The organism is Pseudomonas ceruminis (genome assembly GCF_021602025.1).
Classification (GTDB): domain Bacteria; phylum Pseudomonadota; class Gammaproteobacteria; order Pseudomonadales; family Pseudomonadaceae; genus Aquipseudomonas; species Aquipseudomonas ceruminis.
The window spans coordinates 57,672-138,663 of record NZ_BQHW01000016.1 but is presented as its reverse complement, the minus strand read 5'-3'; the positions used below and the strand labels follow the sequence as shown (position 1 = coordinate 138,663).

Annotated in this window: 82 protein-coding genes and 2 pseudogenes (1 of these 84 running past the window's edge); 39 read left to right on the top strand and 45 right to left on the bottom strand. The window is 60.7% G+C overall.

Going from position 1 to position 80,992, the window contains the following annotated elements:
* Positions 1-283: 283 nt before the first annotated feature.
* Positions 284-493 (bottom strand): annotated as a pseudogene (locus L6D80_RS18665) (cytosine permease); the annotation flags it as partial.
* A 225-nt stretch (positions 494-718) separates the two neighbouring features.
* On the opposite strand from L6D80_RS18665, the gene L6D80_RS18660 reads away from it, so the two are divergent.
* From L6D80_RS18660 to L6D80_RS18645, 4 genes are all read left to right on the top strand, one after another.
* Positions 719-1,606, top strand: a complete 888-nt coding sequence (locus tag L6D80_RS18660) for an EamA family transporter (protein ID WP_176516513.1) — start codon at positions 719-721, stop codon at positions 1,604-1,606.
* Positions 1,607-1,690: 84 nt separating this feature from the next.
* Complete coding sequence (locus L6D80_RS18655; protein WP_003253898.1) at positions 1,691-2,011, top strand: YbjQ family protein; 321 nt, start codon at positions 1,691-1,693, stop codon at positions 2,009-2,011.
* A gap of 137 nt (positions 2,012-2,148) precedes the next feature.
* Positions 2,149-2,337: a hypothetical protein gene (locus L6D80_RS18650; RefSeq protein WP_054903331.1), complete on the top strand. Its 189-nt coding sequence runs from the start codon at positions 2,149-2,151 to the stop codon at positions 2,335-2,337.
* Positions 2,338-2,478: 141 nt separating this feature from the next.
* Entirely contained in the window at positions 2,479-2,778 is a 300-nt protein-coding gene (locus tag L6D80_RS18645) for a hypothetical protein (RefSeq protein ID WP_054903330.1), read from the top strand.
* Between the two features lie 47 nt (positions 2,779-2,825).
* On the opposite strand, the gene L6D80_RS18640 is transcribed toward L6D80_RS18645, so the two are convergent.
* Together L6D80_RS18640 and ampC are read right to left on the bottom strand one after the other, a co-directional pair.
* A complete protein-coding gene (locus L6D80_RS18640) occupies positions 2,826-3,158 on the bottom strand; it encodes a hypothetical protein (RefSeq protein ID WP_054903329.1) in 333 nt (110 codons plus the stop codon).
* 296 nt (positions 3,159-3,454) lie between these two features.
* Positions 3,455-4,603, bottom strand: a complete 1,149-nt coding sequence (ampC, locus tag L6D80_RS18635; RefSeq protein ID WP_176516515.1) for a class C beta-lactamase — start codon at positions 4,601-4,603, stop codon at positions 3,455-3,457.
* A 118-nt stretch (positions 4,604-4,721) separates the two neighbouring features.
* Between ampC and L6D80_RS18630 the strand changes: the two genes are divergently transcribed.
* The gene (locus L6D80_RS18630; protein WP_371419523.1) at positions 4,722-5,714 is read left to right on the top strand and encodes a bile acid:sodium symporter family protein; all 993 of its coding nucleotides are present in this window, start codon (positions 4,722-4,724) and stop codon (positions 5,712-5,714) included.
* A 66-nt stretch (positions 5,715-5,780) separates the two neighbouring features.
* Here the strand turns inward: L6D80_RS18630 and L6D80_RS18625 are convergent, their stop codons facing one another.
* Positions 5,781-6,374: an eCIS core domain-containing protein gene (locus L6D80_RS18625; protein ID WP_176516520.1), complete on the bottom strand. Its 594-nt coding sequence runs from the start codon at positions 6,372-6,374 to the stop codon at positions 5,781-5,783.
* Entirely contained in the window at positions 6,361-6,924 is a 564-nt protein-coding gene (locus L6D80_RS18620; RefSeq protein WP_176516522.1) for a TetR/AcrR family transcriptional regulator, read from the bottom strand. Before L6D80_RS18620 ends, L6D80_RS18625 begins: the two co-directional genes overlap by 14 nt.
* Before the next feature lie 89 nt (positions 6,925-7,013).
* Between L6D80_RS18620 and L6D80_RS18615 the strand changes: the two genes are divergently transcribed.
* Together L6D80_RS18615 and L6D80_RS18610 are read left to right on the top strand one after the other, a co-directional pair.
* Positions 7,014-7,745 (top strand): SDR family oxidoreductase, encoded by a 732-nt coding sequence (locus tag L6D80_RS18615; RefSeq protein WP_176516524.1) that lies wholly within the window; start codon positions 7,014-7,016, stop codon positions 7,743-7,745.
* Positions 7,746-7,773: 28 nt separating this feature from the next.
* A complete protein-coding gene (locus tag L6D80_RS18610) occupies positions 7,774-8,367 on the top strand; it encodes a 2-hydroxychromene-2-carboxylate isomerase (protein ID WP_054903324.1) in 594 nt (197 codons plus the stop codon).
* Positions 8,368-8,417: 50 nt separating this feature from the next.
* Here the strand turns inward: L6D80_RS18610 and L6D80_RS18605 are convergent, their stop codons facing one another.
* From L6D80_RS18605 to L6D80_RS18590, 4 genes are all read right to left on the bottom strand, one after another.
* The gene (locus L6D80_RS18605; protein ID WP_027916793.1) at positions 8,418-8,963 is read right to left on the bottom strand and encodes a cupin domain-containing protein; all 546 of its coding nucleotides are present in this window, start codon (positions 8,961-8,963) and stop codon (positions 8,418-8,420) included.
* Positions 8,964-9,042: 79 nt separating this feature from the next.
* The gene (locus L6D80_RS18600; protein WP_054903323.1) at positions 9,043-10,248 is read right to left on the bottom strand and encodes an MFS transporter; all 1,206 of its coding nucleotides are present in this window, start codon (positions 10,246-10,248) and stop codon (positions 9,043-9,045) included.
* 85 nt (positions 10,249-10,333) lie between these two features.
* Positions 10,334-10,867: a cytochrome b gene (locus L6D80_RS18595; RefSeq protein WP_176516526.1), complete on the bottom strand. Its 534-nt coding sequence runs from the start codon at positions 10,865-10,867 to the stop codon at positions 10,334-10,336.
* The gene (locus tag L6D80_RS18590; RefSeq protein ID WP_176516528.1) at positions 10,864-11,910 is read right to left on the bottom strand and encodes a catalase family peroxidase; all 1,047 of its coding nucleotides are present in this window, start codon (positions 11,908-11,910) and stop codon (positions 10,864-10,866) included. Before L6D80_RS18590 ends, L6D80_RS18595 begins: the two co-directional genes overlap by 4 nt.
* 130 nt (positions 11,911-12,040) lie before the next feature.
* Here L6D80_RS18590 and L6D80_RS18585 point away from each other — a divergent pair, with 130 nt between their 5' ends.
* Positions 12,041-12,562 carry a sigma-70 family RNA polymerase sigma factor gene (locus L6D80_RS18585; protein WP_054903320.1) on the top strand — a complete coding sequence of 174 codons (522 nt, stop codon included), beginning with the start codon at positions 12,041-12,043 and terminating at the stop codon, positions 12,560-12,562.
* Positions 12,559-13,311, top strand: a complete 753-nt coding sequence (locus L6D80_RS18580; protein WP_176516530.1) for an anti-sigma factor family protein — start codon at positions 12,559-12,561, stop codon at positions 13,309-13,311. The genes L6D80_RS18585 and L6D80_RS18580 overlap by 4 nt, the downstream gene beginning before the upstream one ends.
* Positions 13,312-13,450: 139 nt before the next feature.
* Here L6D80_RS18580 and xthA read toward each other — a convergent pair whose 3' ends face one another.
* Positions 13,451-14,263, bottom strand: coding sequence for an exodeoxyribonuclease III (xthA, locus tag L6D80_RS18575; RefSeq protein WP_054903318.1), 813 nt, complete (start codon positions 14,261-14,263; stop codon positions 13,451-13,453).
* A 163-nt stretch (positions 14,264-14,426) separates the two neighbouring features.
* Here xthA and L6D80_RS18570 point away from each other — a divergent pair, with 163 nt between their 5' ends.
* Genes L6D80_RS18570 through L6D80_RS18560 form a run of 3 tightly spaced genes read left to right on the top strand, consistent with a single transcriptional unit; the run spans position 14,427 to position 20,542 of the window.
* The gene (locus L6D80_RS18570) at positions 14,427-15,077 is read left to right on the top strand and encodes a GNAT family N-acetyltransferase (RefSeq protein WP_054903317.1); all 651 of its coding nucleotides are present in this window, start codon (positions 14,427-14,429) and stop codon (positions 15,075-15,077) included.
* Positions 15,078-15,128: 51 nt separating this feature from the next.
* Complete coding sequence (locus tag L6D80_RS18565; protein WP_176516532.1) at positions 15,129-16,871, top strand: autotransporter assembly complex protein TamA; 1,743 nt, start codon at positions 15,129-15,131, stop codon at positions 16,869-16,871.
* Complete coding sequence (locus tag L6D80_RS18560) at positions 16,868-20,542, top strand: translocation/assembly module TamB domain-containing protein (RefSeq protein ID WP_176516534.1); 3,675 nt, start codon at positions 16,868-16,870, stop codon at positions 20,540-20,542. The genes L6D80_RS18565 and L6D80_RS18560 overlap by 4 nt, the downstream gene beginning before the upstream one ends.
* Positions 20,543-20,550: 8 nt before the next feature.
* Here L6D80_RS18560 and L6D80_RS18555 read toward each other — a convergent pair whose 3' ends face one another.
* The 4 genes from L6D80_RS18555 to L6D80_RS18540 all read right to left on the bottom strand — a co-directional run bounded on the left by L6D80_RS18555 (position 20,551) and on the right by L6D80_RS18540 (position 23,028).
* Positions 20,551-21,108 (bottom strand): DUF2589 domain-containing protein, encoded by a 558-nt coding sequence (locus L6D80_RS18555; RefSeq protein ID WP_054903315.1) that lies wholly within the window; start codon positions 21,106-21,108, stop codon positions 20,551-20,553.
* A gap of 106 nt (positions 21,109-21,214) precedes the next feature.
* Entirely contained in the window at positions 21,215-21,874 is a 660-nt protein-coding gene (locus L6D80_RS18550) for a DUF2589 domain-containing protein (protein WP_054903314.1), read from the bottom strand.
* Between the two features lie 67 nt (positions 21,875-21,941).
* Positions 21,942-22,322 carry a Mor transcription activator family protein gene (locus tag L6D80_RS18545; protein ID WP_176516535.1) on the bottom strand — a complete coding sequence of 127 codons (381 nt, stop codon included), beginning with the start codon at positions 22,320-22,322 and terminating at the stop codon, positions 21,942-21,944.
* A gap of 247 nt (positions 22,323-22,569) precedes the next feature.
* Positions 22,570-23,028, bottom strand: coding sequence for a hypothetical protein (locus L6D80_RS18540; RefSeq protein WP_176516537.1), 459 nt, complete (start codon positions 23,026-23,028; stop codon positions 22,570-22,572).
* Between the two features lie 152 nt (positions 23,029-23,180).
* On the opposite strand from L6D80_RS18540, the gene L6D80_RS18535 reads away from it, so the two are divergent.
* Positions 23,181-23,369 carry a hypothetical protein gene (locus L6D80_RS18535; protein WP_003248064.1) on the top strand — a complete coding sequence of 63 codons (189 nt, stop codon included), beginning with the start codon at positions 23,181-23,183 and terminating at the stop codon, positions 23,367-23,369.
* A 33-nt stretch (positions 23,370-23,402) separates the two neighbouring features.
* On the opposite strand, the gene L6D80_RS18530 is transcribed toward L6D80_RS18535, so the two are convergent.
* The gene (locus tag L6D80_RS18530) at positions 23,403-23,777 is read right to left on the bottom strand and encodes a hypothetical protein (protein WP_054903311.1); all 375 of its coding nucleotides are present in this window, start codon (positions 23,775-23,777) and stop codon (positions 23,403-23,405) included.
* Positions 23,778-23,977: 200 nt separating this feature from the next.
* On the opposite strand from L6D80_RS18530, the gene pvdQ reads away from it, so the two are divergent.
* A complete protein-coding gene (pvdQ, locus tag L6D80_RS18525; protein WP_176516538.1) occupies positions 23,978-26,290 on the top strand; it encodes a bifunctional acylase PvdQ in 2,313 nt (770 codons plus the stop codon).
* Positions 26,291-26,486: 196 nt separating this feature from the next.
* On the opposite strand, the gene L6D80_RS18520 is transcribed toward pvdQ, so the two are convergent.
* Together L6D80_RS18520 and L6D80_RS18515 are read right to left on the bottom strand one after the other, a co-directional pair.
* Complete coding sequence (locus tag L6D80_RS18520; RefSeq protein WP_054903309.1) at positions 26,487-27,209, bottom strand: UDP-2,3-diacylglucosamine diphosphatase; 723 nt, start codon at positions 27,207-27,209, stop codon at positions 26,487-26,489.
* Positions 27,206-27,706: a peptidylprolyl isomerase gene (locus tag L6D80_RS18515; RefSeq protein ID WP_054903308.1), complete on the bottom strand. Its 501-nt coding sequence runs from the start codon at positions 27,704-27,706 to the stop codon at positions 27,206-27,208. The genes L6D80_RS18520 and L6D80_RS18515 overlap by 4 nt, the downstream gene beginning before the upstream one ends.
* A gap of 235 nt (positions 27,707-27,941) precedes the next feature.
* On the opposite strand from L6D80_RS18515, the gene L6D80_RS18510 reads away from it, so the two are divergent.
* Positions 27,942-29,645 (top strand): glutamine--tRNA ligase/YqeY domain fusion protein, encoded by a 1,704-nt coding sequence (locus L6D80_RS18510; protein WP_176516540.1) that lies wholly within the window; start codon positions 27,942-27,944, stop codon positions 29,643-29,645.
* A 9-nt stretch (positions 29,646-29,654) separates the two neighbouring features.
* Positions 29,655-31,037 carry a cysteine--tRNA ligase gene (gene cysS / locus L6D80_RS18505; RefSeq protein ID WP_054903306.1) on the top strand — a complete coding sequence of 461 codons (1,383 nt, stop codon included), beginning with the start codon at positions 29,655-29,657 and terminating at the stop codon, positions 31,035-31,037.
* Positions 31,038-31,072: 35 nt separating this feature from the next.
* On the opposite strand, the gene L6D80_RS18500 is transcribed toward cysS, so the two are convergent.
* The 5 genes from L6D80_RS18500 to L6D80_RS18480 all read right to left on the bottom strand — a co-directional run bounded on the left by L6D80_RS18500 (position 31,073) and on the right by L6D80_RS18480 (position 35,224).
* Positions 31,073-32,464, bottom strand: coding sequence for a sensor histidine kinase (locus L6D80_RS18500; protein WP_054903305.1), 1,392 nt, complete (start codon positions 32,462-32,464; stop codon positions 31,073-31,075).
* On the bottom strand, positions 32,442-33,122 hold the full coding sequence (locus L6D80_RS18495; protein WP_054903334.1) for a response regulator transcription factor: 681 nt from the start codon (positions 33,120-33,122) through the stop codon (positions 32,442-32,444). Before L6D80_RS18495 ends, L6D80_RS18500 begins: the two co-directional genes overlap by 23 nt.
* A gap of 181 nt (positions 33,123-33,303) precedes the next feature.
* Positions 33,304-34,323 carry a branched-chain amino acid aminotransferase gene (locus L6D80_RS18490; protein WP_054903304.1) on the bottom strand — a complete coding sequence of 340 codons (1,020 nt, stop codon included), beginning with the start codon at positions 34,321-34,323 and terminating at the stop codon, positions 33,304-33,306.
* A gap of 140 nt (positions 34,324-34,463) precedes the next feature.
* Positions 34,464-34,850 carry a hypothetical protein gene (locus tag L6D80_RS18485; protein ID WP_054903303.1) on the bottom strand — a complete coding sequence of 129 codons (387 nt, stop codon included), beginning with the start codon at positions 34,848-34,850 and terminating at the stop codon, positions 34,464-34,466.
* Complete coding sequence (locus tag L6D80_RS18480) at positions 34,847-35,224, bottom strand: glyoxalase superfamily protein (RefSeq protein ID WP_176516542.1); 378 nt, start codon at positions 35,222-35,224, stop codon at positions 34,847-34,849. The genes L6D80_RS18485 and L6D80_RS18480 overlap by 4 nt, the downstream gene beginning before the upstream one ends.
* 270 nt (positions 35,225-35,494) lie before the next feature.
* On the opposite strand from L6D80_RS18480, the gene L6D80_RS18475 reads away from it, so the two are divergent.
* Genes L6D80_RS18475 through ureG form a run of 8 tightly spaced genes read left to right on the top strand, consistent with a single transcriptional unit; the run spans position 35,495 to position 41,043 of the window.
* On the top strand, positions 35,495-36,328 hold the full coding sequence (locus L6D80_RS18475; protein ID WP_054903301.1) for an urease accessory protein UreD: 834 nt from the start codon (positions 35,495-35,497) through the stop codon (positions 36,326-36,328).
* Positions 36,329-36,337: 9 nt separating this feature from the next.
* Positions 36,338-36,640 carry an urease subunit gamma gene (locus L6D80_RS18470; protein WP_054903300.1) on the top strand — a complete coding sequence of 101 codons (303 nt, stop codon included), beginning with the start codon at positions 36,338-36,340 and terminating at the stop codon, positions 36,638-36,640.
* Between the two features lie 19 nt (positions 36,641-36,659).
* Positions 36,660-36,977, top strand: coding sequence for an urease subunit beta (locus L6D80_RS18465; RefSeq protein ID WP_054903299.1), 318 nt, complete (start codon positions 36,660-36,662; stop codon positions 36,975-36,977).
* A complete protein-coding gene (ureC, locus tag L6D80_RS18460) occupies positions 36,974-38,677 on the top strand; it encodes an urease subunit alpha (protein ID WP_176516544.1) in 1,704 nt (567 codons plus the stop codon). The genes L6D80_RS18465 and ureC overlap by 4 nt, the downstream gene beginning before the upstream one ends.
* Positions 38,678-38,687: 10 nt before the next feature.
* Positions 38,688-39,167 (top strand): urease accessory protein UreE, encoded by a 480-nt coding sequence (ureE, locus tag L6D80_RS18455; protein WP_054903297.1) that lies wholly within the window; start codon positions 38,688-38,690, stop codon positions 39,165-39,167.
* A gap of 21 nt (positions 39,168-39,188) precedes the next feature.
* Entirely contained in the window at positions 39,189-39,734 is a 546-nt protein-coding gene (locus L6D80_RS18450) for a HupE/UreJ family protein (RefSeq protein ID WP_054903296.1), read from the top strand.
* Entirely contained in the window at positions 39,734-40,408 is a 675-nt protein-coding gene (locus tag L6D80_RS18445; protein WP_054903295.1) for an urease accessory protein UreF, read from the top strand. The genes L6D80_RS18450 and L6D80_RS18445 overlap by 1 nt, the downstream gene beginning before the upstream one ends.
* A gap of 11 nt (positions 40,409-40,419) precedes the next feature.
* The gene (gene ureG / locus L6D80_RS18440) at positions 40,420-41,043 is read left to right on the top strand and encodes an urease accessory protein UreG (RefSeq protein ID WP_054903294.1); all 624 of its coding nucleotides are present in this window, start codon (positions 40,420-40,422) and stop codon (positions 41,041-41,043) included.
* Between the two features lie 3 nt (positions 41,044-41,046).
* Here the strand turns inward: ureG and L6D80_RS18435 are convergent, their stop codons facing one another.
* Positions 41,047-41,778, bottom strand: coding sequence for a DUF899 domain-containing protein (locus L6D80_RS18435; RefSeq protein ID WP_176516545.1), 732 nt, complete (start codon positions 41,776-41,778; stop codon positions 41,047-41,049).
* Between the two features lie 106 nt (positions 41,779-41,884).
* Positions 41,885-42,544: an HAD family hydrolase gene (locus tag L6D80_RS18430; RefSeq protein WP_176516547.1), complete on the bottom strand. Its 660-nt coding sequence runs from the start codon at positions 42,542-42,544 to the stop codon at positions 41,885-41,887.
* Positions 42,545-42,724: 180 nt separating this feature from the next.
* Between L6D80_RS18430 and L6D80_RS18425 the strand changes: the two are divergent.
* A pseudogene (locus L6D80_RS18425) lies at positions 42,725-43,180 on the top strand (IS110 family transposase); the annotation flags it as partial.
* 233 nt (positions 43,181-43,413) lie between these two features.
* Here L6D80_RS18425 and L6D80_RS30365 read toward each other — a convergent pair.
* The 4 genes from L6D80_RS30365 to L6D80_RS18410 are packed head-to-tail and all read right to left on the bottom strand — an operon-like array spanning position 43,414 to position 46,377.
* A complete protein-coding gene (locus L6D80_RS30365; RefSeq protein ID WP_176516549.1) occupies positions 43,414-43,974 on the bottom strand; it encodes an NIPSNAP family protein in 561 nt (186 codons plus the stop codon).
* Between the two features lie 24 nt (positions 43,975-43,998).
* Positions 43,999-44,751: an SDR family oxidoreductase gene (locus tag L6D80_RS18420; protein ID WP_054903291.1), complete on the bottom strand. Its 753-nt coding sequence runs from the start codon at positions 44,749-44,751 to the stop codon at positions 43,999-44,001.
* A gap of 14 nt (positions 44,752-44,765) precedes the next feature.
* Positions 44,766-45,575 carry an aspartate dehydrogenase gene (locus L6D80_RS18415; protein WP_082422878.1) on the bottom strand — a complete coding sequence of 270 codons (810 nt, stop codon included), beginning with the start codon at positions 45,573-45,575 and terminating at the stop codon, positions 44,766-44,768.
* Positions 45,568-46,377, bottom strand: a complete 810-nt coding sequence (locus tag L6D80_RS18410) for an alpha/beta fold hydrolase (RefSeq protein ID WP_176516551.1) — start codon at positions 46,375-46,377, stop codon at positions 45,568-45,570. The genes L6D80_RS18415 and L6D80_RS18410 overlap by 8 nt, the downstream gene beginning before the upstream one ends.
* A 407-nt stretch (positions 46,378-46,784) precedes the next feature.
* On the opposite strand from L6D80_RS18410, the gene L6D80_RS18405 reads away from it, so the two are divergent.
* Entirely contained in the window at positions 46,785-47,630 is an 846-nt protein-coding gene (locus L6D80_RS18405) for a transporter substrate-binding domain-containing protein (protein WP_176516553.1), read from the top strand.
* 1,163 nt (positions 47,631-48,793) lie between these two features.
* Here L6D80_RS18405 and L6D80_RS18400 read toward each other — a convergent pair.
* The 4 genes from L6D80_RS18400 to L6D80_RS18385 are packed head-to-tail and all read right to left on the bottom strand — an operon-like array spanning position 48,794 to position 51,998.
* Positions 48,794-50,029 carry an NAD(P)/FAD-dependent oxidoreductase gene (locus tag L6D80_RS18400; protein ID WP_176516555.1) on the bottom strand — a complete coding sequence of 412 codons (1,236 nt, stop codon included), beginning with the start codon at positions 50,027-50,029 and terminating at the stop codon, positions 48,794-48,796.
* Positions 50,030-50,065: 36 nt separating this feature from the next.
* Positions 50,066-51,064 carry a 4-hydroxyproline epimerase gene (locus L6D80_RS18395; protein WP_054903024.1) on the bottom strand — a complete coding sequence of 333 codons (999 nt, stop codon included), beginning with the start codon at positions 51,062-51,064 and terminating at the stop codon, positions 50,066-50,068.
* A 9-nt stretch (positions 51,065-51,073) separates the two neighbouring features.
* The gene (locus L6D80_RS18390) at positions 51,074-51,799 is read right to left on the bottom strand and encodes an amino acid ABC transporter ATP-binding protein (protein ID WP_054903023.1); all 726 of its coding nucleotides are present in this window, start codon (positions 51,797-51,799) and stop codon (positions 51,074-51,076) included.
* Entirely contained in the window at positions 51,792-51,998 is a 207-nt protein-coding gene (locus L6D80_RS18385; protein ID WP_176516557.1) for a hypothetical protein, read from the bottom strand. The genes L6D80_RS18390 and L6D80_RS18385 overlap by 8 nt, the downstream gene beginning before the upstream one ends.
* Between L6D80_RS18385 and L6D80_RS18380 the strand changes: the two genes are divergently transcribed.
* Complete coding sequence (locus L6D80_RS18380) at positions 51,997-52,977, top strand: IS5-like element ISPa16 family transposase (RefSeq protein ID WP_012315195.1); 981 nt, start codon at positions 51,997-51,999, stop codon at positions 52,975-52,977. The genes L6D80_RS18385 and L6D80_RS18380 overlap by 2 nt on opposite strands.
* Before the next feature lie 130 nt (positions 52,978-53,107).
* Here L6D80_RS18380 and L6D80_RS18375 read toward each other — a convergent pair whose 3' ends face one another.
* Together L6D80_RS18375 and L6D80_RS18370 are read right to left on the bottom strand one after the other, a co-directional pair.
* Positions 53,108-53,647, bottom strand: a complete 540-nt coding sequence (locus L6D80_RS18375) for an ABC transporter permease subunit (RefSeq protein WP_176516559.1) — start codon at positions 53,645-53,647, stop codon at positions 53,108-53,110.
* A gap of 1 nt (position 53,648) precedes the next feature.
* A complete protein-coding gene (locus L6D80_RS18370; RefSeq protein WP_176516561.1) occupies positions 53,649-54,317 on the bottom strand; it encodes an amino acid ABC transporter permease in 669 nt (222 codons plus the stop codon).
* A gap of 385 nt (positions 54,318-54,702) precedes the next feature.
* Here L6D80_RS18370 and L6D80_RS18365 point away from each other — a divergent pair, with 385 nt between their 5' ends.
* Complete coding sequence (locus L6D80_RS18365; RefSeq protein ID WP_082422868.1) at positions 54,703-55,824, top strand: LacI family DNA-binding transcriptional regulator; 1,122 nt, start codon at positions 54,703-54,705, stop codon at positions 55,822-55,824.
* A 305-nt stretch (positions 55,825-56,129) separates the two neighbouring features.
* On the opposite strand, the gene L6D80_RS18360 is transcribed toward L6D80_RS18365, so the two are convergent.
* From L6D80_RS18360 to L6D80_RS18350, 3 genes are all read right to left on the bottom strand, one after another.
* Positions 56,130-56,642, bottom strand: a complete 513-nt coding sequence (locus L6D80_RS18360) for a cupin domain-containing protein (RefSeq protein WP_054903020.1) — start codon at positions 56,640-56,642, stop codon at positions 56,130-56,132.
* Between the two features lie 184 nt (positions 56,643-56,826).
* Positions 56,827-57,027, bottom strand: a complete 201-nt coding sequence (locus L6D80_RS18355; protein WP_223849229.1) for a toprim domain-containing protein — start codon at positions 57,025-57,027, stop codon at positions 56,827-56,829.
* Positions 56,948-57,217 (bottom strand): toprim domain-containing protein, encoded by a 270-nt coding sequence (locus tag L6D80_RS18350; RefSeq protein WP_236183059.1) that lies wholly within the window; start codon positions 57,215-57,217, stop codon positions 56,948-56,950. Before L6D80_RS18350 ends, L6D80_RS18355 begins: the two co-directional genes overlap by 80 nt.
* A 909-nt stretch (positions 57,218-58,126) precedes the next feature.
* On the opposite strand from L6D80_RS18350, the gene lexA reads away from it, so the two are divergent.
* From lexA to L6D80_RS18330, 4 genes are read left to right on the top strand one after another with little or no spacing between them, the layout of a single operon-like run.
* On the top strand, positions 58,127-58,735 hold the full coding sequence (gene lexA / locus L6D80_RS18345) for a transcriptional repressor LexA (protein WP_082422869.1): 609 nt from the start codon (positions 58,127-58,129) through the stop codon (positions 58,733-58,735).
* Complete coding sequence (imuA, locus tag L6D80_RS18340) at positions 58,735-59,355, top strand: translesion DNA synthesis-associated protein ImuA (protein WP_176516563.1); 621 nt, start codon at positions 58,735-58,737, stop codon at positions 59,353-59,355. The genes lexA and imuA overlap by 1 nt, the downstream gene beginning before the upstream one ends.
* A gap of 6 nt (positions 59,356-59,361) precedes the next feature.
* On the top strand, positions 59,362-60,780 hold the full coding sequence (locus L6D80_RS18335; RefSeq protein ID WP_176516565.1) for a Y-family DNA polymerase: 1,419 nt from the start codon (positions 59,362-59,364) through the stop codon (positions 60,778-60,780).
* Positions 60,777-63,857: an error-prone DNA polymerase gene (locus tag L6D80_RS18330; RefSeq protein ID WP_176516568.1), complete on the top strand. Its 3,081-nt coding sequence runs from the start codon at positions 60,777-60,779 to the stop codon at positions 63,855-63,857. Before L6D80_RS18335 ends, L6D80_RS18330 begins: the two co-directional genes overlap by 4 nt.
* 66 nt (positions 63,858-63,923) lie before the next feature.
* Here L6D80_RS18330 and L6D80_RS18325 read toward each other — a convergent pair whose 3' ends face one another.
* Both L6D80_RS18325 and L6D80_RS18320 read right to left on the bottom strand, forming a co-directional pair.
* Positions 63,924-64,745, bottom strand: a complete 822-nt coding sequence (locus L6D80_RS18325) for an aldo/keto reductase (RefSeq protein WP_176516570.1) — start codon at positions 64,743-64,745, stop codon at positions 63,924-63,926.
* Positions 64,733-65,638: a LysR family transcriptional regulator gene (locus L6D80_RS18320; RefSeq protein ID WP_176516572.1), complete on the bottom strand. Its 906-nt coding sequence runs from the start codon at positions 65,636-65,638 to the stop codon at positions 64,733-64,735. Before L6D80_RS18320 ends, L6D80_RS18325 begins: the two co-directional genes overlap by 13 nt.
* A 140-nt stretch (positions 65,639-65,778) precedes the next feature.
* Here L6D80_RS18320 and L6D80_RS18315 point away from each other — a divergent pair, with 140 nt between their 5' ends.
* The 5 genes from L6D80_RS18315 to L6D80_RS18295 all read left to right on the top strand — a co-directional run bounded on the left by L6D80_RS18315 (position 65,779) and on the right by L6D80_RS18295 (position 72,949).
* On the top strand, positions 65,779-66,477 hold the full coding sequence (locus tag L6D80_RS18315; protein WP_054903011.1) for a CoA transferase subunit A: 699 nt from the start codon (positions 65,779-65,781) through the stop codon (positions 66,475-66,477).
* 35 nt (positions 66,478-66,512) lie between these two features.
* The gene (locus L6D80_RS18310; RefSeq protein ID WP_176516574.1) at positions 66,513-67,169 is read left to right on the top strand and encodes a CoA transferase subunit B; all 657 of its coding nucleotides are present in this window, start codon (positions 66,513-66,515) and stop codon (positions 67,167-67,169) included.
* Between the two features lie 128 nt (positions 67,170-67,297).
* Positions 67,298-68,716 carry a short-chain fatty acid transporter gene (locus L6D80_RS18305; RefSeq protein ID WP_054903009.1) on the top strand — a complete coding sequence of 473 codons (1,419 nt, stop codon included), beginning with the start codon at positions 67,298-67,300 and terminating at the stop codon, positions 68,714-68,716.
* 159 nt (positions 68,717-68,875) lie between these two features.
* The gene (locus L6D80_RS18300) at positions 68,876-71,083 is read left to right on the top strand and encodes a TonB-dependent siderophore receptor (RefSeq protein WP_176516576.1); all 2,208 of its coding nucleotides are present in this window, start codon (positions 68,876-68,878) and stop codon (positions 71,081-71,083) included.
* A 294-nt stretch (positions 71,084-71,377) separates the two neighbouring features.
* Entirely contained in the window at positions 71,378-72,949 is a 1,572-nt protein-coding gene (locus L6D80_RS18295; protein WP_054903007.1) for a TerC family protein, read from the top strand.
* Here L6D80_RS18295 and rarD read toward each other — a convergent pair.
* Positions 72,912-73,799 (bottom strand): EamA family transporter RarD, encoded by an 888-nt coding sequence (gene rarD, locus L6D80_RS18290; protein ID WP_054903006.1) that lies wholly within the window; start codon positions 73,797-73,799, stop codon positions 72,912-72,914. The genes L6D80_RS18295 and rarD overlap by 38 nt on opposite strands.
* A gap of 32 nt (positions 73,800-73,831) precedes the next feature.
* Positions 73,832-75,418, bottom strand: coding sequence for an EAL domain-containing protein (locus L6D80_RS18285; RefSeq protein ID WP_176516578.1), 1,587 nt, complete (start codon positions 75,416-75,418; stop codon positions 73,832-73,834).
* A gap of 298 nt (positions 75,419-75,716) precedes the next feature.
* Between L6D80_RS18285 and hppD the strand changes: the two genes are divergently transcribed.
* Entirely contained in the window at positions 75,717-76,793 is a 1,077-nt protein-coding gene (gene hppD, locus L6D80_RS18280) for a 4-hydroxyphenylpyruvate dioxygenase (RefSeq protein ID WP_054903004.1), read from the top strand.
* A 16-nt stretch (positions 76,794-76,809) separates the two neighbouring features.
* Here the strand turns inward: hppD and L6D80_RS18275 are convergent, their stop codons facing one another.
* Both L6D80_RS18275 and L6D80_RS18270 read right to left on the bottom strand, forming a co-directional pair.
* Entirely contained in the window at positions 76,810-77,613 is an 804-nt protein-coding gene (locus tag L6D80_RS18275; RefSeq protein WP_176516580.1) for a CSS-motif domain-containing protein, read from the bottom strand.
* A gap of 134 nt (positions 77,614-77,747) precedes the next feature.
* On the bottom strand, positions 77,748-78,431 hold the full coding sequence (locus L6D80_RS18270; RefSeq protein WP_054903002.1) for a type 1 glutamine amidotransferase domain-containing protein: 684 nt from the start codon (positions 78,429-78,431) through the stop codon (positions 77,748-77,750).
* Between the two features lie 305 nt (positions 78,432-78,736).
* On the opposite strand from L6D80_RS18270, the gene L6D80_RS18265 reads away from it, so the two are divergent.
* Entirely contained in the window at positions 78,737-79,192 is a 456-nt protein-coding gene (locus L6D80_RS18265) for a hypothetical protein (protein WP_054903001.1), read from the top strand.
* Positions 79,193-79,198: 6 nt separating this feature from the next.
* On the opposite strand, the gene L6D80_RS18260 is transcribed toward L6D80_RS18265, so the two are convergent.
* Both L6D80_RS18260 and L6D80_RS18255 read right to left on the bottom strand, forming a co-directional pair.
* A complete protein-coding gene (locus L6D80_RS18260; RefSeq protein WP_176516583.1) occupies positions 79,199-80,803 on the bottom strand; it encodes a response regulator in 1,605 nt (534 codons plus the stop codon).
* Positions 80,804-80,899: 96 nt separating this feature from the next.
* Positions 80,900-80,992: the end of a tetratricopeptide repeat protein gene (locus L6D80_RS18255; RefSeq protein ID WP_176516585.1), read on the bottom strand. Its footprint extends 963 nt past the window's final position; only the last 93 of its 1,056 coding nucleotides appear in the window; its start codon lies off the right edge, out of view; it ends in the stop codon at positions 80,900-80,902.

Here is an 80,992-nt window from a genome sequence, read left to right as displayed (position 1 = left end):
AAAATCTTTTCCAGCTCGGCGTCGAACAGCGCCGGGTCGGTGTAGAGGGAGGTGTGGACACGGTCGGGCTGTACCAGCTCGGCCGGGTCGATCGCCAGGTTGACGGCGGGGATCAGGTGGCTCACGGGGGTCACCTATGCAGGATGATTTCTTATGTGAGCAACGCTAAAGGGCAGGGAGGAGGGGCTCAATGACAGGGGCGATCAATGTCGTTGCGTTTTTTGCAACGACTGGACCGGCGGGCTCAGATCGTTCGGCAACGGCCAGCCGCGCTCAAAGGGGGTTAACGTGGCTCAGGCACGATCATGCGAGTCGGGGCCTCGTCGGCACGCCGCCGCGCTACCCAGTAATACAGCACGCTCGGCAGCACCAGACCGATCAGCCACGACACGTCCACACCGCCCAGGTGCGCAACCATCGGCCCGGTGTACAGCTTGGTATCGATCAATGGCATCTGTACCAGCACGCCCACGGTATAGACACCGACGCCCGGCCAGAGGGCTCCGCTTCATTGTTTTTGTGTAAGGGAGATGGCCACTGGCGAGGCGTGCCACGCATGGCTGCACGGCGATATGAGTATGTCTATACAAGTAAGGTCAAGTGAAGGCTGAGGGCGACTGTTGCGCAAGGCTGGCCCGCAACTGTGCCGGTCCTGTGCCAGGAATTGGCCTTATGCTGTAACGAAATATGTCTAGAACGCCGGAAGAAGGAAGTCGCAATGCCGCTCAAGGATCTGCTGATCGCCCTGGTGGTGATTGTCGCCTGGGGAGTCAATTTCGTGGTCATCAAGGTCGGCCTGGATGGCCTGCCACCGATGCTGCTGGGGGCGTTGCGCTTTACGCTGGTCGCGTTTCCGGGGGTGCTGCTGGTCAAGCGGCCCAAGTTGCCCTGGCGCTGGCTGATTGCCTATGGTGCAACCATCTCCCTGGGCCAGTTCGCCTTCCTGTTCCAGGCCATGTACAGCGGCATGCCGCCTGGGCTGGCGTCGCTCGTGCTGCAATCCCAGGCCTTCTTCACCCTAGGGTTTGCTGCGCTGTTTCTGGGTGAGCGGTTGCGCCTTGCCAGCGTGCTTGGTTTGCTGGTGGCGGCCAGCGGTCTGGCACTGATCGGCAGTGAGGACAGCGGCCATGTGCCGATCGTGGCGCTGCTGCTGACCTTGTGCGCCGGGGCCATGTGGGGCATGGGCAACATCATCACCCGGCGCTTTGGCTCCGTGGACCTGGTGGCGCTGGTGATCTGGGGCGGGCTGATCCCGCCGCTGCCGTTCCTGGCGTTGTCGTGGTGGCTTGAGGGCCCGGAGCGTATCGGCCATGCGCTGGCCAACATTGGCTGGAGCTCGGTACTGGCGCTGATCTACCTGGCGTTTGTGGCCACCATGCTGGGCTACAGCCTGTGGAGCAAGCTGCTGTCGCGCCATCCTGCGGGCAAGGTCGCGCCGTTCTCGTTGCTGGTACCCGTCATTGGCCTGAGCTCGTCGGCCTGGCTGCTGGGTGAACGGCTGACCGCTGTTCAAGGGTGGGGGGCGTTGCTGGTGATGCTCGGGTTGCTGGTCAATGTGTTCGGGCCGAAGCTGGGGCAGCGCTTGCGCGCGGCGAGTGCGCAGTAGGGGCCCTGCGCGGGCGGGATTACCCGCGAAGAAGCCGGTGCTTTGTTAGACTTAGGCTCTTTTGCCAAGCCAACGGAGCATCCGATGATCATCTCCACCACCAGCCAGCTCGAAGGCCGCCCGATTGCGGAATATCTTGGCGTCGTCAGCTCAGAATCGGTGCAGGGCATCAACTTCGTGCGTGACTTTTTCACACGGTTTCGCGATTTCTTCGGCGGGCGTTCCCAGACCCTGGAGAGCGCGCTGCGCGAGGCCCGGGAGCAGGCCACCGAAGAACTCAAGGCGCGGGCACGGCAGTTGCAAGCCGATGCGGTAGTGGGCGTCGATTTTGAAATCAGCATGCCTTCGGTGCAGGGCGGCATGGTCGTGGTGTTTGCCACCGGTACGGCCGTGCGCTTGAAGTGATGCCATGTTGCCACTGGTCGGCTCTGGAAGTTTCGGCCGAGCAGTCCGCAAATGACCGGCTAGTCTCATTTTCACAGGCCGCGTTTTCCAGGCAAGCGAGTTCTTGCCGACGCGTCGCCACTGGAGGGAGACAGGGCATGAGCGAGTCCTTTTTCGAAGACATGAATGAGGCGTTTCCGATCAACAGCCAGGTGCGTTGCGGTCAGGCGGCATTTCGCCTGGGTTTTGCCCACATGACGCTGGACGATTCGGAACAACTGCAGCCGGCACACCTGCAGCGCGCCAAGAAGGGCCGATTCACCCCTCGGGTTCCACCGAAAAAGTGAACCCGCTCACACAACCCCGCCGAACGGCGGGGTTTTTGTTGGCCTTGCTTGATCCTGCTCATGGTAACGGTGGGTCGCGCTCGCCGAATCAATGCCGTTGTGGTTTTCTGCGCGCATCTCAGAAAAGGAGGATTGATTTCCATGCGAGTCAGGGAAGAAACCTATTGGCGTTGGGCCGATGCGCATTTGCATAGCCGCAGCCACGATGAAGCACTGAGTGACGGCACTACCTTCGACGTGCAGGTCCGCCTGTCGCGGCTGGGTGCCACGCAACTGTTCCTTGGGCTGTACGGGAAGGACGGCAAGGCGCTGGTGGAGGAGTATTACCCGTCACGGCCAGGCGAAACCATGACCCGTGCGCTGGTGTGGGGCGTCGACCGGGCCAGGGCGCTGGCGACCGGGGCACTGGCATTGCCGCAAAGGCAGCGCCGGCAGGCATGAAAAAGCCCGGCCTACAGGGGGCCGGGCTCAGGAAGTGGTGCAATCGCTCAGTTGAGCGGATCGATCACCTTGATTGCCTGCCGCTCACGGGCGGCCGGCCATTCTTGTTGCAGGGTCTGCAGCACGCGGCCGACGAACTCGGTGTCGGCGGCAGCCTTCTTGCCGACGTAGCCCTGGCCGCGACGGTAGACCTTGAAGCGGGCGCGCATGCTGGGCAGGTGCGCTTCGAATTCATCTTCGACAGTGTTCGGCGGCAGGCGGTCGAGACGCACATCGCCGGTCTGGTTTACCCACAGCAGGTGGTCGTCGAGGCTGTCCTTGCGTGCGGCGAACAGTTCGGCCAATTGATCGATTGTGGGATTGTTGTTCAAGTTCATCATAAAGCCCCCATTACCCATTCGTTGGTGATTTTCACAGTTGGCGCCACAGTTTGTAGCGCTCTACCAAGGCTGCTACAGCAGCATCGCAACAGGGGCTTTCTCACGCTGCCTTTTGGACAGTTCCCTCTCCACGAACGGCCTGCGTTACCGCGCAGGCCGTCTGGAATACCCTTGCCACCGCTCCCGATCGGGGAGACGGCTTCATCATGCCCAAGGGCGAGGAATGGCGTCAACCGTTTTGTAGTGAATATTTTCAACCACTACATCTTGTCGGACAATCCTGCCGAGACCGCCTTTCAATGGTCAAGGCTGGAGAGAATCTGGTACGCGGCACGCACCCGCGCTTCATTGGGATAGTTGCGGTTGGCCAGCAGGACGATCGCCCGGTTTTCAGACGGAATGAACGCGGCGTAGACGCCGAAACCGCTGGTTGAACCGGTCTTGTTGTACCAGGCTTTGGGCAGTGCAGGCAGTGCCGGGGTCAAGCGCTGGGTGGCTTGCGGCTCTTGGATGAGCCGGGGGCTGTTGCCATCTACCAGGGTGACGAGCGCTGCGGGGTAGGGGTAGCGCTCCCAGCCCAGGCCTTGGGTCATGGCCCCCACCTGGAAGTAGCCGGCCTGGGTGATGGCGGTCGCGTTGCGCAAAGCCGGTGAGAGCTCGGCCGGCTGCATGTGCAGGCGCACATAGCGCAGCAGGTCGGTCGCGCTGGTCTTGATGCCATAGGCTTCGTCGGCATAGGGCCCAGGGCTCACCCGCACCGGGCGGTTCTGCGCGTCGTAGCCTTGCGCGTACAGGCCCTGTGCGCTTGCCGGTACTTGCAGGTACGTGTGCTTCAGGCCCATCTGCGGCAACAGGCGCTGGGCCATGAGTTCCGCGAATGGCCGGTGCTGCGCCCGCGCTGCCAGATCACCGAACAACCCCAGGCTGGGGTTGGAGTAGCAACGCTGGGTGCCGCGCTCGGCACGGGGCTTCCAGGTACGGAAGAAGTTCAAGGTCTGCTCGGCGGTCTGCACCGCATCGGGGAACTGCAACGGCAGGCAGTCGGCGCTGTAGACCCCCAGCTCGAGCACGCTGGCCTCGCCCAAGGGCGTGCCTGCGAGGGCGGGTTGATAGCGCTTGGCCGGGGCCTCCAGATCGAGCTTGCCCTCGGCGCTGGCCAGCGCGGCGAGTGTGGCCGTGTAGGTCTTGCTCAGCGAACCGATTTCAAACAGGGTATCGGCGGTGACGGCCGTGTGGTCGTCCTTGCTGGCCACGCCATAGGTGAAGTAGTGCGCTTGCCCATTCGCGTACACGGCCACGGCCATGCCGGCGATACCTTGCTCCTGCATCAGCGGGGGGATGATCTCGTCTACCCGGCCCTGCAATGGATCGGCCGCGTGCGCGGTGGTGGCGCATGAAAGCAGTGCAGTGGTGAAGGCGAACGAGGCAAGGCGGGTGTGCGGCATGCAGGGGTCCTTATCAGGAGGTGTCCGTTGAGCGACACCGGTGGGGGTTCCGGCGTTAGCGGGAAAAGGCCACAGACCTTATCGTCTGCCCTTGCATAACGACAAGATGGAATCTGCTATGAAGTATGTGCGCATGTTGTTCGACAACTTCACCTTGGCCTTGCTCGGGGTGGTGTTCATTGCGACCGTGCTGCCCTGCTCGGGCGACGGCGCGGTGTATTTCGGCTGGCTGACCAACCTGGCCATCGGCCTGTTGTTCTTCCTGCATGGCGCGAAGCTGTCGCGCGAAGCGATCATCGCAGGTGCCGGGCACTGGCGCCTGCACTTGCTGGTGTTTTCCTGCACCTTTGTGCTGTTCCCGTTACTGGGCCTGGCCTTCAAACCGCTGTTCGTGCCGCTGGTGGGCAACGAGCTGTACCTGGGCGTGCTGTACCTGTGTGCCTTGCCAGCCACCGTGCAGTCGGCCATCGCCTTTACTTCGCTGGCACGGGGCAATGTGCCAGCAGCCATCTGCAGTGCAGCCGCCTCGAGCCTGATCGGCATCTTCCTGACCCCGCTGCTGGTGTTGATGCTGCTCGGTGCCAACGGCGATACTGGTTCGGGCCTGGATGCGGTACTGAAGATCACCCTGCAACTGCTGGTGCCTTTCGTCGCCGGGCAGATTGCGCGGCGCTGGATTGGTACCTGGGTCAAGAACAATGCACGCTGGCTGAAGCTGGTGGACCAGGGCTCGATCTTGTTGGTGGTATACACCGCGTTCAGCGAAGCGGTGGTCACCGGCCTGTGGCACACAGTATCGCCGCAGCATCTGGCGGGGTTGTTCGTGGTATGCGGCATTCTGCTGGCCGTGGTGCTGTACGGGACGCGCCTGCTGGGCAACGTGCTCGGCTTCAGCCTGGAAGACCGCATCACCATCCTGTTCGCGGGCTCCAAGAAGAGCCTGGCTACGGGGGTGCCGATGGCGCAGGTGTTGTTCGTGGGTAGTGGAATAGGGGCGATGATCCTGCCGCTGATGCTGTTCCACCAGATCCAGTTGATGGTGTGTGCGGTGCTGGCGCAGCGCTATGCCAGCAGGGAAGGGGCGGGTGAGGAGGTTGCTGCGTCCTCCTGAGTTCCTTGAATCGCTTGTGCAGGCCTTGCGCGGCGGCGAAGTTATCCGTGAAAAGGCCTGTCCAGGCTAGCGGGCCTGCCCGGAGCGGCGTTCGCGCAGTGCCTTGCGCACCTCTGCTTCGACCTGGTATGCCGGCCCTTCCAGCTCATCGTAGTTGCGCGTGTAACGGGTGGCGAACCCATCCACCCCCAACGCTTGATACTGCTCTACGTGCTTGAGCTCGTGCGCCCACAGTGCCACGTTGTCCTCAGCGTCGCTTGCGTGGCGGAAAATGATCGTGTCGATCAGCGTCACTGCGTTCACATCCGGGTTTTGCAGCATGGCGTTGGCGGCACTGAGCTGCTGTTCGTCGCCGACTCGGTAGCGTGCGGCATCCAGCACGGCAAAGTCGTACCAGGGTTCGAGCTGCGCACGAATATGCAGGGGCATCGGCGCGCTGCCGCTGGCTGTCGCTTCGTCGCGGGCCTGGCGCAGGGCATAGGCCAGGCTGCTGGAGGCCATTACCTGGACATCCTCGAGCACCCGCCCTGCCTGGCCAGGGTCGACCGGTGCACAGAAACAGGCCATCAGGCAGACCTGATATTGCCCAGGTGGGCAGGCCGGCTCGGCGGACACCGCCGCGCACGACACCAGTGCCAGCAGCAGGCTAGCCCCCCTCATTCAGCGCCCTCTCGGCAAACCTGCGGTTGGCCTCCAGCAGTTGGGATTGCACGTCCTCGCTGGCCAGCATGCGCCCGACCAGCAAGGCCCCGACGCACTGGCTGATCAACACCCAGGCCAGTGCGTCATCTTCCAGGGTCCTGCTCCAGGCGGCGTGCAGGCTGACCAGCCAGTGCTCGGCTTCCTCGCGCACCGGCCGGCCGCCTCGGGCAATTTCCACGCCCAAAGGTGGCAGTGGGCAGCCGCCTTCAGCATTGTGCAGGTGGGCCAGGCTCAGGTACTGCTGCAAGCAGCGGCCCAGACGCTCGCGGCTGGCACCCTGGTTAGCCAGGCGGGCCAGAGGGCTGTTGCTCAACTCCTGACGGACCACTTCAGTAAACAGGTCGTCCTTGGACGGAAAGTGGTTGTAGAAAGCGCCGCCGGTCAGGCCAATGGCCTTCATCAGCCCGGCGACGCCGGTGCTGGCAAAGCCGCCGCGTTTGGCCAGCGCGCCGCTGCTGGCCAGCAACTTGTCACGGGTCTGCTGCTTGTGTTCGCTGGGATAGCGCATGCAAAAACCTCTACGCACTGGCTTGACGATGGCGACGATCATAACATAGCGTTCGTTTACTAAACGATCATTCATCAATGGGGGCGCGCATGGCAGAACAACAAAAAGTGGTGCTGGTGATCGGTGCAGGGGACGCTACCGGCGGCGAGATCGCCAAGCGGTTTGCCCGTGAGGGGTACATCGCCTGTGTTACCCGCCGCCAGGCCGACAAGCTGCAGCCGCTGGTCGATGAGATCCGGGCGGCAGGTGGCCAGGCCCATGGCTTTGGCTCGGATGCGCGCAAGGAGGACGAAGTCGCCGAACTGGTCGATACCATCGAACGTGAGATCGGCCCGATCGAAGCGTTTGTGTTTAATATCGGTGCCAATGTGCCCTGCAGCATTCTTGAAGAAACCCCGCGCAAATACTTCAAGATCTGGGAAATGGCCTGCTTTGCCGGCTTCCTTACGGCACAGGCAGTAGCACGGCGCATGGTTGCCCGCGAGCGCGGCACGATTCTGTTCACCGGCGCCACTGCCGGCACCCGCGGTGCGGCCGGCTTCGCGGCCTTCGCCGGGGCCAAGCATGGCTTGCGCGCCTTGGCCCAGAGCATGGCGCGGGAGCTGGGGCCAAGGAATGTGCATGTTGCCCACGTCGTGGTGGACGGCGCCATCGACACGGCTTTCATCCGCGACACGTTCCCCGAGCGCTATGCCCTCAAGGACCAGGACGGCATTCTCGACCCTGCGCACATTGCTGACAGTTACTGGTTCTTGCACGCGCAGCCGCGTGACGCCTGGACATTCGAGCTGGACCTGCGCCCGTGGATGGAGCGTTGGTAAGCGCTGACTCATCAAAGGAGTGCGATGCATGAGCAAGACTGTCGAATTTTTCTTCGATCTGGGCAGCCCGGCCAGCTACCTGGCCTGGACCCAACTTCCCGCCCTGTGCGCCCGTCATGGTGCCACGTTGCGCTACCGGCCACTGTTGCTGGGTGGAGTGTTTCAGGCCACGGGCAATGCTTCGCCGGCGATGATCCCAGCCAAGGGGCGTTACATGTTCACCGACCTGGGGCGCTTCGCCATACGTTATGGCGTGCCATTCGGCCTGCCGCCGGGTTTTCCGATCAATACCCTGGCCTTGATGCGGGGTGTGATCGGCATGCAGTTGCGTTCGCCGGAACGTTTCGAAGCCTTGTTGGCGGCATTGTTCAACGGGCTTTGGGCGCAACGCCGTAACCTGGCGGATGCTGCAGTGCTGGCGCAAGTGTTGGGCGAGGCGGGGTTTGACCCGGTGCAGTTACACGCCTTGGCGGCTGATCCTGACGTGAAGGCGGCGCTCAAGCAGGTGACAGAAGAGGCTGTGGAGCGCGGCGTGTTTGGCGCGCCGACCTGTTTCGTCGAGGGGCAGATGTACTTCGGCCAGGACCGCCTGGATTTCGTCGAAGAGGCGCTCAGGCACTAACAGCAATGGCCTCTTTGCGGGTTCAAGAGGCCGTCAGGCTCAACGCCGGTTCAGAAATTCGCCGGGGTATTGGCGCTGATGATCTCTGCCTCGTCCTGGCCAATGTTCTTGAAGCTGTGGGGCAGGGTGGTGGGTATGTAGTAACCGTCACCCGAGTTGAGGATGCTCACCTGGCCATCGACCCACAGCTCCACGGTGCCACGGGTAACCAGGCCGCATTCCTCGCCTTCGGCATGCACGATAGGCTCACCAGAGTCGGCACCGGGTGCATACAGCTCGCGCAACATGCGCATTTGCCGCGCCTCGACACTGGCTCCGACCAGCAGCATGCGCAGGCCATTGCGGCCTAGGTCTGGCTGTTCGCTGGCGCGAAACACGAAACGCTCTTCCCGCACTGGCTCGTCGAAGCTGAAGAACTCCGCCAGGGTCATGGGTATCCCTTCGAGCAATTTTTTAAGGGAACTGACCGAAGGGCTGACGCGGTTCTGCTCGATTTGCGAGATCGTCGAGTTGGTCAGCCCGCTGCGGCGGGCCAGTTCCCGTTGGGAGAGGTTGTTGCGTTCACGCACCAGTTTGAGTCGTGTCCCGGTGTCCATAGCCGCCTTGTAATTAGAGGTGTTAAAAATAATGGGCGACGCATTAAAACACACTCTGCACGCTTGCGCGCTGTGCTTGTCAGGCGCGTGGTTCACGCGGCATCGGCCACAGCCCGACCAGCAGCAACAGCAGTGCCACCGCCAGGAACGGCAGGCGCGGGTCGAGGGCGTAGACCAGCGTGCCGGCCAGCGGCCCGATGACTGCGCCCATGCCTTGTGCGGCACCGATGGAGCCTGCGGTGGCACCTTGTTCACTCGCCTGCATGGCATTGGCAGCCAGTGCCGAGAACGCTGGGAACACGAAGCCCATGCCGGCGGCGGCGACAAAATAGCAACTCCAAAGCCCCGGGGCGCTGGTGGACAGCGCGCCAGCGGCGAAGCCCAGGGCGGAAATACTGGCGCCGACGCGGATCATTTTCAGCGGCGGCCATTCCAGTTGGCGCAGGATCACCTGGGACAGAATCAGTGCTACCCCCACCGTGGTCAGGGCGATGCCTGCAGCCTGAGCAGCCTCGGCCGGCTGCAGATGCAGGCGATCGAGGGCAAAGAAGCCGACGATGATCTGCGACACGGTCACGCTCAGCATCGCGCTGAAGGCCACCAGCAGAGGGCGGCGCAAGCGAGGGTCGCTCAGGCGCACCGGGCTGGGCGCGTGGCTGATGGCCAGGGGGTGTGGCTTGAGCTTGAACAGCAGGACCAGAAACGCGCTGGCCGGTAACAGGGACATCACATGGAACGGCAGGCTCAGGCTGTGCCGTGCCAGCAGCGCCGCCAGCGCCGGCCCCAGTACCAGGCCGACGGCATTGGCCGCACCCAGCGAGGCCATGGCCCGGGCCCTGTGTTGTGGCCCGACATGGTCGGCGATCAAGGCATTGCAACCCACCGGTATTGCGGCGTAGAAGGCACCGATGCAGCCGCGCGCGAGCATCAGCCCGACAAAGGCAAGGGTCGCTCCCGGCAACCAGCGCAGGGCACCCTCGACGAACAGGCACAGCAACCAGTAGGCCAGCGTGAAGCCGGCACTGCCCAGCAGCAGGACCCGCCGACGCCCCAGGCGATCGGCCGCCCGGCCCCATGGGCGGGCCAGCAGCACCCAGACCACACCGGCCACGGTCACCGCCGCGCCGGCTTGCCAGGTGGCCATGCCCAGCAGGCGTGCGATGGGCCCGATCAAGGCAACGAAGGCCATCATCGACATGGTGCAAGCCATGTTGGCGAGCAGCAAAGGGCGCAGGTCCAGGGTGCTGGCAGGGGTGAGGGTGGCAGGGTCCTTTGCGACATTCATGGGGCAGTCCAGGGCAGGTAAGCGGAAGTCATTCAGATTAATGAGAACTCTTATCGTTTGTCGAGCCTGCCCTGGGCCATCGCCATCAGTCGCTGCGGCGCAGGGGGCCTGGCCACATGCTACGCAACACGCCATCACGGCGCACCAGCGCATGCATCAGTGCCGCACCCAGATGCACCACAACGGTGGCGAACAGCAGGTAGCCGGCCCAGCCATGGGCTTGGCGCAGTACGGCGTAGAGCTGCAGATCGTGGGGTGCGATCGCCGGCAACTGCAGCGGCCGCGGATACCCGCCGGCCGAAAGCATTGCCCAGCCCAGCAGCGGCATGGCCAGCATCAGCCCATAGAGCAACAGGTGCGAGGCGCCCGCAGCGATGCGCTGCAACGCTGGCAGGTCGTGGGGGAGCGCAGGGTGGGGCAACGTCAGTCGCATGCCGATGCGCACGATCACCAATACCAGCAGCGCCAGGCCGGTGGCCTTGTGCAGCTCGACCAGGGTGGGGTGACGCAACGACAGGTCGCCCACCATGCTCACGCCAATGAACAGCATGGCCACGATCAGTATCGCCATCAGCCAGTGCAGCAAGCGCGCCAATGGGTGGAAGGCTTCAGGTTTCATGGGTGGGCTCCTGCGCCGAGGGATTCGCGGCTGCGGCGGTTGAAGGATTCCGAATAGGCCGCCGAACGGGCGGCGAGGATCGGGTCATCGGACGCTTGAATGCCACGGGGCAGGATCAGCGGGTCGAAGTTCAGGTCACGGCAGGCGCCTTGCTCGGGGGCATCCACTTGTTCGATGACCAAGGTGCCAGCATCGACGCTGCGGCGCTCGGCGGGCCAGGGGCGCGCCGGGTCATCCTGCGCGTCACCGGGGTCAGCGAGGACCAGGCGTAGGGTCCAGCGCAGTGGGCCCTGGGCCAGGCGCTGTTGCAGGTCATGTTGCAGGAACTGCTTGTCGTCGACCTGGCCGGGCAGGGCAGCGAATGGCGTCTGTGGCTCAAGCTGCCACCGCACCGGGTGGGCATTGCCGCCGGCATCGATCAGGCGGAAAGCATTGATGCTGTGGTATTGAGTGCTGGCGAAGCTGTCGCTGGGTTTGTAACTGGCGGCCCATTGGCGAAATGCCGCACTTTCAGGATGGGCGGCAAAGAACGCCTGCATTTTTGCCGGGTCCGGTTTGCCGGTGGCCGGGTCCGGTGCGCCTGCCAGTACCTGGTCGTAGAACCCTTCTGGCGTGCTCACTGCCAGCACCGGCGGGTTGTTCATCCCGGTGCGCCAGACCTGGCCGTCGTCAGTGCTCAACTGGATCGCCAGGCTGCGGACCGGGACGCCCGTATCGGGTGCGAACGGGTTGGCACCGCCAATGGCAAAGCGGCCGATCACCGGCACGTGCTGCTGGCTGAATGCGCGCGCCGTCGACAGTGCAGCGGCTTGGCCGCTGGGTTGGAAGTAGCCACTGACGCACAGGCCCTTGGCGTGGTTCTTGCGATAACCCGGATAGTGGCCGGCCTGTGCTTCGAAGGTGTCGATGATGCGCTGCGGGGTCAGTTGCGGCCCGTTGATCCAGCCAGCGGCATAGGCAAAGCCTGCGCCAAGGGCCAGCATCACGGCGCCGATGCCGGCCAGGCGCAGGGCCTTGGCTGGCCCGTGCAAGGGTGCATTCATGGTGTGCGTCCGGTTCAGTGAAGATGCGGGTACGACGGGGCAGGTAAAAACTTATTCCACCGGCGGGAATAGATTTTCTTGCCAGGCGTCTGCCCCCTACACTGACCACCCCAGAGCCCGGTACCTTGCCATGCATGATCTGGATGAACAGCAATGGCGCGAATTGCTGCAGCGCCTGCGCCGCTTTGCCTTGTGGCTGACACGTGAGCCCGGCAGCGCCGATGACCTGGTTCAGGGCACTGTCGAACGTGCATTGAGCCGCAGCAGCCAGCAACGCGACGCCGAGGCGCTGCGTGCCTGGTTGTTCACCATCCTTTACCGGCTGTTTCTCGACAGCAAGCGCCGTGACCGCCTGCATGCCCGTTGGCTTTCCTGGTTCGGCCGCGCCGAACGTGAGGAGGAGGCGGTCGGGGACAGTGTCGAGACCATCGTCCTGGCCCAGGCCGATCTGCAAGCGTTTGCCCTCCTGTCGACCGAACAGCGTGCATTGCTGTTGCTGGTCAGCGTCGAGGGGTTGAGCTACAAGGAAGCCGCTCAAGCCATGGGGATTCCCATTGGCACGGTCATGTCGCGCCTTTCGCGCGCCCGTGCCGCCTTGCGTGAACTGACCGAGGACAGCCCACAGCCCCCTGCCTTGCGGAGACTCAAATGACCCATCTGATACCCAGCGAGCACGAGCTGCATGCCTATGTCGATGACCGGCTCGAACCTAGCCGTCGTGCCGAAGTACAAGCCTGGCTGGCGGCCAATCCGCAGGAGGCGCTGCGCCTTGAAGCCTGGCGCAACGATGCCCGGCGCCTGCGGGCGGCGTTGGCGGGTTTCGGTGAACAGCCGGGCAGGCTCCAGCTCGACGTGCGGCATGTGCAACGGCGCTTGCGCCAACGACGGCAGCGGCGCCTGGCCTCGGTGGCGGTGCTGCTCCTGGCCATGGGGGTGGGCGCGCTCGGCGGCTGGCAGGCGCGGCAGGTCACCTTGGCGGGCAATGACCTGCCCATGGCTGATGCCGTCCAGGCCCATCGGCTGTTCGCCGACAGCCAAGCGCTGGATATCCAGGCCAGTGACCCGGCGCAGTTGCGCGATTGGCTGGGCAGGCATTTTAACCGTGTAGGTCAACTGCCTGATCTTGGCGTCTACGGCTTCCAGCCGGTAGGCGCGCGCCTGCTGAGCAACGAGCAGGGGCCGGCGGCGTTGCTGGTGTTCCAGGATCGCAGGGGGCAGCGCATCAGCCTGTTCCTGCGTTCACCCGGTGAACACTATGAGCGTATGCCACAGGGGCAGCGGGTAGACGGGCAGCTGGAGGCACGTTACTGGACGCATGGGGCGTACAACTTTGCCTTGGTCAGTGCAGCGGACGATGTGCGCGGGGCAGGGGTGGGGGAGGCATTGCGGCTGGGGCTGTAGTGTTTTGTGCGGGGCTGGCGAACAGTGCTCAATGCCCTGGAGGCCGAGCGCCGAAGGCGCAGGGTTCGACCTCAAGGGCACCACCGGCATGAAGGCATGCCTCTGGCAGCCCTCATGCACTTTCACACCGTGAGCATTCTCAGCTCAGCTCAAGCCAGATCGGTGCATGGTCCGAAGGCTTTTCCATCGCCCGCAGCTCGTAATCCACACCTGCCGCCTTGATACGCGGTACCAGGCCCTGCGAGGCCATGATCAGGTCAATGCGCAGGCCGCGCTTGGGTTCGTCCTCGAAGCCGCGGCTGCGGTAGTCGAACCAGCTGAAGCGGTCGGCGACGTCCGGGTGCAGGTGGCGGAAGCTGTCCACCAGGCCCCAGCCCTTGAGGCGCTCCATCCACTCCCGTTCTTCAGGCAGGAAGCTGCACTTGCCGGTCTTGAGCCAGCGTTTGGCATTGTCCGGGCCGATACCGATGTCGCAGTCCTGGGGCGAGATATTCATGTCGCCCATGACCAGCACGGGCTGGTCATTGCTGAACTGACCTTCGAGCAGCGCCTGCAGGTCGCTGTAGAAGCGCTGCTTGGCGGGGAACTTGGTGGGGTGGTCGCGGCTTTCGCCTTGGGGGAAGTAGCCGTTCATGACCGTGATCGGCGTGCCGTTGGCATCGGCGAAAGTGCCCCAGATGAAACGGCGCTGCGCGTCTTCTTCATCACTGGCAAAGCCTTTGAACAGGCTCAGCGGTGCCTGGCGGGACAGCAGGGCAACACCGTAATGGCCCTTCTGGCCGTGGTAATGCACGTGGTAACCCAGCGCTTCGACGTCGGCCAGGGGAAACTGATCGTCGCTGACCTTGGTTTCCTGCAGGCCGATCACGTCCGGCTGGTGCTTTTCGATCAGCGCCGCCAGCTGGTGCGGGCGGGCTCGCAGGCCGTTGATGTTGAAACAGACGATCTTCATGGAAAGACAATCCTGATAAAAGGCCGGATGCTAGCCGACATCGGCCGTCATCACCAGCGTGGCAGCTTTGCCAAGGCGCTGCTAACGTGCAGGCTGGGGTGAACGATGCGCAGCGGAGCACCCTCCAAGGCACTGTATGCCGATTCCAGGAGGACCTCTCGCAATGCCCGAAGCCACTGCCGCCCAAGCCCGCATCTGCTCGCTCGATGACGGCTACAGCCGCGAGGCACGTTCGCTGCTGTACCACGCCTACCGCAACGAACCGACCTTTGCCTATATCTTCGAAGCTCAGCGCCCGGGCTATGAGCGCCGCTTGCGGGTGATGGTGCGCGAATGGGTCCGTCAGCATTTCTATCTGCAACTGCCGGCCATTGGCCTGTTGCTGGACGATCGCCTGATTGCCCTGGCGTTGATCGTGCCCCCGCAACGCAGGCTGGGCGTGGCTGACAGTTGGGCATGGCGCCTGCGTATGCTGCTGGGCACCGGCCAACGCTGCACCCGGCGCTACATGGACTACCAGGCAGCGCTGGCCAGTTGCTTGCCGACGGACCAGGTCCATATGCTGCCGCTGCTGGGGGTGCACCCGCAGTTTCGTGGGGCCCACTACGGCGAACAGTTGTTACAGGCGGTGCACGACTGGTGCGCGCAAGACCCCAACACCCAAGGGGTGGTGCTGGACTCGGGCAATGAGCATTACCTGGCGTTTTACGAGCGCCAGGGCTATCAGGAGATAGGCGAGGTGGCGGTAGGCCCCATCAGAGAGCGGGTGTTCTTTCATCCCAACCCGGAGTCCTCCATGCCCACAATCGCTTGAAGGGCCGCCAGACGGCTCCCTTGAGCGCCTCGCTCTGGTAGCATGCGCCGCATGACGTATTCAGGAAGACTAACCTGGGGCCTGGTTTTCTGGGCCGCCAGTTTCGCAGCATGGGGCCAGAGCGAGTTGCTGGTGCAGGTAAAACCGGCCAACAAGGCGCTCAAGGCCAATGTCGAAGGCTATATCGGGAGCCTTGGAGACCGCGACGAAGAGGCGCTATTGCGCTTCAGCCGCGGGGCACAGGAGCAGGCGCGCAAGGCTGCGCAGGCACTTGGCTACTATCAGGCGCAGATCGACACTGAGGTCAAGCCGCCCGCCAAAGCCGACCAACCTCTACAACTGATCATCCGTATCGACCCAGGCGAGCCTATCCGCTTGCGTAACGTGACCGTGCGCATCGAAGGGCCGGCCAGCGAGATGAAGGCCTTTCGCGTGCCGGACAGCAAAGCCCTGCGCCCGGGTGAGCCGCTCAACCATGGGCTGTACGAGGACGCCAAGCGGCTGATCCAAAACCAGGCGTCGCGCTACGGGTTCTTCAGTGGGCGCTTCAGCCGTCAGCGGCTGGCGGTCGACCCGCAGGCCGGGGTGGCTGATATCGAGCTGGTCTATAACAGCGGCCAGCGCTATCGCCTTGGGGCGGTCAGGTTCAGTGGCGACACGCCGTTGGACGAAGACCTCTTGCAGCGCATGGTTTCGTTCAAGCCTGGCACCCCTTACGATTCGGAACTGATCGCCGAACTCAACAACGACCTGCAATCGAGTGGCTATTTCGAAGGCGTGCGTGTCGATGCCGCACCCACCGCCGCCGTGGCCGAAGAAATCCCTGTGGACGTTCGCCTCGACACGCGCAAACCGCGGACCATGGGCCTTGGCCTGGGTTTCTCCACCGATGTCGGCCCGCGTGGCAAAGCCAACTGGACACGCCATTGGGTCAACCCCCAAGGCCACAGCTATGGCTGGGAAGCCGAACTGTCGGCGCCGCGGCAGAACGTTGGCCTGTGGTACGACATACCGCTCGATCCGCCGCTGACCGACAAGCTGCGGTTCGCCGGTGGCTACCAGAACGAAGAAATCGCCGGCACCGATACCCTCAGCAAGCTGCTCACCGTTGGCCCGGAGTGGCACAGCAAGCTGCCCAGCGGCTGGCAGCGGGTGATTTCGCTCAAGTACCAGCGCGAAGAATATCGGCTGGGTGACGATTCGGGCCTGAGCAACCTGTTGATGCCGGGCATAAGCTTCTCCTACCTGCGCAGCGACAACCGCATTGACCCGCACAACGGCTACCGCCTGCAGTTCGACACCCAGGTGGCCAAGGAGGGGGTGGTGTCGGACACCAACTTGCTGCACGGCAATGTGCTCCTCAAGGGCCTGACCACCCTCGGCCACAACCACCGTTTCCTGGGCCGGGTGCAGTTCGGTGGCAGCGCCACCAACGGCTACAAGAACAACATACCCCCCTCGCTCCGCTTCTTTGCCGGTGGTGACCAGAGTGTGCGTGGTTACGACTACCAGACACTGTCGCCCAAAAACAGCGATGGCGACCGCATCGGTGGCCGTTATCTGGTGGCAGGCAGCGTCGAGTACCAGTATTCGTTGACCGAAAAGTGGCGGGTGGCGACCTTCGTCGACCAGGGCAATTCGTTCAACACCCTGGAACTGCCTAGCCTCAAGACTGGGGTGGGTTTTGGTGTGCGCTGGGTTTCGCCGGTCGGGCCATTGCGCCTGGACCTGGCCAAGGCCCTCGATGACGACGGCGGTATTCGCCTGCACTTCTCCATGGGGCCCGAGCTGTGATGCGTGTGTTCAAATTCGTGCTGGTCGGCGTGCTCTGCAGCGTGCTGCTGGTGATGCTGGCTGTAGGCTTGCTGCTGGGCACCGAGGGCGGCAGCCGTTGGGCGCTTGCGCGCGTACCGGGGCTGCAGGTCAACGACTTTCAGGGCCGCCTGGCAGGCCGCTGGCAGGCCAGCCAGCTGAGTTGGAGCGACGGTGCCAGCCGCGTGCAAGTGCAAGCGCCGCTATTGAGCTGGTCGCCTGGCTGTTTGCTGCGGGCCACGCTGTGCATCGACCAACTGCATGCCCAGCGCATCGACATGGCCTTCGGGCCCAGCGATCAGCCCGCCGACAGCGGGCCAGTGCAACTGCCGGTACTGCGCTTGCCCGTGGCCATCGAACTGGGTGAACTCAAGGTCGGCCAACTGCGTCTGGACGGCAGTGACGTGCTGGGTGACTTGCATTTGGCTGCCCACTGGACTGCCGCGGGGCTGCGGGTCGACAGCCTGCAATTGCAACGCGATGACCTGCGGGTCGATGTGCAGGGCAATGTGCAGCCAGAAGGCGACTGGCCGCTGCAACTTCAGGGGCAGGTACAGTTGCCGGCAGTGCAAGGCCAGGCCTGGCAGCTGGCATTGACCGCTACAGGAGAATTGCACAAGGCCCTCGAGCTGGATGCAACCAGCAGCGGTTACCTCGACGCCCGGCTGACCGGCCAGGTACAGGCCCTGGCCGAGCACCTGCCGGCAACGCTCCACATTCGCGCCGACGCGTTCAAAGCAGCGGCCTCGCTGCCCGATACATTGCAGCTCAATCAGCTCAAGCTCGATGCCACAGGCGACCTGCTCAACGGCTATCGATTGTCTGGCAGTGCCAGCTTGCCTGCTGAACAGGCACCGATCGCCCTGGCCCTCACGGGCAAGGTCGATGCCAAAGGGGCGCAACTGGATGCCCTGGACCTTTCTGCCAGCGACAGCCAGCGCGTCAAGCTGCAGGCCAGCGCCGACTGGCAGCAAGGGTTGACCGCCGACGCGCGGGTCGACTGGCAGGACTTCCCCTGGCTGCGCCTGTATCCGCTGGAAACGCCGCCAGACGTTACGCTCAAACGCTTCGATGCCCAAGTGCATTACCGTGATGGTCATTACCAAGGTGCTTTCAATGGTGACCTCGACGGCCCGGCGGGGGCATTTACCCTGGCCAGCCCGTTCGAAGGCGACTTGAGCCAGGTGCGTCTGCCGCATTTGGCCCTGACCGCTGGGCAAGGAAAGGCGGTCGGCAGCGTTGAAGTACGCTTCGCCGATACGCTGGCCTGGGACGTTGATCTGCAGTTGTCGGCACTCGACCCCGCTTACTGGCTCGCAGAGCTGCCTGGCACATTGGCAGGCCCCTTGCGCAGCAAGGGTGAAATGAAAGGGGAGCAGCTCACGCTAGAGGCGCAATTGGACCTCAAGGGCCGTCTGCGTGGGCAGCCGGCGGTGCTCAAGGTGCAAGCGCAAGGTGCCGGGCAGAACTGGACCCTCGGCGCGCTGGCGGTGCAGTTGGGCGATAACCGTATCAATGGCAGCGGTAGCCTGCAGCAGCGGTTGGCCGGGCGTGTCGACCTCGACCTGCCGCGCCTGGGGCAGCTGTGGCCCGGGCTGCAGGGCCAGGCCAAGGGGCGCCTGGATGTAAGCGGTACGCTGAAGGCCCCGCAGGGCATCCTGACGTTGCAGGGGCAGCAACTGGCGCAGGAGCAGAACCGTATCCAGCGGCTGGACCTGGATGCCCGCCTGGACAGCGCCCAGCGTGGCGTGATCGACCTCAAGGCCACTGGCATCCGCCTGGGCGATACGGTACTGGGCACCTTGCGCACCAACGGCAAGGGCGATATCCGCCAGCAGGCATTGACGCTGGCACTCGACGGCCCGCAGTTGAAGCTCGACCTTGGTCTGGATGGCCAACTGAACAAAGGTGACTGGCGTGGCCGTCTGGCCAGCGGCAGGGTCCAGGCCGGTGGCCAGGATTGGCAACTGCAAGCGCCTGCCCGCCTGCAACGCCTGGCCAGCGGTCAGATAGATTTCGGAACCCACTGCTGGCGTTCTGGCCAAGCCAGCCTGTGCGGCGATGACCAGCGCCTGGCGCCAGAGCCGCGCCTGCGTTATCACCTCAAGCAGTTCCCCCTCGATAGCCTGGCGCAGTGGCTGCCCAAGGATTTTGCCTGGCAAGGGCTGCTCAACGCTGACATCAACCTGGACATTCCAGCCAGCGGCCCCAAAGGCACCGTTGCGGTCGACGCCAGTGGCGGCACCCTGCGGGTACGTGACAAAGGGCGTTGGGTCGACTTCCCCTACCAGGCCTTGCGCCTGGACAGCACCCTGGCGCCACGCCGGATCGATACTCGCCTGGCGTTCCGTGGTGAGCGCCTGGGGACGCTGAGCGTCAATACCCGGCTCGACCCGTTGGGCAAGGATAAGCCGCTGTCCGGCGAGTTCAGCCTGGCCGGCCTGGACCTGTCGATTGCCCGGCCATTCGTGCCCATGGTCGAGCGGCTGGCCGGGCAGTTGAATGGCGACGGCCGGTTGTCCGGCACCTTGCTGGCCCCGCAGGTCAACGGCAGCCTGAGCCTCAAGGGTGGCGAAGTCAGTGGTGCCGAGCTACCAGTGAGCGTGCAGGACCTGTCGCTGCAAGCCTTGATCGCGGGCGAACAGGTGCAGCTTGACGGCAGTTGGCGCAGCGGTGAAGCGGGGCGCGCTACGTTGGCGGGGCATGTAACCTGGGGCCAGGCCTTGGGCATGGACGTGCGCGTGCAGGGCCAGCAGTTGCCGGTCACCGTCGAACCCTACGCAACGCTCGAGGTGGCGCCCGACCTGAACCTGCGTCTGATCGATGACAAGCTGGCGGTGATAGGCAAGGTACGCGTGCCCAAAGGCAAGATCACGGTGCGCGAACTGCCGCCGTCGACGGTAAAGGTGTCGGACGACACCGTTATCGTTGGCCATCAAACCGAGGAGGGCAAGGCACCCATGGCGATGGCCATGGACATCGATGTGGAGGTAGGACAAGACAAGCTGTCGTTCAGTGGCTTTGGCCTGAGCGCCAACCTGCTCGGCCATGTGCACATCGGCGACAACCTCGATACCCGTGGCGAACTGAGCCTGGCCGATGGCCGCTACCGGGCTTATGGCCAGCGCCTGACCATTCGCCGGGCGCGCCTGCTGTTCGCCGGGCCTCTCGACCAGCCCTACCTGGATATCGAGGCCATCCGCAAGGTCGATGACGTGATCGCCGGCATCCGCCTGAGCGGCAGCGCCGAGCAACCCACCACCCAAGTGTTCTCGGAGCCGGCCATGAGCCAGGAGCAGGCGCTGTCCTACCTGGTGTTGGGGCGCCCGTTGGGCACCTCGGGCGAGGACAACAACATGCTGGCCGAGGCAGCGCTGGGGTTGGGCCTGGCAGGCAGCGCCGGGATCACCGGCAGCCTGGCGTCGAGCCTGGGGATCGATGATTTCCAGCTCGACACCGAAGGCTCTGGCGATAGCACCAGCGTGGTCGCCAGCGGTAACCTGACTGAAAAGCTCAGCCTGCGTTACGGCGTAGGGGTGTTCGAGCCGGCCAACACCATCGCATTGCGCTACAAACTGAGCAAAAAGGTGTACCTGGAGGCAGCCAGCGGCTTGGCGAGCTCGCTGGATATCTTCTACAAACGGGACTTCTGAAGTTGCCGTCACCGCACGGTGGCGGCTTCGACGAACTCGTTGGTATCGTCGGCAGGCGGCGTGGCGGGCCTGTGGAGGGGCGTGATCAGTTTGGTGTACTCCTCGATCAGGCGGTTCAGTGCCTCGGGCGGTTCGCTGGCGTGAAACTGCATGCGAATCTGCACTTCGTCGGGATCGCGCGCATCGCCCTGGCGGCCCTGCGCGCCGATCGTCACCTTGAAGCTGGCGGCACCGGCCTGTTCGTTTTCGGCCTGCAGCGCTTGTAGCGCTTGTGTGCCATTGACCCGTACGGAAAGGTCGACCTGCATACGCTCAAGGGCCAGGCCCTTGGGCGATACCAGCGCGAACAACGGGACGCGCATCACGTGATTGTCGTCCATGGCGACCTCTACCATCTTGGCTTTCATGGGGCTGCCAAGCATCTGCGGGTCGATGTCGAAGAACTGGTCGAAAAGGTTGATGTACTGCTGGGCAATCAGGCTGTTGGTCGCCGCAGCGGCCTCTTGCAAGCCGCGGGTGATGTCTCGCAGGTCTATCGCGGTCATGGGGGCAGGGTGCTTGTCCAATCACTTGGCTCCTCGGTGCGGAAGATACCCCACTGTTGCCAGCGGGGCGGTCATGGCGAAATTGAGGTACTGCCAAGAGCATTCAGCTCAACACGCAGGCATGCTCTCAAGGCTCCGTTCTGGCCTCTCGCGAAGGGGTGTTTGCGGTGATGCCGTTCAAGGTATCGGCCTGGGAAATCTGCCCCTGGCTCTGCAGCGCGGCGCCTTCGACAACCGTCGGTTTGGTGGCTGCCTCGGTGAGGAAATCGATCACCCTCATCACGGCCTCGGGCGGCTCCTGGCGGCGCAATGTGGTCTTGAAGGCATAGCGGGCCCGGGTATCGGTCTTGCGGGTCTGCGTCGACTTGTGGCTGATACTGCCTTTCATGTCCAGCTTGAACGGACCCCAGCCCAACGAGGCGGAAACCTCACCACTTTTGGCGGACTCAGTGAAGTCCTCGGCGGCCTGGCTGATGGTCAGTTCGAACTCGACGTTACCTTCATCGATGACGATGTTCGGGTGGGTGATGGCCGCCATCAGCGGCACCTTCATGGTTTTGCTGACGATGCCTTTGTATTCGCCCTGTTCGTTGACGATGGTTTCGTCGTAGTCGAACTGGATGGCAACGGCCTTGCCATCCTGTACGCAGACCTGCATGAGGAAGTCTGCATAGGATTTGCTGGCAGTGACCTGTGCCTGGACCATGGCTTGAAGGGGCCCGGCAATCATCCGGTCCATGGGCAAGGCATTGATGACGGATCCGATCAGGCTGTTGTCGATAGACATAGCGGGATTCTCTTTATGTGGGTGTGTCAGGGAGGTGGCTGCCAGGGGCAGACACGGTTACAAGTCGTCAGCGAGCGCAGGGCTCCTGGCGACGGATATTGCCGATCTGGCGAAGGCTCAGGCCGTACTTGTCGGCCAGCAGGCTGCGGGACAAGCCATCGGCGCTTTCTTTCTGGATTTGCAGGTTGCGCAACTGCCGCAGGAAGTGGTCTGCCTTGGGGATTTCCAGGGCTACGCCGGCAAAGCGCTTGATCAATGCCTCCAGTGCTTCAGCGGGGAGTACGTCGGCGAGCTTGGTGCGCTCGCGGTGCTTGGGGATGTACTTGGGCCTGCCACCGTAGGCACAGGTCAGCTGGTAGGCGTTTTCAATACCGATGCATTCGATCAGTGCTTGCAGCGAATGCGGCAGTTGGCTGATGTCGATGGTGCTGAGATCTGGCAATTCCATATGAGACTCCCTCGCGGTAATGAGGCGCGATACGTTGCCAGCGGCGATGTGCCGTTGGCGTGCCGGAATTGTCAGTGAGCGGGGAATCTCGTCGCTAGGCGCCAAGTGGGCTGGCGCCTGTAGTTTCGGTGAGCAGGGCTTGCAGGCAGCGAGCTCACCGGATGTAGGACATCGCTTCAGGCATGCCCTGCAGGCCCTGATTTCTCATAAGGTCGCTTTTCCATCAGGTATCTGGGTGCCTGTACCCTTAGTCGCACGGATAGCTGATCATCAAGCTTGCGCTACCGAGGTAGGCGCGGGCTGAGTTGGCCATGTTTTGGGGGAGGGTGCGCCAGTCGACCAACAGGCACAGTGCGCTTAGGGAGCGCTCATCGGACATACCGATGACCTGGCCCGGGAAACGGCGGCGATACAGTGCGAGTGTTTTGCCCCGGGCTTCGACCTGATCAGCCTGGGCCAAGGTTTCGTAGGCCAGCTTCGGCAGTCGCGGTTGCGCGACCGTGAAATGCGCGTGCCGGGGGTTGTGGTGCAGGTGGCCGGCTGCGCGGGTTCGTTGCCATAACTGTTGCCACTGGCTGGCGCCGGCATGAGTGGTCAGGTCGCTGCCCAGGTTCAAGAGTTGCTCCGACGGTATCTGCCGGGTATCCAGGGCGTGGACGGGACCCAAGGGCAGGCATAACAGAAAGAGCAGGGCGTGTTTGAGCATGGTGCCTCCAGCATGGGCGGTAGGAACCCCCAATGCTTTCAGGCCTGATGCGCCACGCTAAGCAGGAAATGCAGCGCCGAAACCCGTGGGCGTTGTATCATTGCCGCGGCTTTTTGCCAGCCATTTGCCCCCGATGTAGCAAGGAACCTTCGATGACACATGTGCAGCGCCTCAAATATTCACTTCTGATCATCCTGGTGGTGCTGGGCCTTATGCTGGGCCTGTCCCATCTGCAGAAGCAGGGCACGATCAGTGAGCAGACCTTCCAGATGCTGGCCATTGCCATTGCGGTGGTGGTTGTGGTGATCAACGGCATTCTGCGACGCAAGGTCAAACCCTGACCTTGTTGGCCGGCCAGCTGGCCGGCCATGCGTTCAGCGCGGGCAGGGCTGCTCCAGCACAGCGCGCGCTTGCGGGTTGAGGCTGTAGCATTTGTCGCTGCCCAGGCTGATCACGCCTTCTGCGCAAAGCCGCTTGAGTACCTCGCGCACACTGAGAAACGACAGTGGTATGTCCAGTTGCTCCAGCTGCGCGTGCACGCCACGCACGCCAATGCTGCGACCGGTACGGTCGGCGCTGTGCAGGGCGTCGATCACCTTCAGGCGGATCAGGCTGGTGCGCAGGCCATAGCTGCGCAGCAGCTCACGAATCTGCTCGTTGCCGACACGTTCTTCCCCGCAGGCGTCCTGCCCATTGGCCGCCTTGGCCGGGGCGCGCCCGGTCTGCAACGAGGGTTGCGGGTTGTACATGTGAATGCTCCTTTTCGTGGACTGTCCCGAAACGTGGGTGCCTCACTTACTAGGACGAATGAGAACGGCAAATCTGCAGCCTTTGCGTAAAAAAGATTGTTCACCGCTCTCATAAAGACGGTTCTACTTGTCAGCGCGCGTAAAATTTTCATTCAGCCATTCGTCTGATCGGGAATGAACCCTGAATCCGAGGAGTGCCTGTGTTCTCAATTTCGCGTCCTTTGACCTGCGCTGGGGTAGCGGCTGCGCTGGTTGCTGCCAGCATTGCCGCGCAAGCGCGGGAAAGCTCTGCTGATGCCAGCGCGCAGATTCGTCGCACCAGCTTCGGGGTGCCGCACATCGTGGCCAAGGATGAGCGTGGTCTGGGTTACGGTATCGGTTATGCCTACGCCCAGGACAACCTGTGCCTGCTCGCCAATGAGGTGCTGACGGTCAACGGTGAACGCTCCCGGTATTTTGGTGCCCAGGCTCAGACCCTTGAGCAGCGCGACAACCTGGCCAGCGACCTGTTCTTCACCTGGCTCAACACACCGACTGCGGTGAGCGGCTTCCTTCAGGCCCAGCCAGCCCCCGTGCGCGACTTGCTCGAGGGCTATGCCAGCGGGTTCAACCGTGCCCTGGCCGAGCGCCGCAGCCAAGGGCTGCCGGCAGAGTGCGGGGATGGCCAATGGCTGCGGCCGATCACCAGCCTGGATCTGGTAAAGCTGACCCGTCGGCTGCTGGCCGAGGGCGGTATTGGCCAGTTTGCCGAGGCGCTGGCGGCAGCGCAGCCGCCGCAGTTGGCGAGCCAGCACCCGCTGCCCGGCTTTGGCGCCGCCTTGGCCCAGCAGCAACGCTTCGCATCGCAGCGGGGCAGCAACGCGGTCGCAATCGGCGCGCAACGCTCTGCCAATGGTCGCGGTCTGCTGCTGGCCAACCCGCATTTCCCGTGGATGGGCGGGATGCGTTTCTACCAGATGCAGTTGACCATTCCTGGCCAAATGGATGTGATGGGCGCGGCGCTGCCCGGCCTGCCGGTGGTGAACATCGGTTTCAACCGGCACCTGGCCTGGACCCACACAGTCGATACCTCCAAGCACTTCACCCTTTACCGCCTGCAACTGGACCCCAAGGACCCGACCCGCTATCTGCTCGATGGCCAGTCGTTACCGCTGGCCCGGCAGACCGTAAGCGTTACGGTCAAGGCTGACGACGGTACGTTGAGCCAGCTAACGCGTCAGGTCTACAGCTCGAATTTCGGGCCCATCGTACAGTGGCCAGGCCGGCTGGACTGGGACAATACCGCTGCCTACAGCCTGCGCGACGCCAACCTGGACAATACCCGTGTGCTGCAGCAGTGGTACCGCATCAACCAGGCCGACAGCCTGGATGCCCTCAAGGGTTCGATCGGACAACTGCAAGGCATACCCTGGGTCAATACCCTGGCCGTCGATGCCGATGGCCGGGCGCTGTACCTGAACCAGTCGGTGGTGCCCTACGTGGACCAGCCGCTGTTGAACCAATGCGGCAACCCGGCCGCGCCAGAGCCCCTGGTGGTGTTGGATGGTTCGCGCAGCGCCTGCCACTGGAAGGTCGATGCGCAGGCGGCGCAGCCTGGCATCTTTCCTGCGCACCTGCTGCCGAGCCTTGAGCGCAGCGACTTCGTGCAAAACTCCAACGACCCAGCCTGGATGGTCAACCCGGCGCAGCCCTTGACGGGCTATTCGCCCCTGGTCAGCCGCAATGACCAGCCATTGGGCATGCGGGGCCGCTTCGCGCTGGAGCGGCTGCAAGGCAAGGCCAAGGTTGGCGTCGATGATTTGCAGAACATGGTGCTGGATGACGAGGTCTACCTGGCCCGCCTGCTGCTGCCGGACCTTCGCCAGTGGTGCAAAGGTGCCCAAACCGATGTGCAGGCCCTGTGCGCGAGCCTGTCGGCCTGGAACGGCAAGGCTGACCTGAACAGTGGCATCGGCCTGGTGCATTTCCAGAACATGGTCGACGCCCTGGCCGAGCACCCGGACAGTTGGCGTGTGGCGTTTGACCCGGCTGACCCGCAGCACACCCCCCGCGGGCTGGCGGTAGAGCAGGCGGCGGTACGCAAGCTGCTGCACGAGGCGGCACTGGCTTCATTGCAGCAAGTGGCGCAGGACGGTGTTGACGAGGGCAGTCAATGGGGGCAAGTGCAACAGGCGCTCGATGGCACGCCGGTGCCAGGCGGCCCGCAGGAACTGGGGGTATACAACGCCATCTTCAGCGTGCCGCACGGGCCGGGCAAACGTCTGGTGGTCAGCGGTACCAGCTACTTGCAACTGGTCAGCTTCACCGAGCAGGGGCCACAGGCGCGCGGGCTATTGGCATTCTCGCAGTCAAGCGAGGCCGCTTCGGCCCATTCGAGTGACCAGACCCGGGCGTTTTCAGCCAAGCAGTTGGCGCCGATTCCGTTCACCGAGGCACAGATCAAGGCGGACCCTGAGTATCGGCAGTATGTGATCAGCGAGCAGGACAAGGGGGCCGTGGCAATTCGGCCCTGAGTTGAGCGCCTGTCTCGGCCCTATCGCCGATAACGCGCAAGCCTGAACAGGGTTGAGGTGGGAGCGGGCTTGCCCCGCGAACACAGGCGACGCGGTGGTTGGCACCGGCTTCGCGTGTTCGCGGGGCAAGCCCGCTCCCACAGCGTCAACTTTCAGAAGGCGAGTCTGGAGGGCCGGTATGGCCGAGCGATCCCCTTCAGGAAAACTCGAACGGCTCAAGCTGGAAGCCTTGCGGATCCACCTGCAGGGTCCAGCCGCGACGGTCCCAGTCCCCCAGCACGATGCGCCGGGCCGGTTCGCCATTGACCACCAGCTTGTGGATCGCCGGCCGATGGGTGTGGCCATGCACCAGCGTTTTCACTCCGTGCGCCGCCATCACCTTTGGCACCTCCTCCGGCGTGACGTCGACAATTTCCGTCGCCTTCATGCGCACCTGGGCGCGGCTCTCGCTGCGCAGCTTGCGCGCCAGTTTCTGTCGGGTGGAAAGCGGCAGGTGCCGCAAAATCCAAAGGCTCACTGGATTACGCAGGTAACGGCGCATTTTCAGGTAGGCGACATCGCGGGTGCACAGGGTGTCACCGTGCATCAGCAACACTCGTTCGCCGCCCAGGGTGACCACGCTCGGGTCGGCCAGCAGGGTGCAGCCGGCGGCCTTGCAGAAGTCCTGGCCAATCAGGAAATCACGGTTGCCGTGCATCAAATACACCGCCGTGCCGCTGTCGCTCAGCTGGCGCAAGGCCTGGCAGATCGACTGCTGAAAGGGTGTCATGGCATCGTCGCCGATCCAGGCTTCGAAGAAGTCGCCCAGGATGTACAGTGCCGTGGCATGACGCGCGCGGCCGTCGAGCAGATCAAGAAACGCCCGGGTAATGTCCGGGCGTTCTTCTTGCAGGTGCAGATCGGAGATCAGCAGTATCACTCAATGATCTCGGCTTTCTCGATGATCACGTCGTCTTTCGGGACGTCCTGGTGGCCAGCCTTGGAACCGGTGGCGACCTTCTCGATGGCGTCGACCACTTCACGGCCTTCGGTCACTTCGCCGAATACCGCGTAGCCCCAACCCTGGACGTTCTTGCCGCTGTGGTTGAGGAAGTCGTTGTCGGAGGCGTTGATGAAGAACTGTGCGGACGCCGAGTGCGGCTCCATGGTGCGGGCCATGGCAATGCTGTACTTGGTGTTCTTCAGGCCGTTGTCGGCTTCGTTCTGGATGCTGGCGCGGGTCTTCTTCTGGCTCATGCCCGGCTCGAAGCCGCCGCCCTGGATCATGAAGCCCTTGATCACGCGGTGGAACACGGTGTTATTGAAATGACCGTCTTTGACGTATTCAACGAAGTTCTTAACAGTTTGTGGCGCTTTTTCGGCGTTCAATTGCAGGACGATATCGCCGTGATTGGTGCTCAGTTTGACTTTGGACATGCTGAAATTCGCTCTTTCAAGGCATTCGGAAATAGGCTGCGCAGGGCGCGTGTAATCACCTGACGCAGGATCGGGCGACCGCGGCACATGGCGCGCAGCGGCCATTTTGCACGGATCGCGATAAAACGCGCCAGTTTGTCGGTGTCCGGCTGTCAGCAGCTTGACTGCTTCGGCTATGATAGGCCCTTTGATTCAATCGGCCTACCCAGGCCGGACACGTGCATTCAAGGATCCTATGAGCAAGCCCACTGCCGACAACGCGCCCAACGCCGCTGCCAAAGGCGCCCCCGCTGTCCCTGCGAACTTCCTGCGGCCGATCATCCAGGCCGACCTGGACTCGGGCAAGCACAGCAGCATCGTCACCCGTTTCCCGCCGGAGCCTAACGGCTACCTGCACATCGGCCATGCCAAGTCGATCTGTGTCAACTTTGGCCTGGCCAAGGAGTTCGGCGGCGTCTGTCATCTGCGCTTCGACGACACCAACCCGGCCAAGGAAGACCAGGAATACATCGACGCCATCCAGGCCGACGTCAAATGGCTGGGCTTCGACTGGGCCGGCGAGGTGCGCTTTGCCTCGGATTACTTCGACCAGCTGCACGACTGGGCCGTTGAACTGATCAAGCGTGGCAAGGCTTATGTCTGCGACCTGACCCCTGATCAAGCCAAGGAATACCGCGGCAGCCTGACCCAGCCTGGCAAGAACAGCCCGTTCCGCGACCGTAGCGTCGAAGAGAACCTGGACCTGTTCGCGCGTATGAAGGCGGGTGAGTTCAAGGACGGCGAGCGCGTACTGCGCGCCAAAATCGACATGGCCTCGCCCAACATGAACCTGCGCGACCCGATCCTGTACCGTATTCGCCATGCCCATCACCACCAGACCGGTGACAAGTGGTGCATCTATCCGAACTACGATTTTACCCACGGTCAGTCCGATGCCATCGAAGGCATCACCCACTCGATCTGCACCCTGGAGTTCGAAGGCCATCGCCCGTTGTACGACTGGTTCCTCGACAACCTGCCCGTGCCGGCGCACCCGCGCCAGTACGAGTTCAGCCGTCTGAACCTGAACTACACCATCACCTCCAAGCGCAAGCTCAAGCAGCTGGTGGACGAAAAGCACGTCAGTGCCTGGGACGACCCGCGCATGTCGACCCTGTCGGGCTTCCGCCGCCGTGGCTACACCCCGGCGTCGATCCGCAACTTCTGCGAGATGGTCGGTACCAACCGTTCCGACGGCGTAGTCGACATGTCGATGCTCGAGTTCAGCATCCGTGACGACCTGGACCGCAGCGCACCGCGCGCCATGTGCGTGCTGCGCCCGCTGAAGGTGGTCATTACCAACTATCCGCAAGGCCAGGTCGAGCAGCTCGAACTGCCGCGCCACCCGAAAGAAGACATGGGTGTACGCGTCCTGCCGTTTGCCCGTGAGTTGTACATCGACCGCGACGACTTCATGGAAGTGCCGCCTAAAGGCTACAAGCGCCTTGAGCCGGCCGGTGAAGTGCGCTTGCGCGGCAGCTACGTGATCCGCGCCGACGAGGCCATCAAGGACGCCGACGGCAACATCGTCGAACTGCGCTGCTCGTACGACCCGGACACCCTGGGCAAGAACCCTGAGGGCCGCAAGGTCAAGGGCGTGATTCACTGGGTGCCGGCCGAAGGCAGCGTCGAGTGCGAAGTGCGTCTGTACGACCGCCTGTTCCGTTCGCCGAACCCGGAAAAGACCGAGGAGGGCGGCAGCTTCCTGGACAACATCAACCCCGATTCGCTGCAGGTGCTCACCGGTTGCCGCGCCGAGCCGTCGCTGGGCCAGGCGCAGCCAGAAGACCGCTTCCAGTTCGAGCGGGAAGGCTACTTCTGCGCCGACCTCAAGGACAGCCAGCCGGGCCGCCCGGTGTTCAACCGCACCGTCACCCTGCGTGACTCCTGGGGCAGCTAAGGAATCGCCGTGCTTACCATCTACAACACGCTGAGCAAAACCAAGGAAGTCTTCAAGCCGCTCGATGGCAACAAGGTGCGCATGTACGTGTGCGGCATGACCGTGTACGACTACTGCCACCTGGGCCACGGCCGCAGCATGGTGGCGTTCGACCTGGTCACCCGTTGGCTGCGCAAGAGCGGCTACGACTTGACCTACGTGCGCAACATCACCGACATCGACGACAAGATCATCAACCGGGCCAACGAGAACGGTGAGTCGTTCGACGCGTTGACAGCCCGCATGATCGACGCGATGCACGAGGACGAACGCCGCCTGAACATCCTCAAGCCTGACCAGGAACCGCGAGCCACCGACCATATCGCCGGCATGCACGCGATGATCCAGACCCTGATCGACAAAGGCTATGCCTACGCGCCGGGCAACGGTGACGTGTACTACCGGGTTGGCAAGTTCGTCGGCTACGGCAAGCTGTCGCGCAAGAAGATTGAAGACCTGCGCATTGGTGCCCGCATCGAAGTCGACGAGGCCAAACAGGACCCGCTCGACTTCGTCCTGTGGAAAGGCGTCAAGCCGGGCGAGCCGTACTGGGATTCGCCGTGGGGCCCGGGCCGTCCGGGCTGGCACATCGAGTGCTCGGTCATGTCCACCTGCTGCCTGGGCGAGAGCTTCGACATCCACGGGGGCGGCAGCGACCTGGAGTTCCCGCACCACGAGAACGAGATCGCCCAGAGCGAGGCCGCCACAGGCAAGCAGTACGCCAACGCCTGGATGCACTGCGGCATGATCCGTATCAATGGCGAGAAGATGTCGAAGTCGTTGAACAACTTCTTCACCATCCGTGATGTGCTCGACAAGTATCACCCCGAGGTGGTGCGCTACCTGCTGGTGGCCAGCCACTACCGCAGCGCCATCAACTACTCCGAAGACAGCCTGCGTGATGCCAAGGGTGCTCTGGAGCGCTTCTACCACGCACTGCGCGGCTTGCCGCGGGTGGCGGCCAAGGGCGGTGAGGAATTTGTCGAGCGCTTCAGCGTGGCGATGAACGACGATTTCGGCACCCCGGAAGCCTGTGCCGTGTTGTTCGACCTGGTGCGCGAGATCAACCGCCTGCGCGACGGCGATGTCGAGGCCGCTGCCGGTCTGGCTGGCCGCCTGCGCGAGCTGGGGGATGTGCTGGGTGTGCTGCAACTGGAGGCCGATGACTTCCTGCGCGCCGGCGCCGAAGGCAAAGTCGACGCGGCTGAAGTCGAAGCCTTGATCCAGGCGCGCCTGCAGGCGCGGGCTGACAAGAACTGGGCCGAATCCGACCGTATCCGTGACCAGCTGACCGCCATGGGTGTGGTACTGGAAGACGGCAAGGGCGGGACGACCTGGCGTTTGGCCGACTGATCGAGCATTTGGGGCTGCCATCGCAGCCCCATATGTTATTTAGCCAGTGCGGCCAAGTGGCAATGCAAGACCAATTTGGCGCCGCCCAATTCGCTTTCCCCTACCTCAAGCCCGAAGCCATGCAGGTCAACGATCGCCGCAACGATCGAAAGCCCCAGCCCGAACCCCGGATGGCGGTGGCCCTCCTCACTGCGATAGAACCGCTTCAACACCGCGGTGCGCTCTTCTTCCGGAATGCCTGGCCCGCTGTCCTCGATGGCGATATGCACGCCCAGTTCATCCTGTGTGGCCGTAATGGCTACCCGGCCGCCTTCCGGCGTGAACTTGATGGCATTGCCGACCAAATTGGCCAGCGCCTCGAACAGCAATTCGCGGTCACCGTGCAGGGCGGTCAACTGCCCTGGTTGCTGCAGGTACAGGCGAATACCGCCATCCTCGGCCAGCGGCAGGTAGAAGTCGTGCAGCTCCACCAGCAGGTCGTGCGGGTCTAGCTCAACGAAGCCGGCTCGACGTTGGCGGTCCTCCAGCTCACTGATGCGCAACAGGCCGCGGAAGCGGGCCATCAAGGTATCAGTCTCACCAATCGCCTGGTCCAGCGCCTCAGCTTGTGGTGAGTCGAACTCGCTCTGTTGGCGAATGCGGTAGAGCTGCGCGCGCAAGCGGGTCAGTGGTGTACGCAGGTCATGGGCGATGTTGTCGCACACGCCCTTGACCTCGTGCATCAGCCGTTCGATACGGTCGAGCATGGCGTTGACGATAGCCGCCAGCATGTCCAGTTCGTCGCGCCGGGCCGATAGCGGCAGGCGGTGGGTGAGGTCGCCGGCAACGATCAGTTCGGCCTGTGCCTGGATGGCGCGAATGCGCTTTAAAGGCCGGCGGCGCAACAAGTACCAGCCGGCGAAACCCGGTATCAAGGTCAGCGAGATGCCCCATAACAGCGCGTGCAGAATGATGCGCGTGACCACGAACAGCGACCCATTGTCCCGGAACAGGACCAGCCAGCGGCCATCCTGCACCTTGATCGCCACGGCATCGCAGCTGTCACGTGGCATGTGCGGGTCGTCGGCGTCCAGGCAGCGTTTGAGCTCATGCACCTTGCCGTCCAGGCCCAGTTCCGGCGGAACGGCCCGGATACGTCCGCCGAGTGGGTTGAGCTGGGCGTCGAACAGGCCGTAGGCATCGAAGGCGCGTTCCTCGAAGGCCTGGCTGGCGATCAGGGCATCGTCCAGCTGCTTGCCGCTCATGTGCGCGAACAGGTGCTGGCGCTGCAACATGGAGTGGCGAGTAAGCTTGTTGAGGTAGCTGGTCACCTCGAAATACAGCACCCCCATGAGGATGCTGCTCCAGGCCACGAAGAGGAAGCTGTACAGTGCCAGCAGGCGACTGGTCGACGAACTCCAGCCCTTAGACGGGTTCAGCAATGGCATAGCCGGAGCCCCGTACGGTACGGATCAGCGGCGACTGCCCGGGGGAATCGATCTTCTTGCGCAGGCGGCCGATGTGCACGTCGATCAGGTTGGTGCCGGGGTCGAAGTGGTAGCCCCACACTTCCTCGAAGATCATCATCCGCGTGATCACCTGGCCGCTGTGGCGCATCAGGTACTCGAGCAGCTTGTATTCGGTGGGCAGCAGGTTGAGTGTCTGCTCGCCGCGGCGCGCTTCGTGGCTGATCAGGTCCAGTTGCAGGTCGGCGACCTGCAGGCGGGTCTGGGTCATCGGCACGCTGTTGCGTCGCAGCAACACTTCAACCCGTGCGGCCATCTCGTCGGAGGCGAAAGGCTTGGTCAGGTAGTCGTCGCCACCGGCCCGCAGCCCGCGTACGCGCTCATCGACGTCGGACAGCGCGCTGATCATCAGGATAGGCGTGGCAATCTTCAGGTTGCGCAGGGTCGTGACGATCGTCAGGCCATCGACCTCAGGCAACATACGGTCCAGGGTGATCAGGTCGTAGCCGCCGGCGATGGCTTTGGCCAGGCCTTCACGGCCATTGTCGGCCCAATCCACTTGCAGCCCGTGGCTGGTGAGTTCGGCGACGATTTCCTGGCCGGTAACGGCGTCGTCTTCGATGGTCAGTACGCGTGGCATGCTGGTTCCTGGGCGTCTAAAGGAGACTTGATTGTGCCAAAGAATAGCCAAACGGCGATTTAAGAAAAATTCATCTGGCCGCGCTTGCCTGCAGCGGCGCCATCGCCGGCACATTCGGCCGAAAAAAAAACGGGGCATGCCAAGCGCTGGCACACCCCGTCGTTCAACGTAGCGCAGTGTCTCAGGCGACCTTGACGATCCAGCCGGCTGGCGCTTCGACGTCACCGCTCTGGATGCCGGTCAGCTCGTTGTAGAGCTTCTGGGTGACCGGGCCGACCTTTTCCAGGTCGTGGAACACGTGCAGCTTGCCGTTGTACTCGATGCCACCGATCGGGGTGATCACTGCAGCGGTGCCGCAGGCGCCGGCTTCGATGAAGCGGTCGAGCTTGTTGATTTCGACATCGCCTTCGATCACGGTCAGGCCCAGGCGCGAGGACGCCAGTTCCATCAGCGAAAGGCGGGTGATGCCTGGCAGTACCGAAGCCGATTTAGGGGTGACGAATTCGTTGTTGGCGGTAATGCCGAAGAAGTTGGCCGAACCGACTTCCTCGATCTTGGTGTGGGTCAGCGGATCGAGGTAGATGGCATCGGCGAAGTTGGCCTTCTTGGCTTCAGCGCCTGGCTGCAGGCTGGCGGCATAGTTGCCACCGACCTTGGCCGCGCCAGTGCCTTGTGGGGCCGCACGGTCGAAGCTGGAAATCTGGAAGTTGTGCGGCTTCATGCCGCCTTTGAAGTACGAGCCAACCGGGATGGCGAACACCGAGAAGATGAACTCAGGGGCGGTGCGCACGCCGATGTTGTCGCCGGTACCGATTACGAATGGGCGCAGGTACAGGGCACCTTTACCGTGTGGCGGCACGAACTTCTCGTTGGCCTTGACCACTTGCTTGCAGGCCTCGATGAACACGTCGGTCGGCACGTGGGGCATCAGCAGGCGCGCACAGCTGCGCTGCATGCGCGCGGCATTCTGGTCGGGACGGAACAGGTTGATCGAGCCGTCTTTGCAACGGTAGGCCTTGAGGCCTTCGAAGCACTGCTGGCCATAGTGCAGGGCGGTAGAGCCTTCACTGATGTGCAGCACATTGTCTTCGGTCAGGGTGCCTTTGTCCCACTCACCATTGCGCCATACGGACAGGTAGCGCTTGTCGGTCTTGATGTAGTCGAAACCCAGCTTGTCCCAGTTAATGCTTTCGTTACTCATGACACCCTCGATTGTCTTGCAAGTGCCCGATCGCTCGGGCTGCTGTTATATGCGCACCACGCCACGATAATACATCCGTCGCAGATCGGGAACGGCCAGTCACGAATTGGTGCGGACGGTAGGTGGCTATAGGTGGGTTTTCAGCGGCCAGGGGATCGAACGCTGTTGCGGCTGGCCTCCAGCCGCCTGTTCCAATCGCCAGCATGGCTGCGTGCGCAGGCCTCTTCACTGTCGAAGCGCACATGCCAGGCGGGGTGATCCAGCTTCACACCCGCCTCGTCAAGCGCTTGGCAGGTCAACTTGAGCATGCGCACTTTCGCTGCTCCCGCCACAGCGGCAGCCTTGTCCGCCTCGCGCTCGAATACCCAGGTGATACGCAGGCTGGCGGGGAATTCGTCTGGGTCCAGGCGGTGCGTCAGCCAGGTGAAACCGACGATTTGCGCCTTGGCCGTTTCGCAGGCGTCGGTCAGGCAGGCGATCAATTCCCGCTCAAGGCGTGCCAGCTCGCGCTTGCCCAAGGCTTTCATTGTGCGGCCTCGCCATCAGTCTGCTGGCAGAAGCGCAGCAGGTTGCCGAACGGGTCGTGGATTTGCATCTGCAGTCCCCAGTCGACGCGCTCGGCCTGCGGGCGGGCGTAGCCGTACTGTTTGTCCTGTAGCTCGCGCTCCAGCGCCAGCAACGCATCGGTGCGGGCAAACACGGTCGAGCCGGGGCAGGCGTCGCCGTGGTGTTCGCTCAGGTGCAGGATCAGGCCGTCGCGGTGAATTTGCGCATACAGCGGAAGGTCCGGGCTGAAGCGGTGCTCCCAGTCCAGGGTGAAACCGAGAAAGTCGAGGTAGAACGCCTTGGCCTTGTCGACCGAAAAGATACGCAGGACCGGGATGGCGGGGGCGAGGGGCATGGCAGATCCTTGGCCGTTATCGATGCAGGACTGTACCGCAGCACTGAAACAGGGCCAAGCCCCAACCCCATTACCGGGCGTCAGGCCATGGCGTGCCCTATGCCAGCGCCGACGATCAGAGATTTCATTTACCTTCACCTGCGTAGTTGGCCCGCTACCTGCTATATCCCCAGCATTCGAATTTGATCGAGTGGTCAGGCCAACCGCGCACCGGCGTGTTGCCCCGACCCTTATAACGGCCGTCAGGCCACGGATATCAGGGGCCGCAGGATGTCGCTCGCGGAGCAGATCGATTCACCGCAACCGGACCAAGGCTGGAGCGCCCACCTGCAGTTGCGCTTCGTCGAACGCCAGGGTGTGACCCGCCTTGGTGCGCGCCGCCATTACGGACCTCTTTTGGTGCAGCGCCCGTTCTATCCCGAAGGGGCACCGTGCCACGTCTATGTGCTGCACCCGCCAGGCGGCATCGTTGCCGGTGACCGGCTGGATCTGGACATCCACCTTGAACCCGGTAGCCATGCGTTGCTGACCATGCCCGGTGCGAGCAAGTTCTACCGCAGCATCGGCCCCACGGCATGGCTGACCCAACGCTTTCATCTGCAAGCGGGCAGTACGCTGGAGTGGTTGCCCCAGGACAGCATCTTCTTCTCCGGTGCCCGTGCCAGCCTCGACAGCCGTTTCACCCTCGCGCCCGGTGCACGCCTGCTGGCCTGGGAAACCCTGTGCCTGGGGCGGCCGGTGATGGCAGAGCGCTTCGAGCTTGGCGCTGTGGACAGCCGCTTGTGCATCGAGCTGCCCGATGACCCTGGCCTGCACGAACGTTTGCGTATCTGCGGCGGCCAGCTCGACAAGCTGGGGGGTTATCCGCTGGTGGCTACGTTCTGCGCGACGCCAGCAGACCAGACCGTACTGGAACAAGCCAGGCACCTGCTCGAGGAACACGGCACCCCCGCTGGCGCGACCTTGCTCGGCTCGCTGCTGGTAATCCGCCTGCTCGACCACGACAACCAACACCTGCAACACACCCTGCAGCGCCTCTGGCACGTGCTGCGGCCGGCCGTTCTCGGCCTGCCGGCGTGCCCGCCGCGCATCTGGGCCACCTGAGAGAGCGCCATGGAGCTGACCCCAAGAGAGAAAGACAAACTGCTGCTGTTTACCGCTGCGCTGCTGGCGGAACGGCGCCTGGCCCGTGGCCTACGGCTCAACTACCCGGAGGCGGTGGCGCTGATCAGCGCCGCAGTGCTTGAAGGGGCCCGCGATGGCCGCACGGTGGCCGAGTTGATGAGCCTTGGCCGCGAGGTCATCAGCCGCGAGCAGGTCATGGACGGTGTCGCCGAGATGCTCCATGACGTGCAGGTCGAGGCAACCTTTCCCGACGGCACCAAGTTGGTGACCGTGCATGACCCCATCGTCTGACCTGGCGCAGGAGCCCAGCATGATCCCAGGTGAAATTCAGGTTGCCGCCGGCGACATCGAACTCAACGTCGGCCGCGAAACAGTCAGCGTCAGCGTGGCCAACCATGGCGACCGCCCGGTGCAGGTCGGCTCGCATTACCACTTCTACGAGGTGAACGACGCACTGATGTTCGACCGCGAGCTTACCCGCGGCTTTCGCCTCGACATCCCGGCTGGCACCGCGGTGCGCTTCGAACCGGGCCAATCACGCACTGTGCAACTGGTGGCCTATGCCGGCAAGCGAGAGGTCTACGGCTTTCAGGGCAAGGTGATGGGCGCATTGGAGGGCAGGGCATGAGCCGTCTCTCGCGCCAGGCCTACGCCGACATGTTCGGGCCCACCGTCGGTGACCGTGTACGGCTGGCCGATACGGCGCTGTGGGTGGAAGTGGAGAAAGACTTCACGGTCTACGGTGAAGAGGTCAAGTTCGGCGGTGGCAAGGTCATCCGCGACGGTATGGGGCAAGGCCAGATGCTCGCCGCGCAGGCCATGGACCTGGTGTTGACCAATGCCCTGATCATCGACCACTGGGGTATCGTCAAGGCTGATATCGGCGTCAAGCGCGGGCGTATCGCGGCAATCGGCAAGGCTGGCAACCCGGACGTGCAACCCGGCGTGACCGTGCCGGTCGGCCCTGGCACCGAAGTGATCGCGGCCGAAGGCAAGATCGTTACCGCAGGCGGCATTGACTCGCACATCCACTTCATCTGCCCGCAACAGGTGGAAGAGGCGCTGACCAGTGGCGTGACGACCTTCATTGGTGGTGGCACCGGGCCGGCCACCGGCACCAATGCCACCACCTGCACCCCGGGGCCCTGGTACCTGGCACGCATGCTCCAGGCCGCCGATTGCCTGCCCATCAATATCGGCCTGCTGGGCAAAGGCAATGCCTCGCAGCCTGAAGCCCTGCGCGAGCAGATCACCGCCGGTGCGGTGGGCCTGAAGTTGCACGAGGACTGGGGTTCGACGCCGGCCGCCATCGACTGCTGCCTGGGTGTTGCCGAGGAAATGGACATTCAGGTGGCCATCCACACCGACACCCTCAACGAATCCGGCTGCATTGAAGATACTTTGGCCGCCATCGGCGATCGCACCATCCATACCTTCCATACCGAAGGCGCCGGCGGTGGCCACGCGCCGGACATCATCCGTGCGGCGGGGCAAGCCAATGTGCTGCCGTCCTCGACCAACCCGACCCTGCCGTACACGGTCAACACCGTCGATGAGCACCTCGACATGTTGATGGTCTGCCACCACCTGGACCCAAGCATCGCCGAAGACGTGGCCTTTGCCGAGTCGCGTATTCGCCGTGAAACCATCGCCGCCGAAGACATCCTGCACGATATGGGCGCCTTTGCCATGACCTCGTCCGATTCCCAGGCCATGGGCCGGGTCGGCGAAGTGGTGTTGCGGACCTGGCAGGTGGCGCACCAAATGAAGCTGCGCCGCGGCCCTTTGACGCCAGATAGCACCTACAGCGACAACTTCCGGGTCAAACGCTACATCGCCAAGTACACCATAAACCCGGCGCTCACCCATGGCATTGCCCATGAAGTGGGCTCGATCGAAGTGGGCAAACTGGCGGATATGGTGCTTTGGTCGCCGGCCTTCTTCGCGGTCAAGCCTGCCCTGGTCATCAAGGGCGGGATGATCGCCACCGCCCCCATGGGCGATATCAACGGCTCGATCCCGACCCCGCAGCCGGTGCACTACCGGCCGATGTTCGGCGCCCTCGGGGCGGCCCGCCATGCCACGCGCATGACCTTCCTGCCCCAGGCCGCCATGGACCAAGGGCTGGCACAGCAACTGGGGCTGCAGAGCCTGATCGGCGTGGCCCACGGCTGCCGCCAGGTGCGTAAGGCCGACATGGTCCACAACACGCTGCAACCGGTGATCGAAGTCGACTCGCAAACTTACCAGGTGCGTGCCGACGGCGAGCTGCTGGTGTGCGAGCCGGCCCACGAACTGCCGCTGGCCCAGCGTTATTTCCTGTTCTGAAGGAGCGAAGATGATTGTTCTGACTCGGCGAATCGATGAAGCCGACACGGTCACCGGCACTGTCACCCTGAGCGTCGACAGCCGCATCAAGAGCCGCCTGCGCGTGGCCCTCGACGACGGCCGCGAGGCCGGCCTGATGCTCGAGCGCGGCCACCTGCTGCGCGGCGGCGAGCTGCTCGCCGATGCCAGTGGCAGCCAGGTGGTGCGTGTGCTCGCTGCACCCGAAGCGGTGTCGACGGTGCGCTGCAGCGACCCGCACCTGCTGGCTCGCGCTGCCTACCACCTGGGTAATCGCCACGTGCCCCTGCAGATCGAACCCGGCCTGCTGCGCTATCAGCACGACCATGTCCTCGACGACATGCTGCGCGGCCTGGGCCTGACGGTGGAAGCCGAACAGGCACCGTTCGAACCGGAAGCCGGCGCCTATCAGAGCGCGCCGCACAGCCACAACCACGGCCACGACCATCCGTTCGTGCGCCTGCCAGCCTGACCTGCCCCAAAGGAGCCAACCATGAAAAAGACTTTCGCCCTTGTGCTGCTGATGATCGCATTGCCAGCCTTCGCCCACCCTGGCCATGACAGCAACCCGCTGCACGATGGCTTGTTGCACCCGTTGACGGGCCTGGACCACCTCCTGATGCTGCTGGGCACCGGGGTGCTGGCGGCCTTGACCCGGCGCAACCTGACCCTGCCACTGGCGACCTTGGCGTCGATGTTCGCAGGTGCTGTGTGTGGCCACCTGTTTGGTGATGTGCTGGGTATGGAAACGATGATCGCCGCCTCCGTGCTGGTGGCTGCCGTCGCGGTGCTGCTGCCCAGCCGGCAGTTGCTGCTGGCGCTGGCCATGCCAGTGTTCGCCCTGTTCCATGGCTGGGCTCACGGCGTGGAAGCGACCCCGAGTGCGTTCTGGGTGTTCAGCGCTGGCTTCGTCACCGTCAGCGGCCTGCTGCTGGTAGCAGGCTTTGCCCTCGGTTGCCTGCTGCGCCGCCACAGCGGCCTGCAGAAAGCCTTCGGTGGCGGCATGCTGGCCGGCGCCGCGCTGGTGCTGGCCGGTTGATGAGCAGCGACCTGGCACTGCTGCGCCTGCTGCAGTTGGCCAGCCCCGGCCTGCCGGTGGGTGGCTTTACCTACTCACAAGGCCTGGAATGGGCCGTGGAGGCTGGCTGGGTGCGTGACACGGCCAGCTTTAGTGCCTGGCAGCATGAACAGCTGCACGACACCCTCTGTTATCTGGACTGGCCGGTCCTGGCGCGCCTGTACCACGCCTGCGAGGCTGACGATGCCGACGCCTTTGGTCGGTGGAGCCGCTTTCTATTGGCCAACCGGGAAACCGCCGAGTTGCGCCTTGAAGAGCAACAGCGTGGCGCAGCCCTGGCGCGGCTGCTCGACGGCTGGCAGTTGGGCCAGGCGCCGGCCTGGCGTGCCAGCCTGGAGCTCAGCCAGTTGGGTGGCCTGGCATGGCTTGCCGTGCACTGGTCGATCCCGCTGCGCCAGCTTGCCCTTGGGCATGCTTTCGCCTGGCTTGAAGGCGCGGTGATGGCCGGGGTCAAGCTGGTGCCGTTTGGTCAGCAGGCGGCGCAAACCCTGTTGCGCGACCTGGGCGCGGCCTTGCCCGATGTGCTCGACCAGGCCCTGGCCCTGGGTGATGAGCAGCTCGGTGGCGGCCTGCCGTTGCTGGCCATTGCTTCATCGCGTCACGAAACCCAATACACCCGTTTGTTCCGTTCCTGAGGACTGCCTACATGCAAAGCTATCAGCAACCCCTGCGCGTCGGTGTCGGCGGCCCGGTCGGCTCTGGCAAGACTGCGCTGCTCGAATGCCTGTGCAAGGCCATGCGCGATCACTACCAGATTGCCGTGGTCACCAATGACATCTACACCAAGGAAGACCAGCGCATCCTGACGGAGGCCGGCGCCCTGGAGCCCGAGCGTATCGTTGGCGTCGAAACCGGCGGTTGCCCGCACACGGCCATCCGTGAGGATGCCTCGATGAACCTGGCTGCCGTCGAAGCCCTGGCGCGCAAGTTCGGCAACCTGGAAGTGATCTTCGTGGAGAGCGGCGGTGACAACCTCAGCGCCACGTTCAGCCCCGAGCTGGCCGACCTGACCATTTACGTGATCGACGTGGCCGAAGGTGAGAAAATCCCGCGCAAGGGCGGCCCTGGCATCACCAAATCGGATTTCCTGGTGATCAACAAGACCGACCTGGCGCCCTATGTTGGTGCCTCGCTGGAGGTCATGGCGCGCGACACCCAGCGCATGCGCCCGGAGCGCCCATGGACGTTCAGCAACCTGAAGAAGGGCGAAGGCCTGCAGGCGGTGATCGACTTCATCGTCGAGCGGGGGATGCTCGGGGTGAGGGGCTGACCATCACGTGTCGTGGCAGCAGTGCGGCTTCCCGGTTTGCCCCTCGTACCGATCGTGATGCCGCACCCAGTCCATGGTCCCGGCCTCATTGCGCCCCAGTGGCGCAATGTCGAGGAAGTTGTAGGTGTTGACCAGAATGTCCAGCCCGCGGGCATAGGTGGAGTAGGTGTGGTAGACCGTGCCGTCCGGGTCACGGTAGAAAGCGCTCAGCCCTGGCAGCTCGCTTTCGCTGCCGCTGTAAGGTTCGTAGTTGTACTGCCGTTCACCTTGGGTGCCGACGCTGACACCGAAGTCCTCATTGAAGCCGCTGCCGTGTGACGAGTACCAGGGGAAGCGCCAGCCCATGCGTTGGCGGAACGCCTGAAACTCGGGGTAAGGCGCGCGCGATACGGCGACCAGCGAAACATCGTGATGGGCCAGGTGCAGGTTGGCGCCGTCGAAGTGGTCGGCGAGAAAGGAACAGCCGGGGCAGCCCTCACTCCAGCCCTCGGCAAACATGAAGTGGTAGACCAGCAGCTGGCTGCGCCCGACGAAAAGGTCGCTCAGTGACTGCTCGCCGCTCGCTCCGTGGAAACGATAAGGCTGCTCGACCTTGACCCAGGGCAGGGCGCGGCGAGCGGCTGCCAGTTCGTCGCGTTGGTGGGTGAACGCTTTTTCGTGCAGCCAGAGTTGGCGGCGGGCGGCTAGCCATTGACTGCGTGAGACGACTGCATGGCCTGTTGTCGAATTGCTCATGGCGGTTACTCCGCGCTTGGGGATTCAACAGTTGGTCGAGCCAGCGTGCGGGGATTCGACAGCAGAAGCACAATGGCGACGAATGGAGCCATGGCCAATAGGCGATTCAACCCTGCATCGCCTCGATCAACCGCCACAACCTCGGATCATCGAAATCATCCACCACCAGCTTCGCCCCTGCAGCCTGCAACCGCTCGGGTGTCTGTGTAGTGGCGATGCCCACGGTAACGATACCGGCAGCGCTCGCAGCCTTTACGCCGGGTAACGAATCTTCGAATGCCAGGGCCTCACCGGCAACGGCGCCCAGGCGCTGAAGCCCGGTCAGGTAGGGTAAGGGGTCTGGCTTGGGTCGCTCCAGTTCATCGGCGACCACCACCTGTTCGAAGCGCGTGTTCAGGCCCATGGCGGCCAGCATGTGCTCGGCATTGAGCCGGGGCGCGTTGGTCACCACGCACATGCCAATCCCGCGGCTTTGGGCGTGCTCCAGCAGGCGCAGCAAGCCCGGCATGGGTTCAAGTGCAGGGGCCAGCTCGCGGAACAAGGCTTCTTTGCGGTCGGCCAGCGCCACGCGTTCCTGGTGGCTGGCACTCGGGAACAACTCGGCAAACAGTTGGCCATTGGCGCGCCCGCTGACCTGGGCATCGAACTCGGCCTGGGTCAGTTCACGGCCGTCATAGTCGCGCAGCAACTGGCGGAAGGCCTGCAAATGCAGGGTATCGGTATCGGTCAGGGTGCCGTCTAGGTCAAACAACAGGGCAGTCAGCATCAGGTATCCAGGCAGTTGAAAAACACGTGCGAATGGATGATAGCGAAAGAGTCATCTTAAATAAATCTTCCAGTTTCTGGCTAGTCGATAATCTCGACATTACAATAATTTGCGTTCCAGTCGTCTCGCGGATTGTAAGATTTACTTATTGATTACGAGGTGAGGATTTAGTTGGGCTGGGATGCTGGAAATGCCGCACACGCGGCCTTCGCTGGTATTCGGACAGTTACCCCAAAAAACAAGGCGGCATGGTCGCATCGTTACGTGTGCTCAAGGTGTGTCGCAAGACTGCCATACAGGCCAGGCGCTTTACTAGGCACGTTGACCCGCATGCAACTGACCATAACACTGGGAGCATGGCGTCCAGATCTGTCAAGTTATCGTCAATTCGCGTCCGTCTACCGGATTACTCTAAAGTCGCTGGGGCGGCGTTATCTAGCACTGCATGACGAAAAAGCGGACTTAGATTTAATGATTGCAGCCTCGGTTGACGATCTTGCACGAGAATTGTTTTCCTCAGTCCAGGTCTCTTCAGGAAAGGTCACCCGACACCGCCTCAATTGAGGTGGTGATCGTGCCGCGAACAGTGCGCTGCATATCATCGTTATTGGATGGCTTTGGACAGACGCCCGAACTTAGGCTTCTACCCCACTAACACGGACACTTTCGAGTAAGCTCACATCGAGCCGAAGGGGTGTTCATGTCCAAGCGTAAAAAATACAGTCCCGAGATCACGCGGCCGCGAAGGTGAGAAGGCGTCCTTGGCCTCTCACCCAGTGCAATCCATTGATTACCGGCTGTTGGTCCATCCGCTATAAAATAACTGCTCAGCTAGGAGGACCAATTTAGATCTAAGGATCAAGCCATAGCTAAGCTTTGACGGAGAATAGCTTTCGTGTGCTGACAGACTTGATGCATTTTACGCCGTCTGCTGACTTCAGTGTTTCTATCTCCGCTATAAAGCTTTTATGGCTTAGGCAAAGAACTAAATTGGGATTTGGACATTCCGTTGTCCAAACGTATTTTTCCCCCAGTTTACCAGTAACGACTATAGCTGACCCGGGAACACAATCGTATGCATGCAGATACACAGGTTGACCAGAATCGCCGCTTATGACCGTGTGTATATCAAATTGTGGGTTTAGGAATTTTAGATCCTGACGATCAACGACCAATCTCGAGAGCGGCAAAAAATTATCTGTCCATCGGGGATCCTTTGAAAGCTGTGAACGAAGGCTCGTTCGTTCGTCCAGTGAATCGTATTCCCATAAATGGAAGAACGTGAAGATTTGCTCGGCTTCTTCGACCCAGCAGCCCAACAAGCGACCGTGTTCATCTCCCCGTATTGGCATGCTTATGGTCCAAAACAGTTCTCGGTACTGATGCCAACCTTGGGGAGTAAGAGTATATTGACGTAATTCGTGAACCATAGCTTTATCTCCCGAAAGCGCGAATTACCAAGCGGTGTAACCACCATCCACAGTAAACATTGCACCTGTGGCGAACGACGACTCATCTGAAGCGAGGAACAGGATCATTGAGGCGATCTCACTGGGCTGTCCCATACGATTGACCGGCGAACGCGCTTCCAGTCCAGCGCGAAACGCTACACGATCTGGAACCTGTTCGAAAATTTTGTCGTAATAGCTAGACTCGATTACACCAGGTGCCACGCTGTTGATACGAATACCATCAGCAGCATGATCCAGCGCCATAGCCCGAGTCAGCGCCGCGACTCCCCCTTTAGCGGCAACATACGCTGCACGGTCTTTGATGCCCACCACCGAAATAGTTGACGCAATATTAACAATCGCAGGCTGCTTGCTCTTACGCAGGTAAGGAATAGCATATTTCGAGCATAGGAAAACCCCTTTGAGGTTAACATCGATCACGTCATCCCATGCGTTTTCATCCAGCGTCTCAACAGTACCTAAGCAACCAAAGCCAGCGTTATTGACAAGCACGTCCAGACCGCCAAAGCGCTCACAGGTTGCTGAGACCATCGCTTTAACATCTTCCGCCACCTTCACATCGCCTCCAACGGCGAACGCATTTTTACCAAGACGTTCGGCTACAGCCCTTGCAGCTGCGAAGTTGCGGTCAGCAACGACGACTTTGGCTCCCTCTTTTATGAACAGTTCGGCAGTGCTTTCACCAATGCCGGCACCCGCACCTGTGATGAGTGTGACTTTATCATTCAGTCTCATAAAATAAGTCTCGGCTAGATCAACTGTGGATTTAGGTATTTTTTCAAGGTCGCTTCGATGCTGAGAGCGGCGAGCCAAGAAGTTTTGGGATTGCTAGGCAGTGGGTTATTTTCGAGATGGATAGTAAAGCTGCCGAACTCACCAACTACTTGAAGTTCATGCACGTTTTTTATTACGGATGGGTCTGCGATCAAGATGACTTGGGTATCGTCGAAGCCAACCCCAGCTAGCGCTACAGCAGCGGTAACGTTTGCGTTCTTGGGATAGAGCATAGCGGCCTCTGATGCCGAACCCTCAAAGATAATCAAAGGTTCTTTTACTGCATTCAAATTGATTTTTTCCGAAGCAGGAGTTCCGCTCCAAGCTACTGGTGGTTTACGGCCTATATATTTGACGGAGGTTAATTCTGCCATACGACTTGATTGAAGGGCGTCGAGTCCTCCGATGGCTCCAGATACGACGATCATACGTGCAGCACCTGTTTCAGCCGCTGACTCTAAGGTCGAACGAAGTTTAGCGTCCCCCAGCGCACCGACCGAAACGATGACAACATCAATCCCACTGCGAAGCAGTGTTGGCACTAGTAGTTGCACAGCGTCATGGCCTGCACATTCGATAACCAAATCTGGACGCCAGTCCAGTAGATCTTGTGCTTTAGAGAAAATGCTTAAATTGTCTTGGGTGGTTATATTCTTTTCATTGTTGCGGACCAAGAAAGCAAATTCTGAACGTGGTGACAGCTCATATTTTATCGTATGGAAAACTCGATGCCCAATAGCACCGTTCCCAATAAATGCTATGCGTTTAGGAGTGGTCTTAATCATGTCGATTTATGAATTCCTTGATGAGCTTGGAGTAATCACATGGGTTAGTAATAGGCGTAAAGTGGCCTCCCAATAAACTACGGCGGATAGCTTGGGGTATTAGTCTTTGAAGTTCGTCTGCGTGGCATTGAGGTACTATCAAGTCATCTGGAGCATCGATGATTAGAGTTGGTAGTGATAGCCCAGGCAACTCACTAGCTCTCTGATAGTTTAGCAACATGTCTATACGCTCAGACTGTAGCAAATTAATCGCTAAGTTCCCCTGGCACCAAGCCGGCTTATGCGATGAAGCCAAATGTTGCTCAAACCATTCTGGTGAATATGCGAAAAGCTGTCCTATTAGCCTATAAGCATCAGCGCCGCTTACTTCAAGCAAATGCCTACGCAGCGCAAATAACTGCCTGAAACGGTGATTAGGCTGCGCCCAGGTACTGCTGAGGATCAATTCTCTGACACGGTCAGCATGGTCCAGTGCCAATGCTTGAGCTACCAAGCCACCTGTGGAGTGTCCTAAACACGTAAATCTATCTGCGCCGTACATGTCTGCAACAACCAGCACCGTATCAACGATTTTGCCGATGGATTGCGGACCGAAGCTCGTTGATTTCCCGACACCTGGATGATCAAACGTCACAACGCGGTGCGTTTCAGCGAACTCGGATGAAACCTTTCTCCAAAAATTGCCTTGCCCCCCTAACCCGGAGATCAGGATTAATAGCTCACCTTCGCCTTCAGCTACATAGTGAAGGTTCTTTTTCACGAGCTCATTAAATGACGGCGTAGAGGCCGCTGCCTTGTCCATGTGGAATCCTCGCAGAGCTGACAGACAGAACTGTAAACGATTACAATATGAGAAGTAAAGTGGTCCAATTCAGTGGTCGAGCTAGAGTTCTGATGAGTATAAAAATGCATGCACCTATTTGGTGCGAAATGAGGGTTTACACTCACGATACGCACGTTAATTGGGCATAAACGGTGGTAGAAAACTGTAAATTACTGCTTGGTTGGGAGGGATTACGCCCTATTAGCGGGTCATCGAAAGTTTGGCATGAATGCTGCTGAGACTGTAATCGTTTACACTTTCCGCCTGTGTGTTGTCGCTTGACCCTTCATCATTGATGCAGTTGATGGGGTAGAGCGACCGCGCCAGACGAGACGGTGACGGTTTGCGCGGAATACCTTCCAACAAGCGTTATGAGGAAAGCCACAATGAAGAAAATAACCGTAAAAGCTTCGGCACGTACGCTACTGATCGCGATGACAGCATCGGCTGTGTACAGCGGGGCAAGCTACGCTGATGCGACGCTTGATCGGATTTTGTCCACCAAAACGCTGAAATGCGGGGTGCAGCTGGATTTCCCTCCGGCCGGCTATCGGACTGCCAACGGTGAGATTGATGGTTACGATGTCGCTTATTGCAAAGACATGGCAAAAGCCCTAGGGGTCAATGCCGAGATAGTAGAGACAGCATCACCTGACCGTATTCCTGCCTTGGTCTCCAACCGGATTGACATATCTATCGCCTCTGCCTCAATTACACCAGCAAGGGCGTTGACCGTCGCATTCAGCCAGCCCTACGTGAGCTACAGTAACGTTGTGTTAACCCGCAAAGACTCAGGTATTGAAAAATTCGATGACCTAAAAGGTAAGAAAGTGGGCGGGGTCAATGGGACGACGACTGAGCAACAGCTTCGACAAATCTATAAAAGCCAGAATTGGGCATCCGCAGGTGGTGATTTCATTACCTACAATAGCGAGCCTGAAAGCTATCTGGCTCTCACGCAGGGCAAGATTGATGGGCTTATGCTAAACAATGCCACAGCGGCAGCTCTCGTCCAGAGCGGGCAATTTCCTACCTTGGCCATCAAAGGACAGGCTCCCGTTCCTGTTGACCTGACAGGAATGGCGGTTCGCAAAGCCGACACCGACCTCCTACGTTGGGTGCAAGTGTTTGTGTGGGACCAAGTCAAATCCGGCCGTTATGCCGAGCTTTACACGAAATACTTTAACTCCACAGATATTCCCTCTCTAAGCGTTCCAGGTGTCGATTTCTAGTCCTGATACCGCGTTGTACGGGAGCGGTTCTACTAAGGACCGCTTGCCGAAACTCTTGCGTCGTGTGACTTACTGATCCACTCTTGTAAGTTGATGCCCTGTGCGCCGAAAATCTTGAGGTGCGGTAAATAATAGTTATCTGTCATCCCAGAACCGGTCCAGAGTGATTTCGAATCCGGCTACTTGGTCACGAGGTGTGATGGCATGTACTTCTCAGTGTTGGAAAATTTTTTGTCATTTTTTGGATTTTACGCCTGTCGTATCTGCCGATGGGTAACTTGTACTCGGCAACTGGGCCTTATTGCCAATGCGTTGAACCGAATTAGCAACTCGGTTCATGGGGGGAGTTTTCACTACGGCAGGTCCGCTGCTCCACGCGATGGCTTCCTAGCTTTGTATACATCTTCACATTAATCAGCAGGAGAATTTTTTAGCCTTGCTGGTTGGCAATCAATCGCTCGAATTTTGTGCAATCGGGTTGATAGATAGCCTTGCACGCCAGTTGTTGGATGACCCGCTGTGTGAAAGAGTAATGAGTTTGGGCTGAGTGCATGTTGGCATAGCGCCGGTACGAATGCTTCGCAAGTGGAGCAGAAAAACATCTAGACAAAGCCAGGTTTTGCAGCACCAAGCCGTTGGCGTAATTAAGGCCGCGGTTAATGCTTAGATCAGAATCGTGCTGATGGATCGCATAGCTTCCTGAGCTCTTAGAGCGGTTTTCTTATCTGTGGCGACTTTTCTGTCCACAATGCAGGCTACCACATCAACAGTCCAATCGGACCGTTTAGTCCACACTCTACGCAATACTTCTCGGCTAGCCCGGGGCAAAAGTATCCACTGGCCGAGCGAGCGCTGCACTAGAGTCATATTTTATATGAGAATGACCCTAGCGGGAGCATAAGCGTTGAAAAAGCACGGCTTGTTGCACCGGGGATTAGTGGTGTCGATCAGGAAAGCACTGCCCTGGTGAAGTTTGGTCGTTGCTCAATGGATCAGCCACCGCTAAAGCTCTTGACAGCATAAAACGCTTGGCCTTGACGCGCTTTGTGTGCGAACTTGCTAGGCGTTAGGGCAATAGCGGTGTTTTACTCATAGCCGGGGTTTCAGGCGAGTATGTTTTAGATTGATTTCGAGTAGGGTGCTTCTAACAAAAAGGCTATATTCTAAAAGCGATTAGCTGCATATGGCGTAATATCGACTTCCGGGAGACGATTAACAAGAATTGAGCTTACAAGCTTTGCGGTGGTCGCGCTCTGAGTGAGTCCAAGGTGCCCATGGCCACAAGCATAGATGACAGTATCAGACTTCGATGAAACGCCTATGATCGGCAGGGAGTCCGGGGTGCTCGGTCGATGCCCCATCCATTGTTTTTGGTCAGTTGAGTCTGCCGACGGCAGATATTTGCGAGATAGCTTTAGCAGGGCATCGCTTCGCTGGAAGTTAGGCGCCGCATCGATCCCGGCGAATTCTGCAGCGCCGCCGATACGTAATCCCAGTGTTAATGGTGTAGCTACGAACATAGCCTCAGCAAAAATTACCTCGCGATTTAGCAGTTTTGCGCTAGCCGGTAACGTGGTATTGTAACCACGCTCGCTTTCTATCAGCAGCCTGTCCCCTATGGACGCAGCTAACTTGGTTGCCCACACGCCAGCCGCCACAACCACTTTATCTCCCGTGATAATAGAACCATTCTCTAGGGCCACAGAAGGGAATTTTTGGCTGACATCAAGGCGGAGAGCGGTGGCTTCAACGAGTTTCGCTCCTCGTGACTCAATTGTGGCCCGTAGCCGATCAACGATGGCCTTGGGGTCATTGACATGACACCAATCCTCTATCATCAAAGCCCTCTCAAAAACAGGCGCTAGATTAGGCTCTAACTCAAGTAGCTCAGCTTTTCTGACCTCCCGTAAACGAACACCCAGCGACCGCTTTAAGTTAATGCTCACTTGGTCTGCTTGAAATGCTTCTTCAGTCTCGTAAACCAGCAAAGCCCCTGCTTCATGAACCTCGTCTGCAGCGCCAATGTCAACCATCATTTCTTTGAAGTCTGCCAGTGCGCGCTGATTCAGGTTATTTAGTGCAGTAGCAATTCGAAGGTAGTTTTGGGATTTTCCCACCTTCTGTAGCTGTAATGCCCAAGGCAGCAGCCGAGGTACATACTGCCATCGGATTGAAAGTGGCCCTAACGGATCTGCTAGCCATTTTAGTGGTTTCCAGCCAAGCCCTGAGAGAGTCAAAGGCAAACACTCACTGGTTCCTATGCCTCCAGCATTACCATGGGAGGTTCTGTCTCCGGCAAAGTCCCGATCTACCAAAGTGATAGTCCAACCTTCTTTTTGAGCAGCCCAAGCGCAAGCGAGGCCCACGATACCTGAACCGATAACAATTAACTTTGACATAGCGAACCAGCCTATTTTAGTGCATACCAATGGCGATTAAGGAAGCAGGAAACCCTTGACTAGCGGATCACGATCATCAACAAAGATAGTGTTATGACCCGTAACGCGTGCCCAACCCTCGATGCTTGGGATAATCGCCTGGTATTCTTTAACAGTCGCCTGCTCAACTGCCATGCCAGTGAAGCACGTGCCGATTATGCTCTCGTGAACAAAACTTTCCCCTATCTGCAGTTGGCCCTTAGCCACCATCTGAGCGATTCGCGCTGAGGTACCTGTTCCGCATGGAGATCGATCAATAGCTTTGTCGCCGAAAAACACAGCATTACGTGCATCAGCGCCGTTAGTGCGCGCAGGGCCGGTCCACATTACATGCGACAAGCCTTTGATTTCACTTTCCACCGGATGCACGAAATCATACTTTTCGTTGGCCTTTCGACGCAGTTCTGGGCTTAGGCGCTGAATATCTCGGGTCGACAGTTCGTCAAGAGTTGGCAGCCCATTTTGAGGCTCGACGATGGCATAAAAATTGCCTCCATAAGAAACATCGAATCTAATCTCGCCGATTCCGTCCAATTCAACAGACAAGCCGGCGTCATAAAGAAAAGAAGGCACATTGGTCAACTTTACCGAATCGACTAAATTGCCAGTCATTTTATATTCAGCTTTCACTCGGCCAGCTGGGGTATCAAGGTACAGGACACCTGGCTCCTTTGGCTTGACTAAACCATGTTCAATGACCGATGTGACTGTGCCGATTGTGCCATGGCCACACATCGCCAAGCAGCCGCTGACCTCAATGAACAGAATAGAAAGGTCGCAATCTGGCCGAGTGGGTGGGTATACAATAGTTCCAGACATCGAGTCATGGCCGCGGGGTTCGTACATTAGAGAAGTGCGAACCCAATCGAAGTTATCTTCAAAATACTTGCGCTTCTCGATCATGTTGGTCCCGGCCAGAATTGGAGCGCCACCCGCTACTAAGCGGACTGGCTCACCACAGGTATGACCATCGATGCAGAAGAAAGTGTGCTTCATCTTTATACCTCAGTGCAGTACACGCTGCAGAAATTGCTGAGTACGTTCTTCGCGTGGCGCATTGATCACCTGCTTTGCCTCGCCGACCTCACAAAGGTGGCCTTTGTCAAAAAAGGCAACGCGGTCTCCACTTTCGCGTGCAAAAGCAATGTCATGCGTAACAACGATCATGGTCATGCCAGACGATTTGAGCTTGCGCATTGTGTCGAGCACTTCACCGACCAACTCGGGATCTAGCGCTGAAGTAACTTCATCGAAGAGCATATAGGTCGGCTTCATCGCTAGCGCACGGGCGATCGCTAAGCGTTGTTGTTGACCACCAGACAAGCTCGTAGGCTTCAGATCGGCACGAGCAGAGAGGCCGACATAGTCGAGATACTCGCGCGCCAGTTCCAGAGAGCTAGAGCGAGACATTTTTTTTACGATGCGGGGCGCTAATGCAACGTTTTCCAGGGCAGTAAGATGTGGGAACGCATTATACTGCTGGAATACGATACCTAGGGTCTGGCGCAATGTATTCAGATTTGTACCTTTCGCATGGACGTTGGTCCCATCGACAATAATTTCACCGCTCTGTATCGGCTCTAGGCCATTAATGCATTGCAGAAGAGTCGACTTTCCAGACCCGCTGGCGCCGATAAGGCAAAGCACTTCACCTTTCTCGATAGTTAGGTCGATACCTTTAATGACCTCTATGTTGCCAAACGACTTCCTTACTGACTTGATCTCAATCATTATTAATTTTCCTCTCAAGAGCACGGCTGTAGCGAGACACTGGGTAGCAGATTAAGAAGTAAGCGACACCCACGCCGATTAGCAGGGGGATAGCTTCATTGGTGCGGATAATTAGAATCTGAGTTGCTCTAAGGAAGGTCTGAAAAAGACTTCCCGAATCTGGTGAAATACGCCGATCCCGCCAGCCGAGTTTTTCCATGAAGCAGATGACCTTCGCCGACGCCGAGTACGCCGGCAAGCGCAAGCAGACCCGTAAAGAGCTGTTCCTGATCGAGATGGATCAGGTGGTGCCGTGGAAAGGACTGATTGCCTTGATCGAGCCGCATTACCCCAAGGGCGAAGGTGGTCGGCCCGCCTATCCTCTGCTGGCCATGCTGCGTATTCACCTGATGCAGAACTGGTTTGGCTACAGTGATCCGGCAATGGAGGAAGCGCTGTACGAGACGACCATCCTGCGCCAGTTCGCCGGGTTGAGCCTGGAGCGCATTCCCGACGAAACCACCATCCTCAACTTCCGTCGCTTGCTGGAGAAACATGAACTGGCAGCCGGCATCCTCGGCGTAATCAATGGCTACCTGGGGGATCGCGGCCTGTCGCTGCGCCAGGGCACTATCGTCGATGCCACACTGATCCACGCGCCCAGCTCGACCAAGAACCAGGACGGCAAGCGCGACCCGGAAATGCACCAGAGCAAGAAAGGGAACCAGTATTACTTTGGCATGAAGGCGCACATCGGCGTAGATGATGAGTCGGGGCTGGTACACAGCGTGGTAGGCACGGCAGCCAACGTGGCGGATATCACCCAGGTCGACAAACTGCTGCACGGTGACGAGAACGTCGTCTGCGCCGATGCCGGCTACACCGGCGTCGAAAAGCGCCCCGAACATGCTGGCCGCGAAGTGATCTGGCAGGTCGCAGCACGCCGCAGCACCTACAAGAAGCTCGATAAACGCAGCGCCCTGTACAAAGCCAAGCGCAAGATCGAGAAGGCCAAGTCACAAGTGCGAGCGAAGGTCGAGCACCCGTTTCGAGTGATCAAGCGCCAGTTCGGTTACGTGAAGGTGCGCTTCCGTGGCCTGGCCAAGAACACCGCTCAGCTGGTGACGCTGTTCGCGCTGTCGAACCTATGGATGGCGCGCCGACATTTGCTGACTACCGCAGGAAAGGTGCACCTGTAATGCGGAAAATGGCTGCTGCGAGGTGCTCGCGGCGGCCAAAAACGGAGAACTGAGCGGGTTACCTGGTCGATTTTGATCGACGGCCCGCTTTCAAAAGCAGCGAGGGCTGAAGTCGACCGGAAATACAGGGTTACTTCAGACCTTCCCTAAGTAATTCTACATACCCTATTACACTCACCAAGGCAGTATCCTTGGTTAGCCCAATAATCGTACCAATCCACCCTGGAAAAATGGCGCGCAGAGCCAGAGGGAATGAAACGTGAATAAGCTCTTGCCAGTAGGACATCCCCAATGAACGCGATGCTTGCTTGAGCTGTGGGCGCACGGAATACAGGCCTGACCGTACCAGTTCAGATGTCATGCCACCCATGTACAGGCTAAGAGTCAATAGACCTACTTCTAGCGGATCAAGGGGTACGCCGACAGCAGCGAACACGCTATTGGCTAAGATGAACTGAATAATCAATGGTACGCTTCGAGCAACATCAACCAGTGGTGATAAAACATAGAAACCAACTCTGCTGGTGTACCGTAGCCAGCCAACAAATGTTCCAAGCAACGTGCCCAGGAGTCCAGCTAAGATAGTCAGCAGGGCGGTTCTCCATAGCCCTTGAAGCATTAGGTAGATGTCAGTCCATTGTAGTCCAGAATAGGCTAGTTGAAATTGCATTTCAGCTCTCCTTATCAATAAGACGCCAAGCCACTATACGTGCCCCCAGGCTGACAAACTTAAACAGAATGTAGTACATGACAGCTGCCACTATAAAGAATTCGAAAGTTCTGAACGATTCTGATTGCGCCGCTTGGGTTGCTCCTGTAAGTTCACGTACTCCTATAATCATTCCAAGTGATGTATTGAGCAGTGCCCAATTGACTTGGTTGATGTAAGGGAAGTACACAATCTTGAAAACCTGAGGGAATACCACATATTTATAACTCTGCCACGTTGTCATGCCAATAGAACGTGCGGCTGATATTTGCTGTTTGGGGACAGATGCAAGTCCGCCTCGGAATACCTCCGCTAGGTACCCTGCATTGTTGAAGGAGAGCGAGATCAGTAGAGCATTGAAGCTGGACATTTGAATGCCAATGGCACCAAGTCCAAAATACGCCATATAGATCTGAAACAATGCTGGCGTGTTTCGCGAAAGCTCAACCCACACAGTTGCCAATCTGTATCCGACGCCTTTGTCGTGACTTCGATAGACAGATAATGGTAACGCCATGCAAGTTCCTATCACGATGCTCAGAACTGCGACCACTAATGTGGTCTGGGCGCCTTGCAATAGCTCGGGAAATTTATTCCATACTGCCGACCATAAAAACGAGTAGTCAAACATAGCGTGTCTCTCGTAAGGCACATCTTGTGCTGGGCGTATCCGCATTGGGGGCAGTAGAAGGGTGCTTCGCAGGCCGTTCCCTCTGTCGGGGATCTAGCCATAGCAACAGGTGGCTCCAGTCGCGCGGTATGTTGTCTCGTTTGCCATCGCGGCCCGAGATCTCCGATCAAGCGGTCTTCAACGCCGCTTGAGTGAATCCTAATCCACTCGGTCGTCCGTGTAAACGATTACAGATCGTTTTTTTTCGCTACCTTGTGGACGCCTGTTTCGGGCCTTTGGTAGCATAACGGCGACTGTAAAGGATTACGATTACGCTCGAATCTCTGGTCATGAGCAGGCCTGCGGTGATATCGGAGGCCTCCTCGTCAAAGCATCCTTCGCAAAAATGTCAATTGCTAACGCTCAGCTTCTGAAGAGTAATGTGCTCTCGGATGAGAGGAGCGGATTAGAATTTATCTACAAAATGATGAGTAAAGCCCCCGTGCGAGTACAGAAAAGGCCTGGAGTCAAGGATGTTGCACTGGCCGCAGGTGTATCGGTTGCAACCGTTTCGCGAACCTTCAATTCACCCGACAGTGTTAGTGAAGACGTGCGCGCTGCGGTTCTGAAAATAGCTCGCTCTCTTGGGTACAGCCCGAATCCCGCAGCCAAGGCGCTGCGTATGCAACGGTCCAACATCGTTGGCGCGGTTTTCCCGACAATCGCATACGGCTTCTACGCGCAGCTCGTAAACGGGTTCCAGCGCCGCATGAATGAAGGTGGCTACATGACCTTCCAGCTCACTGTTGATTTTGACAACTCCGACATTTATGACTCCGTGCGCCGGCTCGTTGAGCGGGGAGCGGAAGCCTTGATGATAGTGGGCCTTGTCGAAGACAGGCGGCTGGTCGAGTATCTTAAAGCAAACAATGTGCCAGTGATTTGTACCTACTCCGTTCTTAAGGACGACACGTTTCCATCCATTGGAATAGACAATTTCGCGGCCACCGCGCAGATCGTTGAGTATCTGGTGCAGCTTGGCCACCGTGAATTTGCCATGCTGTCAGGTCCAAGCAAGGGAAATGACCGACAGCAGAGCCGTATCAGAAGCTTTACCGAGACCCTTCTGAAGAATGGAGTAGAGATCAACGATCGCATCTACGAGGACCCTCACGGGTATTCAGTCGATTTTGCATTGCGTGCTTTTCGGAGCATTCGCGAAAGTCAGCCAGAGGTTACTGCCATAGTGTGCAACAGCGACGCCTACGCCATGGCCGTTGCGATGGAGGCGCGGCGTATGGGGTTGCGAATCCCGGAGGACATTTCGATCACTGGGTTCGACGACCAGGACTTCGCCGCAATTATGGATCCGCCCATAACCACGATATCTTTCCCTTCAGTGGCAATGGGTACTATGGCGGCCGATGCGTTACTTGGTGCGCTTGTTTCAGAGCAGCCAATCATCTCTCGCCAACTCGAGTCCCGTCTCGTGGTAAGGGGTTCGACAGGACTCGCCCCTAAGCTTTAATCTGCCCTCGGCCAGGCCAGTTCGAGTCGACAGCCACATTTTTCCATGGGGCGAGTCGACAGGGTGGCACTTACGATTGCGGCGGCGTTTTTGCCATTGAAAGTGTTCTAGCAAGAATTAGTAGGGTGGCCAAGGACTGCGCTCGTATCTGACTTTACCTGCTTGTTGCCGATCGTGCAGCCACGCCCGGATATTTCGCTCATAATCTCGAGTAGTTGGCCAGGAGCTGGCGCCCCCCAGAGCTAACCCGTGTCCGGGGTCAGGCTGTCACGGCGAAGCGCAGCTCACATCGGTCAATTCTGACGTTACTTCAATTTCGCGAAAACGGTTTCGGCTTCGATTTTCGCAACGTCATCGGGTCGAGGGAAAGGAGCCGGCGCAGCGTCTCCATGCTTGCGGTGGCGGCCAACTGCTTGGAAGAAGTCTTCGAGACCGCCTGGCATGAAGAACCATACCCAGCTGAGCTCTATGTCACCATCGTTAATAAATGTGTGTTCCACATTGTGACCTAGGTAAAGCATTGTTCCAGCAGTCAATTCGTAACTGTGTCCATCGATTAGGGCGGTGCCTTTACCCTCAAGCATATAGAGCACTTCTTCTCCGGCGTTGTGAGCATGCAGCCTCACCCGTCCGCCGGGAGCCACGCTTTGCGTGCCTGCCGAGAAGGGATGGACGCTACGTACGTTGCGCTGAGAGACCATGATATCGATGTGCCCATTCGCTGGAATAGGCTGCCAATAGCTTTCACACTTATCGCGGGTCATCACGACGAAATCGCCTTTCGGCTCGCTGAACGAGAAAGCTGGCTTATCACTCATTTGTGGACTCCTCTTTAGGCTAGACGATGTGCTGCCTCACGCAGCCGATGCCACTGTAAACGATTACAGTAATTTGTAAATAGAGCTGTCGACGGCATCGATTGGCTGCGGGATCAAAAACTACGGGGTAGAGGGCGTAAATGGCGAGCTTGATGCGGATCCGGGTGCATGGCGGCTGTCGCGGTCAGGTTAAACCCTCGCGAACACGATTCTGTGTGATTTCATTGAAGGTGACGCGCCTGTACTCGCTGATGCCCAGCACCTGTTGAATGTGCCAAGCGATGCTCTCACCTTCGCGGTCCGGGTCAGTCGCAATGTAAACCTCGGTCGCATCCTTCAGCGCCTTGCGGATCGTGCTTACGTTGCGAGCGCTCTTGGGGAGCATCTCGTATACGGGCCGGGAAGTTCTTGAGCACGCCCGTGGTGATCATCGTCTCGTCCTGCCCCTTTTCGGGGCGGTCTCGGATGTGGCCAACAGTGGCTACCACCGTCCAGTGCTCGCCAGGGCGGCTCTTCTTCATCATGGGCTCCAGCTTCTTCAGCTTGCCCGGTGCCTCGATGATCATGAGTCTCATAGGGTGACCCTGAACTGTTCGAACAGGGCGCACTCTTACCTCCGCCCGGAGGCGGCACAACGCGAAATGGTCTACTGGAAGGGAGAGAATTCGGGGCGGCCAGGCTTACGGAGGAAGGGACAAAAATTGAGGGTGAGCTACTAGGAGCGCTCATACCCTTTCAGCCAGGAGGCCAGCATGGCGGGTTGCTACATGAGGTCAGTTCCGCATAGCTCACAATGGCCAGCGGTTTGGGTCCACACAATGCGTTTTGTCACCTCATCGGTGTCATGGCGACCGATAGCAGGTTTGTTTTCTTTTTGTTTTCCCACTTGGTCTTCTCGAATTAGCGGGCATTCCTGGTGCGCGCTGGCTCTTTGAGTTCAAATAAGGGCTCTCGGCCGGAATTCAATGGTGAAGGAAAATAAAATCTAAGTGGGCTCCCCCGCGGCGGCTCCAAAACGCCATTCTTGCTCTTCAGTCTTGACCGGCACACCATCATCGCTCCTCATGTATCAGCGAATAATATGCTGCAACTGTAAGTCCTGTAAGCACTATGGCTTATACGTGCAAGCGATACGACCTATCAGATTCAGACTGGGAAATAGGTGCCGACTTTTTCCTGTGCATCGGCCTATCGGATGCCAAAAGGCAGATGCTCATCTGGCTTACTGTGGGTACGTTGCTTCGCAGCATAGCGAGACGTCAGCTCGGCTGGCTGAAGGGCATCAATGCTGATGACTCGCTACTGAACGTTTGACTTTCTTACATTCAGGGATTGGGCGGCTGGGAACTAAAATTTAGAAAGTGTGTGGCAAGGCGATTTGGGGCTTTTGTGCACCGCTCTTTGGGCTTTTTAGTTCTGATCACTGAAAGCTGCCGACGAAGGGGGCTGTTCAGCGTGCTGCGAAAAGAGTACAAATGTACTCCATGGACAATCTCACCCCAAAACGCCGCGCAATTCTCGATTTCATCCGTGAACGCATCGCCGATCACGGCCAGCCACCGAGCCTTGCCGACATCGCCAGCCGCTTTGGCTTCGCTTCACGCAGTGTTGCGCGCAAGCACATCACCGCCCTGTGCCAGGCGGGTTACATCGATGTAACACCCAACCAGGCGCGGGGCATCCGCCTGGCCGAGCCGTTGCGCCGCCCGGAAATCCTCGAGGTCCCGGTGTTGGGCCAAGTGGCGGCAGGCGCACCGATTGGCCCTGACCTGGGCATTCACGAGCAGTTGCTGCTCGACCCCAGCTTGTTCCGCCGTACCCCGGACTACCTGCTGAAGGTACGAGGTGACTCAATGGTCGACGACGGTATCTTTGATGGCGACCTGGTGGGTATCCGCCAGCAGGGCGAAGCGCGTGATGGCCAGATCGTGGTTGCTCGCCTGGATGGCGAAGTTACCATCAAGCGCTTGCAGCGCCAGCCGGGCGGTTATCGGCTGATGCCGCGCAACCCGGCCTATGCGCCGATCGATGTTGGCCCTGAGCGGGAGTTCTTCATCGAAGGCGTTTTCTGTGGCTTGTTGAGGCGCGACTGATGGGCGCGGTAGTCGATCTTGATCGGCTGCTGGACCAGCGCCAGGTCTGGCGCGGCCGGCAGGCCCAGACACGCCCGACCGGGGGGCAGCCCACTGGCCATGCCGTATTGGACCAGCGTTTGCCCGATGGCGGCTGGCCGGCGTCGGCGCTCAGCGAGCTGCTGCTGGCTAGCCCAGGGTGCGGTGAATTGCACTTGCTCTGGCCTTCCCTGGCACGGTTGAGTGCCGAAGGCGGGCGGATTGTTCTGGTGGCTCCCCCCTTCATCCCCTACGCGCCGGCCTGGCAGGCGGCCGGGGTGGATCTGCGCTGGCTGATGCAAGTAGAGGCCGCGCCGGCCGATGCGCTCTGGGCCGCCGAGCAGTGCCTACGTTCTGGGAGTTGCGCGGCCGTGCTGTGCTGGCCGGAACGTGCTGACGATCGTGCGCTGCGTCGGCTGCAGGTTGCAGCCGAAACGGGCCAGGCGCTGGCGTTTGCCTGCCGGCCGCAACAGGCTGCGCATAATCCTTCACCGGCCGCATTGCGTATTGCCATCGACACCCGCCCCGCACAATGGCGCGTGCTCAAGTGCCGTGGTGGCTTGCCGCCAGCGGCTGCCATTGCCTGTCCTGGGCGGGGCTGATGCAGCATGCTCTGGGCCTGCATTCTTTTTCCGCAGTTGGCGCTGGACTCTATCCTGCGTGAACGCGACGATGCTGACGCACCACTGGTTTTGATCGACGGGCCGGTCCAGCGTCGCGTGTTGCAGGCGGTCAACCCTGCAGCGGCAGCGCTTGGCCTGCGTGCCGGCCAGACCTTGACTGCCGCCCGTGCCCTGGCCGACGGCTTCCACTGTGTCGAGGCCGATGCCGCACGTATCGAACAGTTGCAGCAACTGTTGGCCGCCTGGGCCTACCGCTTCAGCGCCCAGGTCAGCCTGCACTATCCTCGTGCGCTGTTGCTGGAAGTGGGCTCCAGCCTGCAACTGTTCGGCCCTTGGCCGGTATTGCAGGCGCGCCTGCGTGACGAGCTGGCAGCACTGGGCCTGCGCCAGCGCATCGTGCTGGCCACCAACCCGGTGGCGGCACGCATGCTTGCCAACGGCCATGACGGCCTGGCGCTGACGTGCGCCGAAGACACCCGCGCGGCATTGGCACGCATGCCCATAACGCGGGTAGGGCTGCCGCAAGAGGCTGCTGACGCCTTTGCGCGCATGGGCCTGCAGCAACTTGGGCAGGTGCTGGTCCTGCCGCGCGATGCCTTGGCCAGGCGTTTTTCCGCTCAGGTCCAGCTGCACCTGGATCAGCTGCTGGGCTTGCGCACGCTCGGGCTGGGTTTCTATCAGCCGCCTGATCGCTTCGAAACGCGGCTGGAGCTCAATTTTGACGTCGAGTCGCATCAGGCCTTGCTGTTCCCGCTGCGGCGCCTGCTCAACGACCTGGCTGCCTTTCTCGCCGGGCGCGACTGCGGCGTGCAGCGCTTTTGCCTGCACCTGGAACACGCCGAGGGGCCGGACACGCTGCTACGGGTGGGCCTGCTGGCCGCCGAGCGCGATGGCGCAATCCTCTTCGAACTGGCCCGCGGGCGCCTGGAGCCACTGCGCATTCCGGCTCCGGTGCGTAATCTGCGGTTGGTTGCCGACGACCTGCCACCTTTCGTGCCCCAGCACCAGGCATTGTTCGATCCTCGCGCCCAACAAGCCCAACCTTGGGAGCAGTTGCGCGAGCGCCTGCGTGCCCGCTTGGGGGACGAAGCGGTCAAGGGCTTGCGTGCAGAGGCCGACCACCGTCCCGAGTGCGCCTGGCAATCGGCAGCGCAGGGCGCGCAAGGCAGTCTGACGGCCTTGCCTGGAAGCCGCCCCGGCTGGTTGCTGCCTGAACCCCAGGCTCTGGACGGCATGGGCCACAGGTTGCTGGGGGCGGCCGAGCGCATCGAGTCGGGTTGGTGGGACGGTGGCGACGTTCGCCGCGACTATTACCGCATCGAGACCCGCGAAGGGTTGCGTGGCTGGGCCTACCGCGACCTGGCCCAACCTGGTCCCCTGTGGTTGCAGGGGTGGTTCGCATGAGCACGGCGGGTTATGCCGAACTGCATTGCTTGTCCAATTTCAGCTTCCAGCGCGGAGCATCCAGCGCCGAGGAACTGTTCCGTCGCGCCCGTGAGCAGGGGTACCAGGCGTTGGCGATCACCGACGAGTGCACCCTGGCCGGCATCGTGCGTGCGTGGCAGGCAGCCAAAGAGCAGCACTTACGCCTGATCGTCGGCAGTGAAGTGTGCCTGCAGGACGGCCCGAAACTGGTGTTACTGGTGCAGAACCTTGTCGGCTACCAGAACCTGTGCGCCTTGATCACCCGCGCACGACGGCGGGCAGAGAAGGGCGATTATCAACTGTTCAAGGATGATCTGGCCCAACACCATCAAGGGTTGTTGGCTTTATGGATTGCCGAAGTCCCGTGTGACCCGGCGCACGGCCAATGGTTGCGTGGGTTGTTCGGCGAGCGGTCCTGGCTGGGCGTACACCTGCACCGTGGCAGCGATGATGAAAACCGTTTGCGGCAACTGCGCATCATGGCGGCGCATCTGGGTATTCGGCTCGTGGCCTGTGGTGACGTGCACATGCATGTGCGCGGTCGGCGCGCCTTGCAAGATTGCATGACTGCCATCCGCCAGCGCTGCAGCGTCGCTGAGGCGGGGCGCTTCCTGTACGCCAACGGCGAGCGCCACCTGCGGCCTCTGGCGCAATTGGCTGAGCTTTACCCTGCCGACCTGCTTGCCGAAACCTTGAACATTGCCGAGTGCTGCCAGTTCGACCTGGGTGAGTTGCAGTATCGCTACCCGCGGGAGCTGGTGCCAGAGGGGCATACACCCGCCAGTTGGCTGCGTGAGTTGTGCGAACGGGGCCTGCCCCTGCGCTGGCCGTCGGGGGCGAGTGACAACGTGCGTAACGTGCTGGCCAAGGAGCTGGCACTGATCGAGGCGCTGGGTTACGAAAGCTATTTCCTCACGGTGCACGACATCGTTGCCTTTGCCCGCAGTCAGCACATCCTCTGCCAGGGCCGTGGCTCGGCGGCCAATTCGGTGGTGTGTTTCGTGCTCGGCATCACCGAACTCGACCCCATGAAGCACCGCTTGCTGTTCGAGCGCTTTCTGTCGCGTGAGCGCAACGAACCACCGGATATCGACGTGGACTTCGAGCATGACCGGCGCGAAGAAGTGATCCAGTATGTGTTTCGCCGCTATGGTCGGCACCGGGCGGCACTGACGGCAGTGGTCAACACCTATCACGCTGCCGGTGCGATACGTGACGTGGCCCGGGTGCTGGGCTTGCCGGCCGATCAGGTGGATGCCTTGGCCAAGTGCTGTGGCCGCTGGAGCGATCGCATCCCGGATGAACAGCGCCTGGTCGAAGCCGGCTTCGAGCCCGGCAGCCCGTCGTTGCGACGCATCCTGGTACTGGCTGCGCAGTTGATCGGCTTTCCGCGCCATTTATCCCAGCACCCGGGCGGCTTTGTCATCTCCGAGCAGCCGCTGGATCACCTGGTGCCGGTGGAAAACGCAGCCATGGCCGAGCGCACGGTGATCCAGTGGGACAAGGACGACCTGGACATGGTCGGTTTGCTCAAGGTCGATGTACTTGCCCTGGGCATGCTCAGCGCCTTGCGCCGCTGTTTCGACCTGATGCAGCGGCACCGTGGCCGGCAACTGACCCTGGCGACCATCCCTGGTGAAGATCCGGCCACCTACGCAATGATCAGTCGGGCCGAGACCATGGGCGTATTCCAGATCGAATCGCGCGCGCAGATGGCCATGCTGCCCCGGCTCAAGCCCACGAAGTTCTACGACCTGGTGATCGAAGTGGCGATCGTTCGTCCAGGGCCTATTCAGGGCGACATGGTCCACCCTTACCTGCGCCGGCGCTTGAAGCAGGAGCCGGTCACTTACCCCTCGCCCCAGCTCAAAGAGGTGTTCGAGCGCACTTTGGGTGTGCCCTTGTTCCAGGAGCAGGTCATGGAACTGGCCATGGTCGCTGCCGACTACAGCCCTGGGGAGGCGGACCAGTTGCGCCGCAGCATGGCGGCCTGGAAGCGCCATGGCGGTCTGGAGCCGCACCGCGAGCGGCTGGTGCAGGGCATGCTGCGCAACGGTTACGACCTGATGTTTGCCGAGCGCATCTTCGAGCAGATCAAAGGCTTTGGCAGTTATGGCTTCCCCGAGTCGCATGCGGCCAGTTTTGCCTTGCTGTGTTATGCCAGTAGCTGGCTCAAATGCCATGAACCGGCAATCTTCACCTGCGCGTTGGTCAACAGCTGGCCGATGGGGTTCTACAGCCCTGACCAGTTGTTGCAGGAGGCGCGGCGTCAGGGGATCGAGGTGCGGCCGGTAGATGTATGCCACAGCGAGTGGGATTGCACCCTGGAACCTGTCGGTGAGCGCGCTTTGGCCATCCGCCTTGGCTTGCGACAGATTCGAGGCTTCGCCGAAGCCGATGCTCGGCGGCTGGAGGAGGCGAGGGCGGTCAGGCCGTGGCGTGATATCGAAGACCTGTGCTTGCGTGTCGGTCTGGACAGCAGAGCCCGGGCCCGGCTGGCCGATGCCGGTGCGTTACGCGCCCTGGCGCGCGATCGTCACCAGGCACGCTGGCAGGTGGCGGCGGTGCAGCCCCAGTTACCGTTGTTCGCCGAGGTCGAGGCGGCACCTGAGCTCCCGGTAACGTTGCCTGTGCCCACTGTGGGCGAGGACCTGATGGCCGATTACGACACCCTGGGTACGACCCTTGGGCCCCATCCCTTGGCGTTATTGCGCACGCGCCTGCGGGCGCTGGGTTGTCGCAGCTCGCGAGAATTGGCGGAGGTCGAACATGGCGATGCGGTTGCCGTGGCTGGGCTGGTGGTCGGGCGGCAGCGGCCACAGACAGCCAGTGGGGTGACCTTTGTCACCCTTGAAGATGAGTTTGGCATGGTCAATGTGGTGGTCTGGCGTGACCTGGCCGAGCGGCAGCGGCGGGCGCTGGTGGGGTCGCAATTGCTCAAGGTGAGTGGGCGACTGGAGCAGGCGGACGAAGTACGGCACCTGATTGCGCGGCGGTTGGAGGATGTTAGCCCACTGTTACAGGGGCTGGATGTGCGCAGCCGGGATTTTCATTGACGGTACTGGGCCTGACAGCCGGATTGCCTGCGATGGGCTGCAAGGCAGCCCAGGTTCGCGGGTCCCTCAAACCATCGCCAGGTGTTGCTTACGCGTAGGCGCCGGAAACGCCCGATCAATCGCCCGCAGATCCTCGCGGGTCAGGCTCAATGCCCCGGCTGCGGCATTCAACTGCACATGCTCGGGCGCCACGGCCTTGGGGATGGCAATCACATCGTCATGGCGTGTTACCCACGCCAGGCTGACCTGGGCTGGCGTGGCCCCATGGCGCTCGGCGACTTCGCTCAATACCTGGTGCTGCAGCAGTCGCCCAGCCTGGGCCAAAGGGCAGTAGGCCATGGTCGGCAGTTCCCGTTGCCGGCTCCACGGTAGCAGGTCGAACTCGATGCCACGCTGCGCCGGGTTGTACAGCACCTGATTGGTGGCGCAGTCCGGGTTGTGCAATTCGCGCAGGTCATCGACATCGAAGTTGGAAACCCCCCAGCGGCGAATCTTGCCTTGTTCGCGCAGACGCTCGAACGCCTCGACGGTTTCCTCCAGTGGGTATTGGCCTCGCCAGTGCAGCAGATACAGGTCGATGACATCCGTGCCCAGGCGCTTGAGGCTGCGCTCACAAGCAGCAGGCACCCCCCGTTGGCTGGCATTGTGCGGGTAGACCTTGCTGACTAGAAACACCTGGTCGCGACGCCCGGCAATGGCCTGGCCGACTACTGTTTCCGCGCCGCCCTCGGCATACATTTCGGCAGTGTCGATCAGGTTCATGCCCAGCTCGATACCCTGTTGCAGGGCAGCCACCTCGGCGGCGCGATGGGCCGGGTCTTCGCCCATGTACCAAGTGCCCTGGCCGATGGCCGGCACCTCGCAGTCTGCCAGTTTCACGTTACGCATGTCACCTCCGGAGTGTGTGTATGGGCAAGCAGTACCTCGAGCAGTGCTTGCGCTGCAGTGGACAGTTTGTGGTCGCCCAAGGCAATCACGCCAATGCGCCGCTCCACCGCGGGTTCTACCAGGGTGACACAGCGTGCGCCAAGCTCTTGCATCTGGTTGATGCACAACGCGGGCACCGCACTGACCCCCAGGCCACTGGCGACCATGCGGCCAATGGTCGACAGCTGGTGGCTTTCAAAGGCCACCGCCAGTTTGCCGTGCCAGGGCGCGACGTTCTGTTCCAGCAGCAAGCGCACCGCCGAAGGCCGCTGCAAAGCGATGAAGTCCTCGGCCAGCAGTTGTGCCCAGGTGACCTGGGGCTTAAGCGCCAGCGGCGAGTCACCAGGTACCACGGCAACGAAGCGGTCCATGTACAGCGGGTGGAAGCGCAAGCCCTCGGTATTGTCCGGCTCGAAGCCGATACCCAGTTCGACGCGGCGGTGGCGCACCAGTTCCAGCACCTGTTCGTTGATCACGTCGTGCACGGTCACGTTGACCTTGGGGTAGCGCTGGCGGAAAACCTTCAGCGAGTGAGGTAACAGGTTGCCGGCAAAGGCCGGCATGGCCGCCACCGAAACCCGGCCCAATTGCAGGGTGAAGCGCTGGCGCAGCATTTCTTCGGTGTCGTCCCAGTCGGCTAGCAGGCGGCGGGCCAGCGGTAGCAGCACTTCGCCCTCGGCGGTCAGGCTGACGCTGCGTGTGGTGCGGGTGAGCAGGGCGCCGCCCAGGTATTCTTCCAGCGCCTTGATGGTCAGGCTCAGGGCTGGCTGGGAAACATGCAGGTGTTCGCCGGCTTGGGCGAAGCTCTGGTACTGGGCCACGGCAACAAAGGCGCGCAGTTGCTTGACGTTCATGGCGGGCTCACGGGTTATTTTGAAAAAATTATCAATCGATGATTAAAACAAAATTAACAAATCAGTCGCCAGCGGTGAAGATGCAGGTACACGCTCACCGACAGCCTCGTCGGTTCAACAACTACAAAAGGCGGATCAGCATGGCCGGACTGGACAAGCGCGTAGCAACCTATGAACAGGCCCTTGAAGGCCTGACCGATAACATGACCGTACTGGCTGGTGGTTTTGGCCTGTGCGGCATCCCGGAAAACCTCATTGCCGAAATCAAGCGCCGTGGCGTCAAGGGTCTGACTGTGGTCTCCAACAACTGCGGCGTCGACGGTTTTGGCCTGGGCGTGCTGCTGGAAGACCGGCAGATCCGCAAGATGATCGCCTCCTACGTTGGGGAAAACGCCGAATTCGAACGCCAGTTGCTCAGCGGCGAACTGGAGGTCGAACTGACCCCCCAAGGTACCCTGGCCGAAAAGATGCGCGCAGGTGGTGCAGGCATTCCGGCCTTCTACACTGCCACCGGCTACGGCACCCCGGTTGCCGAGGGCAAGGAAGTCCGCGAGTTCAAAGGCCGCAAGTACATTCTCGAAGAATCCATCACCGGTGACTTCGCCATCGTCAAGGGCTGGAAAGCCGACCACTATGGCAACGTGGTGTACCGCAACACTGCGCAAAACTTCAACCCGCTGGCTGCCACCGCCGGCAAGATCACCGTGGTCGAAGTGGAAGAGATCGTCGAGCCCGGCGTACTGCTGCCCAGCGAGATCCATACCCCGGGCATCTTCGTAGACCGGGTCATCGTCGGCACGTTCGAAAAACGCATCGAAAAGCGCACCGTCAAGGCCTGAGCGCCGTCCATCAGAACAACAAAGAGATCCTGACCATGGCACTGACCCGCGAACAGATGGCGCAACGCGTCGCACGTGAACTGAAGGACGGCTACTACGTCAACCTCGGCATCGGTATCCCGACCCTGGTGGCCAACTATGTACCCGCCGACATGGATGTCATGCTGCAATCGGAAAACGGCCTGCTGGGCATGGGCGAGTTCCCTACCGAAAGCACCCTCGACCCTGACATGATCAACGCCGGCAAGCAGACGGTCACCGCCCGCCGCGGTGCTTCTATTTTCGATTCAGCGCAATCCTTTGCCATGATCCGTGGTGGTCACGTCGACCTCACCGTGCTGGGCGCTTTCGAGGTTGATGTGGAAGGCAACATCGCTTCCTGGATGATCCCTGGCAAGCTGGTCAAGGGCATGGGCGGCGCCATGGACCTGGTCGCCGGTGCCGAGAACATCATCGTCACCATGACCCACGCCTCCAAGGACGGTGAGTCCAAGCTGCTGCCGCGCTGCAGCCTGCCGTTGACCGGCGCCGGCTGCATTCGCAAGGTGCTGACCGACCTGGCCTACCTGGAGATCGAAGACGGTGCGTTCATCCTGCGCGAAACCGCGCCGGGCGTGACTGTCGAAGAAATCATCGCGAAAACGGCCGGTAAGCTGATCGTGCCCGATGATGTGAAGGAAATGACCTTCTAAAGCATTCCCCAACCCTGTGGGGCAGGTTCACCCGCGAAGGCATCGTGCTGCCTTCGTGGGTGAACCCGTTCCACGGGGTTTTGTGTTGATTCAAAGAAATCCGATAAAACCAATAAAAGGAAGTAAACGTGGCCGCTGAAATTCAAGACAGCCGCTCCGCCCGCTTTGCCCTGCGCTGCTCCAACTGGGCCGAACGCTGGTTCCCCGACTCCTGGGTATTCGCCGCCCTGGCGGTGGTGCTGGTGTGCATCGGCGCCCTGGCCATGGGCGCCAAACCCACTGATACCGCCAAGGCCTTTGGTGATGGCTTCTGGAGCCTGATACCGTTCACCATGCAGATGGCCTTTGTGGTCATTGGCGGCTACGTGGTAGCCAGCTCCCCACCGGCGGCGCGCCTGATCGATCGCCTGGCACGCGTGCCGAAAAACGGCCGCTCGGCGGTCTGTTGGGTGGCGCTGATCTCAATGCTGGCCTCGCTGCTCAACTGGGGCCTGTCACTGGTGTTCGGCGGCTTGCTGGTACGCGCCTTGGCGCGCCGTACCGACCTCAAGATGGACTACCGCGCCGCTGGCGCCGCCGCTTACCTGGGCCTGGGCGCGGTGTGGGCGTTGGGCCTGTCGTCCTCGGCAGCGCAACTGCAGGCCAACCCGGCCAGCCTGCCACCGTCGATCCTGTCGATCACCGGGGTGATCCCGTTCACCGAAACCATCTTCCTCTGGCAGTCGGGGGTGATGCTGGCCGCGTTGGTGATCGTTTCGCTGGTCGTTGCCTATGCGACTGCCCCTGGCCCCAACAGCGCGCGTAGCGCCGAAGACTGCGGCGTTGATCCCAGCTTCACCGCGCCCCCGGCCCCCCAGCGCACCCGCCCGGGCGAGTGGCTGGAACATAGCCCGATCCTGATTTTGTTGCTGGTGGCGCTGGCGGCCGGTTGGCTGTACCAGGAATTCGCCACCAAGCCCGCAATCACCGCGATTTCAGGGCTCAATACCTACAACCTGCTGTTCATCATGCTCGGGGCCTTGCTGCATTGGCGCCCCCGCAGCTTCCTCGACGCCGTGGCCCGCGCCGTGCCGACTACCACTGGGGTGCTGATCCAGTTCCCGCTGTACGGTTCGATCGCGGCCATCCTCACCCAGGTGAAGGGGGTAGATGAACAGACCCTGGCCCACCATATTTCGCTGTTCTTCACCCAGATTGCCACCCATGACACGTATGCATTGTTGATGGGTGTGTACTCGGCGGTGCTGGGCTTCTTCATCCCGTCTGGGGGTGGCAAGTGGATTATCGAGGCCCCTTACGTGATGCTGGTCGCCAATGACCTGCAATACCACCTGGGTTGGGCGGTGCAGATCTACAACGCCGCCGAAGCGCTGCCTAACTTGATCAACCCGTTCTACATGCTGCCATTGCTGGGTGTGCTGGGGCTGAAGGCACGGGACCTGATCGGTTTCTCCTTCGTGCAGTTACTGGTGCATGTGCCGCTGGTGCTGGTGCTGTTGTGGGCGTTGGGCACGACATTGCAGTATGTGCCACCGGTGATGCCGTGACTTGATGGGTAATTGCACCAGGAAGGGCGGCTGAGCACCGCCCTTTTTTGCGTTCGAATGATGAGTCGATAACGATTCTCATACGAGATTCGTTTTCATATGAAGGCCGATCAACGGCAGCCATGGATCTTCATCGAACGTACAAGGAGTAAGGCAGCGATGTTTGCGCCCATCAACCGTTCCACGACCCTGACCCTGGGGCTGTGCGCCACCCTCTTCAGCTCGACCGAAGCGCAGGCAGAGGAGGGCGTGCTGGAGTTAAGCTCGACCGAAATTCTTGCCCAGCACCTGGGCAGCACTACCGAGCACAGTGGCTCCTACACCACCGGTAGCATGAGTGCTGCCACGCGCCTGAACCTGTCGATCAAGCAAACCCCGCAGTCGGTCTCGGTCATCACTCGCCAGCAGCTTGACGACTTCCAGCTCGACAGCCTCTCCGAGGCGCTGGCCCATGTCACCGGTGTCACGGTGCAGCGTAGCGATTCCGAGCGGCCCACCTATTTTTCACGGGGCTATGCGATCAACAATTTCCAGATCGATGGCATGCTCAACACCTTTTCCGTGCTCAAATCGGATTCGGACACGATCATCTATGACCGGATCGAGGTAGTGCGCGGCGCGACCGGCCTGACCACCGGTGCTGGCGACCCCTCCGGGACCGTGGCCATGGTGCGCAAGCGCCCAACCCACGCCTTGGCAGTCAAGAGCGGTGTCAGCGCGGGCAGTTACGACAACTATTACATCTACCTCGATGTGGGCGGCCCGCTGGGGTGGGACGGGCGCCTGCGCGGTCGCACGGTGCTGGCCTACCGCGACAGCAAGTCGTTCATGGACAAGTACGCCAGCCAGCGCGAGGTGGCCTACGGCATTCTGGAAGCTGACCTGACTGACAGTACGGTCCTGGCAATGGGTTACGACTACCAGAACAAGGATGTGCAGGGCGCCTCATGGGGCACGGTGCCGTACTGGAACGCCCAGGGCGGCAAAGCCGACCTGCCACGTTCGACCAACCTGTCGGCGCCCTGGTCCTCATGGCCGCTGAAAGACAAGACCGCCTTCATCACCCTCGACCAACGCCTTGCCAACGACTGGCTGCTGAAGGCTGCCTATACCCATCGCCAGAGTGATACCGATGGCAAGGTCTACTATGGCGGGAGTGGTTTTCCCGAGGCCGACCGTAGTGGTATGAGTGCCTACATCAGCCACTTCTCCGGCGAAGAGAAGATGGAGGCGATGGACCTCAACCTCGCCGGCCCGTACCCGCTGTTTGGTCGCAGCCACGATTTCATGGTCGGTTACGGCGTTTCCGAGCGCCGCAACCGTTCACCGTTCTTCGCCGGACGCAATGACCCGGCCGGTTATGGGGTGATCGCCGACTGGAAGTACATGGGCAATATCGCCAAATTCAGCGATTACGACAGCGGGCTGGACTCGCAACGTTCCTACATCCGGCAAAAAGCTGGCTACCTCGCCACGCGGCTGAACCCGACTGACCGGTTGCATTTCGTACTCGGTAGCCGGTATGGCAGTTGGCAAACCGAAAGCAAGTCCTGGTCCTATGACGACAACCTCGCGCTCACCCGCAGCACGCGCAGTGAGCAGACCCAGAACGATCAGTGGACGCCCTACGCCGGGGTGCTCTACGACCTGACTGAGCAGTACACTGTGTATGTCAGTTACGCCGATATCTTCAACCCGCAGACCGTGCGCGACGTCAACGAAAAATACCTGGAACCCATCGTGGGCAAGGTCTACGAGGTTGGCCTCAAGGCCGGCTTGCTGGATGACCGGTTGAACCTCAGCACCGCGGTCTTCCGCAGCAAGCAGGACAATGTCGTTGAGCTAGACGACGCGGTACCCCCGGGGCCCAATGGCGAGACCTACTACAAGTCGGGTGGCAAAGGCGTAGTGGTTCAGGGCTTCGAGGCCGAGATCGCAGGCGAACTGGCGCCCAACTGGCAGATGAGTCTGGGTTACAGCTATACCCATGCGGCGACGGGCGACAAGCAGCGCAAGAGCACCGAGCAACCGCTGAACCTGGTGCGTTTCTCCAGTAGCTACCACGTGACCCCGGCGTTGACCGTGGGTGGCACCGTGGACTGGCAGAGCAACAATTACAAGGCTGCCAGTCGACCGATAGGGCGCAACGCCGATGGCAAGCTGATCACCGTTGCCGACACCATCAGCCAGAAGGCGTTCTCGGTCGTGGGGTTGATGGCGCGCTATCAGTTTGATGAGCACCTGTCGGCATCGCTGAACGTCAAGAACCTGTTCGACGAGCATTACTACAACAACCTGGGGTTCTATAACGGCGTGTACCACGGCGAGCCGCGCACGATGATGGTGAGCCTGGACTGGACGCTATAGTCGCATCGACCGCTGCCATGATCGATGCTCGAAGGCTCTCGATTGCGCGCTGGCCTTCGAGCATGTGCCGCGCTTGATTGGTCGGGGGGCAGGTTACGCAGGATTGCTCCCCGCCACGTCCGTCAAGGTTTGTAATAGTTTTGCGTTATGAGAAAAACCTGCTGCGCTTGTAGCATCACCTTCCCAGTTTTCTATTCAGGTCCCTATGAGCACCTTCGCGGAGCCTCCCAGTTTTCGGCCCTCCCGGCCACCCCTCCCTCGTCCTTGTGACGCTTCCCTCGTGAGTACCCGCTAATGGAATGGCTAGCCGACCCCACGGCCTGGCTAGGCCTGTTGACGCTTATCGTCCTTGAGCTGGTACTGGGTATCGACAACCTGGTGTTCATCGCCATCCTGGCCGACAAGTTGCCACCGCATCAGCGCGACCGTGCGCGGGTGATCGGCCTGAGCCTGGCGTTGATCATGCGCCTGGGCCTGCTGGCCAGTATTTCGTGGATGGTCACCTTGACCGCACCGCTGTTCGAGGTGTTCGGCAAGAGTTTCTCTGGCCGTGACCTGATCATGCTGTTCGGTGGCGTGTTCCTGTTGTTCAAGGCCACCATGGAGTTGCACGAGCGCCTGGAGGGTCATGTCGCCCAAGCCAGTGGCGTTGTGCGCCATGCCGCGTTCTGGCCCATCGTGGCGCAGATCGTGGTGCTGGATGCGGTGTTCTCGCTGGATGCGGTGATCACCGCCGTAGGCATGGTCGAACAGCTGTCGGTGATGATGATCGCAGTGATCTTCTCGATCGGCATCATGATCGTGGCCAGCAAGCCGCTGACCCGCTTCGTCAACGCCCACCCCACAGTGATCATGCTGTGCCTGGGCTTCCTGATGATGATCGGCTTCAGCCTGACCGCCGAAGGCCTTGGTTTTCATATTCCCAAGGGCTACCTGTACGCCGCCATTGGCTTCTCGATCCTCATCGAAGTGTTCAACCAGCTGGCCCGCGCGCGCCGCAAGCGTAGTCTCCAGCAGCACCGGCCCCTGCGTGAGCGCACCGCGCATGCCGTGTTGCGTTTGCTGGGTGGGCGCCGGGTGGAGGTGGACGAAGTGGGCGAGGAGATCGCCGATCTGGTCGAGGGCGGCGGTGAGCAGGTGCTCTTCGATCGTCGCGAACGGGTCATGATCAGCGGTGTGTTGAACCTGGCAGAGCGGCCGATCCGTACTGTGATGACCGCGCGCGCCGAGGTAGATGTCATCGACCTGGCGCAACCGGCGGTCGCCATCGCCCAAGCGCTAGCCAACTCGCCCTACTCGCGTCTACCGTTGATTCGCGATGGCCGTATCGATGAGCCGCTCGGCTTCGTGCACAAGAAGGAACTGCTCAAGGAGCTGCTGTCGGGCACCGAGCCTGACCTGGAGCGCATGGTTCGCGCACCTTTGAACCTGCTGGACAGCTTCAGCATCCTCAACGCGCTGGAGCAGATGCGCCACCAGTCGACGCACATCGCGTTCGTGGTCAATGAGTTCGGCGACTTCATCGGCCTGCTGACCATGACCGACATCCTCGAGTCGATTGCCGGCGAACTGCCGGATGCCAGTGAGGTAGAGGGGCCGGGCATCATCGATGAGGGCGACAGCTTTGTCGTCAGTGGTGCCCTGAACCTGGGCCAGGTGCAGGCGCGTACAGGCTTCAGTGCACGCGCCACCGAGGACTACCAGACCCTCGCAGGATTGGTGATGAGCCTGCTGGACCGTCTGCCGGTGGTCGGCGACCACCTGGCCTGGAATGGCTGGAGCATGACGGTGGTCGCGGTGGAGGAACGCCGGGTGCGGCAGGTGCGGCTCAAACCGCCCGCCGACGCTGGCGGAGCAGGTGCTTGAAGCCCTCGAGCACCAGCACCAGTACCGCGCCCCAGATCGGCAGATAGGTCAGCCACTGATCAGGGCCAATGGTCTCGCCCAGCAGCAGTGCCACGCCCACCAGCAGTACCGGCTCGACGTAACTGAGCAGGCCGAACAGGCTGAAAGGCAGCAGTCGGCTGGCCAGTACGTAGGCAATCAGGGCCGAGGCGCTGATTGCGCCCAGCAGGGGGATCAGGCCGTAGAGGCCGGGGTGGTCGTGCAGGTCCGCACTCGACAGAGGCCCTTGGATCACGAAATACAGCGCCCAGGGCAGCAGCAGGCACATGTCGCACCACAGGCCACCCAGGTGGTCGGTGCGGCATCGCCGACGCAGCACGAAGTAGATCGGATAACCGACCATCACCAGCAGCGTCTCCCAGGCGAAGCTGCCATGCTGGTACAGTTCGTGGCCCACTCCAAGTGCGGCGCAGCTTACCGCAACCTTCTGCAGGCGCGACAGGCGCTCGCCATAGACCAGCCGCCCTGTCAGCACCATCGCCAGCGGCAGCAGGAAGTAGCCCATCGACACTTCCAGGCTGCGCCCGTGCAGCGGCGCCCAGAGGAACAGCCACAGTTGCACCCCCATCAACCAGGACGTGCCCACCATACCCAGCAGGAGCAAAGGCGTCTGGCGCACCCGTGCAAGCAGGTCGCCGACCCGCTTCCAGTCTTTGCTGGCCAGCATGAACAGGGTCAGACAGGGCAGGGTCAGCAGCGTTCGCCAGCCGAAGATCTCTTCGCCGTCGAGCGGCGCAAGCAGGGAGGTATAGAAGTACATCACGGCGAACAAACAGGATGCCATGACCGAACAGAGAATGCCTTTTGACACGAATGCCTCGGATAGGGGAATGAGCGGGTGGGTCAGCCGCGCATGATCTCAGGGGGCGCGTCCTGCGGCAACCGCGCAACACCTGGGCGTGTGGCCAAGGCCTGGAGAAAGTCGGCAGCAGGCATCGGCCGGGCGAACAGGTAGCCTTGCTGGAAGTCCACCCCGTGACGGGCCAGGTAGTCGCGCTGCACGTCCGTTTCCACCCCTTCGGCGACGATCCCAAGGCCCAGCTTGGCCGACAGTTCGATGATGCTGTCCAGGATATGTTGCGACAGCGCGTCGCCGCCGATCATCGCTACGAAGCTCTGGTCGATCTTAAGGTAGTCGACCTTGAACTGACGCAGGTAGTTGAGGTTTGACTGGCCGGTGCCGAAGTCGTCCAGGGCGATCATCACGCCCATTTCATGCAGTTTTTCGAACAATTCCAAGGTGACCGGGGTCGCCTCGATCAGCTTGCGTTCGGTCAGCTCCAGCGTCAGCACCACTCGCCCGGGCGGGAAGTGTTGAAGAAAGGTGCGGCAGTCGTCGATGAGCGCCAGGTCGCGGCAGTGGTCGGCAGTGATGTTGATGCCGATATGAAAGCCGTCTTCAAGCAACGCAGCGTAAGGGGCAAGGTTTTGCGCAGTGTGCAGCATGAGCGAACGGGTCATGTCGATGATCTGCCCGCTGTGCTCGGCATACGGAATGAACAGATCGGGACGTACCAGGCCTTCATGGGGGTGGTTCCAACGCATCAGCACCTCGGCACCGGCCCAGCGGTAATCGCCTTTGCGTACCACTGGCTGAAAGTACGGGACGAATTCATCAGCCTCCAGGGCGCGGCGCAGTTCGGCACGCGGTGAGTTGGCACGGCGGATCTGCCAGCGGCATACGCTACCGGCTGCCACGCCCAGTGCCAGCAGCAGGCTGAGCAGGGCAGGGTAATGGTCGCGCAGCACTTCGCTGCGTTTGCCGTCGGCATACCCCCCGTGCACGCTGAAGGGATAACGCGTCGATCCCAGGGTCACGTCCGCGATCGCTGCAAGGGGCGGCTGGCCTGTGCGCACCACGCCGTCCTTGCCCAGCCAATGGTTGCCGACGCGCAGTTGCAGTTCCTCGTTGGCGCCGATCAGGCGCAAGGCTGTCAACAAGTGGTCGCCGTCCACGGTCGTGATCGCGCCGTGATCACCGTTGCTGGCGCGATACACCAGCAGCGCGTGGCCTGGCGTCACCGAATTGCCATCCATCAGCCACAGCTTGCCATCGGTGTAGTCCGCCGCGTCGACAGGCTCGTCGAATTCGCCGAACAACGACGAGCAATACAGGGTGTTGTCCCGCACCAGATTGGTGGAGCGCACGAAGGCATTGCGCGTGACTTCGCCACGCAGGGCCAGTTGAGCCTGTACGCAGGGGGTGCCAGCCAGCGGCAGCAACGCCTGTGCAGCGCCGGCGAGGTTGTCTAGAACGCGTTCGATTTGCGCCACCACCTGGCGGGTGGTGGCCAGGCTGCTCGTGCGCAGGTCACGATCGATTTGCCAGTTCATCACCATCAGGCCGAACACCAGTGGCAGTAGGCCAATGACCCAGGGAAGCAGGGAGCGCCAATTCCAACGGGAGCGGGTTTTTACGCTGAGGGGCATGCTGTCCTAATCTTCAGGTAGGAAAGTAGTGAGGATAGCCGTATGTCAGATCGGGCGGCCAACAAATACGCGACAAAGGAATTTACGCACTGTAGAATCGGTTTACGAATACAACAATAAGGTCCTTCGCCACTGAAGGATCAGCCCAACGAGAATGGGTCCCTATGAGATACCAAGGGTTCAAACTGATCATTGGTGACTTCCTCGCCCGCAGCGTGCGAGGCATCCCATGTTCACCGCCAGTTCTGTCCAGCATCCCCGGCATTCGATAATTTTTGCTTCTGATGAGGACATGAACATGGCTGATATCTTCGACAATCCAATGGGCCTGATGGGCTTCGAATTCATTGAACTGGCATCACCGACTCCGGGGGTTCTGGAACCGGTCTTCCAGATGCTCGGTTTCACCAAGGTGGCTACCCACCGTTCCAAGGACGTGCACCTGTATCGCCAGGGTGGCATCAACCTGATCCTCAACAATGAGCCCAAGAGCATCACCTCGTACTTTGCTGCCGAGCACGGCCCGTCGGTATGTGGCATGGCGTTTCGTGTACGCAATGCCCACGAGGCCTATGCCCGTGCCCTGGAGCTGGGTGCGCAGCCAGTAGAAATCGAAACCGGCCCGATGGAGTTGCGCCTGCCGGCGATCAAGGGCATCGGTGGTGCGCCGCTGTACCTGATCGACCGCTTTGAAGAGGGCAGCTCGATCTACGATATCGATTTCAACTTCATCGAGGGCGTCGACCGTCACCCGGTAGGCGCGGGGCTGAAGATCATCGACCACCTGACCCACAACGTTTATCGCGGACGCATGGCCTATTGGGCCGGTTTCTACGAGAAGCTGTTCAACTTCCGTGAAATTCGCTACTTCGACATCAAGGGTGAGTACACCGGCCTGACTTCCAAGGCCATGACCGCTCCAGACGGCATGATCCGCATTCCGCTGAACGAGGAGTCGTCCAAAGGGGCGGGGCAGATCGAAGAGTTCCTCATGCAGTTCAACGGCGAGGGCATTCAGCATGTGGCATTCCTCACCGACGACCTGATCAAGACGTGGGACGCGCTCAAGGGTTATGGCATGCGCTTCATGACAGCGCCGCCACAGACCTATTACGAGATGCTCGAAGAGCGTCTACCAGGCCACGGGGAGCCGGTTGGCGAGCTGCAGGCCCGCGGCATTCTGCTCGACGGGGCTTCCGAGCCAGGTGACAGGCGTCTGCTGCTGCAGATCTTCTCGGAAACCCTGCTCGGGCCGGTGTTCTTCGAGTTCATTCAGCGCAAGGGCGACGATGGCTTTGGCGAAGGCAACTTCAAGGCCCTGTTCGAATCCATCGAACGTGATCAGGTGCGGCGCGGCGTGCTCAATGCTGAATGAGTAACGCGTACCGCCGTCACCCCTCGACGGCGGTACGACCCCGCTTGCCACGCTGCCTGAACGCCCCCCAGAAGACGATCGAACCGGTAATGATCCCCACCAGGGAAAGTGACGGAAGGATCTGGCGCAGTGCCTGTTGCGTTTCCTGGGCGGTGAAACCCTCTGCGTAGCCAGCCTTGACGGTGTAGCCGAACTTGCTCGATTTGCCTGTCTTGAAGAACTCGGCTTGCGAGGGTGGGGCAAGGTCTCGGCTGTCGCCATCTGCCCAGATGTACAGGTCGTCGAATTCCAGCAGCAACGTCAAGCCATCTTGAAAGCCACGAAGCTCGTTACGCAGTTCAAAGCCATAGGTCGTCGCAATGACGCTCACGTCGCCTTCGCGAAGCTGGTAGGCGACCAGAACTGCGTTGGGGGTAGCGGGTGAATCGAAAATCAGTTTTACCGAAGATTGCGAGTGCGCGAACAGCGAGCCGGTATCCAGGGCAGGAACCAAGGTGTCGCAGTAAGTTTGGCCATCGGTGGCCACCGCCAGCGCACGCAGGAAGTGGATGTCTTGAACCTGTTTGAGCAGGTGCTCCTTGGCCGATTCGCAAGGGCTGCCGGCAAAAGGCATTGCTGTGATGGCCGCTGCGCGCAACCGGTCCAGTGCAAGGTCGATGGAAAAGATGGCCTCCTGCACTGACACACGTGCGTTGTCTTCAAGCTTCTTGTCTTGCTGGTAAAGCATGACCGCCAGGCCTGAAACGACGGGCACCAAGCTGATTACCAGCGTCAGCAACACCTCCAGCATTCTTCGTGTGCCAATCCTGAATTTTGCCATGGGCCTGCTGCCCTCCTGTTCGAAGCCGTCCGTGATGGACTGTTGAACGAAGAGCCTATGTATCCAGCAGGGGCGCTACTGTAATCCGTAGCCGTTTTTAGCTTGGGATTGGTAGCGCCTTGGCGTAAGACCGATCACGAACTCAGTACCGAAAGTACCTTCTCGGCCAACAGGCCCGTGGAGGCGGGGTTTTGGCCGGTGATAACCCGGTCATCGCAAACCACGAACGGTTTCCAGGGGTCTTCATGCTTGCTGTAAATGCCGCCGCGGGCGCGCAGTTCGTTTTCCGTCAGGAAAGGCACCGCACTTTCAAGCTCGGCCAGTTTTTCCTCAATGTTGGAAAAGCCGGTGATCTGACGATCCTTGAGCAGTAGGCGGTTATCGCTGAGCTTGATGTTCAGCAGGCCGACTACGCCGTGGCATACCGCGGCAACGACACCGTTCTGTTCATAGATCTTGCGCGCCAGCTCCTGTAGGTGCTGGTTTTCGGGGAAGTCCCACATCACCCCGTGGCCCCCAGCGTAATAGATGGCGCAGTAATCGGCCGCGTTGACCTTGCCGGGGGGCAGTGAGGCACCGAGGCGGTTCATGAACGACTTGTCGTTATACCATTGCCAGTCCAGTTCCGGTGCCATTTGCAGGCTGTGCGGGTCGATCGGCACGTAACCCCCGCCAGGGCTTACGTAATCAGCGGTGTACCCGGCGTTTTGCACCTTATCGACGAAATGCACCGCTTCCCCCAGCCACAGGCCGGTGGCGCGGGTCAGGCTCGGGTATTTGGCTGTGTTGGTCAGCACCACCAGCATCTTCTTGCTCATTACCACGCTCCCATTGGTGTCAAATGAGGGAAAGCCACTGCATGATGCCGGGGGAAACCTAATGAGCATAGTTGTGGTTTGCACCGCTGCCACAATGGCGCTGTGCTACTATTTAGCGGGTATTAAGTAGTGCGGGCTAATTCAAACGTTCGGTATTGCAGTAATCGAACTTGCAGCAGATGATGAGGCCGAGGCTTCTTCATCCACTTAATGATGGAGGCAGCATAGTGTTTGCATACCGCGCTTCATCCATTCCTGCGATACAACCTGTTGAGTTGGCGGTTCGGGCAAAAGTGCAAGGGGCGATGGTACAACGCATCAGCACCTTCAACTGGCGAAAAACCGAACTTGGGCCGCTGCCGTATTGGCAGCCCTCGTTGCGCATCGCCGTGGACATGATGCTCCTTTCCCCCTTTCCCAGTGCCGTAGTCTGGGGTGGGGACATGACCGTGATCCATAACGATGGCTATGCCGCCTTGCTGAACGCCCGCGACGACGCCCTCGGCAAGCGCTTCGATACGGTGTGGGAGACGGCCTGGGGCGACATCGGCCCAAAGGTGTTCAAGGTAATGGAGAGCGGTATCGGGCTGCTCGAGGCTAACCCTCGTGCGATCCAACATGGGGATGCCGAAGCGTCGGCGTGGTACCTCTTCAGCTACACCCCCCTGTTCAATGAGCAGCATGAAGTGGCGGGTATGCTGCATACGGCGGTAAGAACCATGAGCGATGGGACCACCTTGGCCAACGGTGGCGGGGCTTAGTGAGACTTAAACTTCGTCGAGCATTTTTGCTATTTGTGCCTTCAAGTGCTTGAGTTCGAACGGCTTGCAGATCAATTGCATGCCTGGGGCAAGAAAGCCTTCTCGGGCCATCGCCGTCTCGGCGTAACCGGTTATGAACAAGACCGGTAGCAGCGGGCGCAAGTTGCGGGAGATTTCTGCGAGCTGGCGGCCATTCATACCGGGCAGGCCCACATCGGTGACCAGCAGGTCGACAGGTTGGCCGGCACGCAGAACTTGCAGCGCTTCGCTGGCGTTGGTAACGCTGGCACAGGAAAAGCCGTCTTCGTGCAGCGCCTGGCATAACAGTTCCCGTACGTGCGGGTCATCTTCGACCAACAGCACGTTACGGCCATGGTCAGCCGGGCGGGGTGAGGGCGCAGGCATTGGCTTGGGCGCCTTGTCGAGGTGGCGCGGCAGATACAGGTCCACTCGCGTCCCTTGGCCCATGCGGCTATTGAGCACCACATGACCTTGGGACTGCTTACTGAACCCGTACACCATCGAGAGCCCCAGCCCGACCCCCTGGCCGATCGGCTTGGTGCTGAAGAACGGGTCGAAGGCATGTTCAAGGGTGCTTTGCGACATGCCCTGGCCGTTGTCGATGATGCTCAGGCAAGCATACTCACCCTCGGCAAGGCCCGCGTCAGCGAACTGTTGCGCCAGAACCTGCCGATTACACGCTTCGATGCGCAGCACCCCGCCGCTGGGCATGGCCTCGCACGCGTTGATCAGCAGGTTGTCGACGGCCTCTTGCAACTGCGCATCGTCCGCCTCCACCGGCCAGAGGTTTGCCGGCAGGTCCAGTTGCAGGACCACGGCGTGCTGGTGTGCCGCGCCGAGCCGCTGTGTCTGGAGCAAGGCATGCAGGTCGATGCGTTGGCTATGCAGCGATTGCCGTGAAGAAAACGCCAACAACCGATGAGTGAGCCGCGCTGCACGCGACACCGCTTCCTGCCCCATGTGCAGGATGCCTTCCAGGCCTTGGCTACGGCCTTGTTTCAGGCGCCGCTCAATCAACTCGAAGCTGCCGCCGATACTGGTCAGCAGATTATTGAAGTCATGGGCCACGCCGCCAGCCAATTGGCCGATTGCCTCCATTTTGCGGGTCTGCTGCACGGCCAGCTCGGCAGCCTGCTGCGCCTCGCTGCGAGCTTCCAGGCGGTGTTGCAGATCGAGCATTTGATCGCGCGCGCGATACTGGCGGCGCCTGTTGCGCAGCGCCACCCGAATCAGTTGCAGCAACTGTGCATCGTCAAAGGGTGTGGCCAGCAAGGTCAGGTTACCCAAGGGGTGGTCGGGCGGTGTGCCGGCCGAGGGGCAAGCCTGGGTGAGTAGCACAATCGGCAGGTCCGACCAGCTTGGTTGCTGGTCGATGAACCCTTGCAGCACAGCACTTGGGCTGTTGTCGAGGGTATGCTGGGCTATGATCGCCATGCCTGCACCTTCAGTAAGGTAGGCCTGCAGGTTGTCGATGTCGTCCGCGCAGAGGCAGTCGATACCCGCGCTGGCCAGTAACCTCGAAGTGTCCGTGGCCAGTTGCGGGGGTGCCAGAATCAAGGCACGTTCGTCCAGCGACAGCGGGCTGGCCAAAGCGATTCTCCTTCAGGGGCACTGCCGGTGCTTGGCCATGCCATAAGTGGTCCGATACCCACTGGACCACGGGCACTTGTACAGGGTTCAACCTAACTACAACCCCTGTTGCAGGAAAGGGTCATCCGGGTTTTGCCGCTCTAGCTCGGCGAGCAGAACCTGCACATTCTGCAACTGGCCGGTTTCTTT

What these genes read in the sequence shown, in the direction of transcription:
- L6D80_RS18660 (WP_176516513.1), top strand. Translation starts at nt 719, where the DNA reads ATGCCGCTCAAGGATCTGCTGATCGCCCTGGTGGTGATTGTCGCCTGG.
- L6D80_RS18655 (WP_003253898.1), top strand. Translation starts at nt 1,691, where the DNA reads ATGATCATCTCCACCACCAGCCAGCTCGAAGGCCGCCCGATTGCGGAA.
- L6D80_RS18650 (WP_054903331.1), top strand. Translation starts at nt 2,149, where the DNA reads ATGAGCGAGTCCTTTTTCGAAGACATGAATGAGGCGTTTCCGATCAAC.
- L6D80_RS18645 (WP_054903330.1), top strand. Translation starts at nt 2,479, where the DNA reads ATGCGAGTCAGGGAAGAAACCTATTGGCGTTGGGCCGATGCGCATTTG.
- L6D80_RS18640 (WP_054903329.1), bottom strand. Translation starts at nt 3,158, where the DNA reads ATGATGAACTTGAACAACAATCCCACAATCGATCAATTGGCCGAACTG.
- ampC (WP_176516515.1), bottom strand. Translation starts at nt 4,603, where the DNA reads ATGCCGCACACCCGCCTTGCCTCGTTCGCCTTCACCACTGCACTGCTT.
- L6D80_RS18630 (WP_371419523.1), top strand. Translation starts at nt 4,722, where the DNA reads ATGAAGTATGTGCGCATGTTGTTCGACAACTTCACCTTGGCCTTGCTC.
- L6D80_RS18625 (WP_176516520.1), bottom strand. Translation starts at nt 6,374, where the DNA reads ATGAGGGGGGCTAGCCTGCTGCTGGCACTGGTGTCGTGCGCGGCGGTG.
- L6D80_RS18620 (WP_176516522.1), bottom strand. Translation starts at nt 6,924, where the DNA reads ATGCGCTATCCCAGCGAACACAAGCAGCAGACCCGTGACAAGTTGCTG.
- L6D80_RS18615 (WP_176516524.1), top strand. Translation starts at nt 7,014, where the DNA reads ATGGCAGAACAACAAAAAGTGGTGCTGGTGATCGGTGCAGGGGACGCT.
- L6D80_RS18610 (WP_054903324.1), top strand. Translation starts at nt 7,774, where the DNA reads ATGAGCAAGACTGTCGAATTTTTCTTCGATCTGGGCAGCCCGGCCAGC.
- L6D80_RS18605 (WP_027916793.1), bottom strand. Translation starts at nt 8,963, where the DNA reads ATGGACACCGGGACACGACTCAAACTGGTGCGTGAACGCAACAACCTC.
- L6D80_RS18600 (WP_054903323.1), bottom strand. Translation starts at nt 10,248, where the DNA reads ATGAATGTCGCAAAGGACCCTGCCACCCTCACCCCTGCCAGCACCCTG.
- L6D80_RS18595 (WP_176516526.1), bottom strand. Translation starts at nt 10,867, where the DNA reads ATGAAACCTGAAGCCTTCCACCCATTGGCGCGCTTGCTGCACTGGCTG.
- L6D80_RS18590 (WP_176516528.1), bottom strand. Translation starts at nt 11,910, where the DNA reads ATGAATGCACCCTTGCACGGGCCAGCCAAGGCCCTGCGCCTGGCCGGC.
- L6D80_RS18585 (WP_054903320.1), top strand. Translation starts at nt 12,041, where the DNA reads ATGCATGATCTGGATGAACAGCAATGGCGCGAATTGCTGCAGCGCCTG.
- L6D80_RS18580 (WP_176516530.1), top strand. Translation starts at nt 12,559, where the DNA reads ATGACCCATCTGATACCCAGCGAGCACGAGCTGCATGCCTATGTCGAT.
- xthA (WP_054903318.1), bottom strand. Translation starts at nt 14,263, where the DNA reads ATGAAGATCGTCTGTTTCAACATCAACGGCCTGCGAGCCCGCCCGCAC.
- L6D80_RS18570 (WP_054903317.1), top strand. Translation starts at nt 14,427, where the DNA reads ATGCCCGAAGCCACTGCCGCCCAAGCCCGCATCTGCTCGCTCGATGAC.
- L6D80_RS18565 (WP_176516532.1), top strand. Translation starts at nt 15,129, where the DNA reads ATGACGTATTCAGGAAGACTAACCTGGGGCCTGGTTTTCTGGGCCGCC.
- L6D80_RS18550 (WP_054903314.1), bottom strand. Translation starts at nt 21,874, where the DNA reads ATGTCTATCGACAACAGCCTGATCGGATCCGTCATCAATGCCTTGCCC.
- L6D80_RS18545 (WP_176516535.1), bottom strand. Translation starts at nt 22,322, where the DNA reads ATGGAATTGCCAGATCTCAGCACCATCGACATCAGCCAACTGCCGCAT.
- L6D80_RS18540 (WP_176516537.1), bottom strand. Translation starts at nt 23,028, where the DNA reads ATGCTCAAACACGCCCTGCTCTTTCTGTTATGCCTGCCCTTGGGTCCC.
- L6D80_RS18535 (WP_003248064.1), top strand. Translation starts at nt 23,181, where the DNA reads ATGACACATGTGCAGCGCCTCAAATATTCACTTCTGATCATCCTGGTG.
- L6D80_RS18530 (WP_054903311.1), bottom strand. Translation starts at nt 23,777, where the DNA reads ATGTACAACCCGCAACCCTCGTTGCAGACCGGGCGCGCCCCGGCCAAG.
- L6D80_RS18515 (WP_054903308.1), bottom strand. Translation starts at nt 27,706, where the DNA reads ATGTCCAAAGTCAAACTGAGCACCAATCACGGCGATATCGTCCTGCAA.
- L6D80_RS18510 (WP_176516540.1), top strand. Translation starts at nt 27,942, where the DNA reads ATGAGCAAGCCCACTGCCGACAACGCGCCCAACGCCGCTGCCAAAGGC.
- L6D80_RS18500 (WP_054903305.1), bottom strand. Translation starts at nt 32,464, where the DNA reads ATGCCATTGCTGAACCCGTCTAAGGGCTGGAGTTCGTCGACCAGTCGC.
- L6D80_RS18495 (WP_054903334.1), bottom strand. Translation starts at nt 33,122, where the DNA reads ATGCCACGCGTACTGACCATCGAAGACGACGCCGTTACCGGCCAGGAA.
- L6D80_RS18490 (WP_054903304.1), bottom strand. Translation starts at nt 34,323, where the DNA reads ATGAGTAACGAAAGCATTAACTGGGACAAGCTGGGTTTCGACTACATC.
- L6D80_RS18485 (WP_054903303.1), bottom strand. Translation starts at nt 34,850, where the DNA reads ATGAAAGCCTTGGGCAAGCGCGAGCTGGCACGCCTTGAGCGGGAATTG.
- L6D80_RS18480 (WP_176516542.1), bottom strand. Translation starts at nt 35,224, where the DNA reads ATGCCCCTCGCCCCCGCCATCCCGGTCCTGCGTATCTTTTCGGTCGAC.
- L6D80_RS18475 (WP_054903301.1), top strand. Translation starts at nt 35,495, where the DNA reads ATGTCGCTCGCGGAGCAGATCGATTCACCGCAACCGGACCAAGGCTGG.
- L6D80_RS18470 (WP_054903300.1), top strand. Translation starts at nt 36,338, where the DNA reads ATGGAGCTGACCCCAAGAGAGAAAGACAAACTGCTGCTGTTTACCGCT.
- L6D80_RS18465 (WP_054903299.1), top strand. Translation starts at nt 36,660, where the DNA reads ATGATCCCAGGTGAAATTCAGGTTGCCGCCGGCGACATCGAACTCAAC.
- ureC (WP_176516544.1), top strand. Translation starts at nt 36,974, where the DNA reads ATGAGCCGTCTCTCGCGCCAGGCCTACGCCGACATGTTCGGGCCCACC.
- ureE (WP_054903297.1), top strand. Translation starts at nt 38,688, where the DNA reads ATGATTGTTCTGACTCGGCGAATCGATGAAGCCGACACGGTCACCGGC.
- L6D80_RS18450 (WP_054903296.1), top strand. Translation starts at nt 39,189, where the DNA reads ATGAAAAAGACTTTCGCCCTTGTGCTGCTGATGATCGCATTGCCAGCC.
- L6D80_RS18445 (WP_054903295.1), top strand. Translation starts at nt 39,734, where the DNA reads ATGAGCAGCGACCTGGCACTGCTGCGCCTGCTGCAGTTGGCCAGCCCC.
- ureG (WP_054903294.1), top strand. Translation starts at nt 40,420, where the DNA reads ATGCAAAGCTATCAGCAACCCCTGCGCGTCGGTGTCGGCGGCCCGGTC.
- L6D80_RS18435 (WP_176516545.1), bottom strand. Translation starts at nt 41,778, where the DNA reads ATGAGCAATTCGACAACAGGCCATGCAGTCGTCTCACGCAGTCAATGG.
- L6D80_RS18430 (WP_176516547.1), bottom strand. Translation starts at nt 42,544, where the DNA reads ATGCTGACTGCCCTGTTGTTTGACCTAGACGGCACCCTGACCGATACC.
- L6D80_RS30365 (WP_176516549.1), bottom strand. Translation starts at nt 43,974, where the DNA reads ATGGTTCACGAATTACGTCAATATACTCTTACTCCCCAAGGTTGGCAT.
- L6D80_RS18420 (WP_054903291.1), bottom strand. Translation starts at nt 44,751, where the DNA reads ATGAGACTGAATGATAAAGTCACACTCATCACAGGTGCGGGTGCCGGC.
- L6D80_RS18415 (WP_082422878.1), bottom strand. Translation starts at nt 45,575, where the DNA reads ATGATTAAGACCACTCCTAAACGCATAGCATTTATTGGGAACGGTGCT.
- L6D80_RS18410 (WP_176516551.1), bottom strand. Translation starts at nt 46,377, where the DNA reads ATGGACAAGGCAGCGGCCTCTACGCCGTCATTTAATGAGCTCGTGAAA.
- L6D80_RS18405 (WP_176516553.1), top strand. Translation starts at nt 46,785, where the DNA reads ATGAAGAAAATAACCGTAAAAGCTTCGGCACGTACGCTACTGATCGCG.
- L6D80_RS18400 (WP_176516555.1), bottom strand. Translation starts at nt 50,029, where the DNA reads ATGTCAAAGTTAATTGTTATCGGTTCAGGTATCGTGGGCCTCGCTTGC.
- L6D80_RS18395 (WP_054903024.1), bottom strand. Translation starts at nt 51,064, where the DNA reads ATGAAGCACACTTTCTTCTGCATCGATGGTCATACCTGTGGTGAGCCA.
- L6D80_RS18390 (WP_054903023.1), bottom strand. Translation starts at nt 51,799, where the DNA reads ATGATTGAGATCAAGTCAGTAAGGAAGTCGTTTGGCAACATAGAGGTC.
- L6D80_RS18380 (WP_012315195.1), top strand. Translation starts at nt 51,997, where the DNA reads ATGAAGCAGATGACCTTCGCCGACGCCGAGTACGCCGGCAAGCGCAAG.
- L6D80_RS18385 (WP_176516557.1), bottom strand. Translation starts at nt 51,998, where the DNA reads ATGGAAAAACTCGGCTGGCGGGATCGGCGTATTTCACCAGATTCGGGA.
- L6D80_RS18375 (WP_176516559.1), bottom strand. Translation starts at nt 53,647, where the DNA reads ATGCAATTTCAACTAGCCTATTCTGGACTACAATGGACTGACATCTAC.
- L6D80_RS18370 (WP_176516561.1), bottom strand. Translation starts at nt 54,317, where the DNA reads ATGTTTGACTACTCGTTTTTATGGTCGGCAGTATGGAATAAATTTCCC.
- L6D80_RS18365 (WP_082422868.1), top strand. Translation starts at nt 54,703, where the DNA reads ATGTCAATTGCTAACGCTCAGCTTCTGAAGAGTAATGTGCTCTCGGAT.
- L6D80_RS18360 (WP_054903020.1), bottom strand. Translation starts at nt 56,642, where the DNA reads ATGAGTGATAAGCCAGCTTTCTCGTTCAGCGAGCCGAAAGGCGATTTC.
- L6D80_RS18355 (WP_223849229.1), bottom strand. Translation starts at nt 57,027, where the DNA reads ATGCTCCCCAAGAGCGCTCGCAACGTAAGCACGATCCGCAAGGCGCTG.
- L6D80_RS18350 (WP_236183059.1), bottom strand. Translation starts at nt 57,217, where the DNA reads ATGAGACTCATGATCATCGAGGCACCGGGCAAGCTGAAGAAGCTGGAG.
- lexA (WP_082422869.1), top strand. Translation starts at nt 58,127, where the DNA reads ATGGACAATCTCACCCCAAAACGCCGCGCAATTCTCGATTTCATCCGT.
- imuA (WP_176516563.1), top strand. Translation starts at nt 58,735, where the DNA reads ATGGGCGCGGTAGTCGATCTTGATCGGCTGCTGGACCAGCGCCAGGTC.
- L6D80_RS18335 (WP_176516565.1), top strand. Translation starts at nt 59,362, where the DNA reads ATGCTCTGGGCCTGCATTCTTTTTCCGCAGTTGGCGCTGGACTCTATC.
- L6D80_RS18330 (WP_176516568.1), top strand. Translation starts at nt 60,777, where the DNA reads ATGAGCACGGCGGGTTATGCCGAACTGCATTGCTTGTCCAATTTCAGC.
- L6D80_RS18325 (WP_176516570.1), bottom strand. Translation starts at nt 64,745, where the DNA reads ATGCGTAACGTGAAACTGGCAGACTGCGAGGTGCCGGCCATCGGCCAG.
- L6D80_RS18320 (WP_176516572.1), bottom strand. Translation starts at nt 65,638, where the DNA reads ATGAACGTCAAGCAACTGCGCGCCTTTGTTGCCGTGGCCCAGTACCAG.
- L6D80_RS18315 (WP_054903011.1), top strand. Translation starts at nt 65,779, where the DNA reads ATGGCCGGACTGGACAAGCGCGTAGCAACCTATGAACAGGCCCTTGAA.
- L6D80_RS18310 (WP_176516574.1), top strand. Translation starts at nt 66,513, where the DNA reads ATGGCACTGACCCGCGAACAGATGGCGCAACGCGTCGCACGTGAACTG.
- L6D80_RS18300 (WP_176516576.1), top strand. Translation starts at nt 68,876, where the DNA reads ATGTTTGCGCCCATCAACCGTTCCACGACCCTGACCCTGGGGCTGTGC.
- L6D80_RS18295 (WP_054903007.1), top strand. Translation starts at nt 71,378, where the DNA reads ATGGAATGGCTAGCCGACCCCACGGCCTGGCTAGGCCTGTTGACGCTT.
- L6D80_RS18285 (WP_176516578.1), bottom strand. Translation starts at nt 75,418, where the DNA reads ATGCCCCTCAGCGTAAAAACCCGCTCCCGTTGGAATTGGCGCTCCCTG.
- hppD (WP_054903004.1), top strand. Translation starts at nt 75,717, where the DNA reads ATGGCTGATATCTTCGACAATCCAATGGGCCTGATGGGCTTCGAATTC.
- L6D80_RS18275 (WP_176516580.1), bottom strand. Translation starts at nt 77,613, where the DNA reads ATGGCAAAATTCAGGATTGGCACACGAAGAATGCTGGAGGTGTTGCTG.
- L6D80_RS18270 (WP_054903002.1), bottom strand. Translation starts at nt 78,431, where the DNA reads ATGAGCAAGAAGATGCTGGTGGTGCTGACCAACACAGCCAAATACCCG.
- L6D80_RS18265 (WP_054903001.1), top strand. Translation starts at nt 78,737, where the DNA reads ATGGTACAACGCATCAGCACCTTCAACTGGCGAAAAACCGAACTTGGG.